The organism is Roseinatronobacter monicus (assembly GCF_006716865.1).
Taxonomy (GTDB): domain Bacteria; phylum Pseudomonadota; class Alphaproteobacteria; order Rhodobacterales; family Rhodobacteraceae; genus Roseinatronobacter; species Roseinatronobacter monicus.
This window is the reverse complement of the sequence record NZ_VFPT01000001.1, coordinates 1,980,262-2,092,747: the sequence shown is the minus strand read 5'-3', so window position 1 is coordinate 2,092,747 and position 112,486 is coordinate 1,980,262. Positions and strand designations below refer to the sequence as shown.

Here is a 112,486-nt window from a genome sequence, read left to right as displayed (position 1 = left end):
TGCCGCGGATTGCGGGTTCACCCCGTCCAGCCGGATCAGCCAATCTGCAACCAGCTTGTATCCTGCACCGTCTGTTGCATGAAACCCTGCCGGATTGGCCCCCAATGCACCGATCACGGACCGAAAACGGTTCGGGTTCTTCCACTCGAAATCCGGGTGCTGTGTTAGTTGCTGCACCAGACCAGCGGCAGCTTTCGGTGCGGCATACATGACCTGTGCCGAGAACCACTTATCCACCACCAGCCGGTCCTGTGCCCATTGCCGGTAGAATTGCGCGCCTTCTTCTTGGCCCTTCCCAATCGCCAGCAGTGCCCCCCATGCGCCCAGTTGCTCGGTCATGTTATCTGCGCGGGCGAAAAGTTCGGCTGCTTTCGCGCCCTCATCTGCGCGTGCCAGCAATGACACCGCCTGCACCTTCAGCGCGCGACGACCCGCATCACGGGCGTCGGGGCTGTAAGGGCCAGGGGTCTGCATGGCATTGGCCACGTCCTGCAATTGCGGGCGCAGCGCTTCGGCGATCAGGCGCAGCGCTGTGGTCCGCGCGGCCTGAATGGCGTCGGGGTCTGGCACATGGCCCGCCGCGTAGAGCGAGCTGGCCAGATCGTCCTGACCGGGGATATGCAGCGCCAATGCACGAAAGGCGGGGTCAAGCGCCTCGTCGCTGACCATTGTGCGCAGAGCGTTGAGGTAATCGGGGCCGGGTGTCGCCCCTTCCAGTACCATCGCATGCAGGATGTCGCGCGCAAGCGCGCGCCCTGCTTCAAAGCGGTTAAAGGGGTCGGTGTCATGCGCCAGCATCAGCGCGCGGTCTTCAGAGCTGAGGCTGTGATTCAGAACCACCGGCGCAGAAAACCCACGCAACAGCGAGGCGACAGGCCGCGCAGGCAGGTCAGGGAAGGTGAAGCTTTGCTCGGGGCTGTCGAGTTCCAGCACGGTTGTGGGCACCATTTCGGCACCATCTGCGCCAAGCAGACCCATCGCCACGGGTATGACCAGCGGCTCCTTCAGGGGTTGGCCGGGGGTGTCGGGCGTGTGCTGGCGCAGCGTCAGGGTATAGCTGCCATCCTGCCAGTCTTCTGACACATCGACGCGCGGGGTGCCCGCCTGTCCATACCAACGCTTGAACTGCGACAAATCGCGGCCAGCGGCTTCCTCGAACACGGCGATCCAGTCCTCGATCGTGCAGGCCTGCCCGTCATGGCGTGCGAAATACAGATCGAGTGCCGCCTTGTAGCGATCTTGCCCGACCAGAAGTTGCAACATGCGGATCAACTCCGCGCCTTTTTCATACACTGTCGCGGTGTAGAAATTGTTGATCTCGACATAGCTTTCGGGCCGCACCGGATGTGCCAAAGGTCCGTCATCTTCACGGAACTGGCGTGCGCGCAGCGTCAGCACATCCTCGATCCGCTTGACCGAATGGCTGCGCATGTCGCCCATGAACTGTTGGTCACGGTAAACCGTCAGCCCTTCTTTCAACGACAGTTGGAACCAGTCGCGGCAGGTGATGCGGTTGCCGGTCCAGTTGTGGAAATACTCATGCGCGATGATCCGTTCGATACTGGCATAATCGCTGTCGGTCGCGGTTTGGGGCGAGGCGAGAACATAGCGCGAGTTAAAGATGTTCAGACCCTTGTTCTCCATCGCGCCCATGTTGAAATCATCGACCGCAACGATGTTGAACACATCCAGATCATAGGCGCGCCCGTAAACCTGTTCATCCCAGACCATCGAGCGCTTGAGCGCGTCCATCGCATAGGCGGTCTTGTCCTCATCGCCCTTGCGCACCCAGATGTTGAGCGCCACATCGCGCCCCTCCATCGTGGTGAAGCGGTCAGATGCGGCGACCAGATCGCCCGCCACAAGTGCAAACAGATAGGCGGGCTTGGGGTGGGGGTCGTGCCATTCGGCCCAGCCTTGGCCCGAAGATGCGGGGTTGCCGTTGGACAGAAGGACCGGCAGATCAGACTCGATGCGTACGCGAAACGGGGCCATCACATCGGGGCGGTCCGGATAGAAGGTGATCTTGCGAAAGCCCTCGGCTTCGCATTGGGTGCAATACATGCCGCGCGACATATACAGCCCTTCCAATGCGGTGTTGCCGTCGGGCGCAATTTCGACCTCCGCCTGCCAGTCAAGTGCACCTTCGGGCAAGTCCTGCGCGGGAATGGTCAGGCCGGATTCGTCGGGCTGCGCTGTGATTTCGGCACCGTTCAGATGGGCCGAAATCAGTTTCAGCCCCTCGCCATCCAGCCGCAGGTCGTGACCGGGGCTTGCATCCGGATTGGGGCGAAAGCGGACCTTTGCGATCACACGTGTGGCTGTCGGGGCCAGTCGAAAGGTAAGCGCCACATCATCAACCAGAAAAGGGGGTGGCTGGTAATCGGCCAGATGGATGGGCTGCGGGGTCGTGTCGCGCATGTCTCACTCCTGCGGGCTGAACCAAGTCTGGTGCAGATGTAACGCAGGGCGCGCGCGCCGACAATCAACAAGGTCGCGCGAACAGTTGCACCCAGTTCGGCCCGTCTGCGCGGCCAAAGCCCACAAGTGTGAAATCGCGGTCCAGAATGTTGCGCCGATGACCGGAGGATCGCATCCAGCCTGCCATGACACTGGGCACATCGCGCTGGCCGCGTGCGATATTCTCGCCCATCGTGCAAAGCCTTGGCAGCCCTGCGCGGTTTATGCGGTCTGACACGCTGCGCCCGTCTTGGCTGATATGGCTGAAATACCCCCGCTGCGCCATGTCACAGGCATGGGCCTGCGCCACACGGCCCAATTCTGGCGAAAGTGCCAGCGGTGCGCGCCCCGCACGGCGCCGCTCGTCATTGACAGCGGCCAGATGAATTTCCAGTTCCGCAAGTGGCGGGGCAGGGCAGGCCCATGCGGGCAGGGCGAGCGTGCATAGACAAAAACCAACAACATATCGCAGCATGACGGGGGCTTTCACAAGAAATCTTGTGGGATGATAGCCTTTGCCTTGGCGCAGGTGAATAACCCTGCTGATCAACTGCGCGTGCATTGGCGGCAACTTGCATGTCGGATCGCGCGCGCCGCGCTTGCACCTCTCGCGGCATCGGGCTAAATGCGCTGTAATTACCTGAAAACCCGGAGGGGTCATGTCCGAGATCGATCTGGAGACAGCGCGCAAGGTGGCCCATCTTGCCCGCATCGCTGTTCCCGAAGACAATCTGCCCGCGCTGGCACAGGAACTTAGTCAGATTTTGACCTTTATGGAAGAACTGAACGAGGTCGATGTCGAGGGCGTGGAGCCGATGACCTCGGTCACGCCCATGCGTCTGAAGCGCCGCAAAGACGGGGTAACGGATGGCGATATGCAGGCCAAAATCCTGTCAAACGCGCCCGATGCACGCGAAGGGTTTTTTGCTGTGCCGAAGGTGGTGGAATGAGTGATCTGAACAAAATGACGATTGCCGATGCGCGCGATGCTTTGCGCGCGGGCGATGTGACCTCGGTGCAACTGACCGAAGCGTGTTTGAACGCGATTGAGGGGGCAGGCGCGCTGAATGCCTTTGTTCATCATACGCCGGAAATCGCGCTGGAACGTGCGACAGCGGCGGATGCGCGGATCACGGCAGGCGATGCGCCTGCGATGTGCGGCATACCTTTGGGCATCAAAGATTTGTTCTGCACGCAAGGTGTCGCGTCGCAGGCAGCGTCGCGTATTCTCGACGGGTTCCGCCCCGAATACGAATCCACCGTCAGTGCGCAGTTGCGCGATGCAGGCGCGGTGATGCTGGGCAAGCTGAACATGGACGAATTTGCCATGGGGTCCAGCAATGAAACCTCGGTCTATGGCAATGTCGTCAATCCGTGGAAAGTGGACGCGCGCGACCTGACGCCGGGCGGATCGTCTGGCGGGTCTGCGGCGGCGGTGGCGGCTGATCTGTGCCTTGCGGCAACCGGCACCGATACTGGCGGATCAATCCGTCAGCCTGCGGCCTTTACCGGAACCGTCGGGATCAAGCCCACCTATGGACGGTGTTCGCGCTGGGGTGTCGTTGCCTTTGCCTCATCGCTCGATCAGGCGGGACCGATGACCAAAACCGTGCGCGATGCAGCCATTATGCTAGAGGCGATGTGTGGCCATGACGCCAAGGACTCCACCAGTGCCGATCTGCCTGTCCCCGATTTTGAGGCGATGCTAACGGGCGACATTCGCGGTCAGAAGATCGGTATTCCGCGTGAATACCACATGGATGGGATGTCCGCCGAGATTGCCGAGCTGTGGGGCAAGGGGGCGGATATGCTGCGCGATGCGGGTGCCGAGATTGTTGACATCTCGTTGCCGCATACGAAATACGCGCTGCCTGCCTATTATGTCATTGCCCCTGCCGAGGCATCGAGCAACCTCGCGCGCTACGATGGCGTCCGCTACGGGCACCGCGCGACATTGGGGCCGGGTGATGGCATTACCCAGATGTACGAGAAAACCCGCGCCGAAGGGTTCGGGCTGGAAGTGCAGCGCCGCGTCATGATCGGCACCTATGTGCTGTCGGCGGGGTTCTACGACGCCTATTACAACCGCGCGCGCAAGGTCCGCACGCTGATCAAGCGCGATTTTGAAGAGGTGTTTGCCACGGGTGTCGATGCGATCCTGACACCTGCCACCCCGTCAGCGGCCTTTGGTCTGGGTGAAATGGCTGCGGCGGACCCGGTTGAAATGTATCTGAATGATGTGTTCACCGTGACTGTGAACCTTGCCGGTTTGCCGGGGGTTGCGCTGCCTGCGGGCCTTGATTCCAAAGGGCTTCCTTTGGGACTGCAACTGATCGGGCGGCCTTGGGAAGAGGGGGCGTTGCTCAATACAGCACATGTCCTTGAACAGGCGACGGGCTTTGTTTCCAAACCCGAAAAATGGTGGTAACTTGCAGTATAATTTTGCAAGGCTGAGAGGTCCGATGCGTTTTCCCAAAGCTTTGATCATGATAGGCACCGCAACTGCGTTGCTTGCCGCTTGCGGCGGCTCCGCGCCCTACTCGAATGTCATCGACACCACCGGGCGTGGCGTGGGGTTCAGTGATTATGCGCAGTATATGCGCGCACAGGAAGAACTGTCGCGCATTCGCCGCAATGAGGCCGCACAGGCAAGCAATGTGCAGCGGCCCTCGAATGCCCCGCAATTTTCGCAACCAAGCCAGTCTGCATCCATCGGGCAAGAAGCTGTGGCAGCGGTACGCGGCACGCCTGCAACGCAAGCGCCCTCGCAATCCAGCTCGCAACAATTCCCGGTGGCACAGCAAAATGTCGGCGCGCCGCTATCTGCTGTGTCCCCGTCGTCAACGAGTGCTCAGTCTTCGGGCGGTCAGTCACAGACAGCCAGCGCCGGTGTCAGCGAGCAGCAATTCACACCGCAACCGTTTGGCGCATCGCAGCCCGACCGGCTGGTTGAGCGCGATTTTGTGCCCCAAGTCCGGGTCAGCGATGGTGAAATGTCTTCGGGTACAAACACGCCAAACCTGTTTGTCTATGCGCTGTCCACCCAGCACAATGTGGGCGAGCAACGCTACAACCGGTCGAACCCGTTGCGCTGGCGTCGTTCAGAAAGCGCATGTGCCCAGTTCGGAAGTCAGGATCTGGCGCAAGAAGCTTTCCTTGCCGCAGGTGGGCCAGAACGCGACCCGAACCATCTGGACCCTGATGGCGACGGCTTTGCCTGCTGGTGGGACCCGACCCCGTTCCGGCAAGCCGCACGCACCGTACGCGCGCGCGAGTGATCGCTGGCCGTGCAGCCAATCTGGCATCCATCCCCAAATTTTGGGCCGCGCCGTAACGGGCTGCGGCCCAGTTTGATTGTGCTGCATTACACCGGCATGCGCGACACCGAGGCAGCGCTGGAGCGCTTGTGCGACCGTGGGGCGGAAGTGTCTGCGCATTACGTGATCTCGCCCTCGGGTCAGCTTATGCAGTTGGTCGAAGAATCACTCCGTGCCTGGCATGCGGGCGCGGGGTCATGGGATGGGCAAAGCGACATTAACTCGCGCTCTATCGGGGTCGAGCTGGTCAATTCCGGTGCACAACCTTTTCCAGAGCCGCAAATGCGGTGTCTTGAGGCGCTGTTGCAAGGGGTGATGGCGCGGTGGCAGATTGCGCCCCATCAGGTGATCGCGCATTCCGATATGGCCCCGGAGCGCAAAGAAGACCCCGGCCCCCGCTTTGACTGGCGGCGGTTGAACAGGTTGTCACTTGCCGTGTGTCCCGATGGCATGGGCGATGATTTGCCGCTGGCGCCATCTTTGGATGCGATTGGCTATCCGCAGGCCAGTGCAGAGAAACGCTTGCAAGCATTTCGCTTCAGATTTCATCCGACAGCACAGGGCGACGAGGGTGTGGCAGACAGGTGCCGCGCTGCTGCTGTGGCCGCTGCATTTCGTGCCGTGCGCCCTTAAAAGCCCTCAGCGCAAGTGGCGCAGGGCTTGTGACAATTTGGCATAAAGCTCGGCGCGTTCTTCTGGGCTTAGGAATGCGCCCAGTTCCACCACGCGGCCATTCCCTTCCAATGTCAGGTAGTTCTCGATCACCCCGTCCTTTTCCGCCAGCTTGACGCGCACCCAATAGGGGTTGGCGTGCCAGTGCTGTGCAGGTTTGCGCGGGTTGGTGCGGGTGATCTCGATCCGCTCTTTCGTCAGGCAAAGGTCTTCGCGCAGCGCGTGCCGCTCAGCGCTGTTGCGGCTGAGGGCATACCACAGTGCCCAAAGCGCCAGCCCCGCAAAGGGCAACAGCCCCCATAGAACAGGTGTCCCCAGAACGGCCAGAAGTGGCAGAGTAAGAAAGGCCGCGCTGATTGCGATGATGCGCACGAAGCCTTTTGGCCCCATCGACACGAAGGGCATCAACGAGAGGCGATACTCCGCACCGTCACCGGCCGCGAGTGCAAAAGCCCCGGGCGGTGTGCCCGGGGCTTTCGGTGTGATTGTCCAATAAACGGGCATTTAACCTGCCACTGATGTGCTTAATGGGCGGGCTGCTTGTCCCAGTCTTCGCGCTTTGGAAGCTGCTCGAACGTGTGCTCGGGCGGGGGCGAAGGCAGGGTCCATTCCAGCGTGTCCGCGTGCTCGTTCCAGTAGTTGTTCTGGGTGATGCGGCGCCCAAATTTCAGTGTGTAGAAGACCACACCGATAAAGAACACAAAGGATGCAAAGCTGATGAACGCGCCGATCGACGAGACATAGTTCCAAAGCGCATAAGCTTCGGGATAGTCGATATAGCGCCGTGGCATCCCCTGACGACCCAAGAAGTGCTGTGGGAAGAAGGTGATATTTGCACCGATGAACATTGTCCAGAAATGCAGCTTGCCAGCCCATTCAGGGTACTGACGCCCCGACATTTTGCCAAACCAGTAATAGATACCGGCAAACAGGGCAAATACCGCGCCAAGGCTCATCACATAGTGGAAATGGGCCACAACGTAGTAGGTGTCGTGATAAATCCGGTCAATCGGTGCCTGTGCCAGCACGATACCGGTCACCCCGCCCACTGTGAACAGGAACAAAAAGCCAAAGGCCCACAGCATCGGTGTCTCAAAGCTGACAGAACCCTTCCACATCGTGGCGATCCAACTGAAGATCTTGATGCCAGTAGGCACCGCAATCACCATCGTCGCCAGCATGAAATAGGTCTGCTGCGTCAGCGACATGCCTGCCGTATACATGTGGTGCGCCCAGACGATGAAGCCCAGAACCGCAATCGCAATCATCGCCCAGACCATCGGCAGATAGCCAAAGATCGGCTTGCGCGAGAAGGTCGCAATCACATGGCTGATGATCCCGAAGCCCGGAATGATGATGATATACACTTCCGGATGGCCAAAGAACCACAGAATATGCTGATAAAGCACCGGGTCGCCCCCGCCTGCGGGGTCAAAGAACGCGGTTCCAAAGTTGCGGTCGGTCAGCAGCATGGTGATCGCGCCCGCCAGAACCGGCAGCGCCAGAAGAATCATCCACGCAGTGATGAACACAGACCATGCGAACAATGGCACCTTGAACAGTGTCATGCCGGGTGCGCGCATATTCAGGAATGTGGTGATGATATTGATCGCGCCCAGAATGGACGATGCCCCAGACACATGGACCGCGAAAATCGCAAGGTCCATCGAATAGCCCGCCTCATTGGTCGACAGCGGCGGGTACAAGACCCAGCCCACCCCAGACCCAAGCTGGCCATTGCCGCCCGGTGACAGAACCGATGCAACTGCCAGCGCGGAGCCTGCCACAAACAGCCAGTAGCTCAGGTTGTTCAGGCGCGGGAATGCCATGTCAGGCGCGCCGATCTGAAGCGGCATGAAATAGTTGCCGAAGCCACCGAACAGGGCGGGAATCAGCACAAAGAACATCATCAGGATGCCATGCGCTGTGACCAGCACGTTCCAGATATGCCCGTTGGGTGTGCATTCTTCCTGCGCGGTAAAGCTTGCGCCTTCCATGCACATGTACTGCACGCCCGGTGTCATCAGCTCCATGCGCATATAGACCGAAAAGCCTATTGCGATGAACCCGACAATGCCGGCGGTGAACAGATAAAGGATACCGATATCCTTGTGGTTTGTAGACATGAACCAGCGGGTAAAGAACGAGCGGTTGTCCTCGTGTCCGTGGTCATGAGTGGCTGCATCGGCCATTGGCTACTCCAGTTCCCGATTCCTGTTGCGTTGCTCGCAACTGTTGTCGTGCGGGGCCCGTGCAAGGCTGCACGCACCATTCTGCTTCCACGACACCATCTGCGCCAACACGCATCTGTGTATCGCGGTATACTACGCTTTTAGAATGCGACTTTTCATAGGGCAATGCTCCAAGTGTCGCAGGGCGGATATTTTTGACATGGATCAATGAACTTGCTGCGTTGCGGCGTCACACGCGCCTGCGAATCGGGTGGAAATTCACATGTCAATTGCCGAATGTGAGAAAAAACTGACGTTTTAGCGCAAGATCAAGGTCATCCATCGTGACGGGCAAGCCCAGATCCACCAAGGATGTCACGCCATGATCGCGGATGCCGCAGGGTATGATTCCCTCAAAATGGTTCAGGTCCGGCTCTACGTTGATGGACAGACCATGGAAGCTGACCCAGCGGCGAATCTTGATGCCAATTGCCGCGACCTTGTCTTCACGTGTGCTGCCATCGGGCAAGCCAGGCTTTTCAGGGCGCGTCACCCAGACCCCGACGCGACCCGCGCGGCGTTCGCCCCGAATGCCGAATTCGCCCAAGGTTTCGATGACCCAGTTCTCCATATTATGTACAAAGCACCGCACATCGCGTCCGCGCCGGTTGAGGTCGAGCATGACATAGGCAACCCGCTGACCCGGACCGTGATAGGTATATTGCCCGCCCCGACCTGCGTAATGCACCGGAAACCTGTCAGCTTGGGTCAGGTCACCGGGGGCGGCACTGGTGCCAGCAGTATAAAGTGGGGGGTGCTCCAACAGCCAGATCGCTTCGGGCGCTGTGCCTTTTGCGATCTCGGCCACGCGGGCCTCCATTGCCGCGAGGGTTTGCGCATAATCGCGCAAGCCCGGCAACACTGTCCACTCAAGTTCTTCAGTCAACATCTCTCTGCCGTGCTCCGTCAGCGAAAACTTGGTCCATGCGTGTCGATGCACGCTTTACCGGTATTTGGGACTATCTGGAAACCTGTCACGCTCAAATAAGCGTCTATGACAGCCATGTCCATCAGGGCCGGGTGTGGTCCGCGCTGCACATGCTGGATCAGAAACTTGATGCGGGGGGTGTTTTTCCCTCTTCACAACGGTGGGATGAGGGGCTATCAGGCCCGCACCAAGTCGCGTGCGGTCGTGGCGGAATTGGTAGACGCGCAGCGTTGAGGTCGCTGTGGGGTAACACCCGTGGAAGTTCGAGTCTTCTCGACCGCACCATTCAATCCCATTTGTTACTGGAAACAGACGCCGCAAGGCGGACGCTTGGGCGTTTGGCGCATGTGTTGCAAAGTTTCACGCCAAGTTTAATGTACGGCACTTGGCCAATTTGCCGAACGAATAACTTTAAACGCGGCTCTAATCAGCGCATTCGCCTAAAGACGGGTCGAAACAACACGAAACAAAGTTATCGGTTGCATTCCACATGCTCCTTGGTTTTTACTTAGGCCATGAAGAGAGCGGAATACCGCCGATTTACGGGGAGATAAACGTGGTCGCAGCACAGCAGAGCGACGGATTTGTCGTATACGATGGCGTCCAGAAGAGCTACGACGGGGAAACCCTTGTGGTGAAGGATCTAAATCTTTCGGTTGCGAAAGGCGAGTTCCTGACCATGCTTGGACCATCGGGGTCCGGCAAGACCACCTGCCTGATGATGTTGGCAGGGTTCGAGACCGCGACGAGCGGCGAAATCCTGCTCGATGGCAAGCCCATCAACTCTGTCCCGCCGCATAAACGCGGGATCGGCATGGTCTTTCAGAACTATGCTCTGTTCCCACATATGACTGTTGGCGAGAACCTGTCCTTTCCGCTTGAAGTGCGTGGAATGGGCAAGTCCGAGCGCGAGAAAAGCGTGATGCGCGCGCTGGACATGGTGCAGATGGGGGCATTCGTGAACCGCCGCCCCGCGCAATTGTCCGGGGGTCAGCAGCAACGGATCGCCCTTGCTCGCGCCTTGGTGTTCCAGCCGGAATTGGTCTTGATGGACGAGCCGCTGGGCGCACTCGACAAGCAGTTGCGCGAACACATGCAGTTCGAGATTACGCGTTTGGCACATGACCTTGGGATTACTACGGTTTATGTTACGCATGACCAGACAGAAGCCTTGACCATGTCGGACAATGTCGCCGTATTCGAAGACGGGCGCATTCAGCAGCTTGCGCCGCCAGATGTCCTGTATGAAGAACCGCGCAACAGCTTCGTGGCGCAGTTCATCGGCGAAAACAACACGATCGACGGTGTGATCAAAGAAATCAAAGGCGAGACATGCGTGGTCCAGTTGGACGGCGGCGTGTTGATTGATGCCAAGCCGATCAATGTCTCGAAGGTGGGCGAGCGGACACGCGTTTCCATTCGCCCCGAACGTGTCGAGGCCAATAAGGACCGGCTGGCCGAAGATGCCCACACGATCAAGGCCGAAGTCCTTGAATTCATTTATATGGGTGATGTGTTCCGCACACGCCTGAAAGTTGCTGGAAACGAGAATTTCGTCATGAAAACCCGCAATGCACCCGATCAGGTGCGTCACAAGCCGGGCAGCATGATTGAAATCGGCTGGATGCCGCAAGACTGTCGTGCGCTTGACTGTCCAGAGTGACAGATGCGCAGACGTACCACACGGTCCGAGGGATGGGACTGTCAAAAACAGCACGGGCTACGGCCTGTGACTGAAAACTAACCAAGGAGGTTATCTATGTCATCCAAACTGAAACTGATCGGTCTTAGCTCTGCAGTCAGCGTCATTGCGTTGAGTGCGGCTGCACAAGATCCAGTCTCGTTGACCATTGTTTCCTGGGGCGGTGCATATACCGCAAGCCAACAGCGCGCGTATCATGAGCCCTTCATGGAAGCCAACCCACATGTCACCATCATCAATGATGACGGCTCTGCGAACGCGCTTGCAAGCTTGCGCGCACAGTCGCAGGCCGGAAATGTGACCTGGGATTTGGTCGACATGCTGCCATCCGACGCACAGCTTGCCTGTGACGAAGGCATCATTTTGCAGATCGACCATGACGAAATGCTGGCCGCTGCGCCTGATGGCACACCTGCAAGCGAAGACTTCCTGCCAGGGTCACTTGGCGAGTGCTTCATTCCACAGATCGTGTACTCGACCGTTCTGACATTCCGTCCGGGCGCGTTCCCGGATGATGCGCAGCCAAGCTCGATCGAGGATCTGTTCGACACCGAGAACTTCCCAGGCCGTCGTGCATTGCAGGACCGTCCGGGCACCAATCTGGAATGGGCGCTTTATGCTGACGGGGTAGACCCGGACGAGATCTATGAAGTGCTTGCAACACCAGAAGGTGTGGACCGCGCCTTTGCCAAGCTCGACACGATCAAAGACGACATCATCTTCTGGACAGAAGGCGCACAAGCGCCACAGCTGCTGGCCGATGGTGAAGTTGCGTTCGCAACTGGCTATAACGGCCGGATGTTCGACGCGATCGAAGTCGAAGGCATGGAAGCGGCCATTATCTGGGATGGTCAGGTCGTCGAATGGGACGGCTGGGTTGTGCCTGCGGATGGTCCGAATGAAGAGCTGGTGATGGAGTATCTGTACTTCGCCACAGATACACAGCGCCTTGCGGATCAGGCGAGCTATATCTCCTACGGTCCGGCGCGTGCCTCTTCGGCTGCACTGGTTGGCGAACATGCCGATCTGGGCATCGACATGAACGAGCATATGCCGACTGCGCCTGAAAACTACTTTGCGCCCATCGTGCTGGATAACGACTTCTGGGTCGATTACGGCGACGAGCTGCGCGAGCGGTTTGCAAACTGGATGCTTCAGTAATCTGAGCCATTCTATTCAGGGCGCGCTTCGGCGCGCCCTGAAAGCCTGAGCACAGGCAAGAATTTTGTGAACACATTCCTCTGCAAGGAGCGCAGACATGGCGATTCAGCATGCGACATCTGAAGAAGGTGCCATAGGCACGGCGACGGACAGTCGCGGCAGATTGGTGACTTCGGATGGCACGCCACTGCGTCGGGCACTTGAACGCGCCAACAGACGCCGGAAACTGACGGCACTCGCCTTGGTCGGACCACTGCTTGCCTTTATTCTTATCTTCTTCGCCTTCCCCATCGCTCAGATGATGTGGCGATCCGTCGACAACCCGCAGATCGTGAATGCGCTGCCTGAAACACTGAACGCGCTGGAAGAGTGGGACGGGCAAGGCATACCGGACGAGCCGGTCTTTGCCGCCCTGCATGCCGATATGGTTGCCGACCTTGATCGCCCGCGCCGTGAACAAAAGATTGGCCCGCTGGGTATTCGCCTGAACTATGAAATCAGTGCCGCACGCAGCGCGATTTCGCGTACTTCCCGCGCTGTTGCCGATTTTGATGCTCCGTATAAGGAAGCATTCACAGATGCGCACAGGCTTTGGGGCCAGCCAGAACTTTGGCGGATCATAAAACGCGAAGGCCGACCATTGACAGCGTCATATTATGTGGCCGCGCTGGACCGCGAATATGATGCTGAGGGAAATATCGTCAAACGGCCTGAAAACCGCCAGATTTATGTCTCGCTTTTTGGTCGCACTTTGGCGCTTAGCCTTGCGATTACCTTCATGACTTTCGTTTTGGGCTTTCCGATTGCGTACTATCTGTCGACGCTGCCCATGCGCTACGCCAATCTGCTGATGATTGCGGTATTGCTGCCATTCTGGACATCGCTGCTGGTGCGAACCTCGGCTTGGATCGTGCTGTTGCAACAACAAGGTGTCATCAACAATGCCTTGGTCGGCATGGGGTTCATAGGTGATGATGGGAGGTTCAGTTTGATATACAATCAGACTGGGACCATCATTGCGATGACGCATATCCTGCTGCCCTTCATGGTGTTACCGCTATACTCGGTAATGCGCACCATCCCGCCATCATATATGCGCGCGGCTAAAAGCCTTGGTGCACGACCTTGGACGGCATTCCGCCGCGTGTATTTCCCGCAAACATTGCCGGGGATCGGGGCAGGGGGTGTTCTGGTCTTCATCATCTCGATTGGCTATTACATCACGCCCGCGCTGGTCGGTGGTCAGTCTGGTCGCATGATCTCGAATGAAATCGCCCGCCACATCCAGCAATCGTTGAACTGGGGCCTTGCTGCTGCGCTTGGCAGTATGCTGCTGGTTGGTGTGTTGATCCTGTATTGGCTCTTTAACCGGCTTGTCGGCACTGACAGCCTGAAATTCGGGTAAGGGAGAACGCATATGTCCATGCCCGCCTATTACACCACCAAGGACAAGATCTGGCATTACACCTTTCGGGTGATCTGCTACTCGATCTTCTTCTTTCTGCTGGCGCCGATCCTGATCATGATCCCGCTGAGTTTCAACGCGCAGCCCTTCTTCACGTTCACACGTGAAATGCTGACCTTGAACCCGGACGGCTATTCCTTGCGCTGGTATCGTGACTTTCTAGGGTCCGAAAGCTGGATGCGGTCGATCCGCAATTCCTTCAGCATCGGGATCGCGGCGACACTCGTGTCCACAACGTTGGGGACATTGGCAGCGCTTGGGTTGTCACGTTCGGAAATGCCGGCCAAGGGGCTGATTATGGGCATTCTGATCTCGCCCATGATCGTGCCTCTGATCATTTCGGCGGCGGGGATGTTCTTCTTCTTCTCGTCGATCAACATCGCGCAGACGTATCTGGGGGTTGTGCTGGCGCACGCAGCACTTGGCACACCTTTTGTTGTCATCACGGTGACCGCGACGCTGGTCGGGTTCGATCAATCCCTGATCCGCGCTGCGGCCAATTTGGGTGCCTCGCCAACGCGGACCTTCTTCAAGATCACAATGCCACTGATCCTGCCCGGTGTCGTATCTGGTGCATTGTTCGCCTTCATCACTTCCTTTGACGAGATTGTGGTGGTTCTGTTTGTCGCCGGTGTGGAGCAACGGACGATCCCGCGCGAGATGTGGTCGGGTATCCGCGAAGATATCAGCCCGACAATTCTGGCGGTGGCCACAATTCTGGTGATGATCTCGATTGCACTTCTGACAGTGGTGGAATTGCTGCGTCGTCGTGGCGAGCGGTTGCGCGGCGTGACACCGCACTAAACCAGTCTGTCCCTGAATGAAAAAAGTGCCGGGCAAATCGCCCGGCACTTTTTTTGTCTGGCTGCCCTTGCCCAGTGGGGCAATGCTGCCGGGACCAGCCCGGCAGTGCCTTAGAGCAATGATTTGACTTTATCTGCGGTGGCCTGAGCCGTGATGCCAAAGTGCTTGTACAGTTCTGGCGCGGGCGCGGATGCCCCGAAATCATGCATCCCCACAAAACCCGACTTCTCGCGCCGTCCGCGTTCGCCGAACAGCCAGCGATCCCAGCCAAAGCGAATACCCGCCTCAATCGCAACGCGAACCGGCCCTGCGGGCAGAACCTTGCGGCGATAGGCCTCTGGCTGGTCCTCGAACAATTCCCAGCAGGGGAAGGATACAACCCGCGTGCCAATCCCCTCGGCCTCTAGTATCTCGCGCGCGTCCATTGCGATTTCGACTTCCGAGCCGGTCGCCATCAGGATTGCCTGACGCTTGCCTGTCGCTTCGGCCAGAACATAGGCGCCTTGCGCGGTCAGGTTCTTGACCTTGTGCTCAACGCGGTAGGTCGGCAGGTTCTGGCGCGTCAATGCCAGAACAGACGGGGTGCGCGCGCTTGTCAGGGCCAGTTCCCATGCCTCTGCCGTCTCGACCGTGTCGCAAGGGCGGAACACATGCGTGTTGGGTGTGGCGCGCAGCATGGCCAGATGCTCGACCGGCTGGTGGGTCGGGCCATCTTCGCCAAGCCCGATAGAATCGTGCGTCATGACATAGGTGACAGGAACGCCCATCAGCGCAGACAGACGCATTGCGCCGCGCGCATAATCGGTGAAACACAGGAATGTGCCGCCATAGGGCTTCAGCCCCCCATGCAGCGCCAAGCCGTTCATCGCCGCCGCCATCCCATGTTCGCGGATGCCGTAATAGACATAACGGCCCTTGCGATCTTCGGCAGTGAAGATCCCCAAGCTACTGGTTTTTGTGTTGTTGGAGCCGGTCAGGTCTGCTGAACCGCCAATCGTTTCGGGCATGACCTCATTCACGACTTCCAGCACCATTTCCGACGATTTGCGCGTGGCGACTTTGGGCGCGCTTTCCGAAATTTGCTTTTTCAGCGCGCGAATGGCGGCTTCCAGCTTTTTCGGGGCTTGCCCTGTCATGCGGCGGGTGAATTCAGCCTGCTTGGTGCCTGACAATTTGGCAAAGCGCTCTTCCCACTCGGCCCGAGCGACTGCACCGCGCGCACCAATCGCGCGCCATGTGCTGAGCACATCATCCGGAATCTCGAACGCACCATAAGGCCATCCATAGATTTCCTTGGTGACTGCAATCTCTGCATCCCCCAAAGGCGAGCCATGGGCACCGGATGTGTCGGATTTCTTGGGGCTGCCAAAACCGATGATCGTCTTGCAATCAATCAGTACGGGGCGGTCAGACCCTTTTGCCTCGGTCAGGGCGCGGTCGATATCGACCGGATCATGTCCATCACAGGCCAGAACCTTCCAGCCTGCTGCCGCAAAGCGCGCGCGCTGGTCGGTGCTGTCAGACAGGCTGACGCGGCCATCAATGGTGATGTCGTTATTGTCCCACATCACGATCAGGCGGCCCAGCCTCTGGTGGCCTGCAAGGCCGATTGCCTCGTGGCTGATGCCTTCCATCAGGCACCCGTCGCCCGCAATCACATAGGTGTAGTGATCGACGGTTTTCGGGCCGTATTCAGCGCGCAGCTTCTCTTCTGCCATGGCGAAGCCCACCGCGTTGGACAGGCCTTGACCCAGTGGGCCAGTGGTCGTTTCAACGCCAGTCACGTGGCCGTATTCCGGGTGCCCGGCTGTAATTGATCCCCATTGGCGGAAGTTCTTGATCTGATCGAGGGTCATGTCTTCGTAACCGGTCAGATACAGCAGCGCATAGACCAACATAGAGCCGTGTCCCGCCGACAGAATGAACCGGTCGCGGTCGGCCCAGTTCGGGGCAGAGGAGTCGAACTTCAAATGCCGCTCGAACAGCACGGTCGCCACATCTGCCATGCCCATGGGCATGCCGGGATGACCGGAATTTGCGGCTTGGACAGCGTCCATCGCAAGCGTGCGGATGGCTGTAGCTTTCTTCCAGTGGTCGGGGTGCGCGTCTCGCAGGGCAGCAATATCCACGTGGGGCGTTCCTTGTCTGGCCAATCTTCGCTGCGTCATAGCAGCCCCAGCCGCAAGTTCAAGCAAAGCGATGCGCAACTCGGTCCCAATTCATGACAGGTTGTTGGAAACTGTAGGTTTTGGCGTTAGTCTCTGACGACCTGCATCTTGTGTCGCTATATTGGTGATTCGGGGATACGGCTGGTCAAAAGAGCATTGAAGCAGAAAGCGACAAACGCATGAGCAATGTGTCAGACCTCGAGCGCCGTCTGGGTCGCGCGCTTGATCGGATCGCGAAAAGCGCCCAGAAACTGGACGCGGCGCCCTCCAAACCCGCAGACAATACTGAACTTGAAGAGCTGCGCCGCCAGTTGGAGGCAGAGCGCGCCAAGAATGCGCAACTCTCAGAGCGCGTGAATGCGGTGCGCCAGCGGCAGGAAGGGTCTTTTGCGACCCTTGAGCGCCGACTTGCGCGCATGACCGAGCAACTGGATCTGCAAAGTCTGGAAATGCTGCGGCTGAAGAAGGCCAATACCAAACTGATCGAAGCGAATCGCCAGTTGCGCGAAGGGTCCGAGGCGAAAGTGATCGAACCGAGCACGATCAACCGCTCGCTCTTGGCAGAGTTGGAAGCCCTGCGCGCAGAGCGCGCCGCCGAGATGGCCGAAATGGAAGACGTGCTTGGCGAATTGAAGCCGCTGATTTCGTCGGAGGACGCAAATGCCTGATCAGATTATCACCATCGGCCACAAAGAATTCACAGTCGCCTGTCAGCCGGGAGAGGAGCAATACCTCATCTCCGCCGCAGCAATGCTGGATACTGAAGCGCGCACGCTTCTGAACCAGATCGGCCGTGTTCCGGCTGAACGGATGTTGCTGATGGCAGGTTTGATGCTTGCGGATAAAACCGCCGAGGCAGATGACAAGCTGAGCGCGGCCCTTGCCGAGGTCGCATCGCTGCGCGACGAGATTTCGCGCTTGCACACACGGCCAGAGCCGCAGCCAAAACGGGTTGAGGTGCCGGTGATCCCTGCCGATGTGACGGATGCATTGACGGAACTGGCCGCACGCGCCGAAGCAGTGGCGGATGAGTTGGAAACCCGCGCCAGCACCTAATCTGTGACCGCCGCCAGCGCGTCGCGCAGGGCGGGGGCCAATTCCGGATGGTTGTAGATATCATTATGCCCCGCCTGAATGCGTGACAGATAGGCGATGGCGTGGTCAGATTCAGACAGCCCGGCCACAAGCGCTTCGGCGCGTTCAGGGAAAATAACCTCATCTTGCGCCGCCAGAACCAATGCAACGGGTGTGGCGGTGTTCCTGAGTGCATCGAGCGTGTTCATGTCATGTCGAAACAGCAACCTCACCGGTGCCCAAGGCAGGCTTTGGCGGGCAACTGCGCCAAGGCTGTCAAATGGGGTGACAAGCACTGCGCCGATGATAGGCCGCTCTGTGGCAAGATGCGCCGCAAGGGCGCTGCCGATGCTGAACCCGGTTGCGATGACACCATTTGGCGCGATGTCCGCGACATGATCGTGGATGGCCACGGCGTCGGTTTTCAACGCCTCCGCCGATGGTGAGCCTGTGCTGGGCGCATAGCCGCGAAAATGAAACGCGACAACAGGGTGGTCAGGCGCGATCCGATGGAGAAACAGCGCGACCGCATCGGCATTCCACGCATTGCCACCGAAGGCGAGGATCAAGGGCTTGGTCGGGTCTTGGCCGGGGATCAGGTTGCCGTGCAGGATGCTGCCATCGGGGCGCTCGATGCGCATAGATTCGGCAGATTGGGGCAAGTCTGGCGATGGTCCGACAAGGCTGCGCGGAAACAGGATCGCACCCTGCATGAAAGTGAATAACGCGATCAGAACAGCATAAAGCCCAACCGCCGCGAGAGATACTTTTAGAAATAACGACAAGGTCTTACCCTCGATTCTTCATTCTGGAACGCAATCAGCCCGCGGCATGTGTGGCTTGATGTCGATCAGCGGGGTGCCATCAATCGCGTCAATAGCATCAATGCGTATAACACCCAGATTCGTGTCGATTTCCAACACCTTCACAATGCCCATGCCAATCGGGTTAGGGCGTGCGGGGGATCGTAGGTTGAACGTACCGGTGCCATCGGTGCGGTGGCGCGGCGTCTGGCGGATCAGGTCGCGCGGTGCCTCGCTCATCCAATAGAGCAAGACCAGCGCATCGCCTGCTGCAACCCCTTCCAGCCCTGCGCGAAAGGCCGGTTCAAGGTGTAACACTGCGCATTGGCCTGTTTCGCGGGCCTGCCGCAGGTTTTTGGGGCAGTCTGCCAATGTCCACGGGCTTTCGATATGACCGATAAAGGTGACTTGCGCGTGAAATTCAAGTGCGCGGTCAAGCCGCTGCTCACCTGCGCGGGTATCGAACCGCCCTTTCACTTCTGGTCACTTTCAGTAAGCCCCTTAAAACCTTGTGCTACAACATATTTCTCAGAGCTGTCAGCGCGGCTGGCGGGTGGTTTGACATTCGCGACCTTGCGGAAATGGTGCTTCAAAAGGCGCTGCAATTCCGCCTCTGCGCCGCCAGCCAGAACCTTGGCCACGAAGGTGCCGTTCTCGTCAAGGACATCGAATGCGAAATAGGCCGCCGCTTCGCACAGCGACATGATGCGCAAGTGGTCGGTCTGCTTGTGCCCGGAGGAGGCCGCTGCCATGTCAGACAGCACGACATCGGCTTTTCCGCCCAGCCACTCCTTGACCTGTTCTTCGGCACCTTCATCCAGAAAATCCAGCACATGTGTTTCGGCACCTGCCAGCGTTTCTACATCTTGCAGGTCGACACCCAGGACCGAGCCGACACGTTTTCCCGCCTTCTCGCCCAATGCGTTCACACGCGTGACCGCGACTTGCAACCAGCCACCGGGCGCGCAGCCAAGGTCAACAACCCGTGCGCCGGGCACAAGGAAGCGGTATTTGTCGTCCAGCTCTACCAGCTTGTAGGCTGCGCGCCCGCGATACCCGTCGCGGCGTGCCGCAAGCACATAGGGGTCATTCAACTGCCGCTCCAGCCAGCGGGTGGAACTGAGCTTACGCCCGCGTGCAGTCTTGACCTTGACCTTCAGCTCTCGCTGGCCCCGACCTGATGTGTTCTTTATTTTCATGATCTTGCAAGCTTCTGTTAGGGTTTCAGGTCGAGCGCGCCATCGCTGCTCATCTGAGCAAACAGCAAACCTTCGCGCAAACCACGGTCTGCGACCGACATTCTGTCTGTGGGCCATACACGCATCAGCGCGGTCAGTATAGCGGCACCAGACATGATCTGCGTATGGCGTTCACGCCCGATGCGCGGATCTTGGCGACGACCAATCGGGCCAAGCGCCAGATATTCGCGGATCACGCTATCAACCTGATCGGAATTCATGACAAGCCCGTCAACCTTGTTGCGGTCATAGCGTTTCAGTCGCAGATAGGATGCTGCGACTGTCGTGATGGTGCCCGATGTACCGATGACCTGAAACGCCCGGTGCGGTGCGGCATCGCGGTAGGGCGTAAAGGCTTCGAGCTGTTCCTCGAAATACCAACTCATCAGCGCAAAGCGTGCGGCGTCATCGTCGACTTCGCGGAAATAATCCTTCAGCGTTGCCACACCCAGTGGAACGCTGATCCAGTCCACGACTTGCGGCCTGTCATCTTCCGGTGCGTTCATGAACTTGCCATGATGCATCGACATGATTGCGTTGCGCCGCCTTTCGGGGGCGACGCGCGACAGATCAATCCAGACCAGTTCGGTCGAGCCGCCGCCGATATCAATCACCAGCAACTGTTCCGTCTCTGGTGCGACGAGCGATGCGCAAGACACCACAGCAAGCCGCGCTTCTTCTTCGGCGGTGATGATATCCAGTTTAAGGCCGGTTTCCATCTGCGCGCGGCGGATGAAGTCAGGACTGTTACGCGCGCGGCGGCACGCTTCTGTTGCAACCAACCGCATCTTGCGGACATTGTGCTGGTCCAGTTTTGACCGGCAGATCCGCAAGGCCTGCAACGTGCGTTGCATCGGGCGATGCGATAGCATCCCCGAGGTTTTCAGCCCTGTTCCAAGTTCTACTGCCTTGGAAAAGCTGTCCACAACTTCAAAGTGCCCGCCCACTGGACGCGCAATTAGCATGCGGCAACTGTTGGTTCCCAGATCAAGAGCGGCATAGAGTTGCCCATCTGATCCAGGTCGGCGCGGGGCCTTTACCGATTTCGGGGCGGCACCCGCCGGGTGCGCGCCAATATCATTCGGGGAAGCGGCCACGCCTGTGGGACGCTCGGGCGTCATATCGCCCTCCAATTTCGAGTTGCTTTGAACGTAATCAACACCGCTGTCATAAGCAAGCTTTAGCGGGCGCTAAATTCCATCCCCTTGCTTTCAATCATAATGAAGTTGAAAAAAATGACGCGGGCGCGCTCTCGTCTTTTGGGGGCGGTCTGGGCTATGGATGTCGTCGTGATACAGGGGTATCTGGTCGGTTTTCGGACGGTCAGATATGCCCAAGCGCCCTAGTTGGGGCGTGTGACTATAGCAAAGGGTGGCAGATGGCGCAGCTTGTGATCGTGTATTGGCGGGATATTCCGGCGCAGGTGATTGTCGGCAAGGGGCGTCGGGCGCATAAAATTCAACTGAGCGAGCGGTTCGAGCAGGCGATTGACCGTTGCGCGATGAAGGTTGGCGCCAGAGATGCAGATGCTTATCTGGGGGAATGGCGCAAGGCTCCCCCGGTCGAGGTCGCTGGAAGCGACGAAGATGTCGCGAAAACCACGGCAGCGCAGCTGGAAGCGGAGTATGACGCAGACAAGCTGAAGGTTCTGATTGCCAATGATGGCTGGGCATGAGGGGCATTCGCGTGTGACCAGACCCCGGCTATTGGAGCGTATCATGTCGCTATTGAACTTCCGCCGTACCGCCCCGGCAAGCTTTCCGCAGAATGAACAGATCACGGCGCTGATGCAGGGCTTCTCGATCGAGGTGATGCCACGCACGGCAGATAAAATCCCTGATTTCCGCACGCTTCTGCCTGCCGGGACGCGGGTGTATATCGCCCATATCGAGGGCACGCCGATTGCCGACATGGTTGCAACCGCCGCACGCCTGCGCGCCCAAGGAATGGAGCCGATGCCCCATTTCCCCGCGCGCATTATTGCGGACCGCGCTGAACTGGCGGATTGGCTTGCGCGCTATCAGGGCGAGGCGGATATCCGCGAGGCGCTGATGCTGGGGGGCGGTGTCACGACACCAAAAGGGATATACGACAACTCTATGCAAATGCTGGAAACAGGGTTGTTCGACAATTTCCAAAGGCTGCATGTTGCGGGTCATCCCGAAGGCAACCGCGATATTGCGGCGGATGGCGGACATGACGTCATCCACAAGGCATTGCAGTGGAAGCAGGCATTTGCCCGCGAGAAGGGCATCGATATGGCGATTGTCACGCAATTCGCATTCGAGGCCAAACCGATCATCACTTGGGCACAAGGCTTGCGCGACCAAGGCATAGACCTGCCTGTGCATCTGGGGGTCGCGGGACCGGCGAAACTGCAAACGCTGATCAAATTCGCCATCGCCTGTGGGGTCGGCCCGTCGTTGAAAGTGCTTCAGAAGCGTGCCAAGGATGTCACGAAACTGCTGCTGCCGTTCGAGCCTACGGAACTGGTAACCGATCTTGCGGCCCATAAAGCTGCAAATCCTGATTTCGCTGTGGAACGCCTGCATTTCTTCCCGCTGGGCGGGATCAAGGCAAGCACAGACTGGACTATCGCCCATGGCGGCCCATCAAGCCGACCTGCGGTGCAACCTTAAGCTTCTGGAGAGATTATGACCCGCACTGTCCTTGAATCCGCGACCAAGACTGTCGTGATCGGCTTTGACGAGCCGTTTTGCGTCATTGGTGAACGCATCAACCCGACAGGCCGCAAGAAACTGGCCGCCGAGTTGGAAATGGACGATTTTTCGACGGTCGAGCGCGATGCGCTGGAACAGGTCGCGTGCGGTGCGATGGTGCTGGATATCAATTCAGGGGCCGTATTCTCGAACCGGATGGCCGCAGACCCGCGCTATGCTGACAACAACTTTGTCGAACCCCCGCTGATGCGCGCCTTATGTGAACGAGTGCAGGCGCTGGTTGACGTGCCGCTTTGCATCGACTCGTCGGTGCCCGACGCGCTGAAGGCCGGACTAGAGGCGTGCAATGGCCGCCCTTTGCTGAACTCGGTAACCGGTGAGGAAGAACGTCTGGAAGCAATCTTGCCGCTGGTCAAAAAGTACAATGTGCCGGTCGTTGCCATATCCAATGACGATACGGGCATTTCGGAAGACCCGGAAGTGCGCTTTGCGGTCGCCAAAAAGATTGTCGAGCGGGCTGCCGATTTTGGCATTCCCGCGCATGATATCGTCGTCGATCCGCTGGTTATGCCCATCGGTGCCATGTCTTCGGCGGGTCAGCAGGTCTTCGCGCTTGTGCGGCGCTTGCGCGAGGAGTTGGGCGTCAACACCACGTGTGGTGCGTCGAATATCAGCTTCGGCCTGCCAAATCGCCACGGCGTGAATGCAGCATTTTTGCCTATGGCGATTGGTGCGGGCATGACCAGTGCGATCATGAACCCTGTTCGCTCGGTCGAGATGGAGGCCATTCGCGCGGCCAATATGTTGATGAACCATGACCCGAATGGCGGGGCGTGGATTGGTCTGGCCAAGGTGCTGGACGCGATGAAAGAGGGGCTCACTTTCGCCGAAGCTTCGCGCGCAGCAATAGATGCAGGTGCGCGCACAGGCGGGCGACGCGGTGGCCGGCGCTCGCGCGGATAAGCCAGACGTCACATGGTAAATGCAGGGCGGGGGCGTATTGCCTTCGCCCTTTTCTTTGTCCTGACCGGCTGCGTCCCGCATAGAATAGAAAAAAGGGGGCATGTGCCCCCTTTGCTTTATTTGGATTTACCACCCATCAGAGCGTCAGACGTCACCCTGCGCTGGCAGCGGTTTTCTTGGCGTCGGTGTAAATGATAAGGGGGCTTGCGTCAGAGTTCACCGCTTCTTCATTCACCACGACTTCGCTGACATTCTCCAGACCCGGCAGGTCGAACATGGTGTCCAGCAAAATGTCTTCCATGATCGAGCGCAGCCCGCGTGCACCTGTCTTGCGCGCGATGGCGCGCTTTGCAATCGCACGCAATGCTTCATCTGTGAAAGTCAGGTCAGCGCCTTCGATATCAAACAGCTTCTGATACTGCCGCACCAGCGCATTTTTTGGCTGCGTCAGGATGGTTACAAGCGCGTCTTCATCCAGATCCATCAGGGTCGCTACAACAGGCAAGCGCCCCACAAATTCAGGGATCAGGCCGAATTTCAACAGGTCTTCCGGCTCTAGTTGCTGCAACGACTCGCCAATCGTCTTCATGCTCTCGTCTTTAACATCCGCACCGAAGCCGATTGCCGACCCTTTGCCGCGCATGTTGATGATCCGGTCCAGCCCGGCGAAAGCCCCGCCACAGATGAACAGGATATTTGTCGTGTCAACTTGCAGAAATTCTTGCTGGGGGTGCTTGCGACCGCCTTGTGGCGGCACGCTGGCGACTGTGCCTTCCATCAGCTTCAGCAGGGCTTGCTGCACCCCTTCGCCCGACACATCGCGTGTAATCGAAGGGTTGTCGGATTTACGGGTAATTTTATCGACCTCGTCAATATAGACGATGCCGCGCTGTGCGCGTTCGACATTGTATTCGGACGATTGCAGCAGTTTGAGGATGATATTCTCGACATCCTCCCCGACATAGCCCGCTTCGGTCAGCGTGGTGGCGTCTGCCATTGTGAACGGCACATCAAGGATGCGCGCCAGTGTCTGTGCCAGCAATGTCTTACCGCAACCGGTAGGACCGATCAGCAGGATATTCGATTTCGACAGTTCCACTTCGCCGGATTTTCCAGAGTGGTTCAGCCGCTTGTAGTGGTTGTGCACAGCAACCGACAACACGCGTTTGGCCTGCATCTGCCCGATCACGTAATCATCAAGCACATCACAAATCTCTAGGGGTGTCGGAACCCCGTCGGTTGATTTCAGGCTGCCGGATTTCGTTTCTTCTCGGATGATATCCATGCACAGTTCAACGCATTCGTCGCAGATGAATACCGTTGGACCTGCAATCAGCTTGCGCACCTCATGCTGGCTTTTGCCGCAAAAGGAGCAGTAAAGCGTGTTCTTGCTGTCTGAATCGGATGTCGGCATCTCAAACCTCTGTGGTCTTTACTGCGGCAGGCATATCCAAATTGGGCGGATGACGGCCTTATTTCATTCAGGGTAGGTCAGACCGGAAGCAGGGACAATGCAAAACTGCACCACAGTCAACATTTCCCCCTTCAGTCAGCCCTTATTTTCTTAACTGGTGCTCGTTTCAGCGCGTGATGTCACAATATCGTCAATAAGGCCCCAGTCCTTGGCCAGTTCGGCAGTCATGAAATTGTCACGCTCCAACGCGTCTTCGACTTTTTTCAGTGTCTGGCCAGTGTGTTTTACGTAAATCTTGTTCAGGCGCTCTTTCAATTCCAGTATCTCGCGGGCATGGATCGAGATATCCGTGGCTTGCCCCTGAAAGCCCCCTGAGGGCTGGTGCACCATGATCCGCGAATTGGGCAGCGAGAAGCGCATGCCTTTTTCACCGGCGCACAACAACAGCGACCCCATCGACGCCGCTTGCCCGACAACCAGCGTCGAGACCTTGGGCTTGATGTATTGCATCGTGTCATAAATCGACAGCCCGCTTGTCACCACGCCACCGGGCGAGTTGATATACATCGAGATTTCTTTGGACGGATTGTCCGCTTCAAGGTGCAGCAACTGCGCCACGATCAGGCTGGCCATTCCATCATGCACAGGGCCGGTTACAAAGATGATCCGCTCCTTCAGCAGGCGCGAAAAAATGTCATAGGCCCGCTCGCCACGACTGGTCTGTTCGACCACCATTGGCACAAGGTTCATATATGTATCGATCGGATCTTTCATCTGCCTGCCTTCGGTTCCTGACCAGTCTGGTCTGTTGATATCTTAAATCTCTTGATGGAATCTTAGTGCTACGATTTGGGGGCCGCAAGGGGCGGGCGGGAATTTGTCTCAGGCGTCGCGTGTCAGGGCCTTGCCCAGCCGCGGCAGTTTCGCGCGTTTCAGAAGCGGGCGCACCGGCTGTGACCGGCCCGATGCCGCTTCAGTCGCGTGTTGTGCGTCTTGCACGGCCGCTGTCACAATTTCGGGGGTGTGCAGCCACCGCTCCATCAGAAAATCGTCAGGGCTTTGCGCACGCGCGCCCTCAGTGGCCAGCATACGGGTCGGAAAGTCCTTCAGGTTCAGCGTGACGAGTCTGTCGGCCTGCGCAGCAATGGCGGTTGCCAGCACATGCGCATCGGCGGGGTCAGGCAGCCACAGGCGTTGCTCGATCTCAGGGTCGGCAGGTATTTCGGCCTGCGGCCACTGGCTGCGCAGGCGCGCAATCTCACCGCTTGCGACAAGCGCGCCCGCGTCGCCCAGTCTGGCTGCGGCGCGTTGCCATTCGCCCAGTATGCGCGTGGACCAAAGCGGCTGGAACCCGCCGCGGGCCGCCACACCAATCAGGATTTCACGCAGGACGCTGGGGTACAGCACGCAGGCATCCAGCACGACCTTCATGAGTTCAGGCGAAAGTACACTGCCTTGAGATATCCGCTTTCGGCCAGTTGCGGCAGTTGTGGATGGTCCGGCCCGGCAGAGCCGGTATGGATCAGTTGCGCCTTGCGCCCGGCCCGCCCGATCCCGCGCGCGGACGCATTGCGAAACGCGCTCAGGTCCGCCGCATGCGAACATGAACACAAGCCCAGATACCCGCCGGGTGCCACCAGTGGCGCTGCGAGTTTGGCCACCCGTTCATAGGCCCGCAATCCCGCATCAAGGGCTTGCTTGTTGGGGGCAAAGGCAGGCGGGTCGCACACGACCAGATCGAATTGCGCGTTTTCTGCCGCCAGCGCTTCCATCACGGCAAAGGCATCGCCCTGACGTGTTTCAAACTGCGCCGCCATGTCAGAGGCCTGCGCCCCGCGCGTCGCCAATTCCAGCGCCGGGACAGAGCTGTCCACCGCCAACGCGCTTTGCGCGCCTGCGCCCAATGCAGCGAGCGAGAAGCCCCCCACATGGCTGAATACATCCAGCACACGCGCCCCTTTTGCCAGCGTTGCCGCAAAGGCATGGTTGGGGCGCTGGTCGAAAAACAGGCCAGTCTTTTGCCCGCCCAAAAGGTCGGCCATATACGTCGCGCCGTTCATCAGCACAGGCATCGGTCCGTCAAGCGTGCCGCGCAGCACCTCGGTTTCTTCGGTCAACCCTTCCAGCACGCGCGAGCGACCAGCCCCGTTCTTGACGATACACTCAACCCCCGTCACTGCTTGCAGGGCGTCTGCAATCAGCGTGATATGCGCCTCGGCCCATGCTGCGTTGGGTTGAATGACCGCGGCCGGACCAAACCGGTCAATAACAACGCCGGGCAAGCCATCGGCCTCGGCGTGGATCAGGCGGTAATATGGGGTCTCATACAGGCGGGCGCGGTGGTCCAGCGCGATGCGCAGTTTGGCACTGATCCAGTCGGCGTCAATCACGGCATCGACATTGCGATCCATCATGCGCCCGATGATCTTTGACGCGGGGTTGACGGTGACCAGCCCCAGCGCGCGGCGCTCTGAATCCTCAAGCACGGCGAAGCTGCCAGCGGTCAGGGCACGGGTACGCCTGTCGGTCACGACCTCATCAGCAAAAACCCAAGGGAAGCCGTGGCGAATGGCGCGGGCCTCAGCCTTGGGTTTCAGGCGAATCGTGGGGTAATCGGTCATGATGGCATTCCTTGGCGGCTTTGCCTGATGCCATATGCCAGTCATCAGGGTTTGGAAACCCTTAGCGCTTGCGCGATCAGCCGCGTGCGGCTGTCCCGGCGGTGTTGGTGAACAGGCGCGCAATCTTCTGGCCAAGCGCGGAGACGCTATGGGCAATGAACTCTGCGCGCATCTGCCGGGCGGCATTCTCGATTTGCAGGGTATCAACGACGAGCGGGTCTGTCTTTGACAGGTCAAACATAGGAGTTTTCTTTCGGTTTTTTCTTCTGCCGCTTAAATAGGCGCTGCGGTGCAGCATGGCTATGTCCATTTCCGAAGGCCCGACATGCGATTTCTGCATGGCTCTTGAGCGATTGAATTGTTAGCGCTAACTGGCTATATGAGGCCCAAGCGAATATCTCATCTTGCTCGATGGAGTAGCCAGACATGCCGATGAACCCCAGAATCGAAGCCGTCACCCAGCGAATCCGCGCGCGGTCTTTGCCCCGGCGCACGGCGTATCTTGACCGCATGCGCGCAGCCGCCGACGCAGGGCCCGTGCGCGCGCATCTCAGTTGTGGCAATCAGGCGCATGCCTATGCCGCGATGGAGGAAGACAAATCCGCGCTAGCCGAAGGGCGCGCGCCCAATTTGGGGATTGTCACAGCCTATAACGACATGCTGTCCGCCCATCAGCCCTTCGAGCAGTATCCGGATATCATCCGCCGCGCCGCCCGCGCCGCAGGCGGCACAGCACAGGTCGCAGGCGGTGTGCCTGCGATGTGCGACGGGGTTACTCAGGGCCAGCCGGGTATGGAATTGTCGCTGTTCTCGCGCGATGTGATTGCATTGTCGGCGGGGGTGGCAATGTCGCATAATTGCTTTGATGCTGCCGTATGGCTGGGGGTCTGTGACAAGATCGTGCCGGGGCTGATTATTGCGGCGGCAACATTCGGTCATGTGCCCTCGGTGTTCATTCCGGCAGGGCCTATGACCAGTGGGCTGCCCAATGACGAGAAATCGAAAGTGCGCCAGCAATTTGCACAAGGCGAGATCGGGCGCGATGATCTGATGAAAGCCGAGATGGCCAGCTATCATGGCCCCGGCACCTGCACCTTTTACGGCACCGCCAATACCAACCAGATGCTGATGGAATTCATGGGCCTGCATCTGCCCGGCGCAAGTTTCGTCAATCCCGGCACACCGCTGCGCGAAGCGCTGACGGTCGCCGCGACCGAGCGCGCGCTGGCGATCACAGCACTTGGCAATGACTACCGCCCCGCAGGGCAGGTGCTGGATGAACGCGCCTTTGTGAATGGGATTGTCGGGCTCATGGCGACAGGCGGGTCCACAAATCTGGTGCTGCATCTGCCTGCGATGGCACGCGCCGCCGGTATTGAACTGGCACTGGAAGATTTCGCCGAGATATCCGAGGCCGTGCCGCTGATGGCCAAGGTTTATCCCAATGGTCTGGCCGATGTGAACCATTTTCACGCCGCAGGCGGGCTGGGCTATATGATCGGCGAATTGCTGGACGCAGGCCTGTTGCATGACGATGTCTGCACCATCGCGGGCGACGGGCTGAAGCGCTATGCACAGGAGCCCAAATTGCGCGATGGCGCGCTGGTCTGGGAAGACGGGGCAGGTGAGACATTGAACGACCGCATCCTGCGCTCGGCCGCATCTGCCTTTCAGCCATCAGGTGGGTTGAAGCAACTTGACGGCAATCTGGGCCAAGGGGTGATCAAGGTCTCTGCCGTCGATCCGTCGCGCCATGTGATCGAGGCGCGCGCCCGCATCTTCCACGATCAGCTTTCGGTCAAAACGGCGTTTCAGGCAGGCGAATTTACCGAGGATACAATTGTTGTGGTGCGGTTTCAGGGGCCCGCCGCAAATGGTATGCCCGAATTGCATTCGCTGACCCCGATCCTCGCCGTGCTGCAAGATCGTGGGCTGAAAGTGGCGCTTGTGACGGATGGGCGCATGTCGGGCGCCAGCGGCAAGGTGCCCGCCGCGATACATGTCGCGCCAGAGGCCGCCAAGGGCGGGCCCTTGGCGCGCCTGCAAGACGGCGACCTTGTGCGGCTGGATGCCGCTTCCGGGCGGCTGGATGTGCTGGAAGCGGATTTCGACACGCGCACGCCCGTGCACGCCGATCTGTCCAACAACGAGTTTGGCATTGGCCGCGAATTATTCGCAGCCTTCCGCGCCCATGTTGGCGATTCTACCGAAGGGGCAGGCGTCGTCGTCTGAGTAAAGCACAGCCCGGAGGGCGTCAGTCCCGACGCGGCCCGCAGCCCCCTCAATGGGGGCAAGGGCCGCCCCCCTTTTCAACCTTCGGGCGAGAGTTTCCAGCGTTCCTCATTGACCTCAATCGCGCGGATGCGGTCCTCGGTGTTGGGGTGGCTCAGCAACCATGCGGGGGCACCGCCGCCCATGCCGACCAGCTTTTCCAGTTTGCGAAACAGCGATTTTTGCGGCTCCAGCCCAATCCCCGCTTTAACCAGCAGCGCCGAGGCATAGGCGTCTGCCTCATACTCGTCATCGCGGCTGAGGCGCGCCATCAGCAATGTGGTCACGAAATTTGCGATAATGACCCCCAGCCCCGGAATGAAGCGGTTGAACACGGTCGCTAGCGCCATGCGGATCGCATTGGTGCCGGAAAAGTCGATCATACGCTTGCGGGTATGGCCCAAGGCGACATGGCCCAACTCATGCGCGATCACAGTCGCCATTTCTTCGGCGGACACCTCGCCTTGCCGGTACTTGTTATAAAAGCCACGCGTGATGAAAATGCGCCCGTCTGGTGCGGCCAGCCCGTTTACAGGCTCAATCTCGTAGATATGCACCACAACCCTATCCACGGCCAAAGCATCCGCCATCCGGTCGGTCAGCTTTTTCAGCCGCGCATCTGCAAGCGGCGATGATTTTTCGTTCAACTCCCGCTTGGTTCGCCATGCGGAGAACCAGTACATGATCAGACCATAGGCCAGCAGGATCAGAAAGGGGGTCAATTTCAGCATGTGTCAGATATGGGGCAGGGCAGGGCGCAGGGCAATAGGCGGATCACCCCAAAACAAGCGTAAGCGCCATCATCGCTGTAAATGACAGGGTAACGATCACCCCAACGGTTGAACTGTCGACCCCTTCGGTCGCCTCTGGCAGCAATTCGGAAAAGATCATCCACAGCATTGCGCCCGCAGCCAGCCCCAAACCGACCGGCAGCACCGGCGCGAAGGCCAGCACGAACAGGAACGCAGGCACCGCCAGCAGCGGTTGCGGGGCAGAGGACAGGATTGCCCACCACCCAGCCTTGGCCACGCTTGCCCCGCGCGGCACCATCACCAGCGCAATGGCCAGACCTTCGGGCACATTGTGCAGCGCAATCGCGATGGTGATGAAATCGCCCAATTCCCGCCCGCTGCCATAGGCAACACCGACGCCGACGCCTTCGGCAGCCGAATGCACAGTCATCACACCCATAATAAGCAGGATTTTCAGGGCATCGGCGCCATTGGTATTGGCAAAACTGACCCCTTCCTTGCCGTCAAAATAACGCTTGGCCAGCCAGATTCCGCCCAAGCCCAGCAACAGACCAAGAATGGTGCGCGGGGCAGAAAACTCGAACCCTTCCACCACCAGCGAAAATGTCGCCGCCAGCATCAGCCCGGCCGCCACCGCATTCCCATAAGCCAGCGCGCGCGGCGTGACTTCGCGCAGCGCCAGAAGCGGCACTGCACCCAGTCCCGTTGCAAGAGCGGTGATCGCGGCTGCGACGAAGACAAGTAGGACGGTCGGATCGGACATGTTGTACTTTTTTAGAATAATTCTAAAATATGATGGTGCCGGTGCAAGTCAAGCCCTGTTGCCATGGCGGCCCTCAGCCCCGACCGACAAAGGGCATATGTGTTGCCATGATCGTGGTGAACAAAACATTGGCCTCGGGCGGAAGTGCGGCCATATGCGCCACGGCGCGCGCCACATGTCCCACATCCATCACTGGCTCTGACCGGTAGGTGCCATCTGATTGCATCACACCCTGCGTCATCGCTTGGGTCATGTCGCTCGCGGCATTGCCGATATCAATCTGACCGACTGCAATCCCATACGCCCGCCCGTCCAGTGCCGCAGATTTCGTCAACCCTGTCATGGCGTGTTTTGTGGTCGTGTAGGGGGCTGAATGCGGGCGCGGCGCATGCGCCGAGATGGACCCGTTATTGATGATCCGCCCGCCGCGGGGGTCTTGAGCCTTCATCACCCGAAAGGCGGCCTGAAGGCAATAAAACGCGCCATTCAGGTTCACATCGACCGCCGCGCGCCATGTGTCGAGGTCGAGGTCTTCCAATGGAGCTGCCGGGGGGAATATACCCGCATTGTTGAACAACAGGTCCACCCGGCCCCATTTTGCGACCACGGCCTCAAACACCTGCGCCACGGCGGCTGGGTCGGTCACATCTGCCGCATGTACAAGCGTGTCGCCCTGTGCCGCCTGCGCTGTGCCCTCAAGCGCGGAGTGTCTGCGCCCTGTCAGTGCCACAGACCACCCCTGTGCGGCGAGTTCCACCGCCACGGCGCGCCCAATCCCGCTGCCTGCCCCTGTTACAATGGCGGTTCTTCGCATTCTGCACCTCTTTCAATATGTCGCGCGCCACTGTGCGGCCATTGCGACGCGAAGGGAAGTGTTGCCTATGCCCTTCGCGTGGTGTGAAACCATGGACACTGCCACGCTGCGCGATATGTGTGGAATTGTCACAGGCCCGTTATGATGTGCGGCAATGCAGCAAGCCCACTGGCAAGATTTCGCCGGAGCAGATATAGCTTGTTTTTCCTGATAAGTTACGAGGTTGACTTGAGTTCTTACGCTGATCCTGAAACACCCTCGCGCGGCGATCATGCCGCGTCGTCAGCGCGGTTTATCCGTGCGGAGCAGGGTTGGATAGTGACCGGAGCGCTGAATGTCCGCAACCTTCAAGAAGCGACCCCACAACTGCGCCAGATCGAGGATGCGGGCGATACGCAGCTTGATATGTCGCAGCTTGATGCGCTCGATACCGCTGGGGCCTATATGCTGCAAAAACTGCGCCTGAAGATCGAGGCGAGTGGCGCAGAATTCCAGTTCGTCAACCTCAAGCCCGACCACGAGGCCCTGATCGAGCGTGTCGCGCTTGCCATGCCGCGCCCGGACCCTGTGTCTACGTCGCGCCTGAGCGTGACAGATTTGCTGGAACGGATGGGGCGTGGCGTCGTTGGCGCTGGTATGTTTCTGGTCGAACTGATTGCCATGCTGGGGCTGTTTCTGGCGCGTCTGGCATATTTGCTGCGCCATCCGTCTGAGTTTCGCATGACCGCGCTGGTGCATCACTGCGATCAGGTGGGCTGGAAGGCCGTGCCTATTGTGGCGCTGATGGGGTTCCTGATCGGGGTTGTGTTGGCCTTTCAGGGCTCGGTACAGTTGCGCCAGTTCGGGGCCGAGATTTTTGTCGTCGATTTGATTGCCATATCGATCTTGCGCGAATTGGGCATCTTGCTGACCGCGATCATCGTGGCGGGGCGCACGGCGTCCAGTTTTACCGCCGCCATCGGTTCAATGAAGATGCGCGAAGAAATTGACGCCATGCGCACGCTGGCGATTGATCCGGCAACCGCACTTTTTGTGCCACGCATTCTGGCCTTGCTGATCACGCTGCCGATTTTGGGGGCGATTGCCAATGTCATGGGCCTGTTTGGCGGGGCCATGATGGCGTGGATCGAGTTGGGCATCTCGCCGGGCATGTTCATGACGCGGCTGCTGGAAGATACCAGCCTCGACCATGTGATTGTCGGTTTCGTAAAGGCACCTGTCTTTGCCATGATTATCGGCGTGATCGGCTGCCATGCAGGTATGCAGGTTGGCGGCAACGCCGAAAGCCTTGGTGCGCAGACATCTGCTGCGGTGGTGCGGGCGATTTTCATGGTGATCGTTGCAGATGCGCTATTCTCGGTCTTTTTTGCAATTATGGGGATCTGATGGCGTGCGAGGTGGTCATAAGTTTGCGGGGGCTGCGCAACCAGTTCGGGTCCACGGTGGTGCATGAGAATCTGGATCTTGATGTGTATCGTGGCGAGGTCGTGGGCGTTGTCGGCGGGTCTGGCACCGGCAAATCAGTGCTGCTGCGCTGTATCGCGGGACTGCGCCCGCCGCAGGGCGGGCGGATCGAGATTTTTGGCCAGGATGCGCTGAATTGCTCTGAAACCGAGCGCCGCGCAATCGACCAACGCATGGGCGTCATGTTTCAGGATGGTGCGCTGTTCTCTAGCCTGACCGTGCGCGAAAACGTCGAGGTTCCCATGCGGACCTTGTCGGGGCTGGATGCCGATATGCGGCGCGAACTGGCAGATTTGAAAATCTCGATGTCGGGGCTGCCCTACGCGGCGGGTGACAAATATCCGTCGGAATTGTCGGGTGGTATGCGCAAGCGGGCGGGGCTGGCGCGTGCCTTGGCACTGGACCCCGAAATTGTCTTTCTGGACGAACCGACCGCAGGGCTGGACCCGATCGGGGCCTCGGCCTTTGATGAATTGATCCGCGCGCTGTCGGAAACACTGGGCCTTACCGTGTTTCTGGTGACGCATGATCTGGATACATTGCACGCAACATGTGACCGGATTGCGGTGCTGGCGGAAAAACGGGTGCTGTATACGGGCACCATGGCTGATATGCTGACAATCGAACACCCTTGGGTGCATGAATATTTCCACGGACCGCGCGCACGCGCCGCCGTCGAGACACAGGAAAGGACAGGCTGAGGCATGGAGACTCGGGCCAATTATGTGCTGATCGGCGTCTTCGCTCTGTTGGGCTTTTTGGGGGTGCTGGGGTTTTTCCTGGCCTTTGGGAAATTCCAGCTAGACCGGCAATTCACCTATTATGAAGTGCGATTCGAGTCCGTTTCGGGCTTGTCGCGTGCCGCAGATGTGCAGTTTGCGGGCCTGCTTGTCGGGCAGGTTGTCGAAGTGCGCTTGGCCCCTGATGGGGATGGAACAGTGATGGTGCGGCTGGAAGTTGAGCGCAGCACACCTGTACGTGCTGATTCAGTGGCGACGGTTGACAGCTCTGGGATAACTGGCGTGTCCTTCGTCACGATCTCGCCCGGCAGTTCCGATGCGCCCCTGATCAACGAGCGCGCCGATGTGCCCGAATTGGAGGCAGGACGCTCGACCATCCAGTCTCTGACCGAAGGCGCGCCCCGCATCATGGCCGAGACGCTGGATGTGCTGGAGCAGGTAAACCGCCTGCTGGGCGAAGAAAACCAGAACAAGGTTTCCAATATCCTGACCAATGTCGAAACCTCTACCGGGGAATTGTCCCGCGCATTGGACAACTTTTCGGCGTTCACCGACACAATTGCCGAAGCAACATCAACATTTGCCGAATTTAGCGACAACCTAAGCCCGATCTTGCTACAAGCGGAGAAAACCGTCGAAAGCCTGCAATTCGCCATCGACGAATTTGCGCTTCTGGCAACGGAATCGCGCATCACATTCGAGACGGGAACCGCGACATTGGAAGCGGTCGGGGCCTTTGTTGACGATGATCTTGATGCGATGGTCACGGACCTGCGCGGCGCTGCCGATTTGGTCGGGCGCGAGATCGAAGCCTTTTCGCGCGAAGCGCAGACCATGTTCAGCGACATCAGCCGCACTGGCGTTGCCGCCACCCAGCGGATCGAAGCACTGGACCCCGCACTTGCCCGGCTGGAGCCGCTGCTTGCGCGCGCCGACTCCACCTTTGAAACGGTCGAGCGGATGGCAGATAATGTCGACACACTTGTCTCTGGCGATGGTGCTGCGCTTGTGGCCGAAGCGCGCGAGATGGTGGCTCTGGCCCGCGATGCGGCTGCATCTGTTGCGGACGTGGCAGAAAATGATCTGCCCATAATCATGGATGATGTGCGCGCCGCCACGGCGGATATTCGTCAGGTGGTCAATACCGTCGGCGACGATCTTGCGCAGGTATCGGGGCGGGTCGAGGAACTAAGCGCCAGTGGGCTGCGCACGCTCGATCAGGTGACCGAGACATTCGCCAATGCCAACACCACTCTGGGTGCCATCAACCGCGCGCTGGAAACCAGCGAGGGGGCCATTCAGGCAGCAGAGCGTGCCTTTATCGGCGCGGACAGGTTCATCAATGACGATGTCAGCCAGATCACCGATGATTTGCGCGATGTGCTGGGGCGTTTGGGGCGCGCGGTGGATGCGGTGTCCGAGGACATACCAGAGGTTACTGCCGATCTGCGCCGCACCGCCGACAGCGCCGCGCGCGCCTTTGATGATCTGGGGCGCATGGTGCGCGACAGTTCTGGCCCGGTACGTGATTTCACCACATCAGGCCTGCCCAACCTGACCCAGCTTGCACGCGAAACGCGCGGGCTTGTCACCAATCTTGACCGCCTGACCCGCCAGATCGAGCGTGATCCTGCGCGCTTCCTGCTTAACCGCCAGACGCCGGAGTTCAGAAGATGACCCTTACAAAACGCAATTTCCTGACCGGGGCAGGGGCCATGAGCCTGCTGTCAGGCTGTGGTGCCTTGTCCGCCATAGGCGATGCGACAACGCCGCTGGATGCGTATGAATTGCGCGCGCCGGTGCTTCCACAGGCCGGGCGTATGTTGCCGCGCGCGCTCAGCATCGAGACGCCGACTTCGTCCGGGGCGTTGGAAACCGACCGCATCCTGATCAAACCCAATGCGGTGCAATCGCTGTATCTGCCGGGCGCGCGCTGGTCTGATCAGGCCCCCGCAATGTTCCAGACTGTGATGCTGCGCGCCTTTGAAGATACGGGCGCGCTGTCCTATGTCGGGCGCCGGCCCTTGGGCGGCTCTGGTGATTTTGCCCTGATCTCCGAGATCACGGATTTTCAGGCCGAATTGTCCGAGGTTGGCGACTCGGCCATTGCGCGTATCCGGCTGACGGCGCGCATGGTGCGCGAATCTGATGCACGTGTGATGGCGCGGCGCAGTTTTCAGGCGCTGACACCATCCGCCTCAACCGAGACGCTGGATATCGTGCAAGGGTTCAATGTCGCATCGGACGAAGTGCTGAATGATCTGGTTCGCTGGGGTCTGGATGTGATCGGGTTGCGCCTGCCTGTGGCCTGATTTGCGCCGTTGGGCGGTCGATATTTTATTGAACTGATTGGATGATCTGGCGTGTTGCGCTCGCTCTATGATTGGACACTCTCGCTAGCACGCCACCCGAACGCCTTGTGGGCGCTTGCGGTGGTTTCGTTCATAGAAAGCTCTGTGTTTCCGATACCCCCTGACGTGCTGATGGTCGCCATGATCGTGGCGCGTCCGTCGCAGGCTTTTGTCATTGCTGGCGTGGCGACCGTTGCTTCGGTTGCGGGAGGACTGGCAGGGTATTGGATCGGCTATGGCGCGTTCGAGACACTGGGCCGCCCTGTGCTGGAATTCTACGGCAAGGACGCCTATTTCGCCGAATTTCAGGCGCGCTATAATGAATGGGGGGCTTGGGCGGTGCTGATCGCGGGTGTGACGCCTTTCCCCTACAAGGTCATCACGATCCTGTCCGGGGCAACGGCGTTGTCCTTGCCGGTGTTCCTGCTGGCCTCCATCGTGGCGCGGGGTTTGCGGTTTTTCATTGTCGCGGCGTTGCTGCGGAAATTCGGCGCACCCATTCGTGATTTCATCGAGCGGCGACTGGGGCTTGTGTTTAGCGTGTTTATGGGGTTGCTACTGGGCGGATTTGTTCTGGTGAGGTACTTGTGATGCGCAGGCATGCACAGAGTTTGGCACTGCTTGGCTCGGCAGGGTTGTTGCTGGGGGCTTTGGCATTCCAGTATATTGGCGGCATGGCACCTTGTTCGCTCTGCATCTGGCAGCGCTGGCCGCATGTCGTGGCGCTTTTCGGGGCTGGCGCGCTGGTGGTACCGGGTGTTATTTTCCCTGTAATCGGCGCGGGCGGTGCGGCGGTATCCGGCGGGATTGGCGTGTATCACACCGGGGTCGAGCGCGGATGGTGGTCCGGTCCTGCCTCTTGCAGTGCAGGGGGTGATCTGTCGGGGTTGAGTGCCGAGGAATTGCTGGCCCAGATCATGGCCGCCCCTGTCGTGCGCTGCGACGAGGTGCCGTGGGAGATGCTGGGCCTGTCCATGGCCAGTTGGAACGCGGTCGCGTCATTTGGCATAGCGGGGCTGTGGCTTGTCAGTCTGCGCCTGCGCGCCTAATGCAGACGCATGTCGCGTTTGTTGGACTTTCCCACCTCGAACTCGCCGACGACATGACGCCATTCGCCCGCGCTGAGTTGTTTGCGGTGGGTAAAGCGCACCGAATGCAGCGGCCCTTCGATGCTGTCTTGCCAGAATTCGATGAATTCAAACAAGCGCGGATAATCGGGCGCAAGATCGTAATCTTGCCAGACAAATGTGTTGAGCACATGAATGTGGTCGGGCATGCGGTAGATCATTTCCGCAGTGGTCAGCCCATAACCCTTGAGCATAAGTTCGACTGGATGCGTTTCCATCTGTATCCTCTTCTTCTGGTCGCTGTGTAAATCATGCCAGAGAGAAGATAATTTTCAATTAAAACATGTTGTTGGCACCAAGGGCAGGTGGCTGCCAAATGATTGTCCGCACGGCCATTGCACCCCATATCATGGTTCTGATAAAGTGTGCCCAACCATATCTAGAGTGGTGTGAAAAGATGTGAGGGCCATGTGAGCGACAGTCCAGAAACCCCTGAAAACATGGATGAAATTCCACCAGCAGGTCCTTCGGGGCCAACAATCTCTATCACTCAGGAAATGCGCGCCTCGTATCTCGATTACGCCATGAGCGTGATCGTCAGCAGGGCGATCCCGGATTTGCGCGACGGATTAAAACCTGTGCACCGGCGTATTCTTTATGCGCTGCATGAGGCAGGTAACACCCATGACAAGCCTTACCGCAAATCTGCGCGCGGGGTTGGCGATGTGATGGGCAAGTATCACCCACATGGCGACTCGGCGATTTATGACGCGCTGGTGCGTATGGCGCAGCCGTTTTCGATGTCGCTCAAGCTGCTGGACGGACAGGGCAATTTCGGCTCAATGGACGGCGATAATGCCGCCGCGATGCGCTATACCGAAGTGCGCATGGACAAGGCTGCTGCGGCACTTTTGACCGATATCGACAAGGACACAGTCGACTATCAGGATAATTATGACGGGCGCGACAAGGAACCCACTGTCCTTCCCGCCCGCTTTCCCAACATGCTGGTCAATGGTGCAGGCGGTATTGCCGTGGGCATGGCAACCAATATCCCGCCCCATAACCTTGGCGAAGTGGCTGACGCGACCCTGGCGCTGATCGAAAACCCCGATCTGACGTCAGAGGAATTGATGGCCTATGTGCCCGCGCCCGATTTCCCTACTGGCGGGCTGATCCTTGGCCGCTCGGGCGCGCGCAAGGCGTATCTGGAGGGGCGCGGGTCGGTCATCATCCGGGCAAAAACCCATTTTGAAGAAGTGCGCAAAGATCGCTTTGCCATCGTCATTGATGAAATCCCTTATCAGGTCAACAAATCGACCATGGTCGAGCGGATCGCCGAGGCTGTGCGCGACAAGCGGATCGAAGGGATTTCCGGCGTTGCCGACGAATCCGACCGTACCGGCGTGCGCGTCGTGGTCGAGTTGAAACGTGACGCAACCCCCGAAGTGGTGCTGAACCAGTTGTTCCGTTTCACGCCCATGCAGACCAGTTTCGGCTGCAACATGCTGGCGCTGAATGGCGGGCGGCCAGAGCAACTGGCCTTGCGCGACTTCCTGACAGCCTTTGTCAATTTCCGCGAAGAAGTTGTCACTCGGCGCACAGCGTTCGAGTTGAACAAGGCGCGCGAACGCAGTCATGTGCTGTGCGGTCTGGCCGTGGCGGTCACGAATGTGGATGAGGTCGTGGCCACAATACGCGGATCAGCCGACCCGGCAGGGGCGCGCGAAAAGCTGATGACCCGGCGCTGGCCCGCAATGGATATCGCGCCCTATATCCGCCTGATCGACGACCCCAGCCACACGATGAATGACGATGGCACATATAACCTGTCCGAAGTACAGGCCCGCGCCATTCTGGAATTGCGCCTGCAACGTTTGACCGCGATGGGCGTCAAAGAAGTCACGGACGAGCTGGAAGCGTTGGCCGCGAAGATCAAGGATTACCTTGAAATTCTGCGCTCGCGTGTGCGGATCATGGAGATCATATCGAACGAGTTGCGCGAAGTGCGCGAGCAGTTTGCCGTACCGCGCCGCACAGAGATCGTCGACTGGGCCGGCGACATGGATGACGAAGACCTGATCGAGCGCGAAGACATGGTCGTCACCATCACATCGGGCGGCTACATCAAACGCACACCTCTGGCCGATTTCCGCGCGCAGCGTCGCGGCGGCAAGGGGCTGTCGGGCATGAGCACCAAGGATGACGATGTGGTCACCCAGTTGTTCGTCGCCAACACGCACACGCAGCTGTTGTTCTTCACCACTGATGGCATGGTCTACAAACTCAAGACTTGGCGTCTGCCGCTTGCGGGGCGCAATGCGCGCGGCAAGGCGATGGTCAACATCCTGCCCATTGCTTCTGGTGTCAGCATCGCTGCCATCATGCCGGTCGAGCGGCCAGAGGAAGAATGGGAAAACCTGCAAATCGTCTTTGCCACCTCGGCGGGCGATGTGCGGCGCAATGCGCTGTCGGATTTCGTCAATGTGATGCGCAACGGCAAGATTGCGATGAAGCTGCCCGAAGGGGTGTTGCTGGTCAATGCGCGCATCTGTGATGAAGATGATGATGTGATGCTGGTCACCGCTTCTGGCCGTGCAATCCGCTTCCGCACGACAGATGTGCGCGTCTTCAAGGGCCGCGATTCCACAGGCGTGCGCGGGGTGCGGCTGGGCGATGGGGACAGCGTTGTGTCCATGGCCGTGATCCGCCATTTTGAGGCAACACCAGAAGAACGCGCCACCTATCTTAAGATGCGCCGCGCTATGGCTGGCCTGACCGAAGATGACGGCGAAGACGAAGAAGACGCCAGCGAGGGCGCGCTCTCGCCGGAACGCTATGCCGAAATGTCGGCCTGTGAGGATCTGATCCTGACAATCACCGAGGCAGGCACAGGCAAACTGTCCTCCAGTCATAACTACCCCGTGCGTGGGCGTGGCGGCATGGGCGTGGCGGCGATGGACCGCGCGATGCGCGGCGGCGCGCTGGTGGCCTGTTTCCCGGTCGAGATGTCCGATCAGATCATGCTCGCCACCTCCAAAGGGCAGTCGATCCGCGTGCCGGTCGAGGGGATCTCTTTCCGGTCGCGCTCTGCGGGCGGGGTCAAGGTGTTCAACACGTCAAATGGCGAACATGTGGTTTCGGTGGCACGGATCGCCGAGACAGGCGATGAAGACCCTTCCAGCGAAGAAGAGTCGGGGTCTGACGGCGCGGACACATGACTGAGCAAATCTCAGCGCGGCTTGTGGCCGCGCTGAACCATCTTGCGCAGACCCGTCACTGTATCACTTATGGGGCACTGGCCGCTCAGATCGGGCTTGATGGACCGGGGCGCATACGGCGTCTGACCGACCTGCTTGAAGCGCTGATGGAAGAAGATGCGGCACGTGGCCGCCCCTTGCGGGCCGCGCTGGTCACCGGCAAGGCGTCCGGCGGAGTGCCGGCACCGGGGTTCTTTCTCAAAGCCAGCGCCTTGGGCCTGTGCCCGTACCCGTTGCCGCCCGAGCGTGCAAAGGCATTTCATGATGCACAGCTAGAGGCGCTTTTTGCTGCATCGTGATGATTGGGCGTAAAGGTTTTGTCAGGGTTTTCGTGCCAATATCATCGCTCTCAACTTCGAGGGTATGATGACAACTTATCACTGTATGATTGATCTTAAACCCAACGCCAATGCGCTCGCATTTGCCCATGCGGTGAACCATTGGTTCACGGGGCTAAAGGATGCAGGCAAGATTTCGGGTTGGCACCTGCAACGCCGCAAGCTGCATCTGGCGGGGCCGGGCTTCGGGGATTTCCTGCTGAGCATTGATCTGCTGGATCTGGCACAACTCGATCTGGCCTTTGTACATCTGGGCGGGCAGGATGACAGTGCCGCCCGCGCCTATGACCAGATGCACGGCATGATTGACCGGTTTGAAGTGGGCCTTTACCGCAGTTTCCCTGATCCGGTTCAGGCGGAATGCCTTGCATTGATCTGACGGGCCGCCCCGTTCAGCCCGTCGCGCGGTCCAGCGCGTCTTCCAGCACGAACACCCGAATCGCAGAAGCCAGACCAATATCGCCGCGCGCCGCGTCAATTTCGGCAGCAAGCTGGTTGAGGGGTTGGCCGCGTGCCTCGGCAATGCGCCGAAATTCGCGCCAGAACACATCTTCTAATGACACAGAGGTCCGATGCCCGCGCAATGTCAGCGAATGTTTGACAGGACGGGCGCTCATGTCTCGTGCCGATGCGCATCCAGATGCGCGCGCAGTTTTTCAGCCTCCTGCGCCTCGCGCAAACGCTCTGCTTTGCTCCGGCCATGAAGGGCTGCATTCGCATCCGCTGCGCGCTGCTTTTGCGTGCGCGCCATTTGCTTGCGGGTTGTCCTGAGATTAACTATCTTGCTCATGTGCAAACTGTATAACGGTTTGTCAACGCGGACAATTGCTAGCTGCGCCAACGCTCTGTTTCCGGACCAAGGGGTCCTGCAAGCATGCCGGTGGCACAGCACATCTTCATTTTCTTGCTAAAAATACTCAAGCCAACATGTCCACAGGCACATCCCTGTCCCATAGGCGACCCGCCTGCCAGATGCATATGGGCGTGCAAAGCGCGCCCATAATGTGGCCAGCGGACGGGGGCAGGCCATGCCTGCTCCCGCCCGCAGGGCGCCCTTTTATTTCACAAAAATCTCGCGCGGTGTTGTACAGAGAGGTTCTGGGCCTTGTTCGGTAACCAGCACAGGTTCGGTAATCTCCAACCCGCCATCTTCCAGCCACAGGGCGGGCATGAAATGAATGACCATGCCGGGCTTTAATTCGGTCATATCGCCGCGCCGCAAGGACAAGGTGCGCTCGCCCCAGTCGGGCGGATAGCTCAGCCCGATCGAGTAGCCACAGCGATTGTCTTTCTCGAAACCGCGTTTGTTCAATGTGGCGTTGAAGGAATTGGCGACATCCTCGGCCCGCGCGCCGGGGTAGCATTGCGCAAGCCCAGCTTCGGTCGCCTCCAGAACCGCCTCTTCCGCGTGGCGATAGAGGTCCGGGACAGCACCGAAAAACAAGGTGCGTGACTGGGGGCAGTGGTAGCGCCGGTGCACGCCTGCAATCTCGAAAAACGTCGCCTCGCCCGCGCGCATGGGCCGGTCATCCCATGTCAGATGTGCAGCAGTCGCATCCAGCCCCGAGGGGGCCATCGGCACAATCGCCGGGTAGTCACCCCATTGCCCGTCCGCCCCTTCAATCCCGGCCTTGGCAATCTCGGCGACCAAAATATTCTTGGCCATGCCTGGTTCTGCCACTTCCAGAATGACGCGGTGCATCCGCTCCACGATCCGGGCGGCGCGGCGCATATACAGCAGCTCGGATTCAGACTTGATCAAGCGCTGCCAGTTGACCATCCCAGTTGCATCCTCGAAGCGGGCTTCGTGCAGGTGGTTGACCAGCGTCTGATGTGCTGCGGCGGAGTAATAGTAATTGTCCATCTCCACGCCGATCCAGCCGGTATTCCAGCCGCGGTCGATGATCAGCGCGGCCAGCGCCTCCATCGTGTGTTTTTGCGGGTTTTGCACATAACTGTCATCATAGGCCACAATGCTTTCCGAGCGGCGCATGAAGACTGTGCGCTTCGCACCTGCTTCATCAATGCCGCGCCCCCACCAGACAGGCTCGCCCTCCATTGGCAACAAAACGGCCTGATGCACATAGAACGACCAGCCATCATAGCCAGAAATCCAGTTCATATTGGACGGGTCGGTGATGACCAGCAGGTCAATGCCGCGCTTTTCCATCTCTGCGCGGGTGCGCGTGATGCGTCCTTCATATTCGGCATCGGTAAAGTTCGGGTTGGTGGTGGTCATGGCGCAATGTTCCGCAGCAAAGGACGGTTGAAAAAGGCCCCGCTGTCAAAGCGGGGCCGCTGCATTACAGGGTGCCTGTGACCGCGTCGAGCGCGTCGCGCGTCACTTCCACCACCTTGTCGGCTTCGGCAGGCGTCATGCACAGGGGCGGCGCAAAGCCGATGATCTCGCCCTGCGGCATGGCACGCGCGATCACGCCGCGCTTGACCATTTCGCCCACCACTTGCGCGGTCACCTTCTCCGAGGCGTCGAAATCCACGCGTGCGCCGGGGTCGCGCTGCAATTCCACTGCCGCCAGCATCCCGTCGCCGCGCGCATCGCCCACGAAGCGATGATCTTTCAGCGCTGCCGCCATGGCGTTGCGGAAATAGGCACCCGTTTCGCGCGCATTCTGAACCAGCCCCAATTCATCAATCAGCTTCAGGTTTGCTACCCCCGCTGCCGCACCAATGGGATGGGCCGAATAGGTCCAGCCATGGCCGAAGGGGCCGAATTTGTCGGTGCCATCTTCCAGCACCTTGTACAACTCGTCGCTGACAATCGAGCCGGATAGTGGCGCATAGGCAGAGGTCAGACCCTTGGCGATGGTGATGATATCAGGTGTGATCCCGTAATGTGTAGACCCCATCATCGTGCCCATCCGGCCAAAGCCGGTGACGACCTCATCCGTAATCAACAGGATGTCATGCTTTCTCAGTACAGGCTGGATTGCGTCCCAATAGCCTGCGGGCGGGGGGACAATACCACCAGTGCCCAGCAGGGGTTCGGCAATGAAGGCACCAATCGTATCGGCGCCTTCGCGCTCGATCAGCTCTTCCAGTTTTGCGGCGCAATGCGCGCTAAACGCTTCTTCCGACATATCGGGGTCGGCGCGGCGGAAATAATAGGGCGCTTCGGTATGCACCACTTCCGACATGGGCAGGCCGAATTTGTTGTGGAACGGCACCAGCCCTGTCATCGAGCCGGTGATCAGGCCAGAGCCGTGATAGCCACGCCAGCGCGAGATGATCTTGCGCTTCTCGGGACGGCCCAGCACATTCTGGATATACCACACCAGCTTGACATTGGTTTCGTTCGCATCCGAACCGCCCAAGCCGAAATAGACCTTGTTCATATGTGCGGGCGCGCGCTCGGCCACCATATGCGCCAGCGTGATCGAAGCTTCGGTGCCGTGACCGACATAGGAATGGTAATAGGCAAGCTCATGCGCCTGTTTGGAAATCGCTTCGGCAATCTCGGTGCGGCCATAGCCGACATTCACGCAATACAGACCCGCAAAAGCATCCAGCAATTTGGTGCCGTCGCGGTCCTCGATATAGCAGCCTTTCGCGGTGGTCACGATGCGCGTGGGGCTTTCGCCGCGCCCATGCTGTCCAAAATGTGTGGAAGGGTGCAGGAAATTCTCGCGGTCCCAGTGATTTAGCTGGTCATTTGTCAACATGACACATCCTTTCTGGCCGCCTTTGGCAGGCACCATTCTATAAATGTCGGTGGTGCGGAGACACGATTCGTGCCTTCGTCTTATCCGCACCCTGCCGGAGGGGTGGGGGGATTGTCAAACACAGCTTCTGCTGCACCACAGCATAATGTGCAGGGTGTCAGGATCGGCCCGATTTCTGGTTCAGACGGTAGCTGCCTTCGGGCAGGTCAAGCGCTGCCGCAAGTTCGCGCAACTGCGACAGCGACAGGGTGATGACGACATCATCCTCGCGTCTGGGGTCGAATTGGCGAAGTGTGACACAATCCTCAAAGGCGGTGATAATTACATCATCGCGCAAGGCTTCGGGACGCGGTGCGCCCTCATCCACAAGGGTGATGATGGTGGCGTCAAAATCATGCTCGATTGTAAACATGAGATCAGCCTAATGCAGCGCTGCGGGCAAGAAAAGAGCAAACCTGAAATCACACGGGCCGGTAGGGGGAGTGCCCCTGCCGGCCCGCTTTCAGATCCCTACCTTTGTCCTGCGAATTGCGCTTCCCATTCGGCGCGCTGCTCATCTGTAATCTTGGCAAACAAGACCTCTGGCACCTCGAACGCATGGCCTGCGGGCAGGGTGTTCAGCGCGGTTGCCACATCATCCGGCCAAGACCAGTCCTCGCAATTCATCGCGGCCATCGTGCGCGCGGCGGCATCTGGGATGAAGGGCTGCGAGATCACCGCATAAAAGCGGATCAGGTTCAGCGCCAGCCGGATTTGCGCCGCTGCCCCCTCTGGGTCGGTCTTGAACCTTGTCCAAGGGGCGGCTTCTTGCAGATATTCGTTGCCCAAGGCCCAGAGCGCGCGCAATTCCTGTGCCGAGCGGCGTACCGCCATTCCGTCCATGACCGATTGGTAGTTTTCCAGACCCTTTGCAAGATCAGCCACAAGCTGCGCCTCACGCGGGCCGAAACTGCCGCCCTCTGGCACCACCTCGCCGAATTTCGAGCGGCAGAATTTCGTCACGCGGCTGACCAGATTGCCCAGCACATCAGCCAGATCCTTGTTCACCGAGGTCTGAAAATTCTCCCACGTAAATTCGCTGTCGTTGTTTTCGGGTGCATGTGACAGCAGCCACCAGCGCCAGTAATCGGCGGGCAGGATCGACAGCGCCTGATCCATGAACACACCGCGCCCCAGCGAGGTGCTGAACTGGCCACCATCATAATTCAGGTAGTTGAAGGATTTGATGTAATCGACCATTTTCCACGGCTCGGTCTTGTCGAAATTCGCGCCCATCAGCGTGGCAGGGAAGCTGAGTGTGTGGAACGGGACATTATCCTTGCCCATGAACTGCACATAGCGCACATCCTGCGCGCCCATATCCTCGCGCCACCAGCGCTGCCATGCTCTGTCATCAAGGCCATGCGCATCGGCCCATTCGGCCGTAGCGGCGATATATTCGATGGGCGCGTCGAACCAGACATAGAACACTTTGCCATCCATGCCTTGCCACGGTGCGCCGTCAAATTGCACGGGCACGCCCCAATCCAGATCACGCGTGATGCCACGGTCTTGCAAACCGTCGCCATCATGCAGCCATTTCTTGGCAATCGAGGTGGTCAGAACAGGCCAGCCGCGCTGGCTGTCGATCCATATGTCCAGCGTGTCGCGCAAGGTAGATTGGCGCAAGAACAGGTGCTTGGTTTCGCGCACTTCCAGATCGGTCGACCCCGAAATAGCCGAGCGCGGATTGATCAGGTCGGTCGGGTCCAGTTGCTTGGTGCAATTCTCGCACTGATCGCCGCGTGCGCGCTCATACCCGCAATTCGGGCAGGTGCCCTCGATGTAGCGGTCGGGCAGAAAGCGGCCATCAGTATGTGAATAGACCTGCTTTTCCGACACAACCTCGATCAGTCCGGCGGCGGCCAGACGGGCGGCCATATGCTGGGTCAAGATGTGGTTGCGCCTGCTGGACGAGCGGCCAAAATGGTCGAAGGACAGTTTGAACCCGCGCGCCAGTTCCGCCTGCACTTCGTGCATTTCGGTGCAATAGGCGGCGACAGGCTTGCCTGCTTTGGCCGCAGCCAGTTCCGCAGGCGTGCCATGCTCGTCTGTGGCGCAGATGAACATCACCTCATGCCCGCGCGCGCGGCAGTAGCGGGCATAGAGGTCGGCAGGCAATTGACTGCCCACCAGATTGCCCAGATGCTTGATTCCATTGATATACGGCAGGGCCGAAGTGATCAGGATGCGCGCCATGTGTTTCCCCGGATTTGCGGATTTGCCCCCGTTTAGTGTAATTTCACGCCCATGGGAAACCCGTTTTCACCGTCGCCCTGTCGCTTTGACGTTTGGAGGGGGCTGTTGCGGGGGGTCGAGACAGTGCGCCAGCCGTGCAAATGACTGTGTAATGCCGCCTTTCGCGGCTTCACCCACAAAGGCATCCAGGCGAGGCCAGACCTGAATCGCGCGGTCCACCAGCGGGTCGGTGCCCTTTTCATACAGGCCCGCCTGAATCATCATCTCGGCGCGGTCATAGGTGCCCAACAGGCGGCGCGCCTCGCTGATACGGGCGTTCTCTTCGGGCCGCGCGCAATGTGGCAGCGACCGGCTGACCGAGCGCAGCACATCCACTGCTGGAAAGCGCCCCCGCTCGGCGATTTCGCGGTCCATCACCACATGCCCGTCCAGCACCCCGCGCAGGATGTCGGCCACGGGTTCCTCCATGTCGGACCCCGCAACCAGAACCGTGAAAATCGCGGTGATCGCACCCACACCGTCACATCCCGGCCCCGCGCGTTCGGCCAGTGCCGTGATCTGATGCACGACCGAAGGGGGGTACCCGCGCAAACTCGGCTCCTCTCCACCGGCCAGCGCCACTTCACGATGCGCCTCGGCCATGCGGGTGATACTGTCGGTCAGCAGCAAGACCTGCTTGCCCTGATCGCGGAAATGCTCGGCCACGCACATGGCGGCGGGCGCGCAGCGGCGGCGGGTCAGCGGCGGCTGGTCCGAAGTGGCAGTGACGACCACAGCGCGCGCCAGTCCAGCCGCACCCAACACATCCTCCAGAAATTCGCGCAATTCGCGCCCCCGCTCCCCCACCAGCGCGATGACGACAACATCGGCCTGCATGTGGCGCGCGAAATTGCCCAACAGCATGGTCTTGCCCACACCAGAGCCCGCAAACAACCCTATGCGCTGCCCTTCGACCACAGGCAGCATTGTGTCAAACACGCACATGCCGGTGTCCAACCGCGCGCCCAGCCGCCCCCGCCGGGCAGGGTCGGGCGCCGCGCCGTGCAGCGCACGCATCTGCGGGCCGCGCAACAGCGGGCGCCCATCCAGTGGCTGCCCATAGGGGGCGATGACGCGACCGACCCAACTGTCATCAGGGGCGATGCCGCGCGCAACCCGATGCTCGGCCCGGTCGCCAATGGCCAGCCCGTCGCGTGGCCCGTTGGGCAGGGCAAGCGCCTCATCCTGTGTCAGGCGCAAGATTTCTGCGCCGATTCTTGTGCCGTCACGCGTCTCAACTTCCAGCCAATCGCCGATCCGTGCCGCATCATTCAGCCCGCGCACGGCCATCAATTGCCCGTCAATTCGGCTGATCCGCCCAAACAGCCGCACGGGTCGCAAATCTGCAACCTGTGCGCGCAGATCGTCAAATACGTTCATCGTGGCGTTCCCCTGAAGCACTCAATTTTCGCGTGGTTACCTATCCTTAAGCGAATCAGCCTTAAAGACTGGTGTATAGTTTGACGGGAGAAGCCCTCATGTTTGATATACCAGAGGTAATGCGCATGGCGCAGGGCATGGCGCGCCATGCCGCTGCCAGACAAGTGGTGATTGCCGAGAATATCGCGCAGGCCGACACACCGGGCTATCGCGCCCGCGATCTGCCGGAATTTGGCAAGGTCCATGCACAGGCCCGCCCCATGTCGGCAACACGACCGGGGCATCTGGGGGCCGGGGCGCAGCACCAAACCTTAAGCGCTGTGATTGACCGCACTGCACCTGCGCGCGCGCCAAATGGCAACACTGTCTCATTGGAACGCGAGATGGTGCGCACCGCCCAGAACCGACAAAGCCATGACATGGCGCTTGCAGTTTACAGTTCGGCGCGCGGCATTCTGCGCACCGCACTTGGCCGCTGAAAGGGGCGCGGACTATGTCAGACCTGTTCAGCAGCTTCTCGATCGCGGCCTCCGGGATGGAAGCACAGGCCCGCCGCCTGCGCCATGTCTCGGAAAATATCTCGAATGCCGATACCCCCGGCTACCGGCGCAAAACTGTCGATTTCCGCGCCGAGATTGACCGTGCCAGCGGCACCACGCAGGTCAGCGTCGGGCCAGTGCAACTCGACCCGCGCGCCCTGCCGCGCATCTATGATCCCGGCCATGCTTTGGCGGATGAAACCGGATTTTATGACGGATCTACGGTCGATTTGATGATCGAGATTGCCGACGCGCGCGAAGCCAGTCGCAGCTATGATGCCAATTTGCGGGTTTTTGACCAGACCAGACAAATGGCGCAGGGCCTGCTGGACCTGTTGCGCCGTTGAATGACACCAAAGGATTGAAACCATGACACTTTTTTCTGCCATCGCGGCCAAGACATATGACCATGCACGCATGGCCGCCGCCCCCGCGCCATCTGTCCCACCCACGCGCAGCGAAGCGGGATTTGGCGCAGCACTGGGCCAGTTTGCCAGCACCCTTCATACGGCCGAGGCAACAGCCACTCAGTCTATGATGTTGCGCGCAGACCCCCATGCACTGGTCGAGGCGCTGGCCGCGACTGAACTGGCGGTCGAAACGGCGGTGACCGTGCGCGACAAGGTGGTCGATGCCTATCTCGAAATCCTGCGGATGCCGGTGTAGGCCATGGACGAATCCGTCATTTTCGACACGCTGCGACAGGGGCTTTGGGTTGCGACCCTGATCTCGATGCCGATCCTGACTGCCGCATTGATGGCAGGGGTCGTGGTGGGCCTGTTTCAGGCGCTTACCTCGATACAGGAAATGACCCTGACTTTCGTGCCCAAACTGGCGGCGATTGTTGCGGTCTATTGGATGTCGATGAGTTTCATGACCGCCACGCTTGTCGACTTTTTCCAAGCCGACATCGTGCCCCTGATGGCGGGGTCCTGAGCATGGATAACGCAGGATATGTCACCCTGACACGCATGTCGGGCTTGCGCCGCGAGATGCAGGTCATCGCCAACAACATCGCCAATTCCACAACCGCCGGATACCGGCGCGAGGGGATGGTGTTTTCGGAATTTGTCGTCAGAGCAGAGCGGCATGAACCTTCGCTCTCGATGGCCTTGGGCAATACCCGCCACACCTATCTGCTGCAAGGTGCGCTGTCACAAACGAATGGCACCTTTGACATGGCTATTGAGGGGGAGGGGTATTTTCAACTGGAAACCCCGCAAGGCCCGCGCCTGACGCGCGCGGGCACCTTTACCCCCAATGCAGCGCTAAGGGATGCACACATCTTTGGCTGTGCGCTCCGGTTTTCGGCACTTGACCGTTTTTGTTGCGCATGATTCGATCGCTCTACCTAAAGTGGGAGGGCGTCTGTGGTGACTTCGGAAGGCTGGAGGCTGGGTGATTTCGGAGACGAACGCCTGGCAAAAAGGGGGGTCTGCTGCTCGCAGCAATGGTGGCGCGCACGAGCACCTGTCTTCGGCGTCTGGCGGGTGGCCGCCGCAGTGGGATTGTCGGATTTTCGCGCTTTCTGGCCAATCCGCGCGTGACGGCTGAGGCGGTGATTGAAGGCTGGGGAGCGGAGCTTTCGCAAGCCTGCGCGGGGCGGCATATTCTTGCGATTCAGGACAGCAGCGACTTCAATTTCTCGACAACCAAAGAGCGCAGTCGCGGACTGGGTGCAATCGGCAAGGGGTCTGGGCGCGGTGTTTTGCTCCACGCGATGCTGGGTGTGGATGCCGAGACGGGTGGCATTCTGGGTTTGGCCGCGGGCCGGATATGGACACGCGATGGCCGCGTAAGTGTTCCCCACCGGGCCCGCCCCCTGTCCGAGAAGGAATCGCATCGGTGGCTGAGCACGGCAGAGGCTGCCAAGACAGTTCTGGCCCAGGCGCATATGGTGACTGAAATCGGCGATCGCGAGAGCGATATCTATGAGAAATGGGCACGATTGCCGGAGCCGGGCTTTCACATCCTGACCCGTGCCATGACGGATCGCTCAATCCTGGAAGGTGGCGGCAAGCTGTCCTCTGCCCCGCTGAAATTGGCAGGTACGGCACAAGTGGCGATGCGCGCACGCCCAGGGCGCCCGGCGCGCACCGCCAGACTTGAGGCCCGATTTGGCCCCGTTACGATCAAGCGTCCTGCCAATCTGGCCAGACAGCCGGGGCTGGCCGAGACGGTGGAGGTCAGCCTGATCGAAGTCAGCGAGGTGAATGCGCCACCGGGCGCCGAGCCCATCTCATGGCGGCTTTTGACCACTCACAAGGTCGAGGATGCGGACATGGCCTGGCGCGCGGTAAGCTGGTACCGGCAACGCTGGCATATCGAACAATTCTTCCGCACCCTGAAGCAACAGGGGTTGCAACTGGAGGACAGCCAACTGGAAAATGCCGAGCGGTTGATCAAGCTGACCGCGATTGCCGCCCGCGCGGCCTGCACCATCATGCAACTCGTTCAGGCGCGCGATGGCAAGTCCGGGCAAGACGCCAAAATCGCCTTCTCATCCTCCGAAATCCAGACCCTTCATGCTCTCCTGCCCGAACTCGAAGGCAAGACCGCGCTCCAGAAAAACCCTCACCCGCCGGAAACACTTGCCTGGGCCGCGTGGATCATCGCCAAGCTCGGCGGATGGGACGGCTACCCAAAATCCAAACCGCCAGGTCCAATTACATTCCGACATGGCCTACAATACTTCAAATCCGTCTCACACGGATGGAAACTCAGAAATGTGTGAATCGCCTAGCAATGCAGCGGGGGAATTGGTGAATATGGATGGCCATCGACTGCTGGATGCAGGGGGCGCTGCAATCTTCGTGCCGCCCGATGCGCGCAGCGTCGAGATATCCCGCGATGGCACCCTGTCGGCACAGGGCCAGCCCTTTGGGCAGGTGGGATTAGTCCGCCCCGTCGATCCGGTCACGATGAGCCGCGCCGCCGGTACGCTTTTCGCGGTCGATGGGGCAATCGAACCAGTCGAGGCCCCCAACATGCTGCAAGGGTTTGTCGAGGAATCGAATGTCGACCCGATGCTGGAATTGACCCGCATGATCGAAGTGCAGCGCGCGTATGAAGGCGGCCAGCGCCTGCTCGACAGCGAGGATGAGCGCATCAAATCCGTCATCCAGACCCTTGGACGCTGAGCATAAAGGAAACACACATGAAATCGCTTCATATCGCCGCGACCGGCATGAGTGCCCAGCAAATGCGGGTCGATACCATTGCCAATAACCTCGCAAACATGAGCACCACCGGCTATAACGCAAGGCGCACAGATTTCGCGGATCTTCATTATCAGCAATTCGCACGTGCCGGGGCCATTTCCGCATCTGATGGCACGGTGCTGCCGACAGGGGTGCAGGTAGGGCTTGGCGTGCGCCCCTCTTCGGTCAGTATGCAGATCCAGCAAGGTGCCTCTGTGGCCACAGGCGGTGATCTTGATATTGCAATCGAAGGCAAGGGCTATCTTGAAGTCACGCTGCCCGATGGTCAGGCGGGCTACACGCGCGACGGCGGCCTGAAACGCACTGGAGACGGGCTGATCGTCACCTCTGACGGGTTCGAGGTCGTGCCCGGAATTGTCATCCCGAACGATGCCCGATCGCTCTCGATCAATGCGCAGGGCGAGATTTATGGGTACTTCACAGGCCAGATTCAGCCGCAAATGCTGGGGCAACTGACGCTTGCAGGATTTGCCAATGAAAAGGGGCTGGAGGCGATTGGCTCTAACCTGTTTGTGGAAACCGCCGCTTCTGGTGCCGCCTTTATGGGCGCGCCGGGAACAGAGGGGCTGGGCATGCTCCGACAAGGGTACCTTGAGGAAAGCTCGGTCGATCCGGTGCGCGAGATGACTGAACTCATCAAGGCGCAACGCGGGTATGAGCTGAATTCCAAAGTCATCACAGCAGCCGATCAGATGATGGCCGCAACAACGCAGGTTCGCTGATGAAATGGCTTTTGATGGTTTTCATCCTCATCCCGCCGATGGCGCTGGCAGACAGCCTTGTCGCCACGCGCCTGATCCGTGCCACCGATGTCATAACCTCTGGCGATGTGGTCGCGCATGGCGCGCGCGTGCCGGGCGCTGCCACCGCGCCCGATCAGGTGATCGGTCTGGAAGCGCGGGTGGCCATCTATCCCGGTCGCCCGGTGCGCTTGTCCGATCTTGGCCCCGCCGCTGTGATTGAGCGCAATGAGATTGTGCGTATGGTCTACCGGCAAGGGCCGCTGATGATCCTGTCAGAAGGGCGCGCCTTGGCGCGGGCCGGTCTGGGGGATGCGCTGACAGTGATGAACCTCGCATCGCGCCAGTCGGTTCAAGGGGTGGTCACGTCGGCCGGGCTGGTCGCGGTCGGCACCTCCGCACCCGCAATAGGGGGAAACTAGTGCCTCGCTTCGGGGTATTTGACAGCTTTGATTTTTTCTGAATCTCTGTGGAGCGTAGCAGCTTTCTGGGGGTGAGATGATGACAAGAGGGTGCAAGCCGAAGTATGTAGTTCGACTGACGACAGAGGAGCGTGAACACCTTGAAGGGATGATCAGAACGGGTCGGCAAGCCGCCTACAGACTGCTGAAGGCGCGGATTTTGCTGAAGGCGGATGTGTCCTCTGATGGCCCGGGATGGGAAGATGCGCGCATTGCCGAGGCATTAGAGACCAGTCTCTCGACTGTTTTCCGCACCCGGCGCCAACTTGTGGAGGAAGGGCTTGAGGCGACTTTAGCGCGCAAAGTTCCAGCGTCGCTTTCACAACCTCGGATCTTCGATGGGCAAGCCGAGGCCAAGCTGATCGCGCTTGCCTGTTCCGAACCACCCGAAGAATATACGCACTGGACACTCAGGTTGTTGGAAAAGCGGGTTGTCGAACTGGGCATTGTTGAGCAGGCCAGTGATACCACAATCCAACGCACGCTTAAAAAAACGCGCTCAAACCGCACCGGAACCGGTACTGGGTAATCCCACCCAAAGCCAACGCTGGTTTCGTGGCGGCCATGGAGAATGTGCTGGACGTCTACACCCGTCCACACGATCAAAACCGTCCGCTGGTTTGTCTGGACGAGACCAGCAAACAATTGACCCGTGAGACCCGCACACCCATTCCCATGCAGCCAGGGCGCGAGGCGCGCCATGACTACGAATATGAACGCGCAGGTGTCGCCAGCCTGTTCATGTTATTCGCTCCTCTGGAGGGCTGGCGCCACGTCGAGATACGCGATCGACGCACTGCCATCGATTATGCCCATATCCTGCGCGATCTGGCTGATCTCCACTTTCCCTATGCCGAAAAGATCGATCTCGTGCAGGATAATCTGAACACCCACAACCCTGCATCGCTGTACGAGGCTTTCCCGCCTGCCCAAGCGCGCCGCATCGCACAACGGTTCGAATGGCACTACACGCCAAAACATGGGTCTTGGCTCAACATCGCTGAATGTGAACTCAGCGTCCTCGCTCGCCAATGTCTGGCCCGGCGCATCCCGGACAAAACTATGCTGAAGGCCGAAGTCGATGCATGGACAACAAATCGCAACTCCCAACGCGCCAAAACCAACTGGCAGTTCACAACTCAAGACGCGCGCACAAAGCTTATCCGGCTTTATCCGCAAATCGAGTGAATCGCAGGACTAGGCGCATGAGGACCAAACCCTGCCTGAGTGCTACACCGCCCCATCCCGCAGGCCACATGCCGCGTTTGTTTTTACTTCTCTGCTGCGTAGGGGGCCTAGCTGCCTGTCAGCCCTTGGGCGAAGTCGGGCGCGCGCCTGCCTTCTCCCCGCCAGAAACGAGTGTCGAGCATGCAGCGCTCTATAGAATGCCCTTGCCCGATACGACCGAAATTTTGCGCAGCACAGATCAGGCGTCGCTTTGGTCGGCGGGACAAAGATCGCTTCTGGGCGACCGGCGCGCCAGTCGTCAGGGCGATATCATGACCGTCGTTATCGAAATAAATGATAGTGCAGAGATGTCCAACAATACCTCGAACGGGCGCAGCGGGTCCAACAGCATGGCGGTGCCGCAGTTCTTTGGCGTGCCGCAAGTGATTGATCGCAACCTGCCCGGTGGTCTGCAACTGGGCGCGGGAATAGAGACCAACAGCGCCAGCAGCTTTTCCGGTTCTGGCACGGTTCGGCGCAACGAGAAGCTGACGCTGCGCGTGGCCTCAACAGTTGTGGAACGGCTGCCTAATGGCGTGATGAAGATTGAGGGGCGTCAGGAAGTGCGCGTCAATCATGAATTGCGCGAATTGCTGGTGACGGGGTTTGTGCGCGCTGAAGATATCTCGCGGCAGAATGAAATCACCTATGACAAGATCGCAGGCGCGCGCATCTCTTACGGCGGGCGAGGCGTAATTTCCAATGTGCAGCAACCTAGTGCCTCGCTTCGGGGTATTTGACAGCTTTGATTTTTTCTGAATCTCTGTGGAGCGTAGCAGCTTTCTGGGGGTGAGATGATGACAAGAGGGTGCAAGCCGAAGTATGTAGTTCGACTGACGACAGAGGAGCGTGAACACCTTGAAGGGATGATCAGAACGGGTCGGCAAGCCGCCTACAGACTGCTGAAGGCGCGGATTTTGCTGAAGGCGGATGTGTCCTCTGATGGCCCGGGATGGGAAGATGCGCGCATTGCCGAGGCATTAGAGACCAGTCTCTCGACTGTTTTCCGCACCCGGCGCCAACTTGTGGAGGAAGGGCTTGAGGCGACTTTAGCGCGCAAAGTTCCAGCGTCGCTTTCACAACCTCGGATCTTCGATGGGCAAGCCGAGGCCAAGCTGATCGCGCTTGCCTGTTCCGAACCACCCGAAGAATATACGCACTGGACACTCAGGTTGTTGGAAAAGCGGGTTGTCGAACTGGGCATTGTTGAGCAGGCCAGTGATACCACAATCCAACGCACGCTTAAAAAAACGCGCTCAAACCGCACCGGAACCGGTACTGGGTAATCCCACCCAAAGCCAACGCTGGTTTCGTGGCGGCCATGGAGAATGTGCTGGACGTCTACACCCGTCCACACGATCAAAACCGTCCGCTGGTTTGTCTGGACGAGACCAGCAAACAATTGACCCGTGAGACCCGCACACCCATTCCCATGCAGCCAGGGCGCGAGGCGCGCCATGACTACGAATATGAACGCGCAGGTGTCGCCAGCCTGTTCATGTTATTCGCTCCTCTGGAGGGCTGGCGCCACGTCGAGATACGCGATCGACGCACTGCCATCGATTATGCCCATATCCTGCGCGATCTGGCTGATCTCCACTTTCCCTATGCCGAAAAGATCGATCTCGTGCAGGATAATCTGAACACCCACAACCCTGCATCGCTGTACGAGGCTTTCCCGCCTGCCCAAGCGCGCCGCATCGCACAACGGTTCGAATGGCACTACACGCCAAAACATGGGTCTTGGCTCAACATCGCTGAATGTGAACTCAGCGTCCTCGCTCGCCAATGTCTGGCCCGGCGCATCCCGGACAAAACTATGCTGAAGGCCGAAGTCGATGCATGGACAACAAATCGCAACTCCCAACGCGCCAAAACCAACTGGCAGTTCACAACTCAAGACGCGCGCACAAAGCTTATCCGGCTTTATCCGCAAATCGAGTGAATCGCAGGACTAGATATGGCGCGCAGATCACTGAAATCATTGCTCCGTTTTGACATGATGCCCGATGCAGGGCACCCGAGAAAAGGCAGTCTGCATGCGCAAGCTTATTCCAGTGATACTAATCTTGTTGGGCATTGGCGGGGGGCTTGGCGCGGGTCTTGCCTTGCGACCTGTCGTCGAGGTTGACGAACAAGACAGTGTTGAGGCGACGCTCCCCGCGCGGCCCTTGGGCCTTGAGATTGGTGTCTTTGAAATTCCCAATCAATTCATGGTGCCATTGATCGCGGATGACCGTATCGCAAAGGTGCTTGTGCTGGCGCTTGCGCTTGAGATTGATGACGCGCAGCGCGATCTTGTCGCCGCTAATTTGCCACGGCTGCGCGATGCCATGTTACAGATCATGTTTGATCATGCGAATTCGGGCGGGTTTGAAGGGGTCTTCACGGCCAATACGGCGCTTGGCACCTTGCGCGCAGCCTTGCTGGAGTCGGGCCAGAAAATTCTGGGCCGCGACGTGGTTCTGGGGGTGTTGATTACCGATATCCTGCGCAGTGGACCCTGAGAGGGCTGGTCTGGGGCTTGACCTTGGGGCGCGGCTGGATCAGCGTGTCGGCGTGTTGACGCAACAAACGGAAGACATCATGCCACAGGACACGACCATGCAACCGACCGCAAGCAATGCGCACGCAGAACTGGATAATGCGCTGTTGGAAGGGCTGGCGGAGCTGGCCGTGCGGGTCGGGCTGAATTTGCAACCCGAGCAAGACATTGTGCTGACAGCCCCTGTTTCGGCGCTGCCCTTGGCCCGCGCCATCACGCGGGCGGCGTATCGTGCCGGGGGCGGTTTGGTCACGCCGCTGATTACAGACCGTGACATGACACTTGCACGGTTTGAGCATGGCGCGGATGCCGGGTTTGATCGTGCGGCAGGCTGGCTCTACGAGGGGATGGCCAAAGCGTTTGAGGGGGGTGCCGCGCGGCTTGCCCTCGTGGGCGAAGACCCCATGCTGCTGAGCGAGCAGAACCCCACCCTTGTCGGGCGTGCAAATCGCGCCAACGCGCAGGCCTATAGCCCTGCGCTTGCCGCGATTGCCGGGTTTCATATCAACTGGTCGATTATTTCCTGCCCGACGGTGGATTGGGCGCGCCGGATGTTCCCCGATCTGTCCGCGCAAGAGGCGCTGTTGCGGCTGGCCGAGGCCGTCAAGGTGACCGCACGGCTGGACCAGAGCGACCCGGTCGCGGCATGGAGCGCGCATAATACCGAGCTAGCACGCCGCTGCCTGATGCTGAATGAGGCGCGGTTTGATGCGTTGCATTTCCGCGCGCCGGGCACCGACCTAACCGTCGGGTTGGCGGATGGCCATGCCTGGCTGGGCGGTGCCAATGAGGCGCGCAACGGGGTGCGTTGCAACCCTAATATCCCCACCGAGGAGGTGTTCACCACGCCCCACGCCGCGCGCACCGAAGGCTATGTGCGGGCGACAAAACCGCTGTCGCATCAGGGCAGCCTGCTGGAAGAGATCGAGATGCGGTTTGAATCGGGGCGCGCTGTGTCGGCACGCGCTGCACGGGGCGGCGATGTGTTGCGCGATATGCTGGCCACAGATGAAGGTGCTGCGCGGTTGGGCGAAGTGGCGCTGGTGCCGCATTCCTCGCCCGTGTCGCAAACGGGGCTGTTGTATTTCAACACCCTGTTTGACGAAAACGCCGCCTCGCATATTGCGATGGGGCAATGCTATGCGTCCTGTTTCGAGCAGGGTGAGCGCCTGAGCAAGGCCGAGATTTCAGCGCGCGGCGGCAATGAAAGCCTGATCCATGTGGACTGGATGATCGGCTCGGATGCGATGGATGTGGACGGTGTTCATGACGGGGCAGAACCGGTCGCACTGATGCGCAAGGGTGAATGGGTGCGCAGCTAGGTTTTGTGATCGAGCAGGCGTGCCACCGCGTCGGCCCTGCCAAAGCTGCGCGCGGTTTTCGCGCGTTGTTCGATCAGGGCCGCGCGCTGTCGTGCCAAAAGCAGGTTGAGATGCATCATTTGCTGTGCCGACCAGTGCAGATGCGCCTGCTGCACACTAAACAATGCTGGATCAATGTTCATCTGCGCGCGCACCGGAAGCTGCGCCAGTTTCTCGCGCGTCAGGTTCTGGGCGGCGGTGAGGCGCTGCAATCGCGCCATGTCATGATCGCGGATCATCTGCGTGAGCGCGCGCATTTTCTGTAACCTGTCGCGGCTTTTCATGACCAGCCACCTGTCCGTGCCTTTATGCGCATGGCTTCGGCAAACCGGATCGCGGCGGCCACGGCACCGAAATGCTCGGTGGATATCTCTTGCCCCAACTCGACAGTCGCGTGCAGCGCACGTGCTGTGGGTGGGTCGGAATGAATTGGAACGCCTGCATCTTCCGCGCGCTCCCGGATGCGGGCCGCTATCTGATCGACGCCTTTTGCAACACAGACCGGTGCGCCCAGATCATCAGATGACCATTTCAGCGCCACTGCGTAATGCGTCGGGTTGACGATGACGACGCTGGCATCGGACACCGCTTCCAACATGTGATTGCTGGCAATCTCGCGGCCCCGCCGGTGCCGCTGCCCTTTCGCATGCGGGTCGCCCTCGGATTGTTTGTGCTCGTCCCGCATATCTTTGAACGACATGCGGTTGCGGCGCATATGCTCGGCCCTTTGCCAGAAGAAATCAATCGCCCCGACGGACAGTTTGACAACAAAGACAAGCGCCAGAAAACGGATGACCAGACCAAGCAATTCAGCGCTTGCCAGTGCGGGTGTCAGATACATGCTGGTCAGAATGGAGGCCAGATTATGCATCAAAAACAGCCACAGGACGCTTGAGATGACCAGCAGTTTGACCGTGCTCTTGGCAAATTCAAACAGGCCGTTGCGCCCGAATTTGTTTTTCGCATTCGCTATGGGGTTGATGCGAGAGGCCTTTGGCATCAGCTTCTCGGGGGCAAAGATCACAGTGCGCTGGGCAATTAACCCTGTCCAGACCAACAGGAATGGCACGATCACCAGCGCCAGGATCGCCACCGCGACATGCAGGATCAACCCACCCACCAAAGGCGTCGCATTCCCGACAAGCAGCGCTGATATCTGATCGGCCTGCGATATCAGGACAAGCCCGGCATCCCCCAGTTGCGTTACTGCGAAATGACCCGTTGCCATCGCGGCTATCAGTAGCCCCAGAAACGCCGCCGCAGTGTTCAGATCGGTAGAGCGCGGCACCTCGCCCTTTTCTCGTTGTTGTTGCAGTTTGCGCTCGGTCGGCTCGAATTCCTTTTCGCCGCTTTGGTCGTCATCGCTCATCGGGGCAGTCCTTCGGGCGCATGCAAAAAGCCTAAGAACGCCTCGTGCCAGATCGGCAGCATCAGCGGGGCTGTAAGAAACAACACCGCCAATCCGGCCCATGTGATGGCTGGCGCGCCGACAAAGGCCACCATCAATTGCGGCATCGCCTTGTTGATGGCCCCCAGTGCGACATAGAAAATCAACGACAGGATCACAAAAGGCATGGCCAGCGTAAAGGCCAGCGTGAAGGCGCGCGCAACATGTGCCACGCCCCATTCCGCAAGGCTGGCGGCATCGGGAAAACGTGCGGGCGGGAAAAACTGGTAGGACAGGAGTATCAATTCGGCCAAGGTAACGTGCAGGCCAAGTGTCACCGCCAGCGCAAGGCCCGCCATGACCAGAATTTGCGACATAGCGGGTTGCGGGTCTACGCCCGCGCCGCCAAAGAATTGCGACAGTGACGTGGCTTGTGCGGCGATTGTTCCGGCAATCTGCAATGCGATGGTCAGCAATCGCAACCCAATGCCCAGCACCAGCCCGGCCAGCGCCTCGGCGGTGACAAGGGTTACGAGCGGTCCGGGTGCCAGCGTCGTAACGGGCATGATCGGGGCCACAGCCGGTGCGGTGATGGCCGTGAAGGCAAGCGTCAGGGCAAGCCGCACGCGGACCGGCACAACCTGTTCCCCAAAGGCAGGCGCAAGCGCCATCATCGCGCCGACCCGGATAAAGACACCAAAACTGCTGGCCGCAATATCGGCCATGCCGGTGCTGACGTTGTCAAGCATCTGAAAGATATCAGCGGTCATGGCGCGATGGTGCCGACCAGCGCCGGTCGTGCCTCCAGTCCGATTTCCTCGTAAGACAGAACCGAGGGCGATAGCCCCTTGGCAGACAGGGCCGTGCGCAGAAACCGGCGGCGGCGCGCAGATGTCACAAGCGCCGGGCTGATCCCGGTTTTCGCCAACTCGGCCAGTGTGCGCGCAATCTGATCGGTCAGGCGCGTGAACTCTTCTGGCGGAAGTGCGACATCACTGGCACCAAACTCGCCGGTCATCTGATAGGTGGAAAACACCTCTTCCCAGTCTGGAGCAAGCTGGATCAGCGGCAAGGTTCCATCTGCGCGTTTCAGCGGGGCGACAAGCTGAAAGCCCAGACGCTGGCGGACATGTTCGCACACGGCATCTGGCCCTTGCAGCAGCGTGCGGACCTCGGACATTGCCTCAAGGATCAGGGGGATGTTGCGGATCGAGACGCGTTCATCCAGCAGCAAACGCAGAACACCCAGCAGCAGTTCGACCGGCACCTTGTCGGGGATCAGGTCATTCAACAGGCGTTTGTTCGCCTCGGCGCGGCTGGTGTCGGACATGCTGGTCAGCGCGTCCAACACGCGGTGCAGGCTTTTGAACGTCAGCAGGCGTGCGAAATTCGATTTCAGAACTTCAAGAAGATGCGTGGCCAGCACCTCGACCGGGCTGACAACTGTGGTGCCGGACAGCGTGGCATCTTCCTGTCGGGCGGGGTCGATCCAGCGGGCGGGGGCCTGATAGACCGGTTCTTTCACGTTCTCACCGGTGATGTTGAATGTTGCTTCGTCCTGAACCAGTGCCAGCAGCTTGTTGGGGCGCAGTTGATCGCGGGCCTGTTCTACCCCGTGGATCAGAATTGCGTATGTCCCTTCTGGCAGGGTGGCGTCATCGGTCAGGCGGATTTCCGGCAGGATCAGCCCGAATTCCCGCGCGACATGCGCCCGGATATTCGAGATGCGCCCGTCCAGCCCCAAAGCAGGGTCCAGCACCATCGGAACAAGGTCAGGGGCGAATTGCACGTGGATTTCATCCAGATCAAGGACATCCCCCATACCGCGCCGTGGCGGTTCTGGCAGCGTATCGGGGGGGACGGCGGCCAAGATTTCGGCCTTGGTCAGCTTGTTCTGCGCAACCCAAGCCAGCCCGATCAGGACACCCGCGCCAGTGACGAAGGGCACAAAGGGCAAACCGGGGATGAAGGCAAACAGCGCCATCAGGAACCCGACCGTTGCAAGCGCAGAGGGGTAGCGGCCAAGCTGGTCAAACAACTGCGTATCTGTCGCCCCATTGGCCCCGCCGCGCGCCAGCAGCAATGCGGCGGCGATCGAGATGATGACGGCGGGGATCTGGCTGACCAGCCCGTCGCCGACAGTCAGAATAGCATAGGTCTCAAACGCGGCGCTCAGGCTCATTCCATGCATCATGGTACCGTTGATCAGGCCCATCACGATGTTCAGCAGTGTTATCAGCAGCCCGGCAATGGCATCGCCCTTGACGAATTTCGAGGCGCCATCAAGTGATCCGTAGAAATTCGTCTCGGCCTGTTCGGTTTCTCGACGGTGGCGGGCCTCGGCGTGGTCAATCGCACCAGCCGACATGTCGCTGTCGATGGCAAGCTGCTTGCCCGGCATTCCATCCAGCGCGAAACGTGCGCCCACTTCGGCCATGCGCCCGGCACCTTTGGTGATGACGATGAAATTCACGATCAGCAGCACAAGGAAAATAACGACCCCCAGAAAGACAGAGCCGCTCATGACGAAGCTGGCAAAGCCTTGAATGACGCCGCCTGCCGCATGTGTGCCGGTATGCCCCTCGCCAATAATCAGCTTGGTGGATGACACATTCAGCGACAACCGCAGCATCAGCGACGCCAGCAGGACTGTCGGAAATATTGAGAAATCCAGCGGGCGCTGGATGAACAGCGTGACGGTGAACATCAGGATGGCAAGCGCGAAGGACGCGGCCAGACCCAAATCCAGAATCCAAGCGGGGATTGGCAGGATCATCATCGAGATGACTGCCATCAATGCCAGTGCAAGCAGGATCGTCGGCTTGAAGATGGCCTTGGGTTGGAGCAATTTCATGGCTTGCGCGGGGCCAGATCGATCAGGCGCGCGCTTAGCGCTTGACCTGAGAGTGGCACCAGAGAGCCCATACTGGTGCTGCCTGCTGAGGTCAGCAAAACAAAGCGGTTGGTGCCGCGATCGGGTGAGGGGGGTGGCATATCGGGGCTTGCCTGTGCGCGCATCTGGCGAAAACGCGCGATGTAGCGTTGCGCATGGTGCGGGGTTGCGGAATGATATGCGCCCGCTGCCAGTTCCCAAGCGCCAAGCCGGGCCTTGTGCTGCGCCAGCAGGCGCGCGGCATAATCTGCGTTGCGCGCAGGGTCGATCATAGCATCCAGCGACGTGAAGTTTTGGCCGTGCCAGCGGTAGTTGATCTGAAAACACCCCAGATCGACATTACGGTGCCCGGCGTCCAGTTTGGTCTGTGCAAAGGCCACGGCCTTGGCGCGGTTGTCGAACCACTGGCCGCGCCCTACTGCATGAATGGCCCAAGGCCACGGCTCCATCTGGCCCGCGCGGCTGCGACCTGTTTCCACCAGCGCCACGGCGCGCAGCACATCCATTGGCACGCCGTGGCGTGTCGCGGCCTGTTGCGCTGCCGCTTCGCAAAGCTGTGCTTGTGGCGATGCGCGGCTGAGGACAGGCCATGCCAGAATGCTTAGGATAATCAACCCGGCTAGAACAAAGCAGGCCATTTGCAATAGTTTCAACGCAATGCGGTCGTCGGGTCTGGCCATGCTTGCTCCTGCAATCTGACGGCGCGGTGGCGCGCTTGCAGGAGCGATTAAGCGTGATTCTGGTTTATATTCGGTAACTACAGCGCATCTTGGTGCATCTCGGCCCTCAAATTGCAGGGGTGCAGGGTCATGTCACCTTGGCGCGGTGGTGAAATCCGGCCCGGTCCCAGCGCTTTTCTGCCATGATCGCGCAGAGTTTTTCCGCAGCCAAAGCGACATCTTCTTGCGACAGATACAGCGGGGTGAAGCCAAAGCGCAAAATATCGGGCGCGCGGAAATCACCGATAACGCCATCGGCAATCAGCGCCTGAATGATTGCATAGCCATGCTCATGCCGGAAACTGACCTGAGAGCCGCGCTGCGCCCCCTCGCGCGGAGAGGCCAGCGCAAGTTCAGGGCAACCTGCCTCGACATGAGCAATGAAGCTGTCTTGAAGCTCCAGCGAGCGCGCGCGCAAATCGCCCATATCAACCTCGTCCCAGACATCGAGCGCGGCATCAAGGGCTGCGAGTTGCAAGATGGACGGCGTGCCCACCCGCATGCGGTCAATTCCAGCACCGGGCCGGTAGTCGAGATCAAAGGCAAAGGGGGCTTCATGCCCCAGCCAGCCCGAAAGCGCGGGGCGCACCGTGTCTGCCAGTCGCGGGGCCACATAGATGAAAGCGGGGCCGCCGGGGCCGGAGTTGAGATATTTGTAACTGCACCCCACGGCAAAATCAGTGTCCGCGCCCGAAACATCGACCGGAATAGCACCTGCGGAATGCGCCAGATCCCAGACCACCAGCGCGCCCGCCTCATGCGCCCGCGCAATCAATCGGGCCATGTCATGCTTGCGGCCCGTGCGGTAATCCACTTCGGTAATCATCAGTACGGCGACGCTGTCATCTATGGCGTCCTCGACCGCTTCGGGGGCCACGGTCCTGAGCTGGTAATCCGGCCCCAACGTGCGACACAATCCGTCGGCCATATACAGATCAGACGGGAAGTTGCCTGTATCTGACAGAATCACGCGTCGATCTGGGCGCAATTCCAGCGCCGAGGCCAGCGCCTGATAAACCTTGATCGACAACGTGTCGCCCATGACCACAGTGCCGGGGGCCGCGCCGATCAATCGGCCCACACGGTCGCCCACGCGCGCGGGCAGGTCCATCCAGCCCGCCTTGTTCCAGCCGGTGATCAGCATCTCACCCCATTCTGCGCGGATGGTCTGCTCGACCCGTGCGGGCACAGCACGCGGCAGGGGGCCAAGGGAATTGCCATCCAGATAGATCACGCCCTCTGGCAGGGTGAACATGGCGCGGGTGGCGGTGAAATCGGTCATGGTTTGTCCCCCAATAGATGCACTCGTATCGGTGCCGCGTCGTTGAGCGAAGGTCAAGAGCGCTGCAAAGGACTTGAATTGAGAATGCAAATAATCGAATGTGATTTTATTTGGAGGAGATTGATCATGCGCGCCTTGCTTGCCACCTGCCTGACGGCCAGCCTTGCTTTCGCCAGCCCGACATATGCCAGCGATCTGGCAGATGAACTGGCCGCCTATCTGGATTTTGCCAGCTATACCGAAGGTGTCATCATGGTCGATCAGTTGACGGATGACATTTTGCCAGATGTCACCTTTATCGACGCGCGCAATGCCGGTGAATACGCCGAGGACGGGATCGAGGGCGCGCTGAACATCGAATGGCGCGAGATTGTCGACCGGCTGGATGAATTGCCTGCCAGCGGCATGGTGGTTGTCTATTGCAACACGGCAGTGCTTTCGACACAGGCGGTTCTGGTCGCGCGGCTTTTGGGGCGCTCGAACGTGTTGGTGCTGCAAGGCGGGCTTGCTGCTTGGACTGCGGGCCGGGATTGAGCGGCGGCGGGCCGTCACTGATCCGGTATCTGGATTACCCGCCGGTCTGGTTGCTGGCCGCGCTGGGCGTTGTCTGGCTGGAAACGGTGGCCGTGCCGCCGCTGCTCGGGCAGCCCTTTGTCCACGCCGTTGGCACTTTGGTTACGCTGACGGGGGCGCTGCTGTTCGGTCTGGCGGGGTGGTCGTTTTTGCGCGCGCGCTCGACCATCATTCCGCACCAGACACCGCAGCATCTGATTACCACAGGAATTTTCCGCATCTCGCGCAATCCGATCTATCTTGCAGATGTGCTGATTCTTGTCGGGCTGTCGTTGCGTTGGGGCGCGGTTGGTGGCTTGCTGCTTGCGCCGCTGCTGGTCTGGGTGCTGCGTGTGCGGTTCATCGAGCCGGAGGAGGCGCGTATTCTTGATCAGTTCGGGGACGACGCGCGTGCGTATTTTGCACGCACACGGCGGTGGCTGTGACAGACGGCGCCCGATCATGAGGCAGAGATGCGCAAGCGCTGCGCGCTGCAAGGCCACGTGCGCCCCGTGCAACACGTCGCGGCTGTTACGAATTATTGCCCGCTTGTGAAACAATCTTGCGCAGGTTATGGAAGCGCGGTGCCAACAAGCCATGTTTGCACAGGCACAACATGGTGAACCTGAAGGAAAGGGGGACGACGCGTGAAAGTCGGGGCGTTAAAGGAAATCAAACAGGGCGAGGCGCGGGTTGCGCTGACGCCAGATAGTGCGCAGCAGATCCAGAAGCTGGGCCATGAGTGTTTTGTCCAGTCGGGCGCGGGTGTCGCGGCGGGCTTTAGTGACGAGCTGTATGAAAAGGCCGGTGTCACGGTCGTCAAGGATGCAAGCGCACTTTGCGAAGCGACAGATGTCGTCATCAAGGTGCGCGAGCCCGAGATGGACGAGATCAAACTGCTGCGCGAGCGGCAGACGCTTATTTCCTTCTTCTGGCCTGCCCAGAATGAAGCGATGCTAGAGGCAGCCAAAGCTCAGGGCGCGACGGTCATCGCTATGGACATGGTGCCACGGATTTCGCGCGCTCAGAAAATGGATGCGCTGTCCTCTATGGCCAATATTGCGGGCTACCGCGCGGTGATCGAGGCTGGCAACAACTTCGGCCGCTTCTTTACCGGTCAGGTAACAGCGGCGGGGAAAATTCCGCCCGCACGTGTGCTGATTGTGGGCGCAGGTGTTGCAGGGCTTGCGGCCATCGGCACCAGCACCTCGCTGGGTGCAATTACGCTTGCGTTCGATGTGCGCCCCGAAGTGGCCGAGCAGATCGAATCGATGGGTGCGGAATTCGTCTTTCTTGAATTTGAAGACAGCGCCACAGATGGTGCTGAAACCGGTGGCTATGCCGCACCAAGTAGCCCTGAATTCCGCGAAAAGCAGCTTGAGAAATTCCGCGAGCTGGCCCCGAATGTCGATATCGTCATCACCACCGCGCTGATCCCCGGACGGCCCGCGCCCAAACTCTGGACCGAAGATATGGTCCAGATGATGAAACCCGGATCGGTCATCGTCGATCTTGCAGCGGAAAAGGGTGGCAATTGCGACCTGACCGTGATGGACGAGCGTCTGGTGACAGAAAACGGTGTGGTTATCATCGGTTACACGGATTTCCCGTCACGCATGGCGGCGCAATCCTCGACGCTGTATTCGACGAATATCCGTCACATGCTGCACGATCTGACGCCGGAAAAAGATGGTGCCATCAACCATAACATGGACGATGACGTCATTCGCGGCGCGACAGTGACGCATGAAGGCGCGGTCACGTTCCCACCACCGCCCCCCAAGGTGAAGGCGATTGCCGCCAAGCCGAAGGAAAAGGTCAAGGAACTGACGGCAGAGGAAAAGCGCGCGGCTGAAATCGCAGCCTTCAAGGCACAGACCAAAACGCAGGTCGCACTGTTGGCCGGTGGGGCTGCATTTGTACTGGCCGTGGGACTGGTCGCGCCTGAAAGCTTCATGCGCAATTTTATCATTTTCGTACTGGCAGTCTTCGTGGGGTTCCAGGTGATCTGGAAAGTTTCGCACAGCCTGCACACACCGCTTATGGCGGTGACGAATGCGATCTCGTCGATCATCGTTGTCGGCGCTTTGTTGCAGATCGGGTCGACATCGGTGTTGATCACGCTCATGGCAGCGCTCGCCTTGCTTATGGCTGCGGTGAATATCTTTGGTGGCTTCATGGTAACACGGCGTATGCTCGCCATGTTCCAGAAGTCCTGACAGGCGGGAGGAATAAGAGATGGATTTCGGTTTCACGATTGCGGCCTATGCTGTCGCAACAGTTCTCTTCGTGCTGTCACTGGGCGGACTATCAGGGCAGGAAAGCGCCAAGCGCGCAATCTGGTACGGCATCGCCGGTATGGCGGTGGCGGTTGTTGGCACAATGGTCGGGCCGGGTTCCGGCCTGTGGGGGCTGACGCTGGTTCTGATAGCACTTGGCGGGATCGTTGGCTGGCAGTTGGCCACACGCGTGCAAATGACGCAGATGCCCGAACTGGTTGCGATCATGCACAGCCTTGTCGGCCTTGCCGCAGTGCTGGTGGGCTTTAACGCGCATCTGGAGATTGACCGCGTCGCTGCGGCATTTGCCAACGCAGAATTGCCCTTCCCGCAGCCTGTCGGGCTGATGTCGGTGCCTGCCTATGAACTTTGGCTGAGCCTGACAAATTTCGCAGCAATCATCGGCAAGAAAACCGCTGTTGAAGTGACCATCCTGCGGGTCGAATTGATGATCGGCATCTGGATCGGGGCTGTGACCTTTACCGGCTCGATCATCGCTTATGGCAAACTGGCAGGCCGGGTAGATACAGCGGCCAAGCAACTGCCCGGTGGGCATATGCTGAACGCAGGTGCGGCGGTCGCTTCGGTGCTGTTTGCAGCGCTCTACCTTGTGTTTTCTGACAGCAGTGCCTTTGCAATTCTGATGCTCATTCTTCTGACCGCAATGGCGCTGTTCATCGGCTACCATCTGATCATGGGTATTGGCGGTGCCGATATGCCGGTGGTGGTGTCGATGCTCAACAGCTATTCAGGTTGGGCGGCAGCGGCCATCGGTTTCAGCCTTGGCAATGAATTGCTGATCGTTGTGGGCGCGCTGGTGGGCAGCTCGGGTGCGATCCTGAGTTACATCATGTGCAAAGCCATGAACCGCAGCTTTATCAGCGTGATCCTTGGCGGCTTTGGCGGTGCATCTGGTCCGCAAATGGCAGTTGAAGGCGAGCAAATCGCAATCAATGCGGATGGCGTGGCCGCTGCATTGAATGAGGCGGACAGCGTCGTCATCGTGCCGGGCTATGGCATGGCCGTGGCGCAGGCACAGCAAACGGTGTCGGAACTGACACGCAAGCTGCGCGCGAAAGGTAAGAACGTTCGTTTCGCTATTCACCCCGTTGCGGGGCGTTTGCCGGGGCATATGAACGTGCTGCTGGCCGAAGCGAAGGTGCCCTATGACATCGTGCTGGAAATGGACGAGATCAATGAGGATTTCCCATCGACAGATGTGGTGATCGTCATCGGGTCAAACGACATCGTTAACCCCGCCGCACAAGAAGATCCAAACAGCCCCATCGCGGGGATGCCGGTTCTGGAAGTGTGGAAGGCCAAACAGGTTTTCGTGTCCAAGCGCGGGCAGGGTACGGGCTATTCCGGCATCGAGAACCCGCTGTTCTACAAGGACAACACGCGGATGTTCTATGGCGACGCAAAAGCCTCGGTCGATTCACTGCTGCCCTTGATCGACTGAACACAACCTTTGTGACTGATCTTCGACCCGTCCCTGAAAGGGGGCGGGTTTCTCTTTTGCACCCGCTCTTTGTCTGTTGCAGAATTACAAGTGTGCGACTGCGTACTGCAATCGGCCTTTCATTTGCCGCGTCGCAGAATATGCTTATGATCACCCAAATATAAGGCACCCAAGCCCATGCCGCCGATCGAGGACCATCCCCAGCGCTACACGCTTGTGAATGAGTTGCACGCACGCCCAGCGGCAAAGATTTCTGCGCCCGGTGTCGCCGCCTTTCTTGCTGTGAAACCCGCGCATGATGCGTCCAAGCGCGACCGCGGCGCGGATCGTGCGCATTTGCTGTCCCTGCTGGACCGGCACGGGGCGGGTCATCCTGCCCCCGATGCAACGCATCACTCTGCTGAACTGGGCCGCCATCATCTGAAATGGGAAAGCCATACGGAATTTGTGACCTACACAACTTTCGAGCAGGGCGTGGCAGAACGTCCCTTTGATCCGGCGGCCTTCGGTGTGTTTCCTGATGCGTGGCTGGACGCTGCACCGGGAACGCGCCTGACCTCGATCCTGTTTCAGATCGAGACAATGTCGGATGACATATCCGAGATGCGCGAGAAGTTGCTGGATTGGTTCGTGCCCGAAAGCCTTGCTGCGTCCTATGTTCTGGACGGCACAGCCATCATTGCCAGCGATTTCCGTATCGACCGTGCGGGCCATATTCGCATGGCCGTTTTCGTCAAGGAAGGCACAGGCGGGCGGCGGGTCGGGCGGATTTTGCAGCGCTTGTGCGAGATTGAGACCTATAAGACCATTTCCATGCTGGGGCTGTTGCGCGCGCGCAACCTGTCGCCGCAGATGGCGATGCTGGATGATGAACTCTCGCGGATGACCCGCGCGATGGTCGAGCCAGATAAACGGTCGGAAGAAACGCTTGAGGCGCTTTTGCGCATCTCGTCCGAGCTGGAAAATATGATGGTCGAAAATTCGTTCCGGTTCGGGGCGACAGGGGCCTATGAAGCGCTTGTGCATCAGCGCATCGAAGTGCTGCGCGAGGCGCGCTTCAATGGCCGCCAGACCCTGCATGAATTCATGACCCGCCGCTATGACCCGGCCATGCGCACGGTCAAATCCGCCGAAGCGCGCCTCAGCAAGATGGCAGAGCGTGCGATGCGCGCAGGGCAGTTGTTGGGCACGCGGGTGGATGTCGAACGCTCGGCGCAGAACCAGAAACTACTGGAAAGCATGGACCGGCGCGCAGATTTGCAATTGCGGTTGCAAAACACGGTCGAGGGGCTGTCTGTCGTGGCGATCAGCTATTATGCAGTGAACCTTGCCAGCTACGTTGCCATGCCGATCATGGAGCCGTTTGGCATTACGCGCGGCGTCGCAATGGCGATACTCGCACCTTTGGTCGTGCTGGGGGTTTGGGGGATGGTGCGCCGTATCCGGCGCCATTTCGACTGACACCAATGTTGCCGCGGCCCTTTTGCGGGGCGTGCTGCGGCGTTGATGTCAGTTGCCGTCCCGCGCGCGTGCGGCAACCCGGCGGATTGCGTCCGCAACCTCGTCCGGGCGGGCATGGTGCGGCATATGGCCGACCCCTTCCAGTCGGGTCAGCGTGACACTCTCGACCTCTGCCTCCAACCGTTCAGCGTGGTATTGCAGGCCGACAGTCGTGTCGCTGGTGCCGTGCAAAACCTCGATTGGCATGGTCAGGGCAGGGTAGCCACCTGACATCGCCTCGACATGGCCTTTCAGGCTGTCGATCTGCGTGGCGTTCAATCTTAGCTGCGTGGCGCGTAAGGTCAGGTCCAGTCCCAGATGGTCCAGATACCCCTCTGGCACCGGATCGGGGGCAAAAACCCCTTCAAGGCTGCGCTCTACCGCCCCGCGTGGCGCAAGGCGCGAGATCAGGGGCAAGACCAGATTCTGCCCGACGGACGAGGCGCTGAGTTTGTACCAGATGCCCAACTCGCCCGGCCAAGGATGCGAGGCAGGGGCCAGCAGCGTCAGACCTGCCACATCATTGGGCGCGCGCAACGCCCAAGCCAGCGCAACCGCGCCGCCATAAGAATGGCCCAGAATGATCGGGTCTTCGATGCCGAGTGTTGCTGCCGCAACCCGCAGGATATCGGCCTGCAAGACAGGGCTGTCGGGTTCGTTGAAAGGGTCAGAAAAGCCAAAACCGGGGCGGTCGAACGCGATGACACGGAAATCATCGGCCATGCGGTCCATCAGGTCAAAACTGAAATCGCGCGCATTTCCATTGGCCCCGTGGATCATGACCAGATCGGGGCCGTCCCCCCGAATGACCGCGTGGATACGGCCCTGCGGCAGATCAATGAACGCGCCTTCGGGCGCTATGTCTGCATGGGCCATAGGCTCCTCCAGGGCAGTCGAACAGGCCGCGATGATCGCGGTGCTCAGGGCAAGCCCTGCTAGTCTATTGGCCGATATTCGCAAGGTCATAGGGTGTTGTCTGATAAATGTCGTTGATCCAGTTACCATATAGAAGGTGGGCGTGACTTCTCCAACGGTTCATCGGAGTTCTCAAGGGATCGTCATCCGGGTAGTAGTTCATGGGGACCGTTACCGGAGTGCCTGCCTCTGCATCGCGGTCATATTCTTCTTTCAGTGTGGTGCTGTCATACTCGAAATGATTGAACACCATCAGCGCGCGATGGGCCGGATCTTCGACCAGACAGGGGCCAACCTGATCCGATGCAATCAATGTGTTCAGCCCGTCAACCTGATCAATCTCGGATTGGCGCAGCTCTGTCCAGCGACTGACAGGGATCAGCAGATCATCCGAGAAACCGCGCAGATAGGGCGATGCAGGCGCAAGGATGCGGTGGCGGAAACAGCCGAAAGCCTTGGCATCCAGCAGATGTTTCTGAACCTTGTGGAAATGCCACAGCATTGCCATGCCGCCCCAGCACACCCCGAAAGTCTGGTGTACATGGGTTTGCGTCCACTCAAAGACCTCGGTCAACTCGTCCCAATAGGTGACGTCCTGATAGGGTAGGTGCTCAATCGGTGCGCCAGTGATAATCAGCCCGTCAAAACGCTCGGTCTTCACGTCCTGAAACGGGCGGTAGAATTCGGCCATATGCTCGGCGGCGGTGTTCTTTGTCTCATGTTCGGACATGCGGATGAGTGAAAACTCGATCTGCAAAGGCGTGGCCCCGATCAGGCGGGCAAATTGCGTCTCGGTCTGGATTTTCTTGGGCATCAGGTTCAACAAGCCGATGCGCAAGGGCCGGATATCCTGCCGGGCCGCCGCTTGCTCGGACATGACCATGACGCCTTCGCGCGTCAGCACGTCAAAGGCAGGCAGGGTTTCGGGCAGCTTGATGGGCATGGTCAGTCCTTAGTTTGGCAGCTTTTCGGCTATGAGGGATACGAAATCATTCGCCTGCCGGATCTGTGCCACCTCTTGCGCGCTTACGCGCAGGCCCCAGTTGCGGGCCATGGCGGCATAGCGCGGGGCACGGTGCGCCAATGCGCGCGCATAGGTCCAGCGCACAAAGGCATCGGGGTCGATCTGCGTAGGGCTACGGCCGGTTTCGCGCTGATACTCGGCCCATGCCGCGTGCAGGAATTCGGGTTGGTAATACATGGGCTTGGGCGCACGGTCAAAACGGCGGATCAGCTCTTCGGTATGGGCCTCTGACCCTTCGATCCAGATGGGCAACACATGATCGGCAAGCTGGGTCATCAGCGGGTCTTGCGGGTTGTCTGGGTCAATCACCTCGCAGATTGATCCACCTGTGTCGCAAACGAAATTCGCATAGCCATAGAGCGCATCGGCGCGGGCAATGAAATGGGGTGTGTCGCGCAGGGCCGCGATCTCTGCCGCGCGGTGCTGCTCCTGTCGCTGCATATACTCGTCAAAGGGCAGGCCACCGCGGTCGGGGTTGCCGGGTTTGCCCAGATAGGTGGAGAGCGGTGCCAGATTGTCGAATGTGATGTTGGAGCTGATATAGACCGAATCCGACAAAAGCAGCTCGCGCAAAAGCGGCACTTTCATCGCTTCGCGCTTGAAATTATCGGCAATGAACTCGCCCATATAGCGCGTGCCGATGCGGTAATCTATCGAGTAGTGGAACCAGTCGCCCCCCTCGCGCAGCAAATTGGCCAGATGGGTCTTGCCAAGGCCTGACATGCCAAACAGCATGACCTGCTTGCGCGGCGCGTTCAGCCAGTCTGTCGCAGTGGGGTAGAGCATGGGGGCGCATCCTTGGAATGGTGCGCTTTGGGTAGCCAGTGCGCGACCAATGGTCAAGAAGCCATGAAAAAGCCCTGCAAGCACGGGGGCTGGCAGGGCCAAGTTTACTTGGAACTCACGCTACTCAGAAACTAAAGCCGACCCGCAGACCTGCGCCGATCATTGAATTTCCGCTGAAGGTGCCGTTGACGGGGGGACGCGTAGTTGCATCGCCAAAGCGGCTGTACTGTACGCCGCCAGAGATGGTTATATTGTCCACTGTATAACTCGCACCAAGACCGATTGAACGGCGGCTTGAGACAGGTTGTAGGTTGCCGGTCGTTTTGCCATTACCCGTATCATAGCCGAGCATGACCGAGCCAGACCAGTTCTCGTTGAAGCGTCGACCTACTCCAAGCGTGTATGTGACGGAATTTCGGTCGTAAGAGACAAGGTTCGGGTTTCCGGCGGGGCTAATATTAAAATCTTGCCACCGTACCCAACGAACCGACCCCATCAATATGGTGTCTTCTGCAATCCCGCTCTGGAATTCCAGATGCAGGCTTTCGGGGATTGTCGTTTCAAAACCATCTGGCATCGCCATGCCATTTACTGTCTGATCGAACTTGTGTTTCACCTTTGAGTTGTAGGTGAGCGATACGCGCGCTGCGATTTCCGGTATCTCGTAGGCCGCACCCAACAGATAACCCCAAGCCTGATCACGGTTGGTTTGCATGGTATAGGGCGTAGGTTCTGGGGGTGTTGCAAAGACCAGATCAACGCTGCCCTTGCTCCAGACCGAACGAACACCAGCATATGCACTGAACCCATTGCCAAAACTGTAGCGGAGCACACCAGTCAGGGCGGTGCTGTCGATCTTTGCCTTCGACCCGCTAAGAAACGCATCTGTCCCGGAAGGGTATGACACATCTGCGCCAATCGGCTCATCAAGTATGATAGCGTAAGAGACTTGTTCGTTGATATCTGCCTTATACGCCAAGCTGCCGTGAAAGACCCGCCGCGCTATATTACCTGTCGGGCCTGACGCCGGATTAAACGGCCCTGAGGCATCCCCAGAGACGCGCGGGCGCGCGAATTGCGCTCCGATTTCGATATAGCGGCCTTCCTGAAAAAGGATCGCCATGGATTGTGTAGAGCGTTCGACGCCACCGGCCCAAACCGGGCTTGCAGTCAGGGCCATCAGGCCCGATACTAAATACTTACGCACGGAAAACTCCTCCTCTTTCCGATAGTTCCGCAAACGCGGCTCCTCTGTGCGCATAGCTTGAGGCGATTCTGCCTATGATGTCACATCTGACTTAAGGTCAGGTAAATTCGATTCTGATAAATTGTGACGAAACTGCAACGCTGCCGGTTACTCTGCTGTAGGGCGAATTGTGGTGATGCCAACTGCCCCCCCGCGTGCAAGCTCCGGGTCCAGCGTCATGGGGATATACTCGCCACGCCGCCACAGATCGCCCAGATCATCGTAATGGCGCGACAGCGGGTGGCCTGACTGGCCTGTGGACAGAATAAACACCGAGCTTTCAGGATCGGCGAAATCATAGACGCCCCGATAGACCGCGCCATGGACATTGGCGAATGGCTCCGGCTCTCGCCCCGATGTGGCCGCGCGCATCAAGGTGTGATCGCCCCCCGACGTGGATTGACGGATATTGACGAAATGGCGCACCAGCGGCACCTCGCCCAGCACGGAATGGGTGTGGGTGGCCATATGCGCGTCGCCCCAGCGCCAGCTTTCGACATTCTCGCCATACCGCTCGGTCAGGCGCAGCAGCGCCTCGTCTAGGGCGTTTATGGCAATTTCTGTGCAGGTTTCTGTCACCGAAGATTGTACGATATTGCACCATTCGCCCGCCCCATCCGTGTCGCGGAACACGCGCTCGATAAAGACCGGATCGACATGGGTGAAATTATCCGCCAGTGGCCCCAACTCGTCGCGGATCAGGCGGGTTTGCAGCGCGCGCATCCACGCGGCATAGATCAACGGCTCTGGCAGATGCTCGTTCATCTCGCCGTTCCAGTCGGCCATCAGCCGCAATGCACGCTGGCGCAGATGGGCGCGGGTGCCCGCCGGTGCTGCCTCGCCCGAGAACCACAGATCCGCCGCCACAAGCGGCAGCAGCAGGCGCGCGGCCGGGCTGACAGTGTCCAGCTGCGCCTCGATGAAGCTGTCGCGGGTATGGACATTGCGTGTGCGCATCAGATGCAAGAACCGCTCGATGCGCTGCGTGTCGCCCCAGTCATGGCTGACATGCAGCGGAAAGGGGCGCTCGATGATTTTGTTGTTGGTATTGCCCAAAATGCCGCTTTCGGGGTCCAGAAAGCGCGGATTGGCCGAATAGGGCAGGGTGCCCAGCCAGCGGTTCTCGGTGCGCCAGCCGGGGGCAGGCATACGTCCCTGCGTTTCATGATCTGCGCGGCGGCGCGGCATACGCCCGATGGTCTGCATGGCAACGCGGTCCTGCGTGGCGAGCATCAGGTTTTGCGACGGCGCGATGAACAACTCGCCCGCCTCCAGCGCCTGCTCGATGCCTTGCGCGCGCATCAGCCGCATGGCGGCGGTCATGGTGGTGTCTTCTGCCTCCAGCGCGGTCCAGCCAAGGCTAGCGACATGGCCCGGCGGTGTGATCGTGCCCACATCATACAGGCTGCTCGACAGGACCGGCCCGTTTTCAGACCAGCGCAAGGTCAGTGTAACGGGGTCTTCGTCCTTGATCCGAATGATCGTGCCGCGCGTCTCGAACTCGGCCCAGCCGTCTGGGGTGCGGTATTGCGTCGAGTTGTCGGGGTTCAATTCTTCGATAAAGATATCGCTGTCATCCATGTAGGACGACGTGATGCCCCATCCCAAAGCCTCTGATCGCCCTGACAGGATGGCAGGTACGCCCGGAATGGTTGCCCCGATGACGCCGCCCGTGTCCAGTTCCAGCCGCGCAAGATACATCAGCGACGGCGCGGTCAGTTCCAGATGCGGGTCATTGGCAAGGATCGCGCCATCGCTGGCCGCGCGTTCAGGTGTGGCCGCAAAACTGTTCGAGGCACCGGCCAATGCAGTGGGGCGGATGGGGGACAAGGGGGCTGATAGGGCGGCAACCTGCTGGTCTGCTGTCACATCAGGGAACAGCGTGGCAAAGTCGGGCAGGGCCGCCACGCCTGATCCCGGCGCATCGGGCATCAGATCGCGCAACCGCTCTTCGGGGACCAGAAGCGAGGTGCGTGCGCGCAGCACTTCGCGCGTGATCTGTCCGTTCAGTTGAACAGATAGCAGTTTCAGGATGGCCAGCGAATCTGTGGGTTGCCAGAGTGGCATCTCGGCGTTGAACACGAAAAACTCTGGCGCGCCGCGCCCGCGCGCCCGGTCATTGCTTTCGCGCAGCCACGCATTCACCCCGTCAGCATAGGATTGCAAGGCGGCCTGCGTCTGGTCATCCTGCGCCCGGACAGAGCTGCGCGCCAAGCCATACAGGTCAAGCCGGCGCATCAACTCGTCTGTGCGCACAGTGCGCCGCCCGAACATTTCCGACAGACGCCCCTGTGCCGTGCGGCGCAGCATCTGCATTTGCCACAGCCTGTCCTGCGCATGGGCAAAGCCAAGACCGAAAAACACATCCGTCTCATGCTCGGCAAAGATATGGGGCACGTTATGCGTGTTGCGCACAATCTCGACTTCGCCTTGCACTGCCGGAATGGTAAAGGATTCCGTGTAATCGGGCAGCGAGCGCGACAAGAAAAAGTACAATCCCAACGCCACAAGCACCGCCAGCGCGGCAAGCGCGCCAAAGATCTTCAACAACCAGCGAAACATTGTGAACATGAGGTAAAAGGGGCTTTGTGTTGACGGTGGGTTTGGCCCTGATAGGTATTGCTCTAGCGCCGAATGCGCAATCACAAGAATTCGAGAGGGATGCAATGACAAAACTGGCGTTTTTGGGGCTTGGGGTCATGGGTGGGCCAATGGCCGCGCATCTGGCGCAAGCAGGCCATGAGGTATGTGTCTATAATCGCACAACATCCAAGGCAAAAGACTGGGTGGCCGCACATGGCGGGCGCTTTGGCGAAACACCGCGCGCAGCGGCCGAGGGTGCCGAATTTGTCATGGCCTGTGTGGGCAATGACGATGATCTGCGCAGTGTTTGTCTGGGCGACGAGGGTGCGTTCGCAGGTATGGCATCGGGCACAGTGTTTGTCGATCACACCACTGTTTCCGCACAGGTCACACGCGAGCTTTACGCAGCTGCAAAGGCACTTGGCGTAGGATATGTCGATGCGCCGGTTTCGGGCGGGCAGGCGGGTGCCGAGAACGGCGCGCTGTCGATTATGTGCGGTGGCGATGCCGCAGAGTATGCGCGCGCAGAGCCGATCATGGACGCCTATGCGCGCATTGCGCGGCGTATGGGCGAAAGTGGCGCAGGCCAGATCGCCAAGATGATGAACCAGATCTGCATCGCCGGTGCCGTGCAAGGCTTGTCCGAGGCGCTGCATTTCGGTGAGAAGGCGGGCATGGACGGGCGCGCCGTGATCGAAGTCATCTCTCAGGGGGCCGCCGGATCGTGGCAGATGCAAAACCGCCACGGCACAATGCTGGACCGCGAATTTGACCACGGTTTTGCTGTGGACTGGATGCGCAAGGATCTGGCCATCTGCCTTGCGGCAGCGGATGAGGTGGGCGCGGCCTTGCCCGTCACAGCACTGGTCGATCAGTTCTACAAGGAAGTGCAGACGATGGGCGGCGGGCGCTGGGACACCTCCGCCTTGATCGCGCGGTTGCGCAAGCTGGGAGAAGGGTGATGCTTTACGCGCTTGATGGGCAGCGCCCGACGCTGCCAGAGTCTGGCGACTACTGGGTCGCACCGGGCGCGCATGTGATCGGGCATGTGGTGCTGACCGAAGGGGTATCGATCTGGTTTGGCTGTACCTTGCGCGGCGACAATGAACCGCTGGTCATTGGCGAAGGCAGCAATATTCAGGAAAACTGCGTCTTGCACACAGATATCGGCTATCCGCTGACAATAGGGGCGCAGTGTACTATCGGGCATAAGGCCATGCTGCATGGTTGCACCATAGGCGAGGGTTCGTTGATTGGCATGGGGGCCACGGTTCTGAATGGTGCGGTCATTGGCAAAGGGTGCCTGATCGGCGCGGGCGCGCTGGTGACCGAAGGCAAAATCATTCCCGACGGGTCATTGGTTATGGGGTCGCCCGGACGTGTGGTGCGGCAACTGGATGCGGACGCACGAGCGAAGCTGCTGGCCTCTGCCGCAGGGTACCGCACCAATATGACTAGGTTTAAGAACGGGTTGCTACCTATTGATTAAGCGTGAATCTTTCAGGAGCGCACGCCAATCCCCATCTGCATCAGCGCGCGCCGCACCGGGGACGCAGAATACATCATATCCAGCACCTTGGCGCGTGCGTCGCGTAGTGGCTGCGCATGGATCATCGACACGCGGTTGAGCATGCCAACACCTGCCACGCGCAATGCCACATCGGGGTAGCGACGGCGGTGATAGGCCGACAGCATGGCAGGGCTTCCCAACCCTTCCGGCGTGGCAAGCTCGATCAGGGCTGACAGATCGGCCAGTGACATGTTCAGCCCCTGCGCCCCGATCGGGGGGACCACATGTGCGGCCTCTGCCATCAGCGCTGTTCGTTCGCCATGAAAGCGCTCCGCGATCTGGCTGATGATCGGCCAGACGGTCAGGCGCGATGCCAGTGTCAGCGGGCCGAACACCCCGCAAGAGCGGGTGTTCATCTCGTCCTCGAAGGCGGCTTGTGGCAGTGCGGCCAGCCGCGCAACCTCTGGGCCGGTTTCCATCCAAACAATCGCAGAGCAGGGCAGGCCATCGCGGTCGGGCAACGGCACGAATGTGAACGGCCCGCCAGAGCGGTGAATTTCGGTCGAGACATTGTCATGCGGCACCGGATGCGTGACCGCAAAGGCCAGCGCCTTTTGCCCGAACCGCGTAGTGCGCACAGGGATTCCCAGTGCTTGCCGCATGGGCGAATTGCGCCCGTCTGCCGCGATCAGCAATCTGGCCTCGACGGTGGTGCCGTCGGATAGGCTGACCAGTGCCGCTGTTTCGCGCGTGGTCAGGCGGCGGGTGCCGATGCCGGGGCGAAAGGTGACATTCGGCAACTCATCCAGCCGCGCTGCGCATTCGCGTTTCAGCAACCAGTTGGGCAGGTTCCATCCAAAAGGCTGGTCCGAAATGTCGGCGGCATTGAAATCATGGCTGACGCGCGGTGTCGGGTCTTCGCTGCCTGCATCCACTATGCGCATCACTTGCAGCGGCATCGCATGGGCCTGAAACCGTTCCCAAAGGCCCGCGTGTTCCAGAACGGAAATCGACGGTTGCAAAAAGGCCGTGCTGCGCAGGTCCGCGCCGGGGTCTGCTTCGGTCATGATGGGGGGGGTCGGGTCCACGCACAAGACGGAATACCCTTGGCTGCCGATTGCGGCGGCTGCGGCCATGCCAGCGATCCCGCCGCCAGAGACAACTATGTCGTAACACTCACGCATCAGGGCACCCTCTTCTTGACTGTGGGAATCATACCGCATGACCGCGCAGGCGCAATCCTGTGCGCGCGCGACACAGCGCCACCCTATCCAAAGACAATCAGGATCAGAATTACCACCATAGCAAGCGCTGCAAAGACCATGACCGACACCAGCCCCGGCAAGCCCCATGTCATTGTGGACAGAACAAGCACATTGAGAAAGACCATGAGCGCGGCCCAGATTGGCCAAGGCTCGTCATCTTCGCGCCAGTTGCGCTTCTTGTCAGTGGTTTGGGAGTCACTCTTCGCCATGGTCACACACCCTTCGAAATATTGTATTCGGGATGTATGAAATGACGCGCCAGACTACAGGATGGCAGGTTGTCGCGCGACCGAAGCGCGCAGGGTCACCCCCACGCGCGATAACTTAGGCCGTCAGCCAAACACGATGAAGCACAAAAGCCCCAGCATGCCGATTGCAGCAGGGACCATCACCACAACAAGCCCGGCCACACCCATTGTCAGCACCGCCGTGACCAGGGCTGCAAGGACGAACACGATGCCAGCCCAGATGGCCCAAGGCTCGTTGGCAAGCATCTTGGGCATTGCGGGCGTTTTCGTGGGTGTTTGTGTCGCTGTGCTGGTCATAGTCGCTCCTCCGATAAATATGTGCTTGCGTCTAGACTTTTAATTGCTGCGGTGCAGCATGGCAGATTGTCGCGCAGCAGATTGGGGCCGCAGTCAGGGGCGCAGTTGCGACAGAAAGGCCGTCAGATCATCGGTATGGTGTTGGATATGGGGCGCGTCATGGGGTTCGGGGGCGACATGAACCGTGCGCATTCCCATCGCAAAGGGGGCGGCCAGATTGCGTGGATCATCCTCGAACATCGCGGCGCGGGCGGGGTCCAGCCCATCAAGCGCAAATATCTGCTCAAAGGCGTTTTGCTCGGGCTTGGGGCGATAACCGGCATGTTCAACACCGTAAATCGCATCAAATAGCCCGCTTAGCCCACGCGCCTCGGATACGCGCAAGGCATAGTCTGCCGATCCGTTCGTGTAGATGATCCTGCGACCGGGCAGTGCTGCAATATGGTCGCGCAACAATTCATCGGGGCGCAGCACCGAGAAATCAATGTCATGCACATGCTGCATATAAGGGACCGGGTCTATGTCGTGATAATGCATCAACCCGGCCAGCGTTGTGCCATATTGCGACCAATAGCTGTGGCGCAGGTGGTTCGCCTCATCCTGTGTGACCCCGAGCGTGTCCATGACATAGGAAACCATGCGCCCTTCGATCTGGTCGAACAGGCGCATTTCAGGTGGGTAAAGCGTGTTGTCGAGATCAAAGACCCAAGCACGCACATCGGAAAAACATTCGGCTGGCATGGTGCGCAGTCTAACTGTTTAATAGCGAAGGGCAAGGCGACAGGGCTTGTCATCTGGCGCGAACACGGGTTTTGTAACCCGAAGATATGCAGAGAAAGTCATGACCGATACAAAACCCCTGAAAGACGCCTATTCGTTGATTCTGGAAGCGATTGATTTGGGCATATACAAACCCGGTGATCGGTTGGTGGAATCCGAGTTGGCGGATCGCTTTGGCGTGTCGCGCACCCCCATCCGCGAAGCATTGCAACGCCTTGAAACACAATCCTTGCTGACGCGCGATGGTAGGTCCCTGATTGTGGCGTCGCTGGATCATAACCAGTTGGCGGAGCTGTATGTCGTACGATCAGAGTTGGAAGGGCTTGCCGCCCGTCTGGCCGCACGCCACGCCACGCAAGAAGAGGTCCGCCTGTTGCGCACCATGATCGAGGATGACCGCGCCCTGATCAATGACCCACAGGCGCTAAGCCGTGCCAATAAACGCTTTCACAAGCAGATACATCTGGCGTCGCATAATCGGTATCTGGTGCAACAGCTTGACCTTGTTCACCGCTCGATGGCGTTGCTGGCGACCACGTCGCTCTCGTTTGAGGGGCGGGGGCTGCAAACGCTTGAAGAGCATAGCAAGATTGTTGAGGCGATCGCCGCAGGTGACGGCGACCGCGCTTATGATGCGTTGAAGCAGCATATCTCACTGGCTTTTGAAACGCGCCTGCGACAGGATTCTATGGCCGAGGCGCGTTATTCGGTCTGAGGGTCAGAGCACCTCGTCCAGAAATTCCAGAAGCGCAGCTTCCGCCTTGGCATTGGCATCCGCGTCCCAGTCATTCGAGGTTTCGACCGTGAAGGAATGGCGCGCCCCGCCAAAAATGCGCGATTCATGCGCAACCTCCGCGTCGCGCAGTTCCTCCATAAGGGCGGCAAGCTCGGTCATACCAGACACGGGATCGGCAGAGCCATGAAGAACGAGCACGGGGGCATTTGTCGCGCTGTAATCCTGACCCTCGGGGGTATCCAAGCCGCCGTGAAAGCTGACAAATCCCGCCATATCGAAGCCAGCGCGCGCGCCCTCCAAGGCTGCGGCACCGCCAAAGCAATAGCCGGTCAGCACCATCTGTTCAGGCACATTCTCCATTGCAGCGGCGGCATCGGCACCAGCGGCAATGCGGGCGCGGAATTCTTCGCGGTCCGCATAGAGCGCGCCAGTCTCGCGGCGGTAGTCGTCAATTCCCTCAAGCACAGCGTCGCGCCCGAACAAATCGAGCGCAACACCGACATAGCCCGCTTCGGCCATCGCATCTGCGCGCGCAATCTCATGGTCATTCAGCCCGTCCCAGTCATGGACGATCAGAACCGTGCCGCGCGCCTCGCCTTGTGGGACTGCGACATACCCTTCAAAGACCATGTCCCCGACGGTATACTCGAAATTCTCGGCAAAGCTGGCGGTGCCCAGCACAATGGCGCATGTGCTTAGAAATGTCAGGTGACGGTGTTTCATTTGTATATCCTCCTGTTGATACTCAGAAGATAGCGCTGCACCGCGAATGCCAAGGCAGGGCAGGTCGGATCAGGCCAGTTTTTGCTTGACCAAGGCCCCGGCCTTGCCGAAATCCATCTGGCCCGCATAGGCCGATTTCAGTTCCGCCATCACCTTGCCGATATCGCGCACAGAGGTTGCACCCGTCTCGGCGATGACCTTGGTTATTGCAGCGGTCATCTCCTCCTCGGTCAATTGGCGGGGAAGGAAGCTTTCGATGACGGCAATCTCGGCGGTTTCTTTGTCGGCCAGATCAAGGCGCGCGGCCTCTTCATAGGCGCGGGCCGAATCGCGGCGTTGCTTGACCATGCGCGTCAGCACAGTGGTCAGGTCTGCATCGGTCAGCTCGGTCACACCCTGATCGCCCCGCGCGGCGATTTCGCGGTCCTTGATGGCGGCATTGATCAGCCGCAGGGTGGCCAGACGCTCGGTGTCGCGTGCCTTCATCGCGGTCTTGAGTTCGCTGGAAATCTTGTCGCGCAAAGACATCTGGTCGCTCCTGTAAGCAGAGTTGGGGTAGTCATTCAGAGTATCGAAGCCCATGGATGGCGGCAAGCGCCATCGCTGAGGGCGGATAATCGTGCAAACAAACGCATCGCAGCACCGGATCGCCTTGATTCTCCCGCGCGCCCGCCGTAGAGGTTCGCGCAAATCCGAACAGACGGAGACGCGCCCATGTCTGCCCAGACCTCCAAGCCCACCGCGTGCCTTGCTTTGGCCGATGGGACGATTTTTTATGGCCGAGGATTCGGCGCGACTGGTGAAACAGTGGCCGAGCTGTGCTTTAACACTGCGATGACCGGCTATCAGGAAATCATGACCGACCCGTCCTATGCAGGGCAGATCGTGACCTTCACCTTCCCGCATATCGGAAATGTCGGCGTGAACCCCGATGACGATGAGACGCAAGACCCTGTTGCCGCTGGCATGGTGGTAAAATGGGACCCGACCACGCCGTCCAACTGGCGCGCAGTTGAGGACATGGTCACATGGCTACAAAAGCGCGGGCGCATTTGCATCGGCGGGATCGACACACGCCGCCTGACGCGCGCAATCCGCCAGCAGGGCGCGCCGCATGTGGCGCTTGCCCATAATCCCGACGGAAAATTCGACATAGAGGCGCTGGTTGCGAAAGCACGCGCATGGAAAGGGCTGGTGGGCCTTGATCTGGCGCGCGATGTGACCTGTGCGCAATCCTACCGCTGGGATGAAATGCGTTGGGCATGGCCCGAAGGATATGCGCGCCAGACAGCCCCGGTGCACAAGGTTGTCGCCATTGATTATGGCGCAAAGCGCAACATCCTGCGGTGTCTTGCGTCCGCCGGGTGCGACGTGACTGTGCTGCCCGCCACGGCCACTGCCGAAGATGTGATGGCTCTGAATCCGGATGGCGTGTTTCTGTCCAACGGCCCCGGCGACCCCGCGGCGACGGGCGCGTATGCCGTGCCGATGATCCAGCAGGTTCTGGAATCGGACCTGCCAGTTTTTGGCATTTGCCTTGGCCATCAGATGCTGGCGCTGGCGCTTGGTGCGCAGACGATCAAGATGAACCACGGCCATCACGGGGCGAACCACCCTGTGAAGGATCACGACACAGGCAAAGTCGAGATTACGTCTATGAATCATGGGTTTGCGGTGGATAGTCAAACCTTGCCGCAGGGCGTGATCGAGACGCACACCTCTCTGTTCGACGGGTCGAATTGCGGCATTCGTATGCAGGACAAGCCGGTTTTCTCGGTCCAGCACCACCCCGAGGCCAGCCCCGGCCCGCAAGACAGCTTTTACCTGTTCGAGCGCTTCGCGGCGTCGATGGCCGCGCGCAAGCCGGGCTAGTCAGTCCGAAAGGCGCGAGATCAGTTCCCGCAATAGCGCTGGGGCGCGCTTGGCCATTGAGCAGGCACAGGAATATTTCTTGTGTGCGCACAAAACGTTGTTGGCAGTGCGCAGAGACTGACTTAGGGTGATTTCAGTTACAAGAGGATCAGGACACCCGATCATGGCCAGATCCCAAATTGGGGTGCAGACACAGTTTTCCCGCCCGGTGCGGCAGATCGTGATGATGCTTGTCGTCATCGCGCTTGTCACAGTTGGGACATGGTTTGCGCTCCCTGCCGTTTCAGGGATATTTCTGTCGAATATCTGGCTGAACGGGTTTATCTTTTTCGTTTTCGTCGTGGGTGTTTTCGCAACCTTCTGGCAGGTGATCCAGCTTAATCGGTCGATCATCTGGATTGAGGGTTTCGCAAGCGGAACACCGGGGCACGAAGCCACTGCGCCACCCGCGCTGTTGATGCCACTGGCCGCGTTGTTGCGCGGGCGGGGGCGGGGCAGCCAGATCGGGTCCAGCTCGGCCTCGTCGATCCTCGATTCCGTGGCGACACGGCTGGACGAATTGCGCGACATCACGCGCTACATCATTTCGCTGCTGATCTTTCTGGGTCTGTTGGGTACGTTTTACGGGCTGGCGACAACTGTTCCGGCGGTGGTGGATACGATCCGCTCGCTCGCGCCCGAAGACAATGAGACAGGCATTCAGGTTTTTGAGAACCTGATGACCGGGCTAGAGGCGCAGTTGGGCGGAATGGGTACGGCCTTTTCCTCGTCGCTTCTGGGGCTGGCCGGATCGCTGGTCGTGGGCATGCTGGAATTGTTTGCTGGCCACGGTCAAAACCGGTTCTACCGCCAGTTGGAAGAATGGCTGAGCTCGATCACCCGTCTGGGCGTTGTCGGCGATCAGGAACAGGGCGCCGAAATGGGCGCAGTTGTTCAGGTTCTAGATGGAATGGTCGAGCAGATGGAGGCAATGTACCGACAACAGGTGCATGCCGATCAGGAACGCGCGCAAATTGATCAGGCGCTGGGGGGACTGGCGGAAGCTGTCGACCGGCTTGCCTCTGGCGCGGGAATGAACGCGGCGGGACCGGATGCCAATGTCGCACCTGCGTTGTTGCGCATTGCCGATGGTCAGGATGCGCTGTTGCAGCATCTGCGCCACTTTGCAGATGAAAACGGCCCCTCTGCGCAAGCAGAAATTCGGTTGCGGTTGCGCAATATCGACAGCCAGATGTTGCGGATTGCCGAAGAGATTTCCGCCGGACGGGTGGAGACCACTGCCGATCTGCGCTCGGACTTGTCGTCGTTGACATTGGCTGTCCGGCAGTTGTCACGCTCAGGTTTCAGCGCCCGTCGGGATGGAGAGTAAGCGATGGCGCTGGCGCGCAGAACTGGGCAACGGCGCGATGTAAGCGGGGCGATCTGGCCGGGCTTCGTCGATGCCATGACCGCCCTTTTGCTGGTGCTGATGTTCGTGCTGTCGATTTTCATGATCGTGCAATTCGTTTTGCGCGACACGATCACCGCGCAGGACACCCAACTCGAAGGGCTGTCTGCCGAGGTTGCAACCCTTGCAGATGCGCTGGGGTTGTCGCGGGCGCGGATTTCCTCGCTTGAGAGCGAGCTTGGCGCAATGGAAGGCGACCTTGATCAGGCGCGCGCGCTTGCAGCGGCACAAATGGCGCAGATATCCGCGCTTTCGGACGATCTGGCTGCGCGCGAAAGTGCGCTGAGTGCGGCCGAAGCACGCATCACAGATTTTGAGGCGCAGGTCGCAGCCCTGATTTCGGCGCGGGATACTGCTGTGGCGCGTGGGGATGCCCTAAGCGCGGATCTGGCCGAAATGGATGCGGCACAGGCGGAACTTCTGTCCGAGCAAGAGGCGTTGCAACTGGCACTTGCGTCCTTGCGCGATGAATTGGACGCCGAAGCCGAGGCTGCGCGCCTTGCAGCGGCGCGCGCCGAAGCGGTCGAGGCAGCTTTGGCGCAATCGCAGGCCGAAGCCGTGGCGCAAGAGGCCACACTGGCGCAGCTTTCCGCCCAACTGGCGGCGGCTGAGGACCGCGTACAGGATCAGGCCAGTGTTGAGGACAGTCTGCGCAGTGAACTTGATGCAGCAGAGCAAGCAGCCTTGGCCGAGCGCGCCGCCGCAGAAGCCTTGCGCGAGCGTCTGGCCGATGTCGAAACTGAATTGAGCGCTGAAGAGCGCCGTCGACTGGCCGATGCCGCCGCCGCAGAAGCGTTGCGCGCACGGCTGGAAAGCGCTGATGCGGAACTGACAGCCATGACCCTGTCACTAGAAGAGCAGCGCCGCCGCGCCGAGGAAACACTGACCTTGCTTGCCGCCGCCCGCGAGGGACAGGCAGAGGCAGAGGCCGCACTTCAGCAAGAGATTTCCGAGCGCGAGCGTCTTGCCGCATTGCGCGCAATGGCAGAGCAAAGCCTGTCCGAGCGAGAGGCGCAATCCCTTGAAGACCAGCGCCGCCTTGAAGTTCTGAACCAGCAGGTGGCAAGTTTGCGCGGGCAGGTGGGCAGCTTGCAGGATTTGCTGGGGGATGTGCGGGCACGCGAAGAAGCGTCCCAGACCCAGATTGAAAGCCTAGGCGCTGATCTGAACATGGCTTTGGCGCAACTTGCTGTTGAACAGCGTGCCCGCGCCGAACTCGAATCTGCCGAACGCGAACGGTTGGAGCGGTTCCAGTCCGAATTTTTCGGGCGTCTGCGCGAAGTGCTAGAAGGGCTTGATGAAATCCAGATTGTGGGAGACAGATTCGTTTTCTCGTCCGAAGTGCTGTTCGAGCTTGGCTCTGCCGATCTTGCATCTGGCGGACAGGCACAGATTGCCAATGTGGTAAGTATCCTGCGCGATGTGTCGGACCGCATTCCGCCAGAGATTGACTGGATTTTGCGTGTGGATGGCCACACTGACAATCTGGCGCTGGGTCCGGGGGCCGAATGGAGTGACAACTGGGCGCTTAGTCAGGCCCGCGCCTTGTCTGTGGTGCGTTTCATGACAGATGAGTTGGGCTTTCCGCCAGAGCGACTCGCGGCGACCGGATTTGGCGAATATCGCCCCGTGGACACGGCCAATACGCCCGAGGCGCGCGCGCGCAATCGCCGGATTGAGTTGAAGCTGACAGAGCGGTGAATGCTGTCGCGCAGCGGCTTTGGGGCTGCAAGGACAGTGCCACACGCGCCGCGCCGCAGGTCACAAACAGAATAACATAGCCATGTGGGCGCTATCAGGCCGCTCACACGCGGGTGATGCCCTGTGATACCCTTGCGTCGCAGGGGTTAAGGCTCTAGGCAAGTGGCGTAAAACTTAACGATCCGGAGATCACTGATGGCCAGACCCAGAATTGCACTGATCGGTGCGGGACAGATTGGCGGCACGCTCGCCCATCTTTCCGCGATCAAGGAACTTGGCGATGTTATCCTCTTTGACATTGCCGAAGGCACGCCGCAGGGCAAGGCGCTCGACATCGCGGAATCAGGCCCCTCGGAAGGGTTTGATGGCAGCTTCAAGGGCACGAATGATTATGCCGACATCGCAGGTGCGGATGTGTGCATCGTTACCGCCGGTGTCCCGCGCAAGCCCGGCATGAGCCGGGATGACCTGTTGGGCATCAACCTGAAGGTCATGAAATCGGTCGGCGAGGGAATTGCTGCACATGCCCCCGATGCGTTCGTGATCTGCATCACCAACCCATTGGATGCGATGGTCTGGGCGCTGCGCGAATTTTCGGGCATGCCGCATAACAAGGTCGTCGGCATGGCCGGTGTGCTGGATTCGGCGCGTTTCCGTCACTTCCTGAGCCTAGAGTTCAAGGTATCCATGCGCGACGTGACAGCCTTTGTGCTGGGTGGGCATGGCGACACGATGGTGCCATTGGTTCGGTATTCGACAGTTGCGGGTATCCCGCTGCCGGATCTTATCTCGATGGGCTGGACCACGCAGGACAAGCTGGATGCGATCGTGCAGCGCACGCGTGATGGCGGGGCAGAGATTGTGGGCCTGTTGAAAACCGGCTCGGCTTTTTATGCGCCAGCAACCAGCGCCATTGAAATGGCGGAAGCCTATCTCAAGGACCAACGGCGATTGCTGCCCTGTGCGGCCTATTGCGATGGCGAGTTCGGGCTGAAAGGCATGTATGTGGGTGTGCCCACGATCATCGGCGCAAATGGTATTGAGAAAATTGTCGATATCAAGCTGACCAAAGATGAACAGGCCATGTTCGACAAATCCATCGAGGCCGTGCGCGGGCTGGTTGAGGCGTGCAAGGGCATCGACTCTTCTCTGGCTTGATCTGATGGCACGGTAAGACACAAAAGGCCGCGCAAATGCGCGGCCTTTTTCAAATGAAAACCTAGCATTCGTGGGATAATTGCAATGACAGGCCGCAAGGGGTCAGGATTTGTGATCACACGTTTGAAAACAGTGATCACAAATCTTCTATTTTCCGCTGAATGTCATATTTTACAGAAGATTTCCATTGTTTTTCACTCTGAATCTGCGATGCACGGATGAGTAACAGCAGAAATGGGACAGTTTCATGAATATTCATGAGTATCAGGCAAAAGGGCTTCTGCGCTCTTACGGGGTGCCTGTTTCGGATGGTCGCATCGTTTTCAAGGCCGAAGAAGCGAAAAGTGCTGCGGGTGAACTTGATGGGCCGCTTTGGGTGATCAAGGCGCAGATCCATGCAGGTGGACGCGGCAAGGGCAGCTTCAAAGAAGCGTCTGCGGGTGAAAAGGGCGGTGTCCGCCTTGCCAGATCCGTGGCCGAGGCTGAAGAGCATACCAAGCAGATGCTGGGGCGCACATTGGTGACGCATCAGACCGGCCCCGCGGGCAAGCAGGTCAACCGCATCTATATTGAGGATGGCTCGGAGATCGAGCGCGAGTTGTATCTTGCACTTCTGGTCGACCGTGTCAGCAGCCGGATCAGCTTTGTTGTCTCGACCGAAGGCGGCATGGATATTGAAGAAGTTGCCGCAAACACACCGGAAAAACTGCTGTCATTCAGCATTGATCCGGCAACCGGTATTCAGGGCTTCCACGGCCGCCGCGTGGCCTTTGCTTTGGGGCTGGAAGGCAAGCAGATCAAGCAATGCGTTGATCTGGTCAGCAAACTCTACAAGCTTTTCGTTGAACGCGACGCCGAGATGGTCGAGATCAACCCGCTGATCGTCACCGACACGGGCGATCTGAAATGTCTTGATGCCAAGATGGGCTTCGATTCCAACTCTTTGTATCGCCAGGCCGACATACTTGCCCTGCGCGACGAGACGGAAGAAGACCCCAAAGAACTGGCCGCCAGCAAGTATGACCTGAACTACATCGCGCTGGATGGCGAGATTGGCTGCATGGTCAATGGTGCAGGTCTGGCGATGGCGACGATGGACATCATCAAGCTCTATGGCGCAGAGCCTGCCAACTTTCTGGATGTTGGCGGCGGTGCCACCAAGGAGAAAGTCACCGAGGCGTTCAAGATCATTACATCCGACCCCAATGTGAAGGGCATTCTTGTCAATATCTTTGGCGGGATCATGCGCTGTGACATCATTGCGGAAGGCGTGATTGCCGCCGTGAAAGATGTGGGTCTACAGGTGCCGCTGGTGGTGCGTTTGGAAGGCACGAATGTCGAGAAAGGCAAGGAAATCATCGCGGGCTCTGGCCTGAATGTGATCGCTGCTGACAACCTTTCGGATGCAGCAGAAAAAATCGTTAAAGCGGTGAAGGGGTAAGTCCGATGGCAGTTCTTGTCGACAAAAACACGAAGGTCATCTGTCAGGGTTTTACCGGCTCTCAGGGGACATTCCATTCCGAGCAGGCGATTGCCTATGGCACGCAAATGGTTGGTGGTGTGACACCGGGCAAAGGTGGGCAAACCCATCTGGACCTGCCTGTGTTCAACTCGGTCCATGAGGCGAAAGCCAAAACAGAAGCGAATGCCAGCGTCATCTATGTGCCGCCGCCCTTCGCGGCCGACTCGATCCTTGAGGCGATTGACGCTGAGATGGAGTTGATCGTGTGCATCACCGAAGGCATTCCGGTTCTGGACATGATGCGCGTGAAGCGCGCACTCGAAGGCAGCAAGTCGGTCCTGATCGGCCCCAACTGCCCCGGTGTCATCACACCCGATGCCTGCAAGATCGGCATTATGCCCGGCCATATTCACCGCCGGGGTTCGGTTGGCGTGGTGTCGCGTTCGGGCACGCTGACCTATGAAGCGGTCAAGCAGACAACGGATGTTGGCCTTGGTCAGTCCACCTGCGTGGGGATCGGCGGCGATCCGGTCAAGGGCACCGAGCATCTTGATGTGCTGGAATGGTTCTTGGCCGATGATGAAACCCATTCGATCATCATGATCGGTGAGATCGGCGGCAGTGCCGAAGAAGAAGCTGCGCAATTCCTGAAAGATGAAGCAAAGCGCGGGCGCAAGAAACCTGTTGCGGGCTTTATCGCGGGGCGCACAGCCCCTCCCGGTCGGCGCATGGGTCATGCGGGCGCAATCGTTGCCGGTGGCAAGGGCGGTGCCGAAGACAAGATCGAGGCGATGAAAAGCGCCGGGATCGTGGTGGCTGATAGCCCGGCGGGTCTGGGTGAAGCCGTGCTCAAGGCGATCGGCAAGTAATCCGCGACGCCTTCAGGAGGGGCGCAGCCATGACGTTTACGGATGCAGTGAAAAGCGGTTTCGAGAATTCGCTAAACTTTTCGGGGCGGTCACGCCGCCCCGAATATTGGTGGTTCTTCCTGTTCGTCTTTGCAGGTGCATTCGCGCTTGCGCTTGTCCAAGCGGCTTTGGGCATGACTGGAAACTGGCTGGTGCGCCTGTTCCAACTGGTCACTTTTGTGCCGTTTCTGGCCGTTGGCTGGCGCAGGCTTCAGGATACTGGACGCCCCGGTTGGTACCTTGTTGTGCCTGTCGTCATCGTGGTGATTTCATCGCTGATGGTTGGCAGCCTGTCCGCAAACATGATGCAGGGTGGCTTTGGCGACATGCACCAAGCAGGCCGCATGCACGGGCAGGCAGGTATTGTTGCGCTGCTGGCCGTGGCGCAATTTATCGCTGGTGTCGTAATCATCTGGTGGATGACCCGCCGCAGCCAGCGCGGTGACAACAAGTTCGGCCCGGAACCCCGTGTCAAGTGACTGATATCAAACCCTTCAGTACCATAGAGGTGCTCTTATGAACGACCACAGCCCTAGCGACCAGATACAAGGCGAGACCTTTCTTGAAGGTCAGAATGCCGCGTATGTCGAGGCGTTGCAGGCCCGACACGCGGCTGATCCTGCTTCGGTAGATGATGTCTGGGCCGAATATTTCCGTGCCTTGGGCGAAGGGACGCAAGATGCGCAGCGCGCCGCCTCGGGGCCAAGTTGGGCGCGCACCGATTGGCCGCAGCAACCCACCGATGAGTTGACCTCGGCATTGACCGGCGAGTGGCCCCAAGCCGCGCCCATCGCCGAGAAGAAGGCCGCAGCCGAGAAGATCACTGCGAAAGCGGCCGATCAAGGCGTGACACTGACAACCGAGCAAGTGCGCGCCGCTGTGATCGACAGTTTGCGCGCTTTGATGATTATTCGCGCCTACCGCATCCGGGGCCATCTGGTCGCCGATCTGGACCCGCTGGGCATGCGCAAGGAAGAGCCGCACCCGGAACTTGACCCGCGCTCCTATGGCTTCACTGAGGCCGATCTGGACCGCCCCATTTTCATCGACAATGTGCTGGGGCTGGAAGTGGCCAGCCTGCGCCAGATCATTGATATTCTGCAACGCACCTATTGTGGCACCTTCGCGCTGCAATTCATGCATATTTCAGACCCCGAGCAGGTTGGCTGGCTGAAAGAACGCATTGAGGGAATGGACAAGGAAATCCAGTTCACCAAGAACGGTCGCCGCGCGATTCTGAACAAGATGGTCGAGGCTGAAGGGTTCGAGAAATTCCTGCATGTCAAATACATGGGCACCAAGCGCTTCGGGCTGGACGGCGGCGAAGCCACCATTCCGGCGATGGAGCAGATCATCAAGCGTGGCGGTGCGCTGGGTCTGAAAGAAGTCGCCATCGGCATGCCGCATCGGGGCCGCCTGAATATTCTGGCCAATGTGATGGGCAAGCCTTATCGCGCGATCTTCAACGAGTTTCAGGGCGGGAGCTTCAAGCCTGAAGATGTGGACGGCTCTGGCGATGTGAAATACCATTTGGGTGCCTCGTCAGACCGTGAATTTGACGGCAACGCCGTGCATTTGTCCCTGACCGCGAACCCGTCGCATCTGGAAGCGGTGAACCCTGTTGTTGTCGGCAAGGTCCGTGCCAAGCAAGACCAGATGAACGATGCAGAGCGCCGGCAGGTTGTGGCTGTGTTGCTGCACGGCGATGCCGCATTTGCTGGGCAAGGCGTTGTGGCCGAGGGTTTTGGCCTGTCTGGCCTGCGCGGGCACCGCACGGGCGGCACGATCCATATCATCGTGAACAACCAGATCGGTTTTACCACAGCGCCGCATTTCTCGCGCTCCAGCCCGTATCCGACCGATATTGCGCTGATGGTCGAGGCACCGATTTTCCATGTGAATGGCGATGACCCGGAAGCGGTGGTTCATGCTGCCAAAGTGGCGACAGAGTTCCGCCAGAAATTCCTGAAAGATGTGGTGATCGACATCTTCTGCTATCGCCGCTTTGGGCATAACGAGGGGGATGAACCGATGTTCACCAACCCCGCGATGTATACCCGCATCAAAAAGCACAAATCGACGCTGCAACTTTATACCGAACGTCTGGTCGCTGACGGGCTGATCCCCGAGGGCGAAATCGAAGACATGAAGGCGTCTTGTCAGGCGTTCCTGAATGACGAATTCGAGGCGGGCAAGACTTATAAGCCGAACAAGGCCGACTGGCTGGACGGGCGCTGGTCGCACCTCAACCGCGAAGGCGAAGAGTACCAGCGCGGCGAGACGTGGATTTCCTCCGACGCACTGGCCGAAGTGGGCGAAGCGCTGACGCGGTATCCGGACGGGTTCAACATTCACAAGACTGTGGCGCGCCAGCTGGAAACCAAGAAAGAGATGTTTGCCTCTGGCAAGGGCTTTGATTGGGCCACAGCCGAGGCGGCGGCCTTTGGCAGCCTTGTCACCGAAGGCTACCGCGTGCGCCTGTCCGGGCAGGATTCGACGCGCGGCACCTTCAGCCAACGCCATTCCGCGTTTGTCGACCAGCAAACAGAGGACCGTTATTACCCTTTGAACAATATCAAAGAAGGGCAGGCGCGTTTCGAGGTCATCGACTCCATGCTGTCGGAATATGCGGTGCTTGGGTTTGAATATGGCTACTCGCTGGCCGAACCCAATGCGCTGGTGATGTGGGAAGCGCAGTTTGGCGACTTTGCCAATGGTGCGCAGATCATGTTCGATCAGTTCATCTCCTCCGGCGAGTCGAAATGGCTGCGCATGTCGGGGCTGGTGATGCTGTTGCCGCATGGGTTTGAAGGGCAGGGGCCGGAACACTCTTCCGCCCGGCTTGAGCGGTTCTTGCAACAATGTGCACAGGATAACTGGATTGTCGCCAACTGCTCAACTCCGGCGAATTACTTTCACATCCTGCGCCGCCAGATTCATCGTAGCTTCCGCAAACCGCTGGTGCTGATGACGCCCAAATCGCTGTTGCGCCACAAGCTGTGCATCTCCGAGGCGGCGGATTTCACCGAAGGGTCGAGCTTCCACCGGGTGCTTTGGGATGATGCGCAAAAGGGCAATAGCGACACAGAGTTGCAGCGCGATGACAAGATCAAGCGCGTGGTGATGTGTTCGGGCAAGGTCTATTTCGACTTGCTGGAAGCCCGCGACGCGCGCGGGATCGACGATATCTATCTGCTGCGTGTCGAGCAATTCTATCCGTTCCCGGCAATGGCGCTGCTGAAAGAGCTGGAGCGTTTTCCGAATGCAGAAATCGTCTGGTGTCAGGAAGAGCCAAAGAATCAGGGCGCGTGGAGTTTCATCGAGCCCAATATCGAATGGGTCCTGAGCCGACTGAACGGTGCAACCAAACGTCCGCGCTATGTCGGGCGTACGGCCTCTGCATCGGTCGCGACAGGGCTTGCCAGCCAGCATAAAGCACAACAAGAAGCGCTCGTGAATGACGCGCTGACAATCGAGGGATAACAGACATATGTCCACCGAAGTTCGAGTCCCCACCCTGGGCGAAAGCGTCTCAGAGGCCACTGTGGCCACATGGTTCAAGAAACCCGGCGACGCGGTCGCCGTGGATGAAATGCTGTGCGAGCTGGAAACCGACAAGGTTACCGTCGAGGTGCCTTCGCCCGTTGCCGGAACACTGGGCGAAATCGTGGCCGCCGAAGGCGAAACAGTTGGGGCGGATGCGCTGCTTGCGATGATTTCCGAGCCGGGCAGCTCTGACGCGCCGACCCCTGCCGCCCCCGAAAAAGCCGCCGCGAAGCCCAAGGCAAACTCCGCCGAGACTGTGGATGTGATGGTGCCGTCGCTTGGCGAAAGCGTGTCCGAGGCGACAGTTGCAAGCTGGTTCAAAAAGCCCGGCGACACGGTCGCTGTGGATGAAATGCTGTGCGAGCTGGAAACCGACAAGGTTTCGGTCGAGGTGCCATCCCCTGCGGCGGGTGTCCTGAACGAAATTCTGGCCGAAAGCGGTAGCACCGTTGCAGCAGGCGGCAAGCTTGCTGTGATTTCCGGCAATGCGGATGGTGTGAAAGCTTCTGCTCCGCAAGCCGAGGCAGGCAAATCCGAGGGTGGGGGGCGCGATGTTGAAGATGCGCCTTCGGCCAAGAAGCTGATGGCGGAAAAGGGACTTTCGCCGGATCAGGTGACAGGGACAGGCCGCGACGGGCGCATCATGAAAGAGGACGTCCAGAAAGCCGGGGCGGCCCCAGCGGCTGCGCCGACTGTGCCCGCCGATGATGCGGCCCGCGAAGAGCGCGTCAAGATGACCCGCCTGCGCCAGACCATCGCGCGCCGCCTGAAAGAAGCGCAGAACACCGCCGCCATGCTGACCACCTATAACGAGGCGGATATGGGCGGCATCATGGAGCTTCGCAACGAATACAAAGACCAGTTCGAGAAGAAGCATGGCGTCAAGATGGGCTTTATGTCCTTCTTTGTGAAAGCCTGCTGCCATGCGCTGATGGAAGTGCCCGAAGTCAACGCCGAGATTGATGGCACGGATGTCGTCTACAAGAACTATGTCCATATGGGCGTGGCGGTGGGCACGCCGAACGGCCTTGTTGTGCCAGTGCTGCGCGACGCGCATAAGATGGGCTTTGCCGAGATTGAAAAGCGCATTGGGGCCTTTGGCAAGAGTGCGCGCGATGGCAAGCTGACGATGGCCGAAATGCAGGGCGGTTCTTTCACCATTTCGAATGGCGGGGTTTATGGCTCGCTCATGTCTTCGCCGATCCTGAACCCGCCACAATCGGGCATTCTGGGGATGCACAAGATTCAGGAACGGCCCATGGTCGTCAAGGGCCAGATCGTGGCCCGTCCGATGATGTATCTGGCGCTGTCCTACGATCACCGGATCGTCGATGGCAAAGGCGCTGTCACCTTCCTTGTGCGCGTGAAAGAAGCGCTGGAAGATCCGCGGCGCTTGTTGATGGATCTGTAAGCCAGTTGGCCCACAGGGTGCGCGCAGAGTGCGCACCCGATCAATAGACGCAAACCTGAGTGCGAGATGGAGGCCCTCATGACCCCCGAACTCACAGCCCTCACCTTGGCCGCACTCCTGCAAATGGTGCAGTTTATCCTGTTCGCGCTTCCGGCCAATCTGGAGCTGGGCACCCGCTACACGGGCGGCAGCCGCGACTATGCCCCGGACAAGCCGATGTCCAAGCGCACGGCCCGATTGCAACGCGCGCTGAACAACCACTTTGAGGGGCTGATCCTGTTTGGCATTGCGGTCATGGTCATCAGCGTCTCGGGGCAGTCCAGCGGTTTGACGGCTGCCTGTGCCTATGCCTATCTGATCGCGCGTATCCTCTATATCCCGGCCTATGCTTACGGGTTAAACCCATGGCGGTCGCTGATCTGGGCGGTGGGGTTTTTGTCCACTTTGATTATACTGGTGGTTGCAATCCTGCCCTGATCCTTCATTTTTGTCATATTTACGCGGTGCCTGCGCGACACGACAAACTGTCTGGCCACCGCTGACCAAGGGAGACACCTCACATGTCCTACGACCTTATCATTATCGGCTCTGGTCCGGGCGGCTATGTTTGTGCCATTCGTGCAGCGCAACTGGGGCTGAAAGTGGCCTGTGTCGAGGGGCGCGAAACACTTGGCGGCACCTGCCTGAATGTGGGCTGCATCCCGTCCAAGGCGCTGCTGCACGCGACCCACAGCCTGCATGAGGCCGAGCATAACTTTGAGGCCATGGGCCTGACCGGGGCCAAGCCCAAGGTCGATTGGAAAAAGATGCTGGGCTACAAGGCGGATGTGATCGGCCAGAACACCAAAGGGATAGAATTCCTGTTCAAGAAGAACAAGGTCGACTGGATCAAGGGCTGGGCAAAAATCACTGGCCCCGGCAAGGTGCAGGTTGGCGAACAGAGCTATGAGGGCAAGAAGATCGTCATTGCCTCTGGCTCGGAATCCAGCCCGCTGAAAGGCGTTGAGGTGGACGAGAAAATCATCGTCACTTCGACCGGGGCGCTGGAGTTGGGCAAGATTCCCAAAAAGCTGATTGTCATTGGTGCAGGTGTGATCGGGCTGGAAATGGGGTCCGTCTTTGCGCGTCTGGGGTCCGAAGTGACCGTGGTCGAATATCTGGACCGCATCATTCCCGGCAATGATGCCGAAGTCGCCAAGACATTCCAGCGCTTGCTGGCCAAACAGGGCATGACGTTCATTCTGGGCGCGGCTGTACAATCTGCCACCGCGACCAAGACCAAGGCCAAGGTGACCTATAAGCTGCGCAAAGATGACAGTGAACACACGGTGGAGGCCGACACTGTGCTGCTCTCCACCGGACGCCGCCCCTTTGTCGATGGGCTGGGTCTGGCGGATCTGGGCATCAAGATGACCGAGCGCGGGCAGATCGCAACCGACGCGCATTACAAGACCAGCGTCGATGGTGTCTATGCAATTGGCGATGTGATCGAGGGGCCGATGCTGGCCCACAAGGCCGAAGACGAAGGCATGGCGGTTGCTGAAATTCTGGCCGGTCAAGCGGGGCATGTGAATTACGGTGTTATCCCCGGTGTGATCTATACATGGCCAGAAGTTGCGTCGGTCGGCGAGAGTGAAGACACCCTGAAAGAGGCCGGGCGTGCCTATAAGGTCGGCAAATTCAGCTTTATGGGCAATGGCCGCGCCAAGGCGAATTTTGCCGGTGACGGCTTTGTCAAAATTCTTGCTGACAAGGAAACTGACCGGATTCTGGGCGCGCATATTATTGGCCCATACGCGGGCGACCTGATCCATGAGATTTGTGTGGCAATGGAATTTGGTGCTGCCGCCGAAGATCTGGCGCGCACCTGCCACGCACACCCGACCTATTCCGAAGCCGTGCGCGAGGCGGCATTGGCCTGTGGCGATGGCGCAATCCACGCCTGATGTGATACCTAGTCTTTGCGGGTGGCGGGCAAGTGGTGCCTGGCCCCCGAATTTCATCTGGCGCTTGCCAAACACTGACTGAAGGATGACCTATGACACTTTCGCTTGATCAGGCCCGAACACTCATCGCAGCAACGCGCAACAAAGGGCGCGAAATGGGCTTGAAGCCGCTTTCCGTCGTAGTGCTGGACGCAGGGGGGCATGTTCTGGCGTTCGAGCGCGAAGATGGGGCCGCACCGGGACGGTTTGCGATCGCGCAGGGCAAGGCATATGGCGCTGTTATGCTGGGCATGGCAGGCCGCGCGCAAATGGCCCGCGCTGAAGCGCAGGCCTATTTCATGGCCGCAGTGAATGGGGTTTATGGCGGACAGGTTGTCCCGGTGCCGGGCGGTGTCTTGTTGCGTCAGGACGGCGCTGTGATCGGTGCGATTGGTGTGACGGGCGACAGTTCTGACAATGATGCGGATGCTGCCTTGGCCGGTGCGCAGGCTGCTGGACTGGATGCAGAAGCATAAATTAACAAAGCGCAGGACACGATCCTGCGCTTTTTTCGATAATTTTACCAAACCGTGAGTTCTGATCGCGTTTTCAGCGACGGATCACTTCCCCTTTGGGCTGTCAGTGTGTGGTCAACGCGTCAACGAATCGGCTGTGGCTTACAGGTTTTCTGAGCGTGCCATCACAAATCGCCAGCCGCTCTGATCCAAAATCATCACGTTCCGTCTCGGCCGAGAGCAGGATGATCCGGCTGTTGGGCCGCGATTTGCGGATGCCAAGACACAGATCAATCGCAGCGTGAACGCCGCCTACATGGTCCACATCGACGATGATCACGTCAAACTCGGCTTTCTTTTCGCCCAACCAGGCAAGGGTTTCTGGGCAATATGCCAGCACCATCACATTTATGTGCCGCTGCTCATAGGCCCAGTCTTGAATGTCGCGCGCTTCATCTGAATAGGGCATGAACGCTATGGCGTTGCCCGTGAAAGCAGGAACGCGTGGCTCGCAAAAGATTTTGGCTTCGTGCAACATCTATTTCACCCTTAGGTTATGCCCAGCTAGGACGATACAACCATAGGGATACACTGCGCGAGAAACTTCTCATGGTCAAGGGTTTGTTTTAATTTAACGGGGAGTTCATCATGGAAAACGCGCCTACACCTATAAGGAGAGCGTAGCCGGAACTACAAAACATATCAAGCCACCACATCTATTCATATGGTGTGTTGATAAGTATAAGAAATAAAACAATAACTATGCTATCAGAGCGTGTCGGGCGACATGCGAGAAGGCGTAACTGAGGGTTGAGTTGGCGCGGGTGCAGTTGGTTCTTTATTCACGGCATTGACCAATTGACGCATGGCAGTGACCAGAAGCTCGCGCTGCTCTGTCGGAAGTGTCGAGAAAAACTGCACAGCATCGCTCAGATCATCTGTGGCAGCGCAGTGACATTTTGCCAATCCGAGCAGATCTTGCGCGGGAACTTCTAACGCTTCTGCCAGCTTGATAACTGTTATGATTCGCGGGCTCTTCGCGCGCCGCTCTTCTATGTCTTTCACAGCTCGAATGTTAAGCCCGGCCTTACGAGATACCGATGCTGCGGAGATCTTTCTGTCTTTTAAGAGTTGCAAAAGATTATACCCGCCTTACGCGAAAACCCGAAAATTGTCGTGTGAGATGACACGGAAGTTGTCGGAGATGGTGTCGCGGAAGCTCCGCCATTCGTTGGGGAGGGTTTTTCGAAAAAATGCGAGTATCGCATCGGCAAATTGCTTTTGCGTGGGATAATACTGATTGTGTGTGACACAGCGGTGCATGACGGCCCACAATCGTTCAATCGGGTTGAGATGTGGGCAATATGGCGGCAATGGGATCAAGTGGATGCGGCAGTCCGGCCTTGCAAGGAAGTCTCGCACCTCTTGCCCTTTATGATACGCCGCGTTGTCCCAGATCACGTGGATGAGGCGCTTGTAAGGGTTGGATGCCTCGATTTTGGCCAAGAGCTGGACAGCGCTGATCCCGTCTACCGTAATCGGCTCGACAAACGACAAATCGAATGTTTCCAAGTTCAGTGCACCATGGATGTTCACACGCCCACGCCCTGCTGTGGTCTGCACGGCAGGATTTGTCCCGGCCTTCACCCAACCATAAGCCGGTTTCGTCTGATACTCCGGATGCACGGCATCTGCGAAATAGACAGCTTCATCAGCCCCCAACTCGTTCAGCAAGCGCTGATACATCTCGATGAAGGCGGCTTGTGCTGCGGCAGGCGCAACGCGCGGAAGTCCCTTCGGCTTGCGATACTCAAACCCCAGACGCGTCAGAAGCTTGATGCAGCCAGAATGGGAATACTCCAAGCCATACGTCGCGGAGATATGGGCCCGGACCTCGGTCGTCGAACGACAAAAACGATCCTCCAGCCACGCGCTGAGTTCGGCCTCCTGAGCCGAGGTCATCCGGGATTGACCGCCCTTCCATCCATCAGTGGATAGGAGGTCCCAGCCCCCTTCGCGGTAAGCCTTGTACCAAAGACGAACCGTATCATCGTCAAGGTAAAGAAATTCGGCGATCAGTTGGCAGGATTTGCCCTCATCCAGCAGCAAAATCGCATTGGCGCGACGCGCAACACCGTGATCCTCGCGATGGCGTCGCACACAGGACATCAGCTCAGCACGTTCTGAAGATGTCAGGAATTTCGGCTCAATACGCATGAACCCATCAGAATCCAATCAAACCGAACCGTCAAGCAAAACTCGGGTTCCACAGGACTCGGAGTATAGCTCTAAAAATTTCTGAAACGTCCACGACCACCCCTTTTTTGGATGCGCAAAAGCAAATTAACATACACAACACTGCTGAAAGCGAAATATTGCTTTCACATGAATTCAGGATGCAAAATATGTACCCTGAATTCTTGATACCCAATTGTTTTGCTTGGGTCTAGCTTTAAGGCAAAAATTTGGGGGGTCTGATGCTGTTTGTGTCGCAAACAGCATCAGTACTGATCTATTGGTCCAAAAAGCTGCGCAACTTGCGCGAGCGTGAAGGGTGCTTAAGCTTGCGCAACGCCTTGGCCTCGATCTGGCGAATCCGTTCACGCGTGACGCTGAATTGTTGTCCAACCTCTTCCAGCGTGTGATCCGTGTTCATCCCGATCCCGAAACGCATCCGAAGGACGCGCTCTTCGCGCGGCGTGAGGGATGACAGGACGCGGGTGGTCGTTTCGCGCAGGTTGTCCTGAATGGCGGAATCAAGCGGCAGAAGCGCGTTTTTATCCTCGATGAAATCGCCCAACTGGCTGTCTTCTTCATCCCCGATAGGGGTTTCCAGTGAAATCGGCTCTTTGGCGATCTTCATCACCTTGCGCACTTTATCCAGTGGCATTTGCAACTTTTCTGCCAATTCCTCGGATGTGGGTTCGCGCCCGATTTCGTGCAGCATCTGACGACCGGTGCGCACAAGCTTGTTGATCGTTTCGATCATGTGAACAGGAATGCGGATTGTGCGGGCCTGATCTGCAATAGAGCGAGTGATGGCCTGACGAATCCACCATGTCGCATATGTACTGAACTTATAGCCGCGACGGTATTCAAACTTGTCCACGGCCTTCATCAGGCCGATATTGCCTTCTTGAATAAGATCAAGGAACTGCAAGCCGCGATTGGTGTATTTCTTGGCAATCGAGATTACCAGCCGCAGGTTTGCCTCGATCATTTCCTTCTTGGCCTGACGGGCTTCTTTTTCACCCTTTTGGACCTGACCGACAAAACGGCGGAATTCGTTAATATCCACGCCGATATACTGACCCACCTGCGCCATGTCGGCGCGCAATTCCTCGACCTTGTCGCGCGAGCGGTCCATGAGCGCCTGCCAGCCGCGACCGGGCTTTTCGGCCATACGGTCGCACCAAGTCGGGTCAAGTTCCGAGCCGCGGTAGGACTCGATGAACTCGCGCCGGTTGATGCGCGCCTGATCCGCCAGTTTTACCATGGCGCTGTCGATCGACATGATACGCTTGTTGATCCCGTAAAGCTGGTCGACGAGCGCTTCGATGCGGTTGTTGTGCAGGTGAAGCGAATTCACCAACTCGACAATCTCGGCGCGGAGCTTCTGATATGTCTGCTCCTGCGTTTCCGAGAAGCGCCCCTGCTCCACCAAGGTGGCGTTCATACGCAGTTCCTGCATCTGTGAGAGCAGGTCGAAGTCATGCGCAATCCGGTCCAGTGTTTCAAGAACACGTGGCTTGAGCGCGGCTTCCATCGCCGCAAGCGAGAGGTTTGACTGGTCGTCATCCTCGTCGTCGTCATCGGCTTTCTGGATCGGGTTGCCATCGGCATCAAGCTCAGGCTCGGCGCTCCGCTCTGGTTTGGCGGCCTGACCGGCACCGGCCAGCCCTTCAGTGACGGGAATACCATCCTCGTCATCTTCCATCGCATTGCCGAAAGTGGTCTCCAAGTCGATCACGTCGCGCAACAACACGTCTTCGCTCAGAAGTTCGTCGCGCCAGATAGTGATCGCCTGAAATGTGAGAGGGCTTTCGCACAAGCCCAGAATCATCGTGTTGCGCCCGGCCTCGATCCGCTTTGCAATCGCAATCTCGCCTTCGCGCGACAGCAATTCAACCGAGCCCATCTCGCGCAGATACATACGCACAGGATCGTCCGTGCGGTCCAGCTTCTCCTCGCTGGCGCTGGTCGAGACTGTGACATCGCGTGTGCCGCCGACTTCGACCAATTCACCGGTCTTGGTCTCGGGTTCGTCCGCGTCGTCATCATCTTCAATGATGTTGATGCCCATCTCCGAGAGCATGGACATCACATCTTCGATTTGTTCGGAGGCAACCTGATCGGGCGGCAGCGCCTGATTGAGTTGTTCGTATGTTATGAAGCCACGCTCTTTGGCCTGCCCGATCATCTTCTTGATGGACGCTTGGCTGACAGTCTGCCCAGCTTCATTTTCCTGATCTTCGATGCGTGTCTCGTCAGTGTCTTTAGCGGCCATGGAAGCTCCCGAAACTGCTTGGGCAGGACAATGCACGAATCAGTACGACGAATCGCCCGAATCTTGGCCCTACACCATGCTATCTAGGCAAGCCGGAGGTGATTTTCTAGTTCCCCCCTGCATTTTTGCGCACTGAACTGTGCGCTGATGTCGCGATTCGGTCACTTTTTTCGTTTAACCCATACTTCTGATTCGATCAGACGCTGCAATTCCCCCGAAAGTGCCGCGCGATCTTCGCCCAGATCAGCGGAGTCTGACAGGCGCGACCGCTCGGCGCGATTGCGCGATTCCGCAGCCTGACGCAGCCGCCATGTCAGCCCCTCATCTGCCAGCTCGGCCATGTCTTCTGTTGCTTCGCGCAACTCCACCGCGACACCACGGCGCGAGAACAGTTTGGCAAATTCTTCTTCAAGGCATTTGCGTGCAAACTCATCATCATCGTGGTTGCGCACCGGGGGCGCGATACGGACATGGCCCAACTCCATGATGCGCTCGGCCTCTAGGCGGGCGGCTTCGGGCAGGGTGTCGGGCAGCGCATGGTCTGACAGGTGTTTCTGCGGGAGTGCCAGCAAGGCCTGCCGCAGGGTTTCATGGCCTGTGGTGCGCATCTCGGCGCGTTCCAGATCGGTCATGAACATATCTCGTAGGGCAGGGTGCGTTAGCAAAATCGCCAAGATGATCTCTTCGCGCATACGCTCGGCAATATCTGCGCTGTCGCCATTGGCCAGTAATGTGGCGCGCGTTGCCTGAAGGGCGTGGGCGGGTGGCGCTTCAAAGCGCTTGCCGCTGCCGCGCATGGACGGACTCCACGGCGTTTGTTTCGCGCGCTTTGGTTTGAAGAATGCGAATTGCAGCCGACGCAATTCTTCGGCGTAATGGCTGCGCAGGCTTTTGTCCGCGATTTTGTCCAGCGCCCCGCGCAGGCGGTTGTCCAGCGCCGCGCGCCGTTCCGGGCTGTCAAAAACCTGTGCTTCCGTCTCACGTTGCCACAACAGTTGCACCAGCGGCAAAGCCCCATCGACAAGCTTGCGCATCGCGCCTGTGCCGCCTGCGCGCAACACATCATCGGGGTCCATTTTCTCGGGCAGCAGGCAAAACCGCAAGGATTGCTCGGGGCTGAGCAGCGGCAGCGCAAGGTCCATCAGCCGATAGCCCGCACGCAACCCTGCACTGTCGCCGTCGAGGGCGATGATCGGTTCGGGGGAAATGCGCCAGATCATGCGCAACTGGTCTCCGGTGATCGCTGTGCCCAAGGGGGCCACGGCTGCTGTGAACCCCGCTTCGACCAGCGCAATGACATCCATATACCCTTCGGCCACGATCAGGGGCGTGTCCTTGCCGGTTGCCGCCCGCGCAGGGCCGGCATTGTACAGCGAGCGCCCCTTGTCAAAGAGCGGCGTCTCGGGCGAGTTGAGGTATTTTGCGCGCGCATTCGGGTCCATCGCGCGCCCCCCGAAAGCGATACAGCGCCCCCGCGTGTCACGAATGGGAAAGATGATGCGGCCACGGAACCGGTCGTAGGGTTTGCCCCCGTCATCGGGCGCGATGGCCAGCCCTGCCTCGACAATCTTGTCAGGGCTGACGCCTGCGCCAGTCAAATGGGCCCAAAGCGTGTGCCGCGCGTCAGGCGCAAACCCGATCTCGAAGCGCTCCAGCGTTTGCGCATCCAGTCCGCGCCCGCGCAGATATTCGCGCGCCGCTGTCGCCGCACTGGAATTAAGCTGTGCGCGAAAGAACCTTGCAGCCCCGTCCATGACCTCGGCCAACTCGCTCAGGCGGTCGGCTTTTTCTGCGGCACGCGGGTCGCGTGCGGGCATGGTCATGCCTGCCTCGCGGGCCATCACCTCAACCGCTTCCATGAAGCCCATATTCTCGGTCTCGCATAGAAATTTCAGCGTGTCGCCCTTCGCGTGGCAGCCGAAGCAGTAATAAAACCCTTTGCGATCATCGACATGGAATGATGCAGATTTTTCCTGATGAAACGGGCAGGGTGCCCAAAAATCGCCCTTGGCCTGATTTGATTTGCGCATGTCCCATGTGACCTTGCGCCCGACAACGGACGAGATCGAAACACGATTACGCAGTTCATCCAGAAAACCAGGGGGCAGACTCATGCCAAGGATAATGACAGATCACAGAGGCTTGTTGAAGCGATGATCGGCATCTGCGCTATTTGTTGAAACTGACAGGCTGTCTGCGCCGTAGTACGTGTATATCAATGGAGGATACCATGATGAAACGACGTTCATTTCTGGTGACAACCGGACTTGCGCTTATGGGGGCAAGGGCCGCAACATCAGACACACAGTTTCCATTCACCCTGTCCGACGCAGAGTGGCGCGAACGCCTGACCCCTGCGCAATATGCAGTTTTGCGCGATCATGCGACGGAAAGAGCATACTCGAACACGCTGATGGGCGAACGCTCGCCCCTGCTGGAGGAAGAGCGCGCGGGCACCTATAATTGCGCGGGCTGCGGGCAGGCCATTTACAGGTCGGAAACCAAATATGACAGCCGGACCGGTTGGCCAAGTTTCTGGGACGCCATTGAAGGGGCAACCGGTACGAAATCCGACCGCAGCTTTTTCATGGTGCGCACAGAGGTTCATTGTGCGAATTGCGGCGGTCATCAGGGGCATATCTTTGACGATGGCCCCGAACCAACGGGCAAGCGGCATTGCATTAACGGTCTGGCGATGACGTTTACACCTGATGATACCGGTCAGGTCGAAGGGTTGCCGGTCAGCGCTTGAAGCAAGTGTGATCGCGCAGGGTTGGGGTTTTTGGCGGTGTTCTCTATATAAAAGGGATGTCAAACAAAACACTCAGATGGATACAGGGCCTGTTCGCCCCGACCCAAACACCAGATACCAGAGCGGATGTGACCGGCGAGAGTGCCGTCGCCGCCTTGCTGGTGCGTGCCGCGCGCGCGAATGATGATTACAACCCGTTGCAGGTGGCCGCGATTGACGTCGTCTTGTCGCGCCGGTTTGGTCTTGGGCCTTGGGATTGCGCGGCCTTGCGCGCCAAGGCCGAAAAATTGGAAGCGGCCACGGGCGACAGCGTTCATCTGACACGTGCCATCAAGGATGTGTTGCCGCTGGAAGATCGCCCTGCCTATCTGCGCGATTTGTGGGAAGTGATCCTTGCGGATGGGCAACGCCATGAACAAGAGGATGGGCTGATGCGCCTTGTCTCGAACCTGCTGGGGTTGCGTGATCGCGATTCAGCCCATGCGCGCCAGTATGTGCAGGCGCGCATGACAGAAGCTGACGATCAAAGACCCTTGGCGCGGTAGCTTGCGGCCACGCGTTCAATGGCCACGATAAAGGCCGCTGTGCGCAGATCCTTGACGTCCGGTCTGCGGTGCCACTCTTCCGAGATGGATTGGTAGGCCGTGCGCATCGTGTCATCCAGCCCCGAACGCACAAGCTGCAATTCATCCGCACCCTGCAAATAGCGGCGCTTGAAATTGGGAGACAATTCCCAGCCAAGGTTCTTATCCGCAGACAGACGCTCCAACTCGCGCACCAAGGTCAGGGCATGCGCTTCCTCGTTACGGCGCTGCATCCGGCCAAAGCGGATATGGCTAAGGTTCTTGACCCACTCGAAATATGAAACCGTCACACCGCCCGCATTGGCATAGAGGTCGGGGATGATGATGATCTCTTTTTCGCGCAGGACTTCATCAGCGCTGGCCGTGATGGGGCCATTTGCAGCCTCGATAATCAGGGGGGCGCGAATGCGGCTGGCATTGTTGATATTGATCACCCCCTCAAGTGCGGCAGGGATAAGGATATCGCATTCCGCTTCCAGAATGGTGGCACCATTCTCGACATATTCAGCACCCTCAAACCCTTTGACACCGCCGGTTTGGACAATCCAGTTGCGCACGGCGTCCGGGTCCATCCCTTTGTCATTGATCAAGGCACCGTCACGCTCGATAATGCCGATGATCAGGGCGTCATCCTCTTCACGCAGGAATTTGGCGGCGTGATAGCCCACATTGCCCAAACCCTGAACAATGATCCGTTTGCCGGCCAGATCACCCGTCAGCCCTGTCTTTGCAACATCTTCGGGATGCCGGAAAAATTCCTGTAGCGCATATTGCACGCCCCGGCCTGTCGCCTCGACCCGGCCCTTGATCCCGCCTGCATTCAGCGGCTTGCCGGTCACGCAGGCGCGCGCATTGATGTCGGTTGTGTTCATGCGTGCGTATTGGTCGGCGATCCACGCCATTTCCCGCTCGCTGGTGCCCATATCGGGCGCGGGTACGTTCTGGGCAGGGTTGATCAGGTCGCGCTTGGCCAACTCATAGGCGAAGCGCCGCGTGATCTTTTCCAGTTCATGTTCTTCATATTTCCGCGGGTCGATGCACAAGCCGCCCTTTGCGCCGCCGAATGGCGTTTCAACCAATGCGCATTTATAGGTCATCAGCGCGGCCAGCGCCTCGACCTCGTTCTGGTTGACTTCGATGGCATATCGAATGCCACCCTTTACGGGTTCCATATGCTCTGAATGGACAGAGCGATAGCCGACGAAGGTTTCTATCTTTCCGCCCAGCCGCACCCCGAAACGCACGGTGTAGGTGGAGTTGCAAATTTGGATCTTCTCAGCCAGTCCCGGTGGCAGGTCCAGATGCGCAACCGCGCGCCGGAACATAAGATCAACATTTTCGCGAAAGCCTGGCTCTTTCGTGTCCAGCATAATGTCCTCTCCCTTTGTCGAGTATGCATCGGAATATCTGATGCGCAGCCTCACGCGCATGATACCGATTTGACACGTCAATGACACCGCGATTTTATTCTCTTCGCAGTAGATAGAGGTAGACATCTTAATTTGGCCTTTACGCGCGTATGTCGCGCGTCACGCACCGACTGCTTTGCGCACCATTTGCCAATATATCTCTTCGACTGCGTCAAGGCTCAGTCGCCCGCCTTCACGAAACCATGTGTTCACGCCTGTCAGCATGGCAATCACTGCGAAAGTGGCAAGCTTGGTGTCCGGCAATTCAAACACATGGGCGGCCTTGCCGCGCGCCAGAATCGTTACGAGATGGGCCTCGTAATCGCGGCGCAGCGCTTCGATCCGGTCGAAATTCGCAGGCTCCAGATTGCGCAACTCCATGTAGGAAATAAACACCGCATCACTGCGCGCTTGGTGAAATCGGATATGAAACCGCGTAAAGTTTTCCAGATCGGCCAAGGGGGTGGTCGCGGGGGGCAGGATGGCCAGTTCGGCCAGCAAGTCCTGCATATGCTGCTGCATCAGGTCAAACAGCAAAGATTGTTTGTCCGGCGTATACAGATACAGCGTGCCCGCCTGCACACCAACTTCTGTGGCGATCTGGCGCATGGAAACAGCCGCATAGCCGTGTCGTGCGAACAGCCTTAGCGCGGCCGCGCGAATGCGCGGGCCGGTCACATCGGCAGAGGAATTTTTCTTGCGTGCCATGACTGTCTATTTGTGGGGGTAATTGCGCCGGGCGCAAGCCCGCTTGCGCCCGGCGCGGCTCTCGCGCTATCTTGCGATTGCGTTTGTGTCAGGAATACAATGTTTCGGAAACTGTCTTGTCAGCGTCTGCAAATCGGTCGCGTGGTCTGGCTTGGACCGCTGGTACTGGTGGCGTGCTTTGCGCCGACGGATCTGCCCCCGCGTCAAGCCAACCTGCAAGGCAACAGTCCTGAATTGCTACCGATCTCTACCATCCTTGCGCAGGTTGCTGACGGCCCCAATACAGCACGACTGACAGACAGCACAGATGATCGGGTTACGGCGCTGCAAGCACGCGCCGCGCGCCTGCGGGGGCCTGTGATCGCGCAAGGGCAGCGCGAGCGCATGTTATCCTCGGGGGACCGCTTGCGCTGAGCGCTCGATCTGTTCCAAGGCGGCGCGCTGGTCGCTGGTCAGAGAGTCGCGCCTGACAACAACTGTATGGATTGAGAACACGACCGCACCGGTCTTGGGCAGTTTCACAAGGCATTGCTTTTCAGAGCGGATATATGCGCCGCCATCGCGCTTGTCCTTGGGCGCAAATTCAGACCGGGGCTGATACAGGGCAGGGTTGGTGTAGCGCAGAACATTCGCACGCCAAAGCGCTTGCTCTGGACGAATCGCATCGAACAGGCGCTGCACCCGTGCGCCCATCTGCGAATCATAGCTGTCTACGGGCAGATGAATCCGCATCAAGGGCTTGCCGATTTTCTCGGACAGGGTCCAGCTTGAAGGAAAGCACAGAACCGCGCCCGTCAGAACATGCTCGGCACCGCCCGCCGGTTTCTGAAGCAAACAAAAATCTGCTTGCAGCAAGTGCCCCAATGTCCAGAGAGGGCGCGATTTGTCGAGCGCTGTCGTCACGCCATCAGGGCGCAAAACACTGTCCGCGCTGACAGCAAACCCCAAAGCAGGCAGTTCCTTCACAACCTCGTCCAGCAATTCGCGCGCAGCAGGTTCCGCTTGCGGCAGTGTGGCCAGCACATCGTCTGGCCGCGCCGCCAGCAGGGCCGTCCGTTCTGCCATCTGCTCGGCATAGACAGCATCGCAGGTCAGCCAGTCCGCGCGGTCCAGCGGCATCACACCGGGCAGGCGTTGTCCTGCCGGTCTGATCCAAGGGGCGAAAGGCAAATCAGGGTGCAGGATCGTCATGCTGTATTGCTAGAACGCGGCCTTGAGGGCGTCAATTATATCTTGCGGGGTGCGAAAACCACGATACGCTGAGTGAATGACAAATGATGTGCCCGAATACACGCTTGGCATTGAAGAAGAGTACCTTCTTGTCGATGTCGAAACCTGCGCGCTGGTCGATGTGCCCGATGCGCTGATGCGCGATTGTGCGCGCGAATTGGGCGACAAAGTCTCGCCGGAATTTCTGGCCTGCCAGATCGAAGTGGGCACTGGCATATGCGCCAATATCGCAGAGGCGCGGGCCGATCTGGGCCATTTGCGCCGCACCATCGCCGATTGTGCAGCGCAATACGGGATGGCCCCGCTTGCGGTGTCGTGCCACCCGTTTGCCGATTGGCACAGTCGCAAGCATACCGAAAAGCAGCGCTACAATGATCTGGCGCGCGATCTGGCGGGGGTTGTGCGGCGTATGCTGATCAGCGGGACGCATGTGCATGTCGGCTTGCCCGATGATGACCTGCGCATCGATATCATGCGCCAGATGACCTATTTCCTGCCGCACCTGCTGGCGCTGTCAACCTCGTCGCCCTATTGGGGCGGGCAGGATACCGGATTGAACAGCTACCGCCTGACGATTTTCGACAATTTGCCGCGCACTGGCCTGCCGCCGGATTTTGTCAGCCATGCGGAATATCGCCGCTCGGTCGATACGATCATCAAGGCAGGGCTGATCGAAGACACGACCAAGATCTGGTGGGATATACGCCCTTCGGCCCGTTTTCCCACGCTGGAGGCGCGCATTTGCGATGTGATGCCGATTATGGAGCATACGCTGACCGTGGCGGCACTGGTTCAGGCAATCGCCCGTATGCTGGTGGAGTTGCGCCGCCGAAACCAGCGCTGGCGTATCTATGACCGTTTTCTGATCGCCGAAAACCGCTGGCGCGCGCAGCGCTACGGCCCGCGCGAGGGGCTGCTGGATATCGGGAAAAGCACAGTCGTCCCTATGGGCCAACTGGTCGAGGAATTGATCGAATTGCTGGAAGCGGATGCAATGGTGCTGGGCTGCCTGAACGAGTTGCGCGGTGCACAAGACATTCTGACGATGGGCACCAGTGCCGAACGCCAGCGCGCCGTCTTTGCGAAAGCGCGCGACAACGGGGCAGATACCGACGCGGCCTTGGCCGAAGTCGTGCGCGCGCTGATCGCTGAATTCAGGACAGGGCTTTAGGCCCTATCGCAGCTTCAGATCAGCGCGGCCAACCGTTCCGCCTCAGTGTGACAGGGTGTCAGTTTGCTGCGCTCTTCGCCGGGATAGAAGCGCGCGCGTGTGGCCGTCGGCATGGGGGCGCAGGCCTCTACCAGAACACGGGGGCCGGTATTGGTGCATTCGGCGGCCCATGCGCGCGCAAGCGTCATTTGCGCCGCCTTGGACGCGCCATAAGCGCCCATGAATTTCTGCGTGCTGGCGGGATCATCGACAAACACTGCCGTCGCGCGTGTCGGTGCAGCCAACAGCAAAGGGGCCACCATCGGGATCAGGAAACCCGTGGCACGGATATTGATGGCCACGCATTTTTCCCAGTCTTTCAGCGCGATGTGATCGGCTGGCGACATAGGCGGGGCATGAATTGCTGTATGTGCCCACAGATCGACATGCCCCCAGCGGTCGTGAATATCGCGGCACAGATGACGCATCGCATCATCTTTGGCGATATCCATCGCCGCCAGCGTGGCGCTGCCGCCTTTGGCCTGAATGCGGTCATCCAGTTCCTCCAGCGCACCCAAGGTGCGCCCGACAGCAACCACATGCCAGCCATTTGCAGCAAGGGTTTCGGCAAGTGCCGCCCCCAACCCGCGCGAAGCCCCCGTAATCAGGGCGAGTCTTTTATCAAGATGCTCTGTCATGCGCGATCTAGTCCCACCTCGTGCAGAATTTGGCAAGAGGGTTGATGTCGGAAGCGCAAAAAACAGGAATGCGGCCCCTATCGGCAAGAATCCGCTTGACTCGAATCTCGGACCGCTCCCCACTGAAAAAGCCTTGGGGGGCAATTCAAACAACAACTTGAACGGGGGACTTTATGTTTCAACGATTTGTATTTGGAGTGTTCGCGTCATGTCTGGCCATTGCAACCGCGCTGCCGGCGCAGGCGGATCGGGTGGTCGCACGGGTCAGCATCAGTGAACAGGTGATGCATGTCTATCATCATGGGCAGCTTTTATTTGAATGGCCTGTTTCAACTGCACGTCAGGGCAAGATTACACCGACAG

113 protein-coding genes, 1 tRNA gene and 1 pseudogene (2 of these 115 running past the window's edge) are annotated in these 112,486 nt (G+C 59.1%); 63 read left to right on the top strand and 52 right to left on the bottom strand.

The genetic code is table 11. From position 1 onward, the window contains the following. Both pepN and BD293_RS09935 read right to left on the bottom strand, forming a co-directional pair. On the bottom strand, positions 1-2,421 hold the 5' portion of the coding sequence (gene pepN / locus BD293_RS09940) for an aminopeptidase N (protein ID WP_142081315.1). It extends 129 nt beyond the left edge of the window; only the first 2,421 of its 2,550 coding nucleotides appear in the window; its start codon is at positions 2,419-2,421; the stop codon falls past the left edge of the window. A 64-nt stretch (positions 2,422-2,485) separates the two neighbouring features. Next, on the bottom strand, positions 2,486-2,935 hold the full coding sequence (locus BD293_RS09935; protein ID WP_170207100.1) for a CAP domain-containing protein: 450 nt from the start codon (positions 2,933-2,935) through the stop codon (positions 2,486-2,488). 184 nt (positions 2,936-3,119) lie between these two features. On the opposite strand from BD293_RS09935, the gene gatC reads away from it, so the two are divergent. The 4 genes from gatC (at position 3,120) to BD293_RS09915 (ending at position 6,410) form a co-directional block, all read left to right on the top strand. Next, entirely contained in the window at positions 3,120-3,410 is a 291-nt protein-coding gene (gatC, locus tag BD293_RS09930) for an Asp-tRNA(Asn)/Glu-tRNA(Gln) amidotransferase subunit GatC (protein WP_142081311.1), read from the top strand. Further along, entirely contained in the window at positions 3,407-4,888 is a 1,482-nt protein-coding gene (gene gatA, locus BD293_RS09925) for an Asp-tRNA(Asn)/Glu-tRNA(Gln) amidotransferase subunit GatA (RefSeq protein ID WP_142081309.1), read from the top strand. The genes gatC and gatA overlap by 4 nt, the downstream gene beginning before the upstream one ends. A gap of 34 nt (positions 4,889-4,922) precedes the next feature. Then, a complete protein-coding gene (locus BD293_RS09920) occupies positions 4,923-5,738 on the top strand; it encodes a hypothetical protein (RefSeq protein WP_142081307.1) in 816 nt (271 codons plus the stop codon). Between the two features lie 96 nt (positions 5,739-5,834). Next, a complete protein-coding gene (locus BD293_RS09915) occupies positions 5,835-6,410 on the top strand; it encodes an N-acetylmuramoyl-L-alanine amidase (RefSeq protein ID WP_142084479.1) in 576 nt (191 codons plus the stop codon). Between the two features lie 6 nt (positions 6,411-6,416). Here the strand turns inward: BD293_RS09915 and BD293_RS09910 are convergent, their stop codons facing one another. The 3 genes from BD293_RS09910 to lipB form a co-directional block, all read right to left on the bottom strand. Next, positions 6,417-6,953 (bottom strand): DUF2244 domain-containing protein, encoded by a 537-nt coding sequence (locus BD293_RS09910; RefSeq protein WP_142081306.1) that lies wholly within the window; start codon positions 6,951-6,953, stop codon positions 6,417-6,419. 20 nt (positions 6,954-6,973) lie between these two features. Continuing rightward, positions 6,974-8,641, bottom strand: a complete 1,668-nt coding sequence (ctaD, locus tag BD293_RS09905) for a cytochrome c oxidase subunit I (RefSeq protein WP_142081305.1) — start codon at positions 8,639-8,641, stop codon at positions 6,974-6,976. Between the two features lie 265 nt (positions 8,642-8,906). Then, entirely contained in the window at positions 8,907-9,569 is a 663-nt protein-coding gene (lipB, locus tag BD293_RS09900) for a lipoyl(octanoyl) transferase LipB (protein WP_142081303.1), read from the bottom strand. A 237-nt stretch (positions 9,570-9,806) separates the two neighbouring features. Between lipB and BD293_RS09895 the strand changes: the two genes are divergently transcribed. The 5 genes from BD293_RS09895 (at position 9,807) to BD293_RS09875 (ending at position 14,740) form a co-directional block, all read left to right on the top strand. Then, positions 9,807-9,893: transfer RNA gene (locus BD293_RS09895), tRNA-Leu, on the top strand. Between the two features lie 271 nt (positions 9,894-10,164). Next, a complete protein-coding gene (locus BD293_RS09890) occupies positions 10,165-11,271 on the top strand; it encodes an ABC transporter ATP-binding protein (RefSeq protein ID WP_246086263.1) in 1,107 nt (368 codons plus the stop codon). A gap of 96 nt (positions 11,272-11,367) precedes the next feature. Further along, on the top strand, positions 11,368-12,471 hold the full coding sequence (locus tag BD293_RS09885) for an ABC transporter substrate-binding protein (RefSeq protein WP_142081299.1): 1,104 nt from the start codon (positions 11,368-11,370) through the stop codon (positions 12,469-12,471). A 97-nt stretch (positions 12,472-12,568) separates the two neighbouring features. Next, positions 12,569-13,876 carry an ABC transporter permease gene (locus BD293_RS09880; protein ID WP_142081297.1) on the top strand — a complete coding sequence of 436 codons (1,308 nt, stop codon included), beginning with the start codon at positions 12,569-12,571 and terminating at the stop codon, positions 13,874-13,876. A gap of 12 nt (positions 13,877-13,888) precedes the next feature. Further along, positions 13,889-14,740 (top strand): ABC transporter permease, encoded by an 852-nt coding sequence (locus BD293_RS09875; RefSeq protein WP_142081295.1) that lies wholly within the window; start codon positions 13,889-13,891, stop codon positions 14,738-14,740. A gap of 110 nt (positions 14,741-14,850) precedes the next feature. Here BD293_RS09875 and tkt read toward each other — a convergent pair whose 3' ends face one another. Continuing rightward, a complete protein-coding gene (gene tkt, locus BD293_RS09870; protein ID WP_142081293.1) occupies positions 14,851-16,869 on the bottom strand; it encodes a transketolase in 2,019 nt (672 codons plus the stop codon). Positions 16,870-17,087: 218 nt separating this feature from the next. Between tkt and BD293_RS09865 the strand changes: the two genes are divergently transcribed. Next, positions 17,088-17,576 (top strand): hypothetical protein, encoded by a 489-nt coding sequence (locus BD293_RS09865; protein ID WP_142081291.1) that lies wholly within the window; start codon positions 17,088-17,090, stop codon positions 17,574-17,576. Continuing rightward, positions 17,569-17,964, top strand: coding sequence for a cell division protein ZapA (locus tag BD293_RS09860; RefSeq protein ID WP_142081289.1), 396 nt, complete (start codon positions 17,569-17,571; stop codon positions 17,962-17,964). The genes BD293_RS09865 and BD293_RS09860 overlap by 8 nt, the downstream gene beginning before the upstream one ends. On the opposite strand, the gene BD293_RS09855 is transcribed toward BD293_RS09860, so the two are convergent. The 4 genes from BD293_RS09855 to BD293_RS09840 are packed head-to-tail and all read right to left on the bottom strand — an operon-like array spanning position 17,961 to position 21,144. Continuing rightward, complete coding sequence (locus BD293_RS09855; protein WP_142081287.1) at positions 17,961-18,767, bottom strand: alpha/beta hydrolase; 807 nt, start codon at positions 18,765-18,767, stop codon at positions 17,961-17,963. The two genes, BD293_RS09860 and BD293_RS09855, sit on opposite strands and share 4 nt — an antisense overlap. A gap of 18 nt (positions 18,768-18,785) precedes the next feature. Beyond that, positions 18,786-19,262 carry a tRNA (N6-threonylcarbamoyladenosine(37)-N6)-methyltransferase TrmO gene (gene tsaA, locus BD293_RS09850; protein WP_142081286.1) on the bottom strand — a complete coding sequence of 159 codons (477 nt, stop codon included), beginning with the start codon at positions 19,260-19,262 and terminating at the stop codon, positions 18,786-18,788. Beyond that, a complete protein-coding gene (locus BD293_RS09845) occupies positions 19,259-19,984 on the bottom strand; it encodes an RlmE family RNA methyltransferase (RefSeq protein ID WP_142081284.1) in 726 nt (241 codons plus the stop codon). The genes tsaA and BD293_RS09845 overlap by 4 nt, the downstream gene beginning before the upstream one ends. Before the next feature lie 17 nt (positions 19,985-20,001). Next, positions 20,002-21,144, bottom strand: coding sequence for a Ppx/GppA phosphatase family protein (locus tag BD293_RS09840; protein ID WP_142081282.1), 1,143 nt, complete (start codon positions 21,142-21,144; stop codon positions 20,002-20,004). 257 nt (positions 21,145-21,401) lie between these two features. On the opposite strand from BD293_RS09840, the gene BD293_RS09835 reads away from it, so the two are divergent. Genes BD293_RS09835 through BD293_RS09825 form a run of 3 tightly spaced genes read left to right on the top strand, consistent with a single transcriptional unit; the run spans position 21,402 to position 23,667 of the window. Further along, a complete protein-coding gene (locus BD293_RS09835) occupies positions 21,402-21,698 on the top strand; it encodes a virulence factor (protein WP_142081280.1) in 297 nt (98 codons plus the stop codon). Between the two features lie 43 nt (positions 21,699-21,741). Continuing rightward, a complete protein-coding gene (locus BD293_RS09830; RefSeq protein ID WP_142081279.1) occupies positions 21,742-22,662 on the top strand; it encodes a methylenetetrahydrofolate reductase in 921 nt (306 codons plus the stop codon). Between the two features lie 15 nt (positions 22,663-22,677). After that, complete coding sequence (locus tag BD293_RS09825; RefSeq protein WP_142081277.1) at positions 22,678-23,667, top strand: methyltetrahydrofolate cobalamin methyltransferase; 990 nt, start codon at positions 22,678-22,680, stop codon at positions 23,665-23,667. Positions 23,668-23,818: 151 nt separating this feature from the next. On the opposite strand, the gene clpX is transcribed toward BD293_RS09825, so the two are convergent. The 5 genes from clpX to BD293_RS22680 all read right to left on the bottom strand — a co-directional run bounded on the left by clpX (position 23,819) and on the right by BD293_RS22680 (position 27,943). Further along, a complete protein-coding gene (gene clpX / locus BD293_RS09820) occupies positions 23,819-25,081 on the bottom strand; it encodes an ATP-dependent Clp protease ATP-binding subunit ClpX (RefSeq protein WP_142081275.1) in 1,263 nt (420 codons plus the stop codon). Positions 25,082-25,231: 150 nt separating this feature from the next. Further along, a complete protein-coding gene (locus BD293_RS09815; RefSeq protein WP_142081272.1) occupies positions 25,232-25,855 on the bottom strand; it encodes an ATP-dependent Clp protease proteolytic subunit in 624 nt (207 codons plus the stop codon). Positions 25,856-25,963: 108 nt separating this feature from the next. After that, positions 25,964-26,512, bottom strand: a complete 549-nt coding sequence (locus BD293_RS09810) for an RSP_2648 family PIN domain-containing protein (RefSeq protein ID WP_142081270.1) — start codon at positions 26,510-26,512, stop codon at positions 25,964-25,966. Then, complete coding sequence (locus BD293_RS09805; RefSeq protein WP_142081268.1) at positions 26,509-27,702, bottom strand: RSP_2647 family RNA methyltransferase; 1,194 nt, start codon at positions 27,700-27,702, stop codon at positions 26,509-26,511. Before BD293_RS09805 ends, BD293_RS09810 begins: the two co-directional genes overlap by 4 nt. 76 nt (positions 27,703-27,778) lie before the next feature. Continuing rightward, positions 27,779-27,943 carry an RSP_7527 family protein gene (locus tag BD293_RS22680; RefSeq protein ID WP_170207099.1) on the bottom strand — a complete coding sequence of 55 codons (165 nt, stop codon included), beginning with the start codon at positions 27,941-27,943 and terminating at the stop codon, positions 27,779-27,781. Positions 27,944-28,128: 185 nt separating this feature from the next. Between BD293_RS22680 and edd the strand changes: the two genes are divergently transcribed. Next, positions 28,129-29,934 (top strand): phosphogluconate dehydratase, encoded by a 1,806-nt coding sequence (edd, locus tag BD293_RS09800; RefSeq protein WP_142081266.1) that lies wholly within the window; start codon positions 28,129-28,131, stop codon positions 29,932-29,934. 77 nt (positions 29,935-30,011) lie between these two features. Here the strand turns inward: edd and BD293_RS09795 are convergent, their stop codons facing one another. From BD293_RS09795 to BD293_RS09785, 3 genes are all read right to left on the bottom strand, one after another. Beyond that, positions 30,012-30,704 carry a M48 family metallopeptidase gene (locus BD293_RS09795; RefSeq protein WP_142081263.1) on the bottom strand — a complete coding sequence of 231 codons (693 nt, stop codon included), beginning with the start codon at positions 30,702-30,704 and terminating at the stop codon, positions 30,012-30,014. A gap of 43 nt (positions 30,705-30,747) precedes the next feature. After that, positions 30,748-31,488, bottom strand: coding sequence for a ZIP family metal transporter (locus tag BD293_RS09790; RefSeq protein ID WP_142081261.1), 741 nt, complete (start codon positions 31,486-31,488; stop codon positions 30,748-30,750). Positions 31,489-31,561: 73 nt separating this feature from the next. After that, complete coding sequence (locus BD293_RS09785) at positions 31,562-32,302, bottom strand: SDR family oxidoreductase (RefSeq protein WP_142081259.1); 741 nt, start codon at positions 32,300-32,302, stop codon at positions 31,562-31,564. Positions 32,303-32,596: 294 nt separating this feature from the next. Between BD293_RS09785 and BD293_RS09780 the strand changes: the two genes are divergently transcribed. From BD293_RS09780 to BD293_RS09755, 6 genes are read left to right on the top strand one after another with little or no spacing between them, the layout of a single operon-like run. After that, positions 32,597-33,688 (top strand): ABC transporter permease, encoded by a 1,092-nt coding sequence (locus tag BD293_RS09780; protein WP_425467945.1) that lies wholly within the window; start codon positions 32,597-32,599, stop codon positions 33,686-33,688. Next, positions 33,688-34,467 (top strand): ABC transporter ATP-binding protein, encoded by a 780-nt coding sequence (locus tag BD293_RS09775; RefSeq protein ID WP_142081257.1) that lies wholly within the window; start codon positions 33,688-33,690, stop codon positions 34,465-34,467. Before BD293_RS09780 ends, BD293_RS09775 begins: the two co-directional genes overlap by 1 nt. Positions 34,468-34,470: 3 nt before the next feature. Next, the gene (locus BD293_RS09770) at positions 34,471-36,183 is read left to right on the top strand and encodes an MlaD family protein (RefSeq protein ID WP_142081255.1); all 1,713 of its coding nucleotides are present in this window, start codon (positions 34,471-34,473) and stop codon (positions 36,181-36,183) included. Beyond that, positions 36,180-36,818, top strand: coding sequence for an ABC-type transport auxiliary lipoprotein family protein (locus tag BD293_RS09765; RefSeq protein WP_142081253.1), 639 nt, complete (start codon positions 36,180-36,182; stop codon positions 36,816-36,818). Before BD293_RS09770 ends, BD293_RS09765 begins: the two co-directional genes overlap by 4 nt. Positions 36,819-36,869: 51 nt before the next feature. After that, positions 36,870-37,448, top strand: a complete 579-nt coding sequence (locus tag BD293_RS09760) for a YqaA family protein (RefSeq protein WP_142081251.1) — start codon at positions 36,870-36,872, stop codon at positions 37,446-37,448. Beyond that, the gene (locus BD293_RS09755; RefSeq protein ID WP_142081249.1) at positions 37,448-37,906 is read left to right on the top strand and encodes a disulfide bond formation protein B; all 459 of its coding nucleotides are present in this window, start codon (positions 37,448-37,450) and stop codon (positions 37,904-37,906) included. Before BD293_RS09760 ends, BD293_RS09755 begins: the two co-directional genes overlap by 1 nt. Here the strand turns inward: BD293_RS09755 and BD293_RS09750 are convergent. Beyond that, positions 37,903-38,202, bottom strand: a complete 300-nt coding sequence (locus BD293_RS09750; protein WP_142081247.1) for an usg protein — start codon at positions 38,200-38,202, stop codon at positions 37,903-37,905. The genes BD293_RS09755 and BD293_RS09750 overlap by 4 nt on opposite strands. A gap of 192 nt (positions 38,203-38,394) precedes the next feature. On the opposite strand from BD293_RS09750, the gene gyrA reads away from it, so the two are divergent. The 3 genes from gyrA (at position 38,395) to BD293_RS09735 (ending at position 41,901) form a co-directional block, all read left to right on the top strand. Then, entirely contained in the window at positions 38,395-41,145 is a 2,751-nt protein-coding gene (gene gyrA, locus BD293_RS09745) for a DNA gyrase subunit A (protein WP_211841010.1), read from the top strand. Next, entirely contained in the window at positions 41,142-41,483 is a 342-nt protein-coding gene (locus BD293_RS09740; RefSeq protein WP_142081244.1) for a hypothetical protein, read from the top strand. Before gyrA ends, BD293_RS09740 begins: the two co-directional genes overlap by 4 nt. 67 nt (positions 41,484-41,550) lie before the next feature. Next, positions 41,551-41,901, top strand: coding sequence for a DUF6614 family protein (locus BD293_RS09735; protein ID WP_142081242.1), 351 nt, complete (start codon positions 41,551-41,553; stop codon positions 41,899-41,901). A 13-nt stretch (positions 41,902-41,914) separates the two neighbouring features. Here BD293_RS09735 and BD293_RS09730 read toward each other — a convergent pair whose 3' ends face one another. The 7 genes from BD293_RS09730 to BD293_RS09700 all read right to left on the bottom strand — a co-directional run bounded on the left by BD293_RS09730 (position 41,915) and on the right by BD293_RS09700 (position 48,859). Further along, positions 41,915-42,139, bottom strand: a complete 225-nt coding sequence (locus tag BD293_RS09730; RefSeq protein ID WP_142081240.1) for a ribbon-helix-helix domain-containing protein — start codon at positions 42,137-42,139, stop codon at positions 41,915-41,917. Further along, entirely contained in the window at positions 42,136-42,312 is a 177-nt protein-coding gene (locus tag BD293_RS09725) for a DUF4169 family protein (protein ID WP_142081238.1), read from the bottom strand. The genes BD293_RS09730 and BD293_RS09725 overlap by 4 nt, the downstream gene beginning before the upstream one ends. Positions 42,313-42,579: 267 nt before the next feature. After that, the gene (locus tag BD293_RS09720) at positions 42,580-43,761 is read right to left on the bottom strand and encodes a M24 family metallopeptidase (RefSeq protein WP_142081236.1); all 1,182 of its coding nucleotides are present in this window, start codon (positions 43,759-43,761) and stop codon (positions 42,580-42,582) included. A gap of 64 nt (positions 43,762-43,825) precedes the next feature. After that, positions 43,826-45,202, bottom strand: coding sequence for an aminotransferase class III-fold pyridoxal phosphate-dependent enzyme (locus BD293_RS09715; protein ID WP_142081235.1), 1,377 nt, complete (start codon positions 45,200-45,202; stop codon positions 43,826-43,828). A gap of 157 nt (positions 45,203-45,359) precedes the next feature. Beyond that, positions 45,360-45,614, bottom strand: coding sequence for a hypothetical protein (locus BD293_RS09710; protein ID WP_142081232.1), 255 nt, complete (start codon positions 45,612-45,614; stop codon positions 45,360-45,362). A 98-nt stretch (positions 45,615-45,712) separates the two neighbouring features. Beyond that, entirely contained in the window at positions 45,713-47,440 is a 1,728-nt protein-coding gene (gene metG, locus BD293_RS09705) for a methionine--tRNA ligase (protein WP_142081230.1), read from the bottom strand. Positions 47,441-47,506: 66 nt separating this feature from the next. After that, positions 47,507-48,859 carry a FliI/YscN family ATPase gene (locus BD293_RS09700; protein ID WP_142081228.1) on the bottom strand — a complete coding sequence of 451 codons (1,353 nt, stop codon included), beginning with the start codon at positions 48,857-48,859 and terminating at the stop codon, positions 47,507-47,509. A gap of 98 nt (positions 48,860-48,957) precedes the next feature. Between BD293_RS09700 and BD293_RS09695 the strand changes: the two genes are divergently transcribed. The 14 genes and pseudogenes from BD293_RS09695 (at position 48,958) to BD293_RS09630 (ending at position 58,914) form a co-directional block, all read left to right on the top strand. Further along, on the top strand, positions 48,958-49,338 hold the full coding sequence (locus tag BD293_RS09695) for a FlgB family protein (RefSeq protein ID WP_142081226.1): 381 nt from the start codon (positions 48,958-48,960) through the stop codon (positions 49,336-49,338). A 14-nt stretch (positions 49,339-49,352) separates the two neighbouring features. Further along, positions 49,353-49,745 (top strand): flagellar basal body rod protein FlgC, encoded by a 393-nt coding sequence (gene flgC / locus BD293_RS09690; protein ID WP_142081224.1) that lies wholly within the window; start codon positions 49,353-49,355, stop codon positions 49,743-49,745. A gap of 22 nt (positions 49,746-49,767) precedes the next feature. Beyond that, positions 49,768-50,064: a flagellar hook-basal body complex protein FliE gene (fliE, locus tag BD293_RS09685; protein ID WP_142081222.1), complete on the top strand. Its 297-nt coding sequence runs from the start codon at positions 49,768-49,770 to the stop codon at positions 50,062-50,064. A gap of 3 nt (positions 50,065-50,067) precedes the next feature. Then, positions 50,068-50,334, top strand: a complete 267-nt coding sequence (locus tag BD293_RS09680) for a flagellar biosynthetic protein FliQ (protein ID WP_142081220.1) — start codon at positions 50,068-50,070, stop codon at positions 50,332-50,334. 2 nt (positions 50,335-50,336) lie between these two features. Then, positions 50,337-50,663 (top strand): annotated as a pseudogene (locus BD293_RS09675) (flagellar hook-basal body complex protein); the annotation flags it as partial. Between the two features lie 185 nt (positions 50,664-50,848). Further along, positions 50,849-52,132, top strand: coding sequence for an IS4 family transposase (locus tag BD293_RS09670; RefSeq protein WP_142079747.1), 1,284 nt, complete (start codon positions 50,849-50,851; stop codon positions 52,130-52,132). A 34-nt stretch (positions 52,133-52,166) separates the two neighbouring features. Then, positions 52,167-52,538, top strand: a complete 372-nt coding sequence (locus BD293_RS09665) for a flagellar basal body rod C-terminal domain-containing protein (RefSeq protein WP_246086262.1) — start codon at positions 52,167-52,169, stop codon at positions 52,536-52,538. Between the two features lie 17 nt (positions 52,539-52,555). Further along, a complete protein-coding gene (flgG, locus tag BD293_RS09660) occupies positions 52,556-53,341 on the top strand; it encodes a flagellar basal-body rod protein FlgG (protein ID WP_142081215.1) in 786 nt (261 codons plus the stop codon). After that, positions 53,341-53,781: a flagellar basal body P-ring formation chaperone FlgA gene (gene flgA, locus BD293_RS09655; RefSeq protein ID WP_142081213.1), complete on the top strand. Its 441-nt coding sequence runs from the start codon at positions 53,341-53,343 to the stop codon at positions 53,779-53,781. The genes flgG and flgA overlap by 1 nt, the downstream gene beginning before the upstream one ends. Before the next feature lie 79 nt (positions 53,782-53,860). Then, positions 53,861-55,008, top strand: a protein-coding gene (locus BD293_RS09650; protein WP_142084373.1) for an IS630 family transposase whose coding sequence is annotated in 2 segments (ribosomal slippage) — positions 53,861-54,308 and positions 54,308-55,008 — 1,149 coding nt in all. Because the reading frame shifts where the segments join, the coding sequence is not laid out codon by codon here. Between the two features lie 68 nt (positions 55,009-55,076). Then, positions 55,077-55,787 (top strand): flagellar basal body L-ring protein FlgH, encoded by a 711-nt coding sequence (gene flgH, locus BD293_RS09645; protein ID WP_142084474.1) that lies wholly within the window; start codon positions 55,077-55,079, stop codon positions 55,785-55,787. A gap of 57 nt (positions 55,788-55,844) precedes the next feature. Then, positions 55,845-56,992 (top strand): IS630 family transposase gene (locus BD293_RS09640; protein WP_142084373.1). Its coding sequence is split into 2 segments (ribosomal slippage): positions 55,845-56,292 and positions 56,292-56,992, totalling 1,149 coding nucleotides; the frame shifts between segments, so codons are not numbered across the junction. Between the two features lie 94 nt (positions 56,993-57,086). Further along, positions 57,087-57,554, top strand: coding sequence for a flagellar basal body-associated FliL family protein (locus tag BD293_RS09635; RefSeq protein WP_142081211.1), 468 nt, complete (start codon positions 57,087-57,089; stop codon positions 57,552-57,554). Positions 57,555-57,633: 79 nt separating this feature from the next. Then, positions 57,634-58,914 carry an aminopeptidase gene (locus tag BD293_RS09630; RefSeq protein ID WP_425467924.1) on the top strand — a complete coding sequence of 427 codons (1,281 nt, stop codon included), beginning with the start codon at positions 57,634-57,636 and terminating at the stop codon, positions 58,912-58,914. Here BD293_RS09630 and BD293_RS09625 read toward each other — a convergent pair. From BD293_RS09625 to kynU, 6 genes are all read right to left on the bottom strand, one after another. Beyond that, the gene (locus BD293_RS09625; RefSeq protein WP_170207098.1) at positions 58,911-59,210 is read right to left on the bottom strand and encodes a hypothetical protein; all 300 of its coding nucleotides are present in this window, start codon (positions 59,208-59,210) and stop codon (positions 58,911-58,913) included. The genes BD293_RS09630 and BD293_RS09625 overlap by 4 nt on opposite strands. 23 nt (positions 59,211-59,233) lie before the next feature. Beyond that, positions 59,234-60,322: an EscU/YscU/HrcU family type III secretion system export apparatus switch protein gene (locus BD293_RS09620; protein ID WP_142081207.1), complete on the bottom strand. Its 1,089-nt coding sequence runs from the start codon at positions 60,320-60,322 to the stop codon at positions 59,234-59,236. After that, positions 60,319-61,110: a flagellar biosynthetic protein FliR gene (locus tag BD293_RS09615; protein WP_142081205.1), complete on the bottom strand. Its 792-nt coding sequence runs from the start codon at positions 61,108-61,110 to the stop codon at positions 60,319-60,321. Before BD293_RS09615 ends, BD293_RS09620 begins: the two co-directional genes overlap by 4 nt. After that, complete coding sequence (gene flhA / locus BD293_RS09610; RefSeq protein ID WP_142081203.1) at positions 61,107-63,194, bottom strand: flagellar biosynthesis protein FlhA; 2,088 nt, start codon at positions 63,192-63,194, stop codon at positions 61,107-61,109. The genes BD293_RS09615 and flhA overlap by 4 nt, the downstream gene beginning before the upstream one ends. Further along, entirely contained in the window at positions 63,191-63,913 is a 723-nt protein-coding gene (locus BD293_RS09605; protein ID WP_246086261.1) for a lytic transglycosylase domain-containing protein, read from the bottom strand. The genes flhA and BD293_RS09605 overlap by 4 nt, the downstream gene beginning before the upstream one ends. Positions 63,914-64,040: 127 nt before the next feature. Then, positions 64,041-65,234, bottom strand: a complete 1,194-nt coding sequence (kynU, locus tag BD293_RS09600) for a kynureninase (protein ID WP_142081202.1) — start codon at positions 65,232-65,234, stop codon at positions 64,041-64,043. 126 nt (positions 65,235-65,360) lie between these two features. Here kynU and BD293_RS09595 point away from each other — a divergent pair, with 126 nt between their 5' ends. The 5 genes from BD293_RS09595 (at position 65,361) to BD293_RS09575 (ending at position 70,988) form a co-directional block, all read left to right on the top strand. Continuing rightward, complete coding sequence (locus tag BD293_RS09595; protein WP_211841009.1) at positions 65,361-65,768, top strand: rhodanese-like domain-containing protein; 408 nt, start codon at positions 65,361-65,363, stop codon at positions 65,766-65,768. After that, on the top strand, positions 65,765-66,232 hold the full coding sequence (locus tag BD293_RS09590) for a methyltransferase family protein (RefSeq protein ID WP_142081198.1): 468 nt from the start codon (positions 65,765-65,767) through the stop codon (positions 66,230-66,232). The genes BD293_RS09595 and BD293_RS09590 overlap by 4 nt, the downstream gene beginning before the upstream one ends. A 201-nt stretch (positions 66,233-66,433) precedes the next feature. Further along, on the top strand, positions 66,434-68,005 hold the full coding sequence (locus tag BD293_RS09585; RefSeq protein ID WP_142081196.1) for a Re/Si-specific NAD(P)(+) transhydrogenase subunit alpha: 1,572 nt from the start codon (positions 66,434-66,436) through the stop codon (positions 68,003-68,005). A gap of 19 nt (positions 68,006-68,024) precedes the next feature. Continuing rightward, positions 68,025-69,527: an NAD(P)(+) transhydrogenase (Re/Si-specific) subunit beta gene (locus BD293_RS09580; RefSeq protein WP_142081194.1), complete on the top strand. Its 1,503-nt coding sequence runs from the start codon at positions 68,025-68,027 to the stop codon at positions 69,525-69,527. A 177-nt stretch (positions 69,528-69,704) separates the two neighbouring features. Then, a complete protein-coding gene (locus BD293_RS09575) occupies positions 69,705-70,988 on the top strand; it encodes a DUF3422 family protein (protein ID WP_142081192.1) in 1,284 nt (427 codons plus the stop codon). Positions 70,989-71,036: 48 nt separating this feature from the next. Here BD293_RS09575 and BD293_RS09570 read toward each other — a convergent pair whose 3' ends face one another. From BD293_RS09570 to BD293_RS09550, 5 genes are all read right to left on the bottom strand, one after another. Then, on the bottom strand, positions 71,037-71,903 hold the full coding sequence (locus BD293_RS09570) for an alpha/beta fold hydrolase (RefSeq protein ID WP_170207097.1): 867 nt from the start codon (positions 71,901-71,903) through the stop codon (positions 71,037-71,039). A gap of 64 nt (positions 71,904-71,967) precedes the next feature. Continuing rightward, positions 71,968-72,885: a homoserine O-acetyltransferase MetA gene (gene metA, locus BD293_RS09565; RefSeq protein ID WP_142081188.1), complete on the bottom strand. Its 918-nt coding sequence runs from the start codon at positions 72,883-72,885 to the stop codon at positions 71,968-71,970. A 9-nt stretch (positions 72,886-72,894) separates the two neighbouring features. Further along, complete coding sequence (locus BD293_RS09560; protein ID WP_142081186.1) at positions 72,895-73,752, bottom strand: ATPase; 858 nt, start codon at positions 73,750-73,752, stop codon at positions 72,895-72,897. A gap of 124 nt (positions 73,753-73,876) precedes the next feature. Further along, positions 73,877-74,992: an OmpP1/FadL family transporter gene (locus BD293_RS09555; protein WP_170207096.1), complete on the bottom strand. Its 1,116-nt coding sequence runs from the start codon at positions 74,990-74,992 to the stop codon at positions 73,877-73,879. A 114-nt stretch (positions 74,993-75,106) separates the two neighbouring features. After that, positions 75,107-77,569 carry a penicillin acylase family protein gene (locus BD293_RS09550; RefSeq protein ID WP_142081183.1) on the bottom strand — a complete coding sequence of 821 codons (2,463 nt, stop codon included), beginning with the start codon at positions 77,567-77,569 and terminating at the stop codon, positions 75,107-75,109. A gap of 95 nt (positions 77,570-77,664) precedes the next feature. Between BD293_RS09550 and BD293_RS09545 the strand changes: the two genes are divergently transcribed. Together BD293_RS09545 and BD293_RS09540 are read left to right on the top strand one after the other, a co-directional pair. After that, positions 77,665-78,543 (top strand): NAD(P)-dependent oxidoreductase, encoded by an 879-nt coding sequence (locus BD293_RS09545; RefSeq protein ID WP_142081181.1) that lies wholly within the window; start codon positions 77,665-77,667, stop codon positions 78,541-78,543. Continuing rightward, positions 78,543-79,070: a gamma carbonic anhydrase family protein gene (locus BD293_RS09540; protein WP_142081179.1), complete on the top strand. Its 528-nt coding sequence runs from the start codon at positions 78,543-78,545 to the stop codon at positions 79,068-79,070. Before BD293_RS09545 ends, BD293_RS09540 begins: the two co-directional genes overlap by 1 nt. An 11-nt stretch (positions 79,071-79,081) precedes the next feature. Here BD293_RS09540 and BD293_RS09535 read toward each other — a convergent pair whose 3' ends face one another. From BD293_RS09535 to BD293_RS09520, 4 genes are all read right to left on the bottom strand, one after another. After that, complete coding sequence (locus BD293_RS09535) at positions 79,082-80,275, bottom strand: UbiH/UbiF family hydroxylase (protein ID WP_142081178.1); 1,194 nt, start codon at positions 80,273-80,275, stop codon at positions 79,082-79,084. 83 nt (positions 80,276-80,358) lie between these two features. Then, the gene (locus BD293_RS09530) at positions 80,359-80,565 is read right to left on the bottom strand and encodes a hypothetical protein (protein ID WP_142081176.1); all 207 of its coding nucleotides are present in this window, start codon (positions 80,563-80,565) and stop codon (positions 80,359-80,361) included. A gap of 123 nt (positions 80,566-80,688) precedes the next feature. Then, a complete protein-coding gene (locus BD293_RS09525) occupies positions 80,689-80,901 on the bottom strand; it encodes a hypothetical protein (RefSeq protein ID WP_142081174.1) in 213 nt (70 codons plus the stop codon). Between the two features lie 93 nt (positions 80,902-80,994). After that, positions 80,995-81,642, bottom strand: a complete 648-nt coding sequence (locus BD293_RS09520) for a pyrimidine 5'-nucleotidase (protein WP_142081172.1) — start codon at positions 81,640-81,642, stop codon at positions 80,995-80,997. Positions 81,643-81,742: 100 nt separating this feature from the next. Here BD293_RS09520 and BD293_RS09515 point away from each other — a divergent pair, with 100 nt between their 5' ends. Next, positions 81,743-82,396, top strand: a complete 654-nt coding sequence (locus BD293_RS09515; RefSeq protein ID WP_142081170.1) for a GntR family transcriptional regulator — start codon at positions 81,743-81,745, stop codon at positions 82,394-82,396. A 3-nt stretch (positions 82,397-82,399) separates the two neighbouring features. On the opposite strand, the gene BD293_RS09510 is transcribed toward BD293_RS09515, so the two are convergent. Together BD293_RS09510 and BD293_RS09505 are read right to left on the bottom strand one after the other, a co-directional pair. Then, positions 82,400-83,140, bottom strand: coding sequence for a dienelactone hydrolase family protein (locus BD293_RS09510; RefSeq protein WP_142081168.1), 741 nt, complete (start codon positions 83,138-83,140; stop codon positions 82,400-82,402). Positions 83,141-83,209: 69 nt separating this feature from the next. Next, positions 83,210-83,668 carry a GatB/YqeY domain-containing protein gene (locus BD293_RS09505; RefSeq protein WP_142081166.1) on the bottom strand — a complete coding sequence of 153 codons (459 nt, stop codon included), beginning with the start codon at positions 83,666-83,668 and terminating at the stop codon, positions 83,210-83,212. Positions 83,669-83,854: 186 nt separating this feature from the next. Here BD293_RS09505 and carA point away from each other — a divergent pair, with 186 nt between their 5' ends. The 12 genes from carA (at position 83,855) to BD293_RS09445 (ending at position 99,106) form a co-directional block, all read left to right on the top strand. Next, on the top strand, positions 83,855-85,012 hold the full coding sequence (gene carA / locus BD293_RS09500) for a glutamine-hydrolyzing carbamoyl-phosphate synthase small subunit (protein ID WP_142081164.1): 1,158 nt from the start codon (positions 83,855-83,857) through the stop codon (positions 85,010-85,012). Positions 85,013-85,175: 163 nt separating this feature from the next. Next, positions 85,176-86,381, top strand: a complete 1,206-nt coding sequence (locus BD293_RS09495) for a biopolymer transporter ExbB (RefSeq protein ID WP_142081162.1) — start codon at positions 85,176-85,178, stop codon at positions 86,379-86,381. Between the two features lie 3 nt (positions 86,382-86,384). Then, positions 86,385-88,160 (top strand): peptidoglycan -binding protein, encoded by a 1,776-nt coding sequence (locus BD293_RS09490; protein ID WP_142081160.1) that lies wholly within the window; start codon positions 86,385-86,387, stop codon positions 88,158-88,160. 195 nt (positions 88,161-88,355) lie between these two features. Beyond that, the gene (gene mdh, locus BD293_RS09485; RefSeq protein WP_142081158.1) at positions 88,356-89,318 is read left to right on the top strand and encodes a malate dehydrogenase; all 963 of its coding nucleotides are present in this window, start codon (positions 88,356-88,358) and stop codon (positions 89,316-89,318) included. Positions 89,319-89,565: 247 nt separating this feature from the next. Next, a complete protein-coding gene (sucC, locus tag BD293_RS09480) occupies positions 89,566-90,759 on the top strand; it encodes an ADP-forming succinate--CoA ligase subunit beta (RefSeq protein ID WP_142081156.1) in 1,194 nt (397 codons plus the stop codon). Between the two features lie 5 nt (positions 90,760-90,764). After that, entirely contained in the window at positions 90,765-91,649 is an 885-nt protein-coding gene (gene sucD / locus BD293_RS09475; RefSeq protein ID WP_142081154.1) for a succinate--CoA ligase subunit alpha, read from the top strand. Between the two features lie 29 nt (positions 91,650-91,678). Then, a complete protein-coding gene (locus tag BD293_RS09470; RefSeq protein ID WP_142081153.1) occupies positions 91,679-92,167 on the top strand; it encodes a DUF805 domain-containing protein in 489 nt (162 codons plus the stop codon). A 37-nt stretch (positions 92,168-92,204) separates the two neighbouring features. After that, on the top strand, positions 92,205-95,171 hold the full coding sequence (locus BD293_RS09465) for a 2-oxoglutarate dehydrogenase E1 component (RefSeq protein ID WP_142081151.1): 2,967 nt from the start codon (positions 92,205-92,207) through the stop codon (positions 95,169-95,171). Between the two features lie 7 nt (positions 95,172-95,178). Then, positions 95,179-96,645: a 2-oxoglutarate dehydrogenase complex dihydrolipoyllysine-residue succinyltransferase gene (gene odhB, locus BD293_RS09460; protein WP_142081149.1), complete on the top strand. Its 1,467-nt coding sequence runs from the start codon at positions 95,179-95,181 to the stop codon at positions 96,643-96,645. Positions 96,646-96,723: 78 nt separating this feature from the next. Then, entirely contained in the window at positions 96,724-97,122 is a 399-nt protein-coding gene (locus tag BD293_RS09455) for an MAPEG family protein (protein ID WP_142081148.1), read from the top strand. 83 nt (positions 97,123-97,205) lie between these two features. Continuing rightward, positions 97,206-98,591 (top strand): dihydrolipoyl dehydrogenase, encoded by a 1,386-nt coding sequence (gene lpdA, locus BD293_RS09450; protein ID WP_142081147.1) that lies wholly within the window; start codon positions 97,206-97,208, stop codon positions 98,589-98,591. A gap of 92 nt (positions 98,592-98,683) precedes the next feature. Continuing rightward, positions 98,684-99,106, top strand: a complete 423-nt coding sequence (locus BD293_RS09445) for a GlcG/HbpS family heme-binding protein (protein WP_142081145.1) — start codon at positions 98,684-98,686, stop codon at positions 99,104-99,106. A 103-nt stretch (positions 99,107-99,209) separates the two neighbouring features. Here BD293_RS09445 and BD293_RS09440 read toward each other — a convergent pair whose 3' ends face one another. The 5 genes from BD293_RS09440 to dnaG form a co-directional block, all read right to left on the bottom strand. Beyond that, positions 99,210-99,554 carry a response regulator gene (locus BD293_RS09440; protein ID WP_170207095.1) on the bottom strand — a complete coding sequence of 115 codons (345 nt, stop codon included), beginning with the start codon at positions 99,552-99,554 and terminating at the stop codon, positions 99,210-99,212. 299 nt (positions 99,555-99,853) lie between these two features. Further along, positions 99,854-100,222, bottom strand: coding sequence for a helix-turn-helix domain-containing protein (locus BD293_RS09435; RefSeq protein ID WP_142081141.1), 369 nt, complete (start codon positions 100,220-100,222; stop codon positions 99,854-99,856). A gap of 15 nt (positions 100,223-100,237) precedes the next feature. After that, positions 100,238-101,302, bottom strand: a complete 1,065-nt coding sequence (locus BD293_RS09430; RefSeq protein WP_142079384.1) for an IS630 family transposase — start codon at positions 101,300-101,302, stop codon at positions 100,238-100,240. Between the two features lie 295 nt (positions 101,303-101,597). Further along, complete coding sequence (rpoD, locus tag BD293_RS09425) at positions 101,598-103,592, bottom strand: RNA polymerase sigma factor RpoD (RefSeq protein ID WP_142081139.1); 1,995 nt, start codon at positions 103,590-103,592, stop codon at positions 101,598-101,600. Between the two features lie 161 nt (positions 103,593-103,753). Next, complete coding sequence (gene dnaG / locus BD293_RS09420; protein ID WP_142081137.1) at positions 103,754-105,706, bottom strand: DNA primase; 1,953 nt, start codon at positions 105,704-105,706, stop codon at positions 103,754-103,756. A gap of 116 nt (positions 105,707-105,822) precedes the next feature. Here dnaG and msrB point away from each other — a divergent pair, with 116 nt between their 5' ends. Further along, a complete protein-coding gene (msrB, locus tag BD293_RS09415) occupies positions 105,823-106,344 on the top strand; it encodes a peptide-methionine (R)-S-oxide reductase MsrB (RefSeq protein ID WP_342781397.1) in 522 nt (173 codons plus the stop codon). 56 nt (positions 106,345-106,400) lie between these two features. Continuing rightward, entirely contained in the window at positions 106,401-106,889 is a 489-nt protein-coding gene (locus BD293_RS09410; RefSeq protein ID WP_142081135.1) for a tellurite resistance TerB family protein, read from the top strand. Here BD293_RS09410 and BD293_RS09405 read toward each other — a convergent pair. Together BD293_RS09405 and BD293_RS09400 are read right to left on the bottom strand one after the other, a co-directional pair. Further along, complete coding sequence (locus BD293_RS09405) at positions 106,868-108,298, bottom strand: Glu/Leu/Phe/Val family dehydrogenase (RefSeq protein ID WP_211841008.1); 1,431 nt, start codon at positions 108,296-108,298, stop codon at positions 106,868-106,870. The genes BD293_RS09410 and BD293_RS09405 overlap by 22 nt on opposite strands. A 159-nt stretch (positions 108,299-108,457) precedes the next feature. Continuing rightward, positions 108,458-109,045, bottom strand: a complete 588-nt coding sequence (locus tag BD293_RS09400; RefSeq protein WP_142081133.1) for a TetR/AcrR family transcriptional regulator — start codon at positions 109,043-109,045, stop codon at positions 108,458-108,460. Between the two features lie 99 nt (positions 109,046-109,144). Here BD293_RS09400 and BD293_RS09395 point away from each other — a divergent pair, with 99 nt between their 5' ends. After that, the gene (locus BD293_RS09395; RefSeq protein WP_142081132.1) at positions 109,145-109,459 is read left to right on the top strand and encodes a hypothetical protein; all 315 of its coding nucleotides are present in this window, start codon (positions 109,145-109,147) and stop codon (positions 109,457-109,459) included. Here the strand turns inward: BD293_RS09395 and BD293_RS09390 are convergent. Beyond that, the gene (locus tag BD293_RS09390; protein ID WP_142081130.1) at positions 109,433-110,236 is read right to left on the bottom strand and encodes a heme-dependent oxidative N-demethylase family protein; all 804 of its coding nucleotides are present in this window, start codon (positions 110,234-110,236) and stop codon (positions 109,433-109,435) included. The genes BD293_RS09395 and BD293_RS09390 overlap by 27 nt on opposite strands. A gap of 76 nt (positions 110,237-110,312) precedes the next feature. Between BD293_RS09390 and BD293_RS09385 the strand changes: the two genes are divergently transcribed. Then, on the top strand, positions 110,313-111,446 hold the full coding sequence (locus BD293_RS09385) for a carboxylate-amine ligase (RefSeq protein WP_142081128.1): 1,134 nt from the start codon (positions 110,313-110,315) through the stop codon (positions 111,444-111,446). Positions 111,447-111,460: 14 nt separating this feature from the next. Here BD293_RS09385 and BD293_RS09380 read toward each other — a convergent pair whose 3' ends face one another. Continuing rightward, entirely contained in the window at positions 111,461-112,123 is a 663-nt protein-coding gene (locus tag BD293_RS09380) for an SDR family NAD(P)-dependent oxidoreductase (RefSeq protein WP_142081126.1), read from the bottom strand. Positions 112,124-112,296: 173 nt separating this feature from the next. Between BD293_RS09380 and BD293_RS09375 the strand changes: the two genes are divergently transcribed. Continuing rightward, a protein-coding gene (locus tag BD293_RS09375; protein ID WP_142081124.1) for a L,D-transpeptidase crosses the window boundary here: on the top strand, positions 112,297-112,486 show its beginning. 242 nt of this gene lie beyond the right edge of the window; only the first 190 of its 432 coding nucleotides appear in the window; its start codon is at positions 112,297-112,299; the stop codon falls past the right edge of the window.

What these genes read in the sequence shown, in the direction of transcription:
- kynU (WP_142081202.1), bottom strand. Translation starts at nt 65,234, where the DNA reads ATGACCGATTTCACCGCCACCCGCGCCATGTTCACCCTGCCAGAGGGC.
- BD293_RS09550 (WP_142081183.1), bottom strand. Translation starts at nt 77,569, where the DNA reads ATGTTCACAATGTTTCGCTGGTTGTTGAAGATCTTTGGCGCGCTTGCC.
- flgG (WP_142081215.1), top strand. Translation starts at nt 52,556, where the DNA reads ATGAAATCGCTTCATATCGCCGCGACCGGCATGAGTGCCCAGCAAATG.
- gatC (WP_142081311.1), top strand. Translation starts at nt 3,120, where the DNA reads ATGTCCGAGATCGATCTGGAGACAGCGCGCAAGGTGGCCCATCTTGCC.
- BD293_RS09530 (WP_142081176.1), bottom strand. Translation starts at nt 80,565, where the DNA reads ATGGCGAAGAGTGACTCCCAAACCACTGACAAGAAGCGCAACTGGCGC.
- sucC (WP_142081156.1), top strand. Translation starts at nt 89,566, where the DNA reads ATGAATATTCATGAGTATCAGGCAAAAGGGCTTCTGCGCTCTTACGGG.
- flhA (WP_142081203.1), bottom strand. Translation starts at nt 63,194, where the DNA reads ATGAAATTGCTCCAACCCAAGGCCATCTTCAAGCCGACGATCCTGCTT.
- BD293_RS09385 (WP_142081128.1), top strand. Translation starts at nt 110,313, where the DNA reads ATGACAAATGATGTGCCCGAATACACGCTTGGCATTGAAGAAGAGTAC.
- BD293_RS09805 (WP_142081268.1), bottom strand. Translation starts at nt 27,702, where the DNA reads ATGACCGATTACCCCACGATTCGCCTGAAACCCAAGGCTGAGGCCCGC.
- flgC (WP_142081224.1), top strand. Translation starts at nt 49,353, where the DNA reads ATGTCAGACCTGTTCAGCAGCTTCTCGATCGCGGCCTCCGGGATGGAA.
- dnaG (WP_142081137.1), bottom strand. Translation starts at nt 105,706, where the DNA reads ATGAGTCTGCCCCCTGGTTTTCTGGATGAACTGCGTAATCGTGTTTCG.
- BD293_RS09710 (WP_142081232.1), bottom strand. Translation starts at nt 45,614, where the DNA reads ATGTTTACAATCGAGCATGATTTTGACGCCACCATCATCACCCTTGTG.
- BD293_RS09635 (WP_142081211.1), top strand. Translation starts at nt 57,087, where the DNA reads ATGCGCAAGCTTATTCCAGTGATACTAATCTTGTTGGGCATTGGCGGG.
- BD293_RS09835 (WP_142081280.1), top strand. Translation starts at nt 21,402, where the DNA reads ATGGCGCAGCTTGTGATCGTGTATTGGCGGGATATTCCGGCGCAGGTG.
- BD293_RS09885 (WP_142081299.1), top strand. Translation starts at nt 11,368, where the DNA reads ATGTCATCCAAACTGAAACTGATCGGTCTTAGCTCTGCAGTCAGCGTC.
- BD293_RS09865 (WP_142081291.1), top strand. Translation starts at nt 17,088, where the DNA reads ATGAGCAATGTGTCAGACCTCGAGCGCCGTCTGGGTCGCGCGCTTGAT.
- BD293_RS09615 (WP_142081205.1), bottom strand. Translation starts at nt 61,110, where the DNA reads ATGACCGCTGATATCTTTCAGATGCTTGACAACGTCAGCACCGGCATG.
- BD293_RS09815 (WP_142081272.1), bottom strand. Translation starts at nt 25,855, where the DNA reads ATGAAAGATCCGATCGATACATATATGAACCTTGTGCCAATGGTGGTC.
- flgA (WP_142081213.1), top strand. Translation starts at nt 53,341, where the DNA reads ATGAAATGGCTTTTGATGGTTTTCATCCTCATCCCGCCGATGGCGCTG.
- BD293_RS09700 (WP_142081228.1), bottom strand. Translation starts at nt 48,859, where the DNA reads ATGAACGTATTTGACGATCTGCGCGCACAGGTTGCAGATTTGCGACCC.
- BD293_RS09720 (WP_142081236.1), bottom strand. Translation starts at nt 43,761, where the DNA reads ATGACCACCACCAACCCGAACTTTACCGATGCCGAATATGAAGGACGC.
- BD293_RS09630 (WP_425467924.1), top strand. Translation starts at nt 57,634, where the DNA reads ATGCCACAGGACACGACCATGCAACCGACCGCAAGCAATGCGCACGCA.
- BD293_RS09740 (WP_142081244.1), top strand. Translation starts at nt 41,142, where the DNA reads ATGACTGAGCAAATCTCAGCGCGGCTTGTGGCCGCGCTGAACCATCTT.
- BD293_RS09795 (WP_142081263.1), bottom strand. Translation starts at nt 30,704, where the DNA reads ATGCTGAAATTGACCCCCTTTCTGATCCTGCTGGCCTATGGTCTGATC.
- metA (WP_142081188.1), bottom strand. Translation starts at nt 72,885, where the DNA reads ATGCCCATCAAGCTGCCCGAAACCCTGCCTGCCTTTGACGTGCTGACG.
- BD293_RS09540 (WP_142081179.1), top strand. Translation starts at nt 78,543, where the DNA reads ATGCTTTACGCGCTTGATGGGCAGCGCCCGACGCTGCCAGAGTCTGGC.
- BD293_RS09830 (WP_142081279.1), top strand. Translation starts at nt 21,742, where the DNA reads ATGTCGCTATTGAACTTCCGCCGTACCGCCCCGGCAAGCTTTCCGCAG.
- BD293_RS09405 (WP_211841008.1), bottom strand. Translation starts at nt 108,298, where the DNA reads ATGCTGGACACGAAAGAGCCAGGCTTTCGCGAAAATGTTGATCTTATG.
- BD293_RS09395 (WP_142081132.1), top strand. Translation starts at nt 109,145, where the DNA reads ATGTTTCGGAAACTGTCTTGTCAGCGTCTGCAAATCGGTCGCGTGGTC.
- BD293_RS09770 (WP_142081255.1), top strand. Translation starts at nt 34,471, where the DNA reads ATGGAGACTCGGGCCAATTATGTGCTGATCGGCGTCTTCGCTCTGTTG.
- BD293_RS09545 (WP_142081181.1), top strand. Translation starts at nt 77,665, where the DNA reads ATGACAAAACTGGCGTTTTTGGGGCTTGGGGTCATGGGTGGGCCAATG.
- odhB (WP_142081149.1), top strand. Translation starts at nt 95,179, where the DNA reads ATGTCCACCGAAGTTCGAGTCCCCACCCTGGGCGAAAGCGTCTCAGAG.
- BD293_RS09495 (WP_142081162.1), top strand. Translation starts at nt 85,176, where the DNA reads ATGGCCAGATCCCAAATTGGGGTGCAGACACAGTTTTCCCGCCCGGTG.
- BD293_RS09440 (WP_170207095.1), bottom strand. Translation starts at nt 99,554, where the DNA reads ATGCCCTATTCAGATGAAGCGCGCGACATTCAAGACTGGGCCTATGAG.
- BD293_RS09525 (WP_142081174.1), bottom strand. Translation starts at nt 80,901, where the DNA reads ATGACCAGCACAGCGACACAAACACCCACGAAAACGCCCGCAATGCCC.
- lipB (WP_142081303.1), bottom strand. Translation starts at nt 9,569, where the DNA reads ATGTTGACTGAAGAACTTGAGTGGACAGTGTTGCCGGGCTTGCGCGAT.
- sucD (WP_142081154.1), top strand. Translation starts at nt 90,765, where the DNA reads ATGGCAGTTCTTGTCGACAAAAACACGAAGGTCATCTGTCAGGGTTTT.
- BD293_RS09825 (WP_142081277.1), top strand. Translation starts at nt 22,678, where the DNA reads ATGACCCGCACTGTCCTTGAATCCGCGACCAAGACTGTCGTGATCGGC.
- BD293_RS09715 (WP_142081235.1), bottom strand. Translation starts at nt 45,202, where the DNA reads ATGTTGACAAATGACCAGCTAAATCACTGGGACCGCGAGAATTTCCTG.
- BD293_RS09750 (WP_142081247.1), bottom strand. Translation starts at nt 38,202, where the DNA reads ATGGAAACGCATCCAGTCGAACTTATGCTCAAGGGTTATGGGCTGACC.
- rpoD (WP_142081139.1), bottom strand. Translation starts at nt 103,592, where the DNA reads ATGGCCGCTAAAGACACTGACGAGACACGCATCGAAGATCAGGAAAAT.
- edd (WP_142081266.1), top strand. Translation starts at nt 28,129, where the DNA reads ATGCCGATGAACCCCAGAATCGAAGCCGTCACCCAGCGAATCCGCGCG.
- fliE (WP_142081222.1), top strand. Translation starts at nt 49,768, where the DNA reads ATGACACTTTTTTCTGCCATCGCGGCCAAGACATATGACCATGCACGC.
- BD293_RS09735 (WP_142081242.1), top strand. Translation starts at nt 41,551, where the DNA reads ATGACAACTTATCACTGTATGATTGATCTTAAACCCAACGCCAATGCG.
- BD293_RS09430 (WP_142079384.1), bottom strand. Translation starts at nt 101,302, where the DNA reads ATGCGTATTGAGCCGAAATTCCTGACATCTTCAGAACGTGCTGAGCTG.
- BD293_RS09910 (WP_142081306.1), bottom strand. Translation starts at nt 6,953, where the DNA reads ATGCCCGTTTATTGGACAATCACACCGAAAGCCCCGGGCACACCGCCC.
- BD293_RS09810 (WP_142081270.1), bottom strand. Translation starts at nt 26,512, where the DNA reads ATGAAGGTCGTGCTGGATGCCTGCGTGCTGTACCCCAGCGTCCTGCGT.
- BD293_RS09520 (WP_142081172.1), bottom strand. Translation starts at nt 81,642, where the DNA reads ATGCCAGCCGAATGTTTTTCCGATGTGCGTGCTTGGGTCTTTGATCTC.
- BD293_RS09620 (WP_142081207.1), bottom strand. Translation starts at nt 60,322, where the DNA reads ATGAGCGATGACGACCAAAGCGGCGAAAAGGAATTCGAGCCGACCGAG.
- BD293_RS09580 (WP_142081194.1), top strand. Translation starts at nt 68,025, where the DNA reads ATGGATTTCGGTTTCACGATTGCGGCCTATGCTGTCGCAACAGTTCTC.
- BD293_RS09560 (WP_142081186.1), bottom strand. Translation starts at nt 73,752, where the DNA reads ATGCTCTACCCCACTGCGACAGACTGGCTGAACGCGCCGCGCAAGCAG.
- BD293_RS09775 (WP_142081257.1), top strand. Translation starts at nt 33,688, where the DNA reads ATGGCGTGCGAGGTGGTCATAAGTTTGCGGGGGCTGCGCAACCAGTTC.
- BD293_RS09845 (WP_142081284.1), bottom strand. Translation starts at nt 19,984, where the DNA reads ATGAAAATAAAGAACACATCAGGTCGGGGCCAGCGAGAGCTGAAGGTC.
- BD293_RS09665 (WP_246086262.1), top strand. Translation starts at nt 52,167, where the DNA reads ATGGATGGCCATCGACTGCTGGATGCAGGGGGCGCTGCAATCTTCGTG.
- BD293_RS09505 (WP_142081166.1), bottom strand. Translation starts at nt 83,668, where the DNA reads ATGTCTTTGCGCGACAAGATTTCCAGCGAACTCAAGACCGCGATGAAG.
- BD293_RS09410 (WP_142081135.1), top strand. Translation starts at nt 106,401, where the DNA reads ATGTCAAACAAAACACTCAGATGGATACAGGGCCTGTTCGCCCCGACC.
- BD293_RS09605 (WP_246086261.1), bottom strand. Translation starts at nt 63,913, where the DNA reads ATGGCCAGACCCGACGACCGCATTGCGTTGAAACTATTGCAAATGGCC.
- BD293_RS09575 (WP_142081192.1), top strand. Translation starts at nt 69,705, where the DNA reads ATGCCGCCGATCGAGGACCATCCCCAGCGCTACACGCTTGTGAATGAG.
- BD293_RS09400 (WP_142081133.1), bottom strand. Translation starts at nt 109,045, where the DNA reads ATGGCACGCAAGAAAAATTCCTCTGCCGATGTGACCGGCCCGCGCATT.
- BD293_RS09470 (WP_142081153.1), top strand. Translation starts at nt 91,679, where the DNA reads ATGACGTTTACGGATGCAGTGAAAAGCGGTTTCGAGAATTCGCTAAAC.
- BD293_RS09875 (WP_142081295.1), top strand. Translation starts at nt 13,889, where the DNA reads ATGTCCATGCCCGCCTATTACACCACCAAGGACAAGATCTGGCATTAC.
- BD293_RS09680 (WP_142081220.1), top strand. Translation starts at nt 50,068, where the DNA reads ATGGACGAATCCGTCATTTTCGACACGCTGCGACAGGGGCTTTGGGTT.
- BD293_RS09670 (WP_142079747.1), top strand. Translation starts at nt 50,849, where the DNA reads ATGGTGGCGCGCACGAGCACCTGTCTTCGGCGTCTGGCGGGTGGCCGC.
- BD293_RS09790 (WP_142081261.1), bottom strand. Translation starts at nt 31,488, where the DNA reads ATGTCCGATCCGACCGTCCTACTTGTCTTCGTCGCAGCCGCGATCACC.
- BD293_RS09840 (WP_142081282.1), bottom strand. Translation starts at nt 21,144, where the DNA reads ATGACGCCCGAGCGTCCCACAGGCGTGGCCGCTTCCCCGAATGATATT.
- BD293_RS09595 (WP_211841009.1), top strand. Translation starts at nt 65,361, where the DNA reads ATGCGCGCCTTGCTTGCCACCTGCCTGACGGCCAGCCTTGCTTTCGCC.
- BD293_RS09860 (WP_142081289.1), top strand. Translation starts at nt 17,569, where the DNA reads ATGCCTGATCAGATTATCACCATCGGCCACAAAGAATTCACAGTCGCC.
- BD293_RS09515 (WP_142081170.1), top strand. Translation starts at nt 81,743, where the DNA reads ATGACCGATACAAAACCCCTGAAAGACGCCTATTCGTTGATTCTGGAA.
- BD293_RS09445 (WP_142081145.1), top strand. Translation starts at nt 98,684, where the DNA reads ATGACACTTTCGCTTGATCAGGCCCGAACACTCATCGCAGCAACGCGC.
- ctaD (WP_142081305.1), bottom strand. Translation starts at nt 8,641, where the DNA reads ATGGCCGATGCAGCCACTCATGACCACGGACACGAGGACAACCGCTCG.
- clpX (WP_142081275.1), bottom strand. Translation starts at nt 25,081, where the DNA reads ATGCCGACATCCGATTCAGACAGCAAGAACACGCTTTACTGCTCCTTT.
- BD293_RS09695 (WP_142081226.1), top strand. Translation starts at nt 48,958, where the DNA reads ATGTTTGATATACCAGAGGTAATGCGCATGGCGCAGGGCATGGCGCGC.
- BD293_RS09465 (WP_142081151.1), top strand. Translation starts at nt 92,205, where the DNA reads ATGAACGACCACAGCCCTAGCGACCAGATACAAGGCGAGACCTTTCTT.
- BD293_RS09510 (WP_142081168.1), bottom strand. Translation starts at nt 83,140, where the DNA reads ATGAAACACCGTCACCTGACATTTCTAAGCACATGCGCCATTGTGCTG.
- BD293_RS09915 (WP_142084479.1), top strand. Translation starts at nt 5,835, where the DNA reads ATGCGCGACACCGAGGCAGCGCTGGAGCGCTTGTGCGACCGTGGGGCG.
- carA (WP_142081164.1), top strand. Translation starts at nt 83,855, where the DNA reads ATGTCTGCCCAGACCTCCAAGCCCACCGCGTGCCTTGCTTTGGCCGAT.
- lpdA (WP_142081147.1), top strand. Translation starts at nt 97,206, where the DNA reads ATGTCCTACGACCTTATCATTATCGGCTCTGGTCCGGGCGGCTATGTT.
- BD293_RS09765 (WP_142081253.1), top strand. Translation starts at nt 36,180, where the DNA reads ATGACCCTTACAAAACGCAATTTCCTGACCGGGGCAGGGGCCATGAGC.
- BD293_RS09455 (WP_142081148.1), top strand. Translation starts at nt 96,724, where the DNA reads ATGACCCCCGAACTCACAGCCCTCACCTTGGCCGCACTCCTGCAAATG.
- BD293_RS09730 (WP_142081240.1), bottom strand. Translation starts at nt 42,139, where the DNA reads ATGAGCGCCCGTCCTGTCAAACATTCGCTGACATTGCGCGGGCATCGG.
- metG (WP_142081230.1), bottom strand. Translation starts at nt 47,440, where the DNA reads ATGGCGCGCATCCTGATCACTTCGGCCCTGCCGTATATCAATGGAATC.
- BD293_RS09785 (WP_142081259.1), bottom strand. Translation starts at nt 32,302, where the DNA reads ATGCGAAGAACCGCCATTGTAACAGGGGCAGGCAGCGGGATTGGGCGC.
- msrB (WP_342781397.1), top strand. Translation starts at nt 105,823, where the DNA reads ATGATGAAACGACGTTCATTTCTGGTGACAACCGGACTTGCGCTTATG.
- BD293_RS09755 (WP_142081249.1), top strand. Translation starts at nt 37,448, where the DNA reads ATGCGCAGGCATGCACAGAGTTTGGCACTGCTTGGCTCGGCAGGGTTG.
- BD293_RS09935 (WP_170207100.1), bottom strand. Translation starts at nt 2,935, where the DNA reads ATGCTGCGATATGTTGTTGGTTTTTGTCTATGCACGCTCGCCCTGCCC.
- flgH (WP_142084474.1), top strand. Translation starts at nt 55,077, where the DNA reads ATGCCGCGTTTGTTTTTACTTCTCTGCTGCGTAGGGGGCCTAGCTGCC.
- BD293_RS09390 (WP_142081130.1), bottom strand. Translation starts at nt 110,236, where the DNA reads ATGACGATCCTGCACCCTGATTTGCCTTTCGCCCCTTGGATCAGACCG.
- BD293_RS09725 (WP_142081238.1), bottom strand. Translation starts at nt 42,312, where the DNA reads ATGAGCAAGATAGTTAATCTCAGGACAACCCGCAAGCAAATGGCGCGC.
- BD293_RS09490 (WP_142081160.1), top strand. Translation starts at nt 86,385, where the DNA reads ATGGCGCTGGCGCGCAGAACTGGGCAACGGCGCGATGTAAGCGGGGCG.
- BD293_RS09380 (WP_142081126.1), bottom strand. Translation starts at nt 112,123, where the DNA reads ATGACAGAGCATCTTGATAAAAGACTCGCCCTGATTACGGGGGCTTCG.
- BD293_RS09570 (WP_170207097.1), bottom strand. Translation starts at nt 71,903, where the DNA reads ATGGCCCATGCAGACATAGCGCCCGAAGGCGCGTTCATTGATCTGCCG.
- BD293_RS09920 (WP_142081307.1), top strand. Translation starts at nt 4,923, where the DNA reads ATGCGTTTTCCCAAAGCTTTGATCATGATAGGCACCGCAACTGCGTTG.
- mdh (WP_142081158.1), top strand. Translation starts at nt 88,356, where the DNA reads ATGGCCAGACCCAGAATTGCACTGATCGGTGCGGGACAGATTGGCGGC.
- BD293_RS09625 (WP_170207098.1), bottom strand. Translation starts at nt 59,210, where the DNA reads ATGCGCGCGCTCACGCAGATGATCCGCGATCATGACATGGCGCGATTG.
- BD293_RS09535 (WP_142081178.1), bottom strand. Translation starts at nt 80,275, where the DNA reads ATGCGTGAGTGTTACGACATAGTTGTCTCTGGCGGCGGGATCGCTGGC.
- BD293_RS22680 (WP_170207099.1), bottom strand. Translation starts at nt 27,943, where the DNA reads ATGTTTGACCTGTCAAAGACAGACCCGCTCGTCGTTGATACCCTGCAA.
- BD293_RS09880 (WP_142081297.1), top strand. Translation starts at nt 12,569, where the DNA reads ATGGCGATTCAGCATGCGACATCTGAAGAAGGTGCCATAGGCACGGCG.
- gatA (WP_142081309.1), top strand. Translation starts at nt 3,407, where the DNA reads ATGAGTGATCTGAACAAAATGACGATTGCCGATGCGCGCGATGCTTTG.